This window comes from Streptomyces sp. NPDC102437 (genome assembly GCF_044765565.1).
GTDB lineage: Bacteria > Actinomycetota > Actinomycetes > Streptomycetales > Streptomycetaceae > Streptomyces.
The window spans coordinates 1-110,371 of the sequence record NZ_JBIWKI010000005.1 but is presented as its reverse complement, the minus strand read 5'-3'; the positions used below and the strand labels follow the sequence as shown (position 1 = coordinate 110,371).

Genomic DNA, 110,371 nt, shown 5'->3' with positions numbered 1-110,371 from the left:
CCGAGTTCACCGCGGTCACGAACGTGGACCAACTGTCTGTGCGGAAAGAGAGCAGGGGGCCTTGAGCGTTCTTGCTGTCCCGTACTGGGGCGACACCCTGGACGCCGTCGCCAATCTCCAGGCACTGTCCGTTGCCGCTGCTGTAGCTGCTCTTGTGCCAGGTGAGCTGCGTGGGGTCGTACTGCACTGTCAACACCTGCTCTCAGTCTCTCGCTTCTGCCACTCTAGCCAGTAGATCAGCACTGTCGTTCGGCCCGAGGGCTACTGCTTGAAGGTGCTCGAACATCGACTTGTAGCGTCGCATTTCCGCCTCGGACTCCAGGAAGAGATCGCCCGCGGGTGTATCCACGTAGACCAGTTCCGGGTCTGCGGGATCCGGGAAATCCATGTGGACGAAGTTGCCCGTCATGCCGGCGTGAGCGCCCTTCTCGAACGGGATCACCTGGATCGTGACGTTGGGTTCTTCCGTCAGCCGGAGCAGGTGCCTGGCCTGTGTTCGCATCACTTCGCGTCCGCCCACGAGGCGTCGCACCGCGGCTTCGTCCACGATGGCCCAGAGCTGAAGCGGGTCCTTCTTGGTGAGCAACGACTGTCGCTCCACGCGAGCCCGGACGCGTTGTTCCACTTCCTTTTTGCTGGCGGTCGGCAATACGCCTCTGACCACCGCACGGGCGTAGGACTCCGTCTGGGCAAGTCCTGGGACGAAGAGGGACTCGTAGTTGCGGACGGTGTGAGCTTCGCTCTCGAAGCCGATGTAGGCGGTGTACTCCTCGGGCAGCTCGGAGTGGTACGGACGCAGCCAGCCCTGGTCGTTGGAACCGTTCTGGACTGCCAGGAGATCGGCACGCTGCGCTTCGTTCGCCGCATAGAGATCCAGAAGAGCGTTCAGGGTTCGCTTCTGCGGCCGGGCGCGCGCCTTCTCGATGCGATAGAGGGTCGCCTCGTTGATGCCCGTCGCCTTGGTCACGTCTTCGCGTGTCAGGTCTGCTGCGGCTCGAAGCCGACGTAGTTCGGCGGCCAGACGGCGGAGCCTCACGGTGGGCGGTCGTTGTCGCTTCTCCGGCACGCTGCGTCCCTTCGCTGCCTGGGTGGTACCCGCGAGTGTGGATGGTCACTGCGTGACGCCTCAAATCACTTCGAACGCATGGCAGTAGTACGCAATCCTTGCATTCTTTGTGTGAGTCGGAGCATGCTGAGTGCGCAGTCACCCTCTGTGGATGTTTGATCACGGCGGGGTGCTTGTGGCGGCTTGTGCTGTCTCAGCAAGGACCCCCGCGACCGTGGCACCGGTCCGGGGGCATGGCCAACGCGCACCAAGGAGCGTCAACGTGTTGAACCTTATCGGTCGATTGCTCGCACCACTCCGGTGTCTCTTAACCCGACTCCCAGGCAGGGAGCGGTGGGGCGGCAAACTCGTACGCCCATGCTTCCCCGTCCACTCGCGGCGTCAACTCGGTGCCCAGAGAGCCGAGTTCGCCCGCTGGGAGCGTGCCGAGAATCGGTTCCGGCGGGAGTGGCGGCGGGTGTGGTGGCTGGATCGGTACGGCATCGGGGCAGGACCCAGCCCGGTTCTCGGTGCGGTGGTGCGCTGATGGGGGAGGCGGCGGACCGTACTGTCGTTCTGCGTTGGAGCCGACATCCGCGTTGCGTATCGCTGGCGCGGGCGGAACTGCGTACCGTGCTCGCGGGGTGGGGGTTCTCGGAGTGGGAGGAGTCCGCGGTGCTCGTGCTGTCCGAGCTGCTGACGAACGCCGGGCAGCACGCCCGGGTCTCGCCGGGGCGGGAGATCGAGACCCGGTTCCGGCCGCTGGACGACGGGGTGCGCATCGAGGTGCACGATGTCTCGGACGTGGTGCCGCAGGTGCGCGATCCGGAGCCCGGCGCGTGCGGCGGGCGGGGGTTGCTGCTGGTCGCCGCGCTGGCGGATCGGTGGGGGTACGGGGCGCGGCACGGGCCCGGAAAGGTCGTGTGGGCGGAGTTCGGGTCCGTTACGCTCGGGTCATGACCTCCGTACCGTGCCGAAACTGGTGGCGCTCCTTCTAGGAGCGGCCGCCTTCCCTCTGCACGGAATCAGGGCCGTTCGATATGGACGGCCCTTTTCTCTGCCCTCGTACGGGTACGGATGCCGGTGACCACGGCGGGCCGTCCTCCACGCAACCAGCACTCGCGAGGAGAGAAGACCGATGAGCACAGCCACAGCCACAGTCGCCGCAAGCACTGCCGACCTGGAGGCGCGGATCCGGCAGGCCCCGCAGAAGTTCCGGGTGATGACCGGGGACCGGCCCACCGGGCCCCTGCACCTCGGGCACTACTTCGGCACCCTCCACAACCGTGTCCGGCTCCAGGAGCTGGGGGTGGACGTGTTCGTGATCATCGCCGACTACCAGGTGCTCACCGACCGGGACGTCGCCGACCGGCTCGGCGAGCACATGGAGGGGATGCTGCTGGACTACCTGGCCGTCGGGATCGACCCGGCACGTTCGACGGTCTTCAACCACAGCGCCGTGCCCGCGCTCAATCAGCTGATGCTGCCGTTCCTGAGCCTGGTCTCCGTCGCCGAGCTGAACCGCAATCCGACAGTGAAGGACGAGATCGCGCACTCCCGGCAGTCGGCCGTCAGCGGGCTGATGTTCACGTACCCCGTGCACCAGGCCGCCGACATCCTGTTCTGCAAGGGGAACCTGGTGCCGGTCGGGCAGGACCAGCTGCCGCACCTCGAAGTCACCCGCACCGTCGCCCGGCGCTTCAACGAGCGGTACGAGGCGGTCTTCCCGGAACCGGAAGCGCTGCTCTCCGACGCGCCGCTCCTTCTCGGCACCGACGGCACCAAGATGAGCAAGAGCCGGGGGAACTCCATCGCGCTGGGCGCCGACGCGGACGAGACCGCCCGGCTGATCAAGGGTGCGAAGACGGATGCCGAGCTGCACATCACGTACGACCCCGAGAGCCGGCCCGGGGTGTCCTCGCTGGTGCTGCTGGCGGCGCTCTGCCTGGGACGGGACCCGCACGCCGTGGCGGAGGAGATCGGTGGGGGCGGTGCCGCCGCGCTCAAGCGGACCGTGACCGAGGCCGTCAACAGCCGGATGGCGCCGATCCGGGCCCGGCGGGCGGAGTACGCGCGGGACATGGGGTACGTACGGTCGGTGCTCCGCGCCGGGAACGAGCGCGCCAACGAGATCGCGGCGGCGACGCTGGAGGAGGTGCGGAGTGTGATGGGCGGCGCGCTTCAGTAGTGCGTCCGCCCGTCGGCGGTGGCCTCCGGCCAGGCGCCGCGGGCCGCCACGTCCAGGATCAGCGCCGCGATGTTCCAGGCGTCGTCCGCGCCGCTGTGGTGGCGGCCCTCCAGGGGGAGGCCCGCCACCTCCAGGGCCTGGGCCATTCCGGGGCGTTTGCGCAGGCCGTGCGCGGCGGTGAAGGGGAGCTTGGCGTTGGTGTGGCGGTGGCCGAAGGGGTACCGGGTGCCGGTCGCGCGGCACTGGCGGGTGAACTGGTTGCGGTCGTAGTCGCCCCAGCTGGCCCAGGGCCGGGTGCCCGACCGGTGCTCGGAAGCCAGCAGGCGGCAGGCCTCGGCGAAGGGCACTCCCGTGTTCACCTCGGCCTGGGTGAGGCCGGTCAGCTCGGTGCAGAAGGCGCTGACCGTGGACCGGGTGGGCCGGACCAGGATCCGGTGGCGGGCGAGTCTCTCGGCGGCGCGCAGGTCGACGACCGTCAGGCCGATCTCGATGATCTCGCTCACCGCCCCCGGGGGCGGTTGCCCGTCCCAGCAGGTCGCCTCGATGTCGATCACGTTGAGGAGGTCGGGGGCGTCGGTGTCCATGGCGGCAGGGTAGGGGCGGAGGGGAGTGCCAGGCATGTGGATTTCGTTCGGCCGGAGCTGTGCCGCACGGTCGGGTGAAGGGCGGGCGGGCCGTGGTGTGCCGCAGCGACGGGAGCGGGGCGACGGCATAACGTGCCTGGCTCCGAAGAGACTTGGAGATCCCCATGCGTCACGTCCTTCTTGCCGGTGCCTGCCTCGCGGTCGGCGGCGTTCTGGGCCTTGCCCCCTCCGCGCAGGGGGTGGGCAACGACACCGGAGGAGAGCCGCAGGATCACACCGTCATCATGTCGAACGAGGAGTTCGAGCAGCTCTACGGCCATGAGGCGTCGCAGGCGCCGGAACTCGTGGGAGGGGTCGGCGTTGTCCTGCCCGCACGTGGCTGGAGTGCCGTCGCCTATCGGTGAGCCCGTGCGTGGGCCTCACGTCCCCGGGGCCACCCGGCGCCGCCCCTGCAGCAGTTCGGCCAGGCCCCGGCGGGTCGCGGCGATGACCACGCGGTCCTCGGGGCGCAGCACGTACCCGGGGTGCAGGTCCCAGACCAGGCCGGACGGGTTGTCCGGGGAGAGCGGGGCCAGGTCGGGGCGGCGGTCGCCGGGTGGGGCGGCGTCCAGGGCGAGGACCCGCCAGGCGCCTGCCCGGAACGCCTGCTCCACCGTGCGGCCCTCCAGCTGCCGGTGGCCCGCCACCTCGACCGCCGCGAAGAGCATCACCTTGCGCTCGACCGGGATCGCGCCCAGGATCTGGCGGCCCATCATGGCGACCGCGAAGGCGGGCGCGGCCAGATGGGAGACGGAGCGGGAACGGGTCACGGCCTGGGGGTGGGCGGTGCGCAGGGTGCGGTAGACGGCGGTGGCGAACTCGTCGTCGTACAGCCGCAGCGCCACCCGCAGGTCCGGCTTGACCGACCGGGCGTAGAGGGCCGCCTCCAGGTTGGTGGTGTCGACGCTGGTCAGGGCGAGGAGAGCGCGGGAGCGCTGGATCTTCGCCGCTTCCAGGACGCCTTCCTGGGTGACATCGCCGAGGACCACCGGTACGTGCAGCCGGCGGGCGACCGGGATGCCGCGCGCGTCCGGGTCGTCCTCCACGCACACCACCGGGATGCCTAGTTCACGCAGCCGGACGAGGACCCGGGTGCCGATCTTGCCGAGGCCGAGCAGCACCACGTGGCCGGACAGGCCGCGTGGTGGGCGGCGCAGCGAGGAGGCCGTGCGGAGCGAGCCGAAGGCCTCCAGGACACCTGCGACGAGGAGCGGCAGCAGCATCAACCCGGCGATACCGGAGAGGAGTTGGATGATCTGGCGGGCCAGCGGGTCCCCGGTCGCCGGGTCGCCCATTGCGAAGAGGTCGAGCAGGGTGAGGTAGGTGGCGTGCAGGGGGTCGTCGCCGGTGGTGAGCGTGGAGGCGACGGCGAGGCCCAGCACGGCCAGGCCGACGCCCAGCGCCGACCAGCGCAGCCGCCGCGAGAAGACCCGGCCGAGCGGTGCGCCACGGCCGCCCATCCGGGGCGGCGGTCCGGGCGGGCCGGCCTGGCTGACCGCCTCCAGGACCACCGTGCCCCGGCCCGTCGCGGCGGCCACCTGCCGTTCGTCGGGCAGCAGCCGGGGGCCCTCGTCGCCGCTGCTGTCGGAGCCCTCGGTGCCCGCCGGGTCATGGGTGGTGGAGGAGAGCAGCGCGAGGGTGCACAGGCCGGGGTCGGCGATCTGGCCGCCCCCGGGCGGGGTGCGTTCGGCGGCGCGCAGCAGCAGGCCCTCCGCCTGGATGACCTTGCTGGAGCCGGTGAGGACGGTGGCCGCGAGGGCGGGGGCCGCGGTGTCGGCGTCGGAGAGGACGGTGGTGGAGGCGTCCAGGGCCGCCCGGTCCAGGCCGGGGGTGGCCAGGGCGGCGGCCTGGTCGAGCAGAGTCTCCAGGTGCTGGCCCAGCTTGCGGTTGTAGAGCCGGATGACCAGCCGGAGGCGGGGGTTGAGGCGGCGGGCGGTCAGCGCGGCGCGGATGTTGCGCTCGTCGTCGTCGTACACCAGGGCCAGGGCGGCGGCCGAGGCGACGCCCGCCTCGTCGAACGCCTCGTCGGAGGGCTCCGCCGCCTCCAGGATGCGGACCGGGTCGACCCCGGCGTTGGTGTCGTCCCCGAGCGCGTCGGCCCCGCCGCCTCCGCCGTTGCCGCCGTTGCGGTTCATCGCCGAGGACATGCGGCCGAACAGTGCCGACGCCAACCCGCGCCCGGTGAGGGGAAGTTCGGGGCGGCGGGCGTCACGGCCGGGCGGCAGCAGCAGGGTTACCCGCTCCCCGTACACGTAGCGCAGTTCGACGGCGAGGCGCCGGGCCAGTGTGTCGTCGCCGCATACGACCATGTGTCCGCTGAACGGGGAACGTTGGGGCTGCTGGGGAAGTGGGGGCACGTGACCCAGCATGCCTTGTTCCTCTCCTCCGGGAGCGCGGTCAGTGATCTTCTGTAGGTTCGGCGGGCGGAGGCGCCGCGTGGCGGGCCTGGGGATTGGTGAGCAGATGGCGCGGGTCCGCGACCCGGACGATCGCCGTCTCGACCGCCGCGATCCGGTCCGCGAGCAGCCCCAGTGCGGCGACGGCCCGGGTCATCGGGTCGCCGTCCGGGCCCCCGAGGGCCTGGGTGCGGACGTAGGAGGCGGTGATCGCGGACCAGCGCGCGGACTGTTCGGGGGTGAGCCGGCCGCGCAGCGCGGCGAGCTTGAGCAGGTTCGACTCCGCGCCGGTGGTCAGCGTCTGGGCCTCGCCCGTGTAGTGGTCGTCGATGACGTCGGACAGCTCCGCCTCGTTCATGACCGGCACGATCCGCTCGGCGATCTTGTTCATGTTGCGGTACGAGCCCTGGAGCCGGAACGGCGGCTCCGTGCGCGTCGCGTCGGTCTGCGCGGCCGAGGCGATGTACGCGGCGTTCACTGCCAGGACGGTGTCGCGGGCGGTCAGCAGATGGCGCAGGACCGCGACGATCCGGTCCACCTCGGCGGCGGCGTACGGGTGCTCCAGCCGGTCCGCGCGTGCCGCACTGTCGCCGGAGGCGAGCCGTACGAACAGGGCGAGGTCGTCGCGGGAGCGCCCGGCGAGCGGCGCCAGCACCGGGTTGGCGGTCAGCGCGTTCTCGACGAAGCTCAGCGCGAAGACGTCATCGCGGCCGCTCAGCACCTCGCCGAGGTTCCACACGTCGGCCCGGTTGGCGAGCATGTCGGGGATCCGGAACCGCTCGCCCGACTCCGTGTACGGATTGCCCGCCATGCACACCGCGAACCGCTTGCCCCGCAGGTCGTGGCTGCGCGGCTCGCCGTCCCGCACGCCCTCGATGCGGCGGGTGGCGTCGCAGAGCGGGATGAACTTCTGGAGCAGTTCGGGCGAGGTGTGCTGGATGTCGTCGAGGTAGAGGAGCGTGTTGTTGCCGGACTCCAGCGCGAAGTTGATCTTTTCGATCTCCTGGCGGGCGGTCGCCGTGCGGGCCTGGGCCGGGTCGAGCGAGGTCACGTCGTGGCCGAGGTTCGGGCCGCTGATCTTGACGAGGACCAGGCCGAGCCGGTCGGCGACGTACTCCATCAGCGTCGTCTTGCCGTAGCCGGGCGGCGACACGAGCAGCAGGAGGCCCTGCGAGTCGGTGCGCCGGTCGGCGTCGGCGGTGCCGAGCTGCTTGGCGAGGCTGTCCCCGATCAGCGGCAGGTACACCTCGTCGAGCAGCCGGTTGCGGACGAACGCCGACATGACGCGGGGCCGGTGGTCGTCCAGCCGCAGCCGGGCCCGTTCGGTGTTCACCAGTGCCGTTCGCCGGCGCTGGTAGGCGCGGAAGCCGGGGACGGTCGCGGAACGGAACTCGGCCGTACGGGCGAGGAGTTCGTCGATCCGGACGGTCAGCGTGCCCCTCTCGACGCGCGGGTGTGTGCCGAGCAGGCCCTCCACCCGTGCGGTCAGCGGCGCCTCGCAGTCGTACCGGTCGAGCACCGGCTCCGGGCAGAGCTCCACGGCGACGGCCTCCGCGAGATCGCCCGCGTCGATCGCGGTGCCGCTCGCGGTGGCGTACGAGGTGAGCCAGCCCTCGACGAGCTGGCGGCGGGCCGGCAGGTCGTCGTCCAGGGCGGCGAGATCCTCGTCGTACGCCGAAGTGCCCGTGGTGCGGCGGAACTTGTCCAGGAACGTGCGGACGGCGGAGCTGGTCACGAAGCCGGCCGGGCCGCTCGTCAGCTCCTCGAAGAGGTACGCGGCGACGGCGGACGGGTCCTCGGCCGCGTCCGCCGCAGCCTCGCCGCCGATGACGGCCGCCCACTCCTCCTGAAGGGCGTCGACGGCCGGGGCGAGGCCGAAGGTCTCGCGGGCGCGGGCCAGCGAGCGGGCCCGCCGGGTCCATGAGGTGCGCCGCGCCTCGTCCGTGCCGTATGCCCAGAAGAGTTGACCGGTTGCCCGGACTGCGGGCGGGCAGCGCAGCAGGCCGGCCCCGGCGTGCAGCCGCAGCAGGGCGGTGAGGATCGCGGTGGCGTCCTCGTCGTGGATGCCGCGCTGATAGCCCTCGTCGTATGCGACGGCGGCCGACTCCCTTACCAGCAAGGTGAGTTCGGCCGGGGTCAGGGCGGCGAGGGCGTCCGCGCCCCGCTCGTCGAGGAGCCGGGCGGCCAGGTGCTCGGCCCGGTAGACCTGCGGGGACTCGGAGGGGAGGGTCTGCTCCCAGTACGGGCGGGTCGCCTCGAACTCCGGGTCGGTGACCGGCGCCCGGTAGTCCGTGCCGGTGAGCGCGAAGGCGAGGCGGTCGCCGTGCGGGACGAGCGTCAGGTCGAAGGGCTGGGTGTTCACCGCGAACCGGTGCCGGCCCAGCCGAATCACGGCGCCGCCGTCCGCGTACAGCTCACTGCGGTCGCGCAGCGCCCGCCCGGCCTCCTGGCGGGCGGCCAGCAGCTGCCCGTCGAGCTCCTCGGCCCGCACCGGATCGCCGAGTTCGCGCAGCTCATCGGCGGTGCGGCGGATCTTCGCAGCCATCGGGTCGGAGGCCAGGAAGGTGTTCACGGCGTCCAGGTCCGCCAGGGCGGTCAGCCGCCGGGAGACCGTCTCCAGGACCCGGGCCGCCGACTGGGCCAGCCGCTCGGCGCGCCGGGCGCGTGCGTCCTGGAGGGTCTGCTTGCGGGCCGAGAACGCCTCGTACACCTCCGTGCGGCGTTCGGCCAGCTCGGCGAGGAAGTCGTCGAACTCCGCGAACCGCGACTCCAGGTTTTCCAGCTGGAGCAACAACTTGGAAAGTTGATCATCACAGGCGTCCGGGGTGTCCGCGGCGGCGATCGCCCCGGTGACGGCCTGCCCGAGCAGCGCGAACTCGGCGGCGAACTCGGCACGACCCTCGTGTTCCAGGAGTTCGCGGCGGCGGGCTTCGAGCGTGGCGCGGGCCCGGTTGACCCCGCCGAGCACCTCGGCGATCCGCTCCAGGATCGAGGTGCGGACCGTCGTGTCCCCGATGTCGAGACCGGCGACGACGTCCGTGACGGTGCTCAGCCCGTCCGTCATCCCGTTCAGCCGCTCGCCGAGCGCCGCCGCGTCCGCGACGGTGGCGAGTTGGGACGCGGCGGCGGTGAGAGCTGCGATGGACTCGTGGTAGCCGGTGAAGGCGTCGTCCCGGCCGAGGAAGGCGACGGCGCGCTGTGCGGCCGATTCGAGGTCGGCGGCGGTCGCGGCGGAGAGTTCGGCGATCCGTTCGGTGTCCGCGTAGCGCATCTCGGCCAGCGTCGCCAAGTGGCCGTGGGCGCGGCGCAGTTCGTTGAGCTGGTCCACCCAGGCGGCGGCCGAGCGGGGGGCCTCGCCACGGATGCGGCGGACGAGCGCGGTGAGCCGGTCGGCCGTCTCGTCGAGCGCTTCGGCGGCCTGCCGGGTCAGCTCCCGTACGGTCTCGAACTCGGTCAGGACCTGCTCGGCGGTGGCCTTCAGCTCCGCCAACGGGGCGGCCAGTTCACCGAGTCCGGCGTCGGTGAGCCAGTGGTAGCGGTCGGTGGCCCGGGTGCATTCCGCGACCAGCCGCGCGTACACGGCGGCGGTCGGAGTGGTCTCGGCGGCGCTGTGCGCGAGTGCCAGGCAGTCGGAGATCCCGCGCACCAGATCGGCGTTGCCGACCCGGGCCAGCGGGCCGGTGCCGGCGGGACGGGAGGCCGCATGGGTGTCGGAGACGTACGGGGTCCGCCAGCGCTGCAAGGGGTGGACCCTGGCCGGTTCGTCGCCGGTGGCGGTGGTGCGCAGCAGGACGAGGGTGCCGTCGTCGAGCAGGGCGTGGCCCCGGCCCTGGAGCGGGGTGGCGACCTCCTGCCGGATCAGGTTGTAGGGCAGGAGCAGTGCGCGGCCGTCATCGCGGGAGCGGAAGACGTAGAGGACGTCCTCGCCGTTCGGGGAGCGGACCGCGCCCTCGAAGACCGGGCCGGTGAGTGGCTCGGCGATGTCGAACGTCTTGGCGGTGCCGGTGGTGAGGTAGTAGCCGCCGGGGAAGATGATCCCCTGGTCCTCCGGGAGCCGGTGGCAGGCCGGCCCGATGCCGTCGAGCCGCAGCACGGTGCCGAGCAGCGAGTTGAAGACCAGGTACCGCCAGGACTCCTCGTTGTACGGGCGGACGCGGAGCAGGACCAGCGGCCCGATCGTGGCGTGCTCGACCTCCGCGTCGGCGAGCGACTGAAGGGGTTCGGCGACCGGCTCCCGGTAGATCCCGTCCGGGGTCTCGGTGTCGTTGACCGCCTTGACGGTGAGGGTGCCGCCGAGAGTGTCGACGTAGAGCGCGGCGCTGTCCGGGCCGTCCCCGCCCACCGCGATGTGCGGGTGCCGGCCCAGCACGTGCGACTCGCGCCCGGCGGCGGTCCAGGTGAAGTCGTGCGAGGGCGGGAAGACGTGGTCGCGGTCGCCGCGCGCGTCGAGGAACGCGCTCGGCGCCCCGTCCGGGGCGAGCGCCCAGCGCAGCACCCGGATGCCGTCCGCGCTCTCGCCGGTACGGAAGACGGCGAGCAGCTTTCCGTCCACCAGGCGCAGCCGCAGCAGCCGGGCGTCGCGGTAGTAGCGGTGCAGTGCGGTGAACTCGCGTACGAAGTCCTCGTCGGCCAGCAGGCCGCCCGCGACGGGCTCCCCCAACTGAGGCCCGTACAGGGCGAGTACGTCGGAAAGCTCGGCCGGGTCCGCCGCCCCCGGGCCTCGCTCGAAGCCGAACAGCAGCTGCCCGCCGACGGCCACCACGTCGCGGGGGACGGCCGCGTGGCCGGTGCGGATCTGCTCGGTGCCGGTGAGCCGGAGCTCGGTCGAGCCGAACTCGTCGGTGCGGCGCGCGTTCAGTTCCTCGGCGCGGCGCGCGAGTTCGGCGGCCCGGTCGCCGAGCCGGCGGCGCAGCACGTCGTACGTCCCCGCGTCCACGGGGCCGCCGGTGGGCGCTGCGGGCGTGGTGTCGGTGTCCATGCGTACGACTCTCCCTGCGAGGTGTTACGGGGCGGGTGGCGCCGGGGCGCGGGTGGTGAGGGGTGCGTCAGGCTGTCGGGTCGCGCGGCCTCCGGCCGCGCTCTGTCCTCGATCGCCGGACAGGCTTGATCTGCCCGCCCGTCCGGCGTTCGAGGTTCGCCGTTTGGATCATGCCGGGCTCGCGTGCCCCGGTGCCCGATCCGCCCTGATCCAAACGAAAGACCCTAGGCGACCGGCGCGGACCCGTTTTGCGAGGCGGGTACGGCGGTGGCGTCAGTCGCCCCCCTCGCCGCGGAGACATCCGGCCCGGTCAGCACGGAGACCGGCTGGTCGGCGAGGCCCAGTTCCTTCGCGGCGGCCAGCAGCTGCTGGATCTGCCCCGAGGAGACCCCGGCTCCCGGCGCCTTCATCATCCGCATCAGCAGCGCGGACACCGTCAGGTTCTGCACATCGCCCGTGGACACCGACCCGAGCACCCGGGTCAGGTCGTCCGTGAACGACGAGGTGCCGTTCAGCCACGGACCCGCGAGGGCCTGCGCGGTGTCCGAGTTCTTCACGAACCCGTCGAAGCTCTTGCCCATCGAGACGGCCGAGACCAGCCGGTCGAAGAAGACCGACTCCCCGCCGACGATGTCGATGTCGGCGTTCTCCAGGCCGGTGGCCAGCACCGTGGCCTGCGCCTCGGCGACCTGCCGCTGCACGTCGAGGCCGGCCAGCCGGATCTCCTTCTCCGCGGCGAGCCGCAGCCGGTACTCCTCGTGTCCGCGCGAGGCGTCGTCCAGGGCCGCCATCGCGGCCGCCTTCTCGGTGAGGCCCGCCGCTTCGGCCTTCAGCTTCTCGCCGATCATCGCCGCGTCGGCCGTCGCCTGGGCCTGGGTGCCCTCCGCCGCGGCGAGCGCCTTGAGCCTGGCCCCCTCCGCCTCGGCCCTGAGCCGGGCGGACGTGGCCTCGGCCTCGGCGAGACCGGCCTTCTCGATGACATCCGCCTCCGCCTCACGGACCTGGATCTCGGCGAGGCCGGGCGCCGCGGACTCCGCCTGGATGCCCTCGGCCAGCCGCAGCTTCGCCTGGGCGTCCAGGTCCGCGGTCTTCAGCCGGGCCTCGGCGAGCGTCAGCTGCTCGGCGGCCAGGTGGGTGGCCGCGGCCTCCGCCGCCTCGGCGGCCTTGATGTCCTTGACCAGCTTCTCCTGGGCCTCCGCCTCGGCGGCGATGATGACCGACCTGCGGGTGCGCTCCGACTCCTCGACGGCCCGCAGCGTCTTGATCGACTCCTCCTGCTCGGCGACCGTCCGGTCCACCGCGATCCGCTCCCGGATCACATCGGCGACCTCGCGGCGCTCGGCCTCGACCTCCTTCGTCGCGGCGATCCGGTTCAGCTCGGTCTGCCGCTCGCGCCCGATGACCTCGATCAGCCGGTCCTTCTCGATGCGCTCGTTCTCCACCGCGATGACCCGCTCACGGTTCTTCTGCGCGACGGCGATCTCCCGGGCCTGGTTCTCGCGCTGGATGCCGAGCTGCTCCTCGGTACGGATGAACGCGGCCTGGGCGCCGAGCCGTTCCTCCTCCTGGACCTTGGCGGTGGCGGCCTCCTCGCGGGCCCGCAGCGTCTCGACCTCGCGGCGCTGCTTGATCTCGGCCTCGGCCTGCCGGCGCTCCAGCTCCAGGATGGTCTCCCGGGCGTCGACGTCCTGCCGGGTGATCTCCTTCTGCTCGGTGCGCTGGAACTCGTTGGTGCGTACGTGCTCGATCGCCGTCAGCTCGGTGATCTTGCGGATGCCCTGCGCGTCCAGGATGTTGGCGCCGTCGAGCTGTGTCATCGGCGTCTGCTCGAGGAAGTCGATCGCGGCGTCGTCGAGGTGGTAGCCGTTCAGGTCGGTGCCGATGACCCGGATGATCCGGTCCCGGAACTCCTCGCGCTTGGTGTACAGATCGACGAAGTCCAGCTGCTTGCCGACGGTCTTGAGCGCCTCGGCGAACTTCGCGCCGAAGAACTCCTGGATCGCCACCTTGTCGCTGGCCCGCTCGGTCCCGATGGACTGGGCGACCTTGATGACGTCCTCGACGGTCTTGTTGACCCGTACGAAGAAGTTGATGTGGATGTCGGCGCGGATGTTGTCCTGGCAGATCAGGCCCTCGCGCCCGGTACGGCGGATCTCGATGGTCTTCACCGAGATGTCCATGGTCTCGGCCTTGTGCAGGACCGGCAGGACGACGGCCCCGGTGAAGGTGACATCGACCTTCTTGGTCTTGGAGATGATCAGCGCCTTGCCCTGCTCGACCTTGCGGAAGAGCCGGCTGATGACGAGGAGCAGGGCGACGGCGATGAGCAGAACAACGGCTACGAGCACACCGAAGCCCAGGGTGATGGCATCCATGACAGTCCTTGCGGCTGGTGAGGAAGATGGTGAAGGAAGAGGAGGGGCGGCAGCGGGCGGCCCGACGGCGGGCGACCGATCACACGGCGGCGACGCGGCGGCCGGTCCACGCGGACCGGGCGATTCGAGTGGCCCGCGCTGTCCGGGTGGTCCGGGCGGTCAGCCGGTGCGTCGTGGGGTGCGGCGCGCACCCGTGTGTGGTCGTGGCGTCGGCGGGCCCGGGTCCAGTGCCTTGTCGTAGGGCGAGACCCAGAAGAACTCGCCCTCGTCGTCGTACGCGTACAGGAGCCCCGCACTGCCCGCGGTGAGGACCGGGCCGTCCGCCGGAGCGAGCAGCCTGACCTGGACGATCGCGGTGGAGCCGTCGTCCGCGGTGACCTCGGCCTGGCCGAAGTCGGAGCTGACGGAACCGGTACGGACCGTGCAGACCCGGCCCAGGAAGTCCTGCCGCGACGGAGGCGGCTCGTCCGGGAAGCGCCGGCGAAAGCAGCGCACCAGGACGCGCAGCACGGCCCAGCCGAGCAGCAGCGCCCCGGCGAACACGCCGCAGGCCAAAGCGGCCCGGGTCAGGCCGGTGGTACCGCCTCGGTGCACCAGGACCGTACCGGTGAGGCTGGTGAACCAGCCGACGACGACCATCACGGACACCGAGACGGTGACCGGCACCCCGCCGATTCCGGCCAGGTCGGTGTCGAGGTCGCCGTCGAAGGAGTGGTGGTCGGCCGCACCGACCAGCACCAGGAGCCAGAAGAGGACGACGACGGCCAGCGCCGCGCCGAAGAGGACGGCGGGAAAGGCGGTCGCTGCGCTCAGGAACTCCTGCATCCGTCCAGCCCTTCTCCTGCTGGGCGGCCGGTGGTGACTCCGCTGCTGCGGCACCGCGTGGCGCGGTGCCGCAGCAGCGGAGTCGTTCCCCCGTGTCCCCCCGTGTTTCCCCCGGTTGGTGCTGTCCGGATCGTGTCATTGAGGGGCATGACGCCGCACTGCCGGAATCCGGCAATCTTTGCTCGTCCTTGATGCCGGGCACCGGCATAGGCCGGTAAGCGTTGGGTGAGTGTCAACGTCGCGTCAGGACTGTGAGGAGAACGCGTGCCGGAGCCGGAGATCCCCGATGAGCTTCTGGCGGGATATGACCGCATCCTGACCGATGTGGCGGTCACCGGCCGCCGGCTCACCCGTGACGAGCTGGACGACCGCCGCCTCCTGGGCCGGGAGGCCGCCGAGTCCGGGTTCCAGCTGCGTGCGCTGATCGTCCGCCACATCGTGGAGACCCGCACGGCCTGGCCGCTCGGCCCCGGGTCCGACGGCGCGGCCACGGATTCGGTGCTGGCCGCGGTCGAGCAGGCCGTGGACGCCTTCGCGGACGGTTTCGAACGGGCCCAGCGGATGACGGTGCGGCGCGAGGAGGCGGCGCGCCGCGAGTTCATCGACGACCTGCTGTACGGGCGCAGCGATCTGGGCCGGCTCGCCGAGCGGGCCACCCGGTTCGGGCTGCGGCTCTCCCGCGCGCACGCGGTCGCGGTGGCGACGGGCCCGGAGGCGTACACGGAGACCGACTCCGTGCCGCGCACGGTCGAGGCGGCGTTGCTCGCGCGGTTCAGCGGCCGGAAGATCCTGCTCACGACGAAGGACGGGAGGCTGGTCTGCATCGCCCCCGGCAGTCAGCCCGACGTCCTGCGGTACTTCGCCAAGCAGTCGCACACGGCGACGGACGGCGGCCGGGTAGCGGTGGGCCGCCCGCACCACGGGCCCGGCGGCGTGGTCCACTCCTACGACGAGGCGTTGGACGCGCTGGACCTGGCGGAGCGGATGGATCTGGACGATCCGGTGCTGTACGCGGCCGATCTGCTGGTCTATCCGGTGCTGACCCGTGACCGGCAGGCGATGGCCGATCTGGTCCGCAGTCAGCTGGGGCCGCTCCAGCAGGCCCGCGGTGGCGCCGAACCCCTGCTGAAGACGCTCGCCGCCTACTTCGACGCGGGCTGTGTGGCCGCGGAGACGGCCCGCCGGCTGTCGCTGAGCGTGCGGGCGCTGACCTACCGGCTGGAGCGGATCCATCAGCTGACCGGTTCCGATCCGTCCGACCCGATGCATCGCTACACCCTGCAGACGGCGGTCATAGGCGCACAGCTGCTGGACTGGCCGGCCAAGGAGATCTGACCCGGCTGCGGGTCTGGGAGAAAAGGTGGCCGGGGGTGCGCAAGGGGGATCGCGCACCCCCGGCCTGCCGGGCGCCGGCCGGTGGTCAGTCGGCAGCGCTTGTTCCGGCGGTTCGGGGCGCCGTACCGGGCAGCCGGTGCGGCGGACGCTCGAACGGTTCCAAACCGTATCGAACGGTTCTACAGGTCGAATCCGAACGGTTCTACAGGTCGAACTCGTGCGGCGGGAGGTCGAGCGCGAAGCACGCCTCGCGCACGACGGCCTGCTCCGACTTGTCGAAGTCGCCGTCGGCGCCGCCGATGACGATGCCGATCTGGATGACGGCACGAGCCTCGGCGGGCTTCTTCTTCGCCTTGCCGATCTCCTGGAGCACGCTGACCTTGCCGAAGGCGAAGTCGGCGGTGAGCTTGTTCACGTAGTCGTTGAAGCGGCGCTGGAGGTCGTCCGCCGGGAAGTTCTGCAGGACCTCGTTGGAGGCGATCAGCGAGGCGACGCGCTGGCGCTCGGACGGGTCGATGGAACCGTCGGCAGCGGCGACAAGGGCACACATCGCCATGCTCGCGTCGCGGAACGCCCCGCTCTTCAGGTCGTTCTTCTTGGCTTCCAGCTGCGACTGCATCGACGAAGCGGATTCCTTGATCCGATCCCACAGTGCCATGACGTCTCCATACGTTGCTTGCGTTGCGTTGCCGGATGAAGTCCAACTCTACAGACGTGTAGAAGTTAGCAGCAGGGGCGCCCGCTGTGTTCCGGAAACGGCGGTAAGTAGGATGCTGCGACGCCGCAGCCGACGCGGCATCGCAGAAGGGCGGACCCCCGATGGACTCGGCCAGGCCCGGCCACCACCCGGACAACGAACCACCGTGCGACGGAGTGCCCGTCCCTGCGGAAAGCCCGCGGCTGCGCAGGCGCGGGCAGGGCGAACTGGAGGCCCAGGTTCTCGCCGTGCTGCACTCGGCGAACGGCCCCGCGACGGCCGGCTGGGTCCAGGAACACCTCGAAGGCGACCTCGCGTACACCACCGTCATCACGATCCTCTCCCGCCTCTACGCGAAGAAGGCCGTGACCCGCTCCCGCGAGGGCCGCTCCTACACCTGGACCTCGGCCTTTGACGAGGCCGGTCTCGCCGCCCTGCGGATGCGCCGGGTGCTGGACGGCGAACGCGACCGGGACGCCGTGCTCGCCCGCTTCATCTCGGCGCTCTCCCCCGGTGACGAGGAGCGCCTGCGCGCCCTGCTGGCGAGGGCGGACGCCCCGGATCACCAGGGCGAGCCGGATGATCCGGTCAACCCCCGTGACACGGAAGGCCTGTAGCCCACCGATGGGTGTCTTCGTCTGTCTGCCGCTCGTGCTGCCGCTGACCGCGCTGCCGATCGCGCGCCTGGCCGAACAGCATCTGCACCCCCGCAGCGCGACCCGGCTGCTCGCCGTCGTCGGCGCGCTGCTCGCCCTGTGCAGCACGCTCTGTCTGGGCCTGCTGATGGTGGTGGGCACCGCGCAACTCCCGGGCAACCCGCTGCCGGACAGCTGGTCGGACCCGGAGGTGCGGGACGCGGTGCCGTACGAGGTGAAGGCGGGCATCGTCGCGATCGGGGCGCTGGCGGCGGTGCTCGGGGCGTGCGGGTGGACGGTGTTCCGCCATGTCCGGCTGCGGGTCCGCGCGGGCCGTGCGCTGGCCGCCGCGCCCTCCGTCGTCTCCGGCGACGTCGCGTTGCTCCCGGATCCGGAGCCGTACGCCTACGCGCTGCCCGGAAGTCCGGGCCGGGTCGTCGTCTCGACCGCGATGACCGAGTGTCTGGACGCCCGCGAGCGGCGGGCCCTGATCGCCCATGAGCGGGCCCATCTGGCCGGCCGGCACCACCGCTACCTGCTGGCCGCCCAACTCGCGGCGCGCGCCAACCCGTTCCTCCTGCCGCTGCGTACCGCGGTGTCGTTCAGCACCGAGCGGTGGGCGGACGAGGAAGCCGCGTGCGCCGTCGGCGACCGGAGGGTGGTGGCGATCGCGGTCGGCAAGGCGGCGCTGTACTCGCACCGGGCGCCGGACGTCTCGGCCGGTCTCGCGGCCTTCGCGGCCCCGGCGGGCCCTGTCCCGCGCAGGGTCGCGGCGCTGCTCGCCCCGGTGCCCACGGTCCGGCTGTGGCCGCCGTCGTCGGCGCACGTCGCCTTCGCGGCGCTGGTCGCGACGGTGGGCACGGCGGCCTCGGCGCTGTCGTCGCTCAACGCGGCCGTGACGCTGGTGGGGATCCTGCGCGCGACGACCCCGCTGTGAGCCGTACGAAGGGGATGGACTCGCAGGCCCGCCGGTAGCCGTCCGCGCTCCCGTCGGGCTCGTGCCCCGGGTACGCGCAGAGCCGGTGCGCGAGAGCGGGGTGCCGTGCCGCGTACCGCACCATCAGCTCGCCGCGCTCCTCGCCCCGGACCAGCGCGTCGCCCTGATCGACGCGCTGTCCGCGTTCACCGCGGCGGGTGGCGAGCCGTCCGTGGCGGAGGACGGCACGGACGCGTACCCGCTGGGCTGGAGCCGGACGTCCGCTGATTACGCCTCAGTCGGCGGAGGAGACGAACTCCTCCTGAACGGCGGGCGCGGCGGGCTCGGCGGGCGCCGTACGCGCCGCGGGAACCTCACTGCTTCCCTTCCCACCACTGCCGTCCCGGCCGCGCCACGCCTGGATCTTGGCGACGACGGGCTGGGTCCAGCGGGCGGTGAGCGGTCCGACGATGACGAGGATGAGGACGTACGCGGTGGCGATCGGCCCGATGCGGGGCTCGGTCGCCACGGCCAGTCCGGCGATGACGATGGAGAACTCGCCGCGTGCGACGAGCGTTCCACCGGCCCGCCACCGCCCGCGCGAACCGATCCCGGCGCGCCGGGCCGCGTACCAGCCGGTGGCGATCTTGGTGAGGACGGTGACGATCGCCAGCAGCGCCGCGGGGAGCAGCACCGGCGGGATCTCGGCCGGGTTGGTGGAGAGCCCGAAGAACACGAAGAAGACGGCGGCGAACAGGTCCCGCAGCGGCGTCAGCAGCTTGCGCGCACCCTCGGCGACCTCGCCCGAGAGCGCGATCCCGACCAGGAACGCGCCGACGGCGGCGGAGACCTGCAACTGCTGGGCAATGCCCGCCACCAGGACGGTCAGCCCCAGGACGACCAGGAGCAGCATCTCCGGGTTGTCCGAGGACACGGCCCGGCTGATCAGCCGACCGTGCCGCAGCGCCAGATAGAGGACGAACCCGACGGTGCCGAGCGCGATGAGCAGGGCGATGCTGCCCCCGGCGAGGCCGACTCCCGCGAGCATCGCGGTGAGCAGCGGCAGGTAGACGGCCATCGAGAGGTCCTCGATGACGAGCACGCCGAGGATGACGGGTGTCTCCCGGTTGCCCAGCCGTCCGAGGTCGGTGAGCACCTTCGCGATGACCCCGGACGAGGAGATCCAGGTGACCCCGGCCAGCGCGACCGCCCCCACGGGCCCCCAGCCGAGCAGCAGCGCGGCGACGGCTCCCGGGGTCGCGTTGAGCACGAAGTCCACGGCACCGGACGGGTATTGGGTCTTGAGACTGGTCACCAGTTCCGAGGCGCTGTACTCCAGGCCGAGCAGGAGCAGCAGCAGGATGACACCGATCTCGGCGCCGACGGCGGTGAATTCCTCACTGGCCCCGAGCGGCAGCAGCCCGCCCTCCCCGAACGCGAGCCCGGCCAGCAGATACAGCGGGATCGGCGAGAGCCCTATCCGCCCGGCGAAGCGGCCGATGATGCCCAGTCCCAGAATGACGGAGCCGAGCTCCACCAGCAGTGCGGTCGTGTCGTGCACCGTCAGCCCTCCGCGATGATCTCGGAGAGCGTGTCGACGCCCTCACGCGTTCCGACGGCGACCAGGGTGTCGCCGATGGCCAGCCGGAAGTCCGGCCCCGGGGACGGATGCGCACTGTGCGTCCGCAGCACCGCCACGATCGAGGCCCCCGTCCGGGTCCGCGCCTTCGTGTCCCCGAGCAGCCGTCCGCCGTACGGAGAGCGGCTCCCGAGCGGGATGTGCTCGGTGACCAGGTCGATGCCCTCGGTGCGGACGGCGTCGATGGGCGCCGAGTCGATGAGGTGGGCGAGGCCGGTGGCCTCCTGCGGCGTCAGGGGTACCGAGAGCCGGCACGAATCAGGGTCGTCCTGGTCGTAGAAGCCGATGAACCGCCGCCCGTCGTGGTGGACGACGACGGAGATGTGCTGTCCCGACTCGGTCGTGTAGTCGTACTGCACACCGACTCCGGGCAGCGTGGTGCGGTGGGTTCCCATGGCTTCCTCCCGAGGATGCGGCGGCTCTTGACACACTTGGTGATCTCTTTATCTGCGTATTACCTTATCGGGAGGGTTCCGCCGTTTCCGGCGCGCGGGCTGCCGGGCCCGCATCCGGCGCGCCCGGATCATCGTGATCCCGCTATGCGCGCGCGGCGGACTCCACGGGCCCTTGGGCGCCGTCGGGTACGCAGGTGAGGCCGAAGCTGAGGGGGTCGTCCTCGGTGGGGGCGAAGGCTCCTTCGGCGAGGGCCCGGGTGAGGGCGGGGAACCGGTCGGCGTGCACGCCGAGGCGGTGGGCGCGCCGTTGCGCAACGACGCCGGTACCCGGAGCGTTCCGGGTACCGGCGTCAGTCATTGGTCATGCTGCGTGCGCCATCGGGGTCCGGGCGCCTGGGCGGCCGTGCGGCCGTCGCGCCGTGCGGGGACCGGCGGGGCGGGTCAGACCGTCGGGGAGGCGGCGCGTGGGATCCGCGGAGCGTACCAAGGGCAGCGGACACCCCCGCCGGCAAGATCAACTGCCGTCGGGGGCCTGCGGGGGTACGCCGTGAATGCCCCTTGCTCCGGTGCGCATTTCACGATGCACACCGTTCATTCGAAGAGAAGTCGACTACCTGCGGGTCGCCCTGCTCACCGCACCGGGAAGCCGTAGGAGTATCCCTGCTGCTTCAGCCAGGGCAGGATCTCGCGCAGGGTGGCCAGGGTCTGGGAGCGGTCGCCGCCCGCGTCGTGGAAGAGGACGGTCGGGCCGTTGGAGATCTCGCGCTTGACGGTGGCGACCATGGTGTCCACGCCGGGGCGCTCGAAGTCCTTGGAGTCGACGTTCCAGCCCAGCGGACGCATTCCGCGGGACGCGGCGAGGTGTCGGCTGTACGGGGTGAAGGCGCCGCCCGGGGCTCGGTAGTACCGGGGGCGGACGCCGCCGGATGCCTTGGTGATCATGCGTTCGGCGTCCAGGATCTGCTGGGACTGGTACGCCTCGGACTTGGAGTCCATCGCGGTGTCGTGCGAGACCGTGTGGTTGCACAGCCGGTGCCCGTCCGCCACGACCGCCTTGACGAGGTCCGGGTGTGCCTGGGCCTGCGTGCCCACCATGCAGAAGGTGGCCTTCACGCCGTTGTCCTTCAGCAGTTGCAGCACCTGCGGAGTCCAGTTCGGGTCCGGTCCGTCGTCGATGGTGATGTTGACTCCGCGTTCGCCGCGGTCCGAGGCGTGTGCGATCTCCTCCGCCACCTTGGTCACGGGCCCCTGATGGCGGGCGTCCGGCACCGAGACGGGTGCTTTCGGCTGCTGGCCTGCGGCGGTGTCGGCCTGCGCGGTCCACACCGAGGTGGCAGCGGCCAGCGCCGTCACCCCGAGCGCCGCCCCCAGAAGCCGGCTGTGCCATCCCCTTCCCTTGTGCTTCGCCATGTCCGCCCCGCCCCTTTTGCTGTCTCCGTCGATGCCGTGCGTCCATCAAGACATACGAATGCCTGTACGGGATGCCTCTGTTACCGATCGCGGACGAATCCGCAGGAGATCGGCGACAGACGGAGGGGGTCCAACGGTCGCGAGAAGGTGCCGGAGTTGGGGGGCGGGGTGCCCTTTATGTGAATTCTTGGTTGTGGCGCGGGGAGTTGAATTCATGCGGTAACGTGATCGCGTCATAACGCTCCGTGTGCTCCTGTGTGCATGGAGCGGCCCCCGGCGGTGTTAGCAGCACCATTCCGAGGGCCTTCACCACGAGTGGAAGAGAGTCCACCGGGATGCTTTGGCATGCTATCGCGCCCTCTCGGCGCTACACGAAGGCCTCGCACGACGTCGTGCGCCATCCGCGTCTGAGCAGCGACGCGAAGATTCTTCTCCTGTACGTACAGGGGCTTCCCGAAGATCAAGCCGACAAGGCGCTCAGTGAGCACGCGAAGAATTTCGGGATCACCGGGCGGGCGTATCAGAAGGCCAAGGGGCAGTTGATCGAGAACGGGTTCGTGCACGAGTGGAAGCGGCAGGGGGAGCGCGGATTCTGGGTGACCGACCAGCTCTTCGCGAATGTGCCCCTGACGGCTGAACAGGCTCACGCGGTGCGGAACGAGAGGAGCGGCGGGGGTGGTGCCCCGTCTGCTCCCGCGGGCCCGGTTTCCCGTCCGGGTGCGCAGCATCGGGCCGTCGGCAGGCCGGAGGGCCGGGCGGTCGGTGGCTATGAACCGGTAGATGAAGAACTTGGGAAGAACTACTCCCACCCGCCCTCCGAAAGGACCGAAGCGGCCGAAGCGGCCGAAGAGAACGAAGAGTTCGAAGCGCCCGAAGTCGTCGAGGGGGAGCGGGTGTTGCTCTCGTTGCGGCATGCGAATCCGCAGCTGCACCTCGGGGTCCGGGAGGCTCGGGGGCTGGCCGAGGCCGCCGGGGAGTGGATCCGGCGTGGTGTCAGTGCCGCGGATCTGCGACGGGCGTTGAGCAGTGAGCTGCCCAGGGACGGCGTACGGTCCGCCGTCGGGTTCCTGCGCCACCGGCTCGTCCAGAAGCTTCCGGCGCCGGTGGCCGCCGCTCCGGTTCCGCCTGTAGCGCCTTCGCCCCCGCCCCTGCGGGACTTCGTCGTCTGCGAGGGGGAGGGCGATGAGCACGTCTTCCGCCCTGTCGGGGACGACACCATGTGCGGGCCGTGTGCCCGTGAGGCCAGCTGGGCCTACTGGGCCGCCCGGCGGGTCGAGATGGAGAACGAACCCGATCCGCTGCCGTGGCGGGAGCGGATCGCGGCGATCATCGGGGGCGAGCAGCGGCGGGAAGGAGGGCCAGAGGTGGCAGCGGGGGCGTAGCTTCGTAGCTTCGTAGGGTCGCTGGCACCGTCGTCAGCGGCTACGGGCGGAAGGGGCGCGCGGTGGCGGGCTTTCGAGATCTGAAGTTCCGGGCGGTCACGTCGCTCCAGCGGCATGTCGTGAACCCGCTCGCGAGACGGTCGAGGTCGCAGATCCTGCTGGAGACGACGGGGCGGGCCTCCGGGCTGCCGCGCCGTACCCCGGTCGGCGGTCGGCGGGTGGGTCAGGAGTTCTGGCTGGTCTCGGAGTTCGGCGAGAAGTCGCAGTACATCCGCAACATCCGGGCCGACCCCCGGGTCCGGGTCCGTCTCGCGGGGTGCTGGTACGACGGGATCGCGCATCCGCTGCCCCAGGACGACGCCCGCGCCCGGCTCAGGACGCTGCCGCGTTACAACAGTGCTGTCGTGCGGGCGGTGGGTGCGGAGCTGTTGACGGTGCGGGTGGATCTCGATGGCTGACGGGGCCGGGCATGGGTGTGCCCGGGTGGTTTGTGGCCACCCGGGCACGCACGCGAAGGCGGTCTGCCGGATCAGTCGGTGATCTCGATCTTGCCGTTCTGGTCGCTGCTCGGGGCGGCGTTCGAGGCGGTGGGCTCCGGCTGGCCCGGGACCTCGGCCACGGGGCCCGCGCCCTTCAGGTTCTTCAGCAGGGCGGCGAGGTCGACGCCCGTGGTGGAGCTGAGGAGTTCCATGCCCTGGGCGACATTGTCGGTGACCGTACGCGACAGCCGGCTCGCGCCGTCCGTCGAGATCACGGTCATCTTGTCGACGGCGCTCAGCGGCTCGGACGCCTTGGCGACGACCTGCGGCAGCACCTCGACCAGCATCTGGAGCACGGCCGCGTCGCCGTACTGCGCGAAGGCGTCCGCCTTCTTCTGCATGGCCTCGGCCTCGGCCGCACCCTTCGCCGCGATGGCCGCCGCCTGGGCCTCGCCCTCGATGCGGACGGCGTCGGCGAGCGCCGAGCGGTGCAGCTTCTCGCCCTGACCGGTCAGCCGGGAGCGCTCGGCGTCCGCCTCGGCCTCCTTGACCTGGCCGATCCGGCGGGCCTCGGCCTCCTGCTCGGCCTGGTAGCGGGCGGCGTCGGCGGGCTTGCGGACCTTGGTGTCGAGCTCGCGGTCGGTCAGCGCGGCCTGGCGCTGGGCGACCTTCTCCTGCTCGGCGAGGATGTCCTGCTGGCGGGCGGCGTCGGCCAGCGGACCCGCCGCGTTCGCCTGGGCGGCGGCCTCGTCCGTCTGCGCCTTGATCTCGGCCTGCTTCAAGTAGAGGGTCCGCTGCGCGATCGCGATCTCCTCCTCCGCCTTGAGCCGGGCCTGCTCGGCCGCACGCCGGGCGACCGCCTCGGCGATGTCTGCCTCCTGCTTGGCGCGGGCGGCCTCCGGGCGGCCGAGGTCCTCCAGGTAGGAGCCCTCGGTGGTGATGTCCTGGATCTGGAAGGCGTCCAGGATCAGGCCCTGGCCGGAGAGGCTGGCCTCGGCCTCCTCGGCGACCTGGCTGGCGAACGCCGCCCGGTCGCGGATGATGTCCTCGACCGACATCCGGCCGACGATGGCGCGCAGTGCACCGGAGAGCACTTCCTGGGTGAAGCGGACGATGCCGTCCTGCTGCTGGAGGAAGCGCTGGGCCGCGGCGCGGATCGTCTCGTCGCTTCCGCCCACCTTGACGATCGCGACGCCGTCGAGGTTGGACTTCACGCCGCGCAGGGTCACGGCGCCGCGCACGGACACCGGGATCTGCCGGCTGGACAGGTCCAGGGTGAACTTCTGCTGGACGAACGGGACCACGAAGACTCCGCCGCCGACCACGACCTTCTGGCCGCTGTTGTCGATGCTGGTGCGGCCGGTCACCGGGTCGGTCGACTTCTTGCCGCGGCGTCCGGTGATGATGAACGCCTCGCTGGGCCCGGCGACCTTGTAACGGGTGATGACGGCGAGGCCGATGAGTACCAGGAGTACGACGACTCCGATGACTGAGATCACGACTGGGCTCATGAAGATGTCCCCCCTGCCTCCCTGAAGGGGGCGGCAGTTCGAGTCGGGCGGTACGGCGCGGTTCGGTGCGGCGCACCGCGGGTGTATCGGTTGGGCGGTGGTCAGCGCTCGACGGGGCGGACGACGACCGAGGTGGTCGACAGCGCGGCCTCCACCCAGATCTCGGCGCCGCGTTCGACCGGCACCGGACTCTTCGCGGCGAGCTTCACCGGTTGGCCCCCGAGTCGCAGCAGGACCTCGCCGTAGCCGTCGGCAGGGATGGCCGTGACGACCGAGCCGGACGTACCGACGAGGTCGTCGCCGCGTGGGGTGGCGTCGGTCTGGTCCCGCATCAGCGCCTTGCTCAACTTCCAGGTCAGCGAGGCCGCCACGATCCCGGCCAGGGCTCCGGCAGCGATCGCGGCGACCGTGCCGAGCCCGGTGGTGCCGAGCACGATCGCGCCTGTGAATCCGAGCATCGAGAAGAATCCGGCGATGACGGGAAGGGACAGGAGACCGTCGAAGAAGCCGCTCAGCACGCCCCCGAAGAGCCCTTCGAAGATTCCGTCGAAGATCAGGGAGACGACGAGCAGAACGATTCCCGCAATGCCGAGACCGAGCAACAGGGTCACGCGGTTCACCCCCCGATCTTCGAAATCCCCCGAGTATTTCCGTCGAACTGGCTGGATGATCCCACGATTGCCCGGCAGTGGGTACTGCCGGTTTCCGGCAGACTTTTACCCGTTCTTGATGCCGGAGAGCTGCTCGGTCAGTTTGGCCGCCGACTGGAACGTGGCGCCGAGCAGCGCGACGTGCTTCCAGCGCAGCACCCCGTCGGGCCCGATGAGGAACACCGACCGGCGCACCCCGATCCCGGGCGCCGCGACGCCGTACGCGCGGGCGGTCTCCCGTCCGGTGTCCGCGAGCAGCGGCATCCGCAGGCCGTGGGCGCGGGCGAACGACTCATGGCTGTCCACACCCTGTGGACTGATCGCCCAGACCTCCGCGTCGAGCTCGCCGAAGGCTTCCAGACCCGAGGAGTACGAGCAGAGCTGCTTGGTGCAGACGGCCGTGTTGTCACCTGGGTAGAACGCGAGGACCACGGACCGGCCGCGCGCCTCGGAGAGGGTGTAGTCGCGGCGTTCGAACTCCTCGCCCTCCTCGCCGGTGAGCAGACCGCCCGGCAGGGTGAAGTCCGGGGCGGACAGGCCGAGTTGCGGTGACGATCCCATTTCGTTTCCTCCGTGGTCCGGCGCTGCCGGGTTTTCCGTGAGCGTGTCCGTACAGCATGCTCGGTACGGGTCCGGCTCCCGCACCAGGAGGTAGGCAATGGCACGACCGCCGTCCGCGCGCTGCCCGTCCGCGGCCGTGCTCCTGCTGCACGGCGGGGCGGAGACCGGGCTGGCCGCGCCGCCGCCCGGTCCGCTGAACCTGCCCGCCGTACGGATGCGCCCGTTCGCCCGGTCCATCGCCGGGGCGACGGGCGACTGCCCCGGAGACGTTCTCGTACGTACCGCCCGCTACGCCCACCGGGGCTGGAACGGTCCCCGCGAGGACCCGCTGCACGACGCCGTACGCGCCCTGGACGCGCTGCGCCGCGAGGCGGGGGAGATCCCCGTGGTCCTGGTCGGCCACTCGATGGGCGCCCGCGCCGCCCTCCGCGCGGCCGGGCATCCGCTGGTGCGCGGGGTGGTCGGTCTCGCCCCGTGGTGTCCGGACGACGACCCGGTCGACCAGCTGGCGGGCCGCGACATCGTCCTGCTGCACAGCACCCGGGACCGGATCACCAGCCCCCGCGCCTCCCAGCGCCTCACCGCCCGTGCCCGGCCGGCCGGTGCCCGCTCCTGCCTGGTGGCGATCAGGGGCAGCGACCACGCGATGCTCCGGCGCGCCGGACGGTGGCACGCGCTGACGGCCCGGATCGTCGCCGGGCTGCTGGGGCTGGGCCCGCTACCCGGGCCGGTCGGGGCCGCCCTCGCGCTGCCGTCGGACGCCCCGGCGGTGGACGGCACCCTCGACCTGGACCTGCTCGGGGCGTGACGGGGCGCGCCCGCGGACACTCCCCTGGCGCCGTGGTGCAGAGGCGGGGGAACGGGCGCACCCTGGTAGGGAGGTGATCGTCATGGTGATGACAACCGTCGGATGGCACATCGAGCTCGAATTCGACGAGGACACCCACCGCACCCGCGCGGCCGCCCTGGTGCGGCTTCCGGACGGGAGCGAGGTGCGGGCCCACGGATACGCGAGCCGCCATCCTTCCGACAAGAACCAGCCGAGAGTGGGCGAGGAGATCGCGGGCGCCAGAGCGCTCAACGAACTGGCGATGAAGATGCTGACGAAGGCACACGACGAGATCGACGAGGCTTCCGGCCGGACCTCGCACCCGCTCAGCTGACGCGGGGACCGGGGCGCATGGTGCGGGGGCCGGGGCGCGCGTGACCCCGGCCCGCACGGATACCGACGGCGGGAACAGGGACGCCCGGCTGCGGATGCGCGGCAGGGCCGGGCGGCTGACGATTGAGGCCCGGGCCGCGGGTGTTCCGCGCCCGTCGCAGGAGGTTGACGTGCAGGCCGATATGTACGCCGACGGCCCCGCGCCGTTCGACCCCAGCGCCCTGGCCGCACTGGTCGACGGCACGATGGCCGGGGTGGGCGTGCTCGACACCACGCTGCGTTATCTGTACGTCAACCCCGCCCTCGAACGGCTCAACGGCGTCCCGGCCGCCGAGCACCTGGGGCGCACCGTCTCCGAGGTGCTGCCCGGAGTCGACGCGCGCGAGGACATGATGCGGGCGGTGCTCGCCGACGGGAAGTCCCGCGAGATCACGTCCAGCGGATTCACGGCCGCGGCCACCACGGTCCGGCGGTACTGGCACGGGGCGTACCACCGGCTGGAGATCGACGGGCGGATCGTGGGGCTGGCCGGGATCGTGCTGGAGGTCATGCCCTCGGACCAGGGGCAGCGGGAGCTGGAGCAGGCCCGGCGCCATCTGACGCTGCTCGACACCGCCGCCGCCCGGATCGGCACCACGCTCGACATGGACACCACCTGTGCCGAACTGGCCGAACTCGTCGTGCCGGGGCTGGCGGACATCGCGACGGTCGAGGTGTTCCCACCCGATGTCGCCCCGCCGGTCCGGCCCGCACCGCCCGGTGTACTGAGGCTGCGCCGGGCGGCGCAGCGGTCCGTGCCCGCGCTCCGCGACGAGCTGGCCGGTTTCGGGCTGAGCGGCGAGTACATCGACTACCAGGAGGGTGCGGCCGTACAGCGCTGCCTGGCGACCAACCAGCCGGTGGTGGAGAACCTCACCACCGACGAACAGCTCGTCCGCTCGGCCCCCGGCCCGGAACGGCTCGCCGCCTACCGGGCCCTCGGGATGCACTCGGCGGTCATCGTGCCCGTCACCGTGCGCAGCGGCCCGCTCGGCGTCCTCGCCCTGATCCGGGCGGGCGACTCACCGGTCTTCACGGACGAGGACGTGGTGGTCGCCCGGGAGCTCGCCGGACGGGCCGCCGTCGATCTCGACCACGCCCGCCGGTACGCCCACGAGCACACCATCGCCCTGGAGCTCCAGCGCTCCCTGCTGTCCGAGCCGCGCCCGCCGCACCCGCACATCGAGATCGCCACCCGCTACCTGCCGGCCGACCGGAGCGTGCTGGTCGGCGGCGACTGGTTCGACGTCATCCCGCTGCGGGACGGGCGGCATCTCAAGGCGATGGGCGACGTGATGGGGCACGGGGTGGAGGCCGCGGTCGCCATGAGCCACTACCGCTCCCTGCTGCGGATGTTCGCCGACGACGATCTGCCCCCGCACCGCATCCTGGAACGCCTGGACCGGCTGGTCGAGCGGTCCGGTCTCGACCGGGCGGCGACCTGTCTGCTGGCCGTCGTCGACCGCTTCGGCGGGGCGTGCGAGGTGGCCAGCGCCGGGCATCTGCCGCTCGTGCTGATCGATCCGCGGGCGGGCGCCAGGGTGTGCGACGAGATGACGGTGGGGCCGCCGCTCGGCACCGGGTTCGGCGGGTACCGGACGACGCTGGTGGAGTTCGACCCGGGCACGGTGCTGTTCCTGTACACGGACGGGCTGGTCGAGCGGCGCGGTGAGGACATCGATGCCTCGGTCGGCCGGCTGAAGGAGCTGACCCTGTCGGCCGACGGCAGCCTGGAGGACCTGCTGGACGACGTCCTCGAACGGTTCGGCCCGGGGGCCGAGGACGACATAGCGGTGATGGCCTCCCGCGCCCGGTGCCTGAAGCCGCAGCCGGACCCGGGCCGGAAACCGGAGCGGGAAGCGTCCGGCACCGGCCCGGGCCGGAAGCCGGAACCGGAACCGGAGCCGGATCCGGAGCCGGAGCTGCTCGGTACCTCCTGACGCCGTTCGGACGGGGCGCGTCAGCCCAGTTCCAGGCTGGTGATGCCGAAAAGCCCGCCGTGGTCGATGTCCGGCGCCGGTCCCGTGTACATCCGGGCGGTCTCGAACGACGGGGTGAGGCCCAGCTGTTCGGCCAGGCGCACGGCCGCCGGGTTGACGTCCGGCACGTCGACCGCGACCGGCACACCGGGGTCGGCCGCCGCCAGCGCACTGACCAGGGCCCCGGCCACCTCGGGCGATTTGGCGTACACGGGGCCGATCCGGGAGGACGTACGGCAGGGCCGCAGCACGGCCAGGCCGCACAACTCCCCGTCGCGGACGGCGGCGAGCGAGGTACGGGTGGGGTGGGCGATCCACGGCGCGAGGAAGCTGTCGCGGTCGGCCGGGAAGAAGCGGCGGTCGTAGGCGGCGAGCCGGTCGAAGGGTACGGAGCGGCCGTCGACCAGCTCCGTACCGGCCGGGGCGGGCGGACCGGCGGGCGGCAGGCCCTCGTAGCGCATGTTCGTCCACGCGGAACGGAAGCCGGACTTGCGGTAGTTGGGCTGCTGGGCCACCACCCCGTCGAGGCCGACGTTGCGCCCGTCCAGCCGTGCCATGCCGGCCCGCCAGAGCTGGATGCCGTACCCCTGGCCGCGCAGACGTGGGCGGGTGAGGTAGAAGCCGAGGAAGCCGAAGCCGGTGCCGTAACGGACCACGGAGACGCAGGAGACCGGTTCCCCGTCGAGCCGGCCGATCAGGAAGCCGCGCGGATCGGCGGCGAAGAAGGCGTGACGGTCGGTCAGCCCGGGGTTCCAGCTCTCCTCGTGGGCCCATTCGGCCAGCATCGTCAGGTCGTCGGCGCTTGCGTTGGTGATCTCGAAGTTCGGCACGGGGGCACCTGTACCCGCCTGATCCACTGTTTCAACGGAGGAATCAGACAAACAGGAACGCGCCCGCCGTCGCGGCCCCCAGCGCCCCTCCAGCGGCCGTCTGGGCCATCGAGTGGTAGCCGAGCGCGACCCGCGACCAGCACACGGCGACCGTCATCAGGTAGCCGAGCAGCCACCACGGAGAGTGGACCGCGGCGAGCAGGGCGACGACCGCCGAGGCGACCGCGGCGTCCACCGAGATCTTCCAGACGGTGTTGACGGCCAGCAGCACCACGGTCATCGCCCAGAGGGCGAGCATCGCCGCGAGGATGCCGGTGGGGGCGTGGCCCAGCACCATCACCACCGAACCGGTGCCGATGGAGCCGAGGATGACGAAGAAGATCGGCGCCCGCTTGGTGCGGTCGACGACATGGCGGTCGCCCCAGGTGCCGCGTCCGCGCTCCCATTCGATGTACCCGGCGGGTATGAGGCCCGCGCACAGGGCGCCGAGGAATCCCCAGAGCAGGCCGGTCCAGTGTCCGGCGGCGGCCAGGCCGATGCCGAGCATGCCGATCAGCAGGACGTTGCGGGGCTGGAAGACATCGGTAACGGTGCGCGCGGCGGCGTTGTCCGGTGGCGCAGGGGTGTCGGTGGTGGCGGGGGTGCCGGTGGGGCCAGGGGTGTCGGTGGAGGTCATGCTGTCTCCTCGGTGGAGGCCGTGCGGGGCGTTGCGGTCGCGGTTGCGGCGGACGGGCCGGGTACGGCGGCGGGCAGGGTGGCCGCAAGTACCTGCGCAGCCCGGTCCTGCGGGACCGTCCGGTAGGCGGTGGCGACCCGGACCAGCCAGGCCACCTCGCCGTCCTGGTCGGTGGCGTGCTGGGTCTCGACCGCCGCGGCGGTGGAGGCGGACGCCCCGCCGTTCTTCGCGGTGAGCGCCGCCTTGATCCAGTACGCCTCGGCGAGCGGGCCAGCCCGCTCCGCGTCCGTGACGCCGTCAGCCGCGGCGGCGTCCTTCGCGGCCGGGAGCAGGGTGTCGGGCACGTAGTGGCGCAGCTTCTCCACCGCGTCCGCGATGTCGGCGGCCCAGCGGTCGATGCGCAGGTCCGCGGGGGTGTCGAAGCGGGTGAGCTCGCGGGCCAGCGAGGCCGGGGGGTCGAAGGGCTGCTCGGGGAACGCGGTCATCAGCTCGCGCCAGAGGCCGTGCAGCTTGACCTGGGCCCGCCAGAGCTTCGCGCGGCGCTGCCCTTTGCTGAGGGCGGGGATGGAGGCGCCCACGGCGAAGAAGGCGAACAGCACCACCTGCGCGGCCTCGGTGATCTCGTCGAAGCGGAGCGCGAAGGACTCGCTCGGGTTGTCGATGACGCTGACCCACAGGAACAGGGTCCGGCTGACGGTATAGCCGACCCCGATGAACATCGCGAACGTCATCATCCCGAGGCCCACCCGCAGATGACGCAGCCCGGCACCGGCGGTGGCCAGCGCCCACTGGTACGCGCAGACTGCGGACGCGGCACCGAGGTAGAGGTAGAACACGCTCATGTACAGCGTGGCACCCCACTGTCCCGCGTGGTCGGCGACGAAGCGGTCCGAGGGGACGGAGCGGTCGACGACCGTGAAGAACAGCACCGTCAGCAGGATCAGCGTGGCGATCGACGCCTTGGCCGCCACCTGCTGGATGGCGCGGGCGAACCGTACGTGGCGCGGGACGGCGCCGCCGTCGGGGTACCGGCCGTAGATCGCGACGATGTAGCTGAGGATCGCCAGGATCGCGATCGTCGCCGTGTAGTGCTTGATCAGGACGGCGAGGTCGGTGACGGCGCTGTCGTTGAGCGCGATGCGTACAGCCTGCGTCTTGGTCCACAGGGCGGCGGCGAAGCCCGCGTAGCAGCCCCACAGGGCCCGGCGGCGCTTGTCTTCTTCGTCGCCCCACAGGGCGGCGGGCATGCGCCACAGGGCGACGGCCGTCATCAGGACGGCCACGAGATAGCCGGCGAGGTCGAGCGGGGTCACGGCGGAGTCCTCGGGGTGGGGAGGGGGACGGGGGAGTGTGCGGTGTTCAGGAGCGGCGGAACAGGCCGCGACGGCGGTTGGTGGCGACCGGGCGGGACAGGGAGTTGGCCAGCCGGCCCACCATGTCGTCGCTCGTCACGTCCATGGCCATGCGGGGAATGAGCGAGGCGCCGAACTCGGCCATGCGCTCGTCGTGGGTGTCGTACTGCGCGCGGGCCTGCACGGCGCCGTCCCCCGACCGGAGCGCGTCCACGATCTCGGCGGCGACCGGTGACGTCGGGGACGGTGGTGACGGCGGGGGCTCGGTCCCGAGGACCCTGCTGATCAGCGAGGTGTCGAAGACCGGCAGCAGGCGCCGCAGTTGCTCCGCGTCGAGGGAGGTGCCGTGGTCGAACCACTCGTGGCACAGCTCGTGCAGGATGACGTGCTGGGTCTGGTACGCGGTCGGCCGGCGGCGGTAGAGCACGAAGCTGGTCCCGCCGGTCTTCAGCCGCAGCCCGCAGGCAGCGTTGACCCGGGCCAGCCGGTCGGGCATCTCGTGCAGCACGATGGTGCGGCCGCGGGCCGCTTCCATGTTCGCCACCAGTGCGTCGATGGAGAAGGGCGCGGGGATGGGCAGGTCGGCGAGCCCGGCCTCGCACTCCTTTCGTAGTTCGCGCAGCGACATGGAGATCTACTTCTCCGGCTCGCCGTGGACGCCGCCGCCTTCGGCCGGGCCCTGCCGGCCCTTGGCGTCCTCCAGCAGCGAGAGCGCGAACTGCAGCAGCTCCGGCGGGAGACCGTCCTCGTCGAGGCCGCGCCCGGCCACTCCGCTGATCTCCCCCGTACGCCGCATCGCGAGGAACTGGAGCCCGGCGACCACGTCGTCGACCACCTCGGACTCCTCCTTGAAGAACCGCCAGTCCACGCCGAAGCCCAGGCCGAGCGCCTTGAGGATGTCCTCGGAGGGCTGGGTGACCTTGCCGGCCAGGATGTTGGAGAAGTAGCTGTGCGAGAGGGAGCCGCCGCGTTCCTTGACCAGATCGGCGAAGAAACGCCCCGAGATCTTCTGGCCGGGGAAGGTCTTCTCCACCATGTATTCGACCTTCTGCTGCAACGTCCGCAGCTCCGGCGTGCGTTCCTCGGCGCTGTCCATCCGGCCCCCCACGTATCCGCTCCCGTGCGATCGAGGTTCTTCACGATCGTTGATTCGGTCAACGGGCTCGTACTGTAACGAACCCTGACGCCTCGTTCTCAGCACGGTGGGCGCGGTACGGGAACGGACTTGCGTAAACACGCAACGTCACTGTTAACTCGAAAAAACACGAGCAGGGGACCACGAGGGGAGTCCCCTGCTCGTGAAATCGACGGGTTCCGTGTGAATTCACCACGGACAAAAGGTGCATGACGCACGCATGCATGATGTGCGGGCATGGGTGTAGCCCTTCACGACGGGGGATGCGTGAAGGGCTACACGTGCATTATGACTGCTGGTCAGGCCGTCATCAACTGTCCTCCGGAGCGGCGTGTCCGGGATGGGGGTCGGATGAGGGGCCGGGGGAGGGGTCGGTGCGGGGTCCGGTGGCGGGATCGCGAGTGTCCGGACCGGTCGCGTGAATTTTGATTTGCGGCGGAAGTGAATTCCGCGCGATTTTAATTCGAATCCGGCGGACCGGAATTACTTTTCCTGTGCGCTTGCTCCCGCCGTGTTATTCTGGAAGCAGTTGCAGTTGTGGTTCCCGAAGACTCCAAGTGCAACCCTCGGTCCATGTGCCGAGGGTTGTCCTGCTGTGTTTTCCGGTGCTTTTTCCGGATGGGGTAATCATCGCGGCGACGTGGGGTCCGCGCCACGCGGATCCCCGAGAACTGCCCCCCATGAAGGAGACGAAATATGGCTACTGGCACCGTCAAGTGGTTCAACGCGGAGAAGGGCTTCGGTTTCATCGAGCAGGACGGCGGCGGCCCCGATGTCTTCGCCCACTACTCGAACATCGCGGCCACCGGCTTCCGTGAGCTCCAGGAAGGCCAGCGGGTCAACTTCGATGTCACGCAGGGCCAGAAGGGCCCGCAGGCGGAGAACATCACCCCGGCCTGATCGCTCCGGCGCCGACGCGCTGTGACGACTTGCACGATCGGGGCCCGCACCTGAGGGTGCGGGCCCCGGTTCGCTGTCGTCCGCGCCGTCCGGCGCCCGCCCGAGCCGTTCCGGGCCACTCCGGGCGCGGCTCTTTTTCGCAGCCGGGCTCAGGGCCTGTCCCAGTCCAGGCTTGTCAATGGCCCGTTCTTGCGATTCCTGCGCCGCCCGCCGCCGCAGCGAATTCCTCGATACGCGCCCTGTCGAGGAAGGGTTCCGTATGGACCGCGACCGCACAGCACGTTCGAACGACCGATATTTCCGTCCCCGTTCCGGCAGCCGCAGGCCCGCCCCCGTGCAGGGGGAGTTCGCGGCGCCGAAGACCATCACCCCGGCGCTGCCCGCAATTTCGGCCTTCGCCGAGCTGGACCTGCCCGAGGCGCTGCGGTCGGCGCTCACCGCCGAGGGCGTCACCACGCCGTTCCCGATCCAGGCGGCCACCCTGCCGAATTCGCTCGCGGGGCGCGACGTGCTGGGCCGTGGCCGGACCGGCTCCGGCAAGACGCTCGCCTTCGGCCTGGCCCTGCTGGCCCGGATCGCGGGCAACCGGGCCGACGCCCGCCGCCCGCTGGCCCTGGTCCTCGTCCCCACCCGGGAACTGGCCCAGCAGGTCACCGACGCACTCACCCCGTACGCCCGCGCGCTGAAGCTGCGGATGGCCACCGTCGTCGGCGGCATGTCGATCGGCCGGCAGGCCACCGCGCTGCGCGGCGGCGCCGAGGTCGTCGTCGCCACCCCGGGCCGGCTCAAGGACCTCGTCGAGCGCCGCGACTGCCGGCTGGACCGGGTCTCCGTCACCGTTCTCGACGAGGCCGACCAGATGTGCGACATGGGGTTCATGCCGCAGGTCACCGAACTGCTCGACCAGGTGCTGCCGCAGGGCCAGCGGATGCTGTTCTCGGCGACCCTGGACCGTAACGTCGACCTGCTCGTACGCAACTACCTGCACGACCCGGTGGTCCACTCGGTCGACCCGGCGGCCGGTGCCGTGACGACGATGGAACACCACGTCCTCTACGTGCAGGGCGCGGACAAGTACGCCACCACGACCGAGATCGCGGCCCGCGACGGCCGGGTGCTCATGTTCCTGGACACCAAGCACGCCGTGGACAAGCTCACCGACCATCTGCTCGGCAGCGGGGTGCGGGCCGCCGCGCTGCACGGCGGAAAGTCCCAGCCGCAGCGCACCCGCACCCTGGACCGGTTCAAGAACGGGCAGGTCACGGTGCTGGTCGCGACGAACGTCGCGGCGCGCGGCATCCACATCGACAACCTGGACCTGGTCGTCAACGTCGATCCGCCGAGCGACCACAAGGACTACCTGCACCGCGGCGGCCGTACCGCCCGTGCCGGGGAGTCCGGCAGCGTCGTCACGCTGGTGCTGCCGGGACAGCGCCGGGAGATGACCCGGCTGATGGCCGACGCCGGGATCACCCCGAAGATCGCCCAGGTCCGCTCGGGCGAGGCCGAACTGAGCCGGATCACCGGCGCGCGGAAGCCCTCGGGGATGCCCGTCGACGGCAGCGCACCACCGGCGACGGAACGCCCCAGGCGCGTGCCCTTCCGGGGCCAGGGCAACGCCCCTGCGAAGGCGGGCCGGTCCCGCCGCTCCGACCAGCCCACCGCGGAGGCACGCGCCGCCGCGAAGCAGCGCCGCGCCAACCGAGGCGGGTAGCGCGCGCCGGCCGGGACGTCCGGTGCGGCGGGTAACGCGCGCGACGTCCTGCCGCCGGGCAGGGCGGCCCCGCTGCCGGCGCCGCCCGGTCCGCGCCCCGCTACCGGCCGCCCGCGACCCGCAGGACCGTCCCGGTCACGTAGGACGCCTCGCCGGACAGCAGCCAGGCGATGGCGGCCGCGATCTCCGGGGCGGATCCGACGCGGCCGAGCGGGATTCCGGGGACGGCCGCGTCCGCGCGGCCGGGATCGCCCGCCGTGGCGTGCATATCGGTGTCGATCATGCCGGGGGCGACCGCGTTGACCCGGATGCCGTCGGGCCCCAGCTCCTTGGAGAGCCCGATCGTCAGCGCGTCCGTCGCCGCCTTCGTGGCGGCGTAGTGGACGAAGTCACCGGGGCTGCCGAGGGTGGCGGCGGCCGATGAGACATTGACGATCGCGCCCGCCCCGCCGGCCGCCATGTCCTTCGCGGCCCGGCGGCAGCACAGCAGGTAGCCGAGGAGGTTCACGTCCACGACGCGGCGCAGCGTCTCGGCGGAGGTGTCGGCGAGCCGCCCGAGCGGGCCCGTCACCCCCGCGTTGTTGACCAGCCCGGTCACGCGCCCGAGCTGCTCGGCCGCCGTGTCGAAGAGCCGTTCCACCTCGGCCTCCTCGGCGGTGTCCACCCGCACGGTGACGCAGCGCGCCCCGGCGGCCCGTACCGCCGCCGCGGTCCGCTCGGCGGCCTCGGCGTTGCTCACGAAGCCCAGCGCGAGGTCATGCCCGTCCCTCGCCAGACGGATACAGGTCGCGGCGCCGATCCCCCGGCTGCCGCCGGTGACGACGGTGACGGGGCGAGACGGAACGGTGGTGCTGCTGTCCGGCACTGGAGGGCCTCTCACTTCGCTCGCGGATCATGCGGTGCTTCACGCAGCGAATCACCGCGGGCGCCGGTGGATCAAGGGCGGTACGGGGCCGGGGGCGGCGCGGTGCCTGCTGTTGGAGTGGCGCCGGGCGACGGCACCGGCGTGGTGCCCGGTGCGGGGCGCCGGCGGTTGCCTAGCGTCGGCGTCTGACGGGCCGCTGTCCGCGCGAAACGGGTTGAATCGCCCGGCGCTCGGCGACGGTTCCTCCCCAACGGCGTTCCCCTGCCACCGTCTCGCATTGCGGTGGCAGGGGACGCCGACCGCAGGGCCACAGCTCTTACGACCAGAGCGCCCGCGCCAGTGCGACCCCGGCGAACGCCGCGCCCATTCCCGCCGCGACGCTCCCCACGACATTGGCCAACGCGTAGGACTTCGCGCCGTCCTCCGCCAGCCGCAGCGTCTCGTAGCTGAACGTCGAGTACGTGGTGAGCGCCCCGCACAGCCCCGTGCCGATCAGCAGTTGCAGATGCGAGGAGGCGGCGCCGGCCGCCACCGCGCCGGTCAGCAGGCCCAGGATCAGCGAACCCGACACATTGATCGTGAACGTCCCCCACGGGAAGACGCTGTCGTGCCGGGACTGCACCGCCCGGTCGGTCAGATACCGCAACGGAGCCCCGACCGCCGCTCCGACGATCACCAGCAGCCAGTTCAACGGCCCCGCTCCCGCTCCTGCTCCTGTTCGTCGCCGAAGCGCACGACCTCGCACTCGTCCAGGAAGGCCACTCCGTCGCCCGCGACCAGTTCCCCGATGAGCGGCAGGAACGCCCTGATCCGTGCCTCGGTGTCCACGATCACGACCGCCACCGGCAGGTCCTCGCTCAGCGAGAGCAGCCGCTGCGTGTGGATCATCGACGACGTGCCGAAGCCCTCGATGCCCCGGAACACGCTGGCGCCGGACAGCCCGGCCAGGTGCGCCCGGTGCACGATCTCCGTGAAGACCGGCCGGTGGTGCCACCCGTCGGACTCGCCCACGAGAACCGTGAGGCGCAGGCCCCGTTCCGTCCCCGGCGTCGTCATGACTGCCTCCAGGCCAGCACGCGGCGGGTCGCCCACACCGCACTCCACACCGCCGCGAGAGCCGCGAACAGTGTCAGTCCCAGATACCCCAGACCGGCACGGAGCCGGCCGCCGTCGAGCAGGCGCTGGATGTCCACCGCGTACGTCGAGAACGTGGTGAACCCGCCGAGTACCCCCGTACCGAAGAACGGCCGTACCAGCCGGTGTGCCGTCCACGCCTCGCTGATCACGACCATGAAGACGCCGATCACCGCACATCCGACGGCGTTCACGAGCAGCGTCGTCCACGGGAAGCCGCCCGGGGCGGTGGGCCAGATCAGCGCGGCCCCGTAGCGGGCGGACGCCCCGATCGCACCGCCGAGCGCGATCACCGCGACGACGGAACCTTGCGGGTTCGGGGTTCCCATGGGCACTTTTCTCCTGCCTGCTGCACCCCCAGGCTATCGCCCGGGGGTGCGCCCGGCGCGTGGCCTACCAGGTCTTGCCCGGGGGCTGCTTGGTGGTCACGTTGATGCGGTTGAACAGGTTCGTCAGACCGATCGCGAGCACCAGCGCGGAGAGCTGCTTCTCGTCGAAGTGGCGGGCGGCCTCGTCCCAGATGGCGTCCGGCACCGGATCGGAGCGGTCGCTGAGCCGGGTCGCGTGCTCCGCGAGCGCCAGCGCGGCACGCTCGGCGTCGGTGAAGTACGGCGCGTCGCTCCAGGCCGACACGGCGAACAGCCGCTCGTCGCTCTCCCCGGCCTTCCTGGCGTTGCGTACGTGCCCGTCGACGCAGAAGGTGCAGCCGTTGATCTGGCTGACCCGCAGACCGACCAGTTCGAGCGTGGTCTCCGGCAGCCCGCCCTTGCTGATGGCCTTGACCAGGCCCAGTACGGGCGGCAGGGCCTCGGGAATGATCTCGGCCGGGTTCTCGATACGTGCCTGCATGATGTCTCTCCCTCGCTGTCCGTCACGGTCGCGGCTGCGTTCGCGGTGGCGTTATTGCCGCGCCCTCACTGCACTGACGGACGGCGGAGCGGAAGCGTGACGAGAGCGGCGCCCGGGATACTCAGCGCGCCCGCCGGAGCGAGCTGCGCAGCCCGTTCTCCTGCTGACGCTGTCGGACCTGTCCGCCGTCGCGTACGCGGAGTCTCAGATGCGGGGCCACCTGGAACGCGATACGACCTTGGTTCTCCCCCTGCTGGCGTCCTACCATCAGCTACAGGCCGAAGCGCTGTCCCAGGCGGCATCGTTGGCCATGATCAAAGAGGCACGAAAGGGCACCCCGTGACGACCACGACGGAGTCCCCCCGCTGGTTCAAGTCCTCGTACAGCAACAACGGCGGCAACTGCATCGAGGTCGCCGCGAACCTCGTCGCCCCGCTCGGCACGGTCCCCGTCCGGGACTCCAAGAGCCCCGGCGGCCCCGTGCTGAACGCCTCCCCCGCCTCCTTCGCCGCCTTCGTGGCGGGTGTGAAGGCCGGAGAGTTCGCCGGGGGCTAACCCCACCGCGTACCGTCATGCCTCCCGGATGGGCTGCGGGGGCGGGCTCAACCAGCCTTGTGGCATGAGGACTTACGGAAAATCCGCCGCGTTCGTCGCCTTGTCCGTCACCGCCGTCGCCACCGTTCTCACCGGGGCCGCGACCCCGCGAGCCGTCGCCTCGGCCAACACCGCGCCCGCGCTCTCCTGGCGGCCCTGCGACACGGCCGGCGGGCCCGTCGGGCGGGAGTGCGCAGAGTTGCCCGTGCCGCTGGACTACCGGGACCCGGACGGCCCGCAGCTCTCGCTCGCGGTGACCCGGGTCCCGAGTGACCGGCCCGCCGCGCGGCGCGGGACGCTGGTGGTGATCGCCGGGGGTCCGGGTACATCCGGGGTGCAGCGGGTGACGGAGAAGGGGGAGCGGCTGCGGCAGGCGACGGAGGGGCGGTACGACATCGTGAGCCTCGACCCGCGCGGGGTCGGCGGCAGCACGAAGGCGGGCTGCGGGCTCGAACCGGAGGACCGGGAGCTGGTGAACATGCGGTCCTGGCCCGCCGCCGACGGCTCGATCACCGGGAACGTGACGCGCTCCCGGCGCATCGCCGAGGCCTGCGCGCGCAACGGCGGAGCGGTGCTGCGGAGCCTCACCACGGCCAACGAGGTGCGGGACATCGACCGCTTCCGGCAGGCGCTCGGCGAGGAGAAGCTGTCGGCCTGGGGGATCTCGTACGGCACCTACGTCGGCGCCGTGTACGCGCAGAAGTACCCGCAGCACACGGACCGTTGGGTGCTGGACAGCAGCGGCGACCCGAACCCTTCACGCGTCGCGCAGGGCTGGATGGCGAACATGGCGGTGGGGGCGGAGGACCGGTTCCCCGACTTCGCGCGGTGGGCCTCCGAACCGGCCAGGGAGGGGGCGGGGCTGCGGCTCGCGCGACGGGCCGAGGACGTGCGGCCGCTGGTGCTGGGTCTGGCGGCGCGGCTGGACCGGGAGCCGAGGGAGTCCACCACGCCGGGCGTTCCGCTGACCGGCAACCGGCTGCGTCAGGCGCTCCAGATGGCCATGTACGGCGACGACGCCTTTGCCGATTTCGCCGGGCTCGTCCAGGCGGCCAGGAGCACCTCGGTGAAGCCCGTGCTGCCTGCCGCACTGGCCGGGCCGCTGCCGGACGCGGACGCGGCGGTCTCGATGGCCGTGGTCTGCAACGACGTGCGCTGGCGGGGCACCGTCCCCTCGTACCGGCGCGCCGTCGCCGCCGACCGCGCCAGGCATCCGCTGACCGCCGGGATTCCGGTGAACGTCACCCCGTGCGCCTTCTGGAAGGACGCCCCCGCAGAGGAACCGACCAGGATCACGGACCAGGGACCGTCCAACGTCCTGATGATCCAGGGCCTGCGCGACCCGTCGACGCCCTACTCCGGCGCCCTGAAGATGCGGGCGGCCTTCGGGGACCGGGCCCGTATGGTCGCCGTCGACCACGGTGGGCACGGCATGTACCTGGGCAACGGGAACGCCTGCGGCGACGGCGCGGTCACCACGTTCCTGAACACCGGGACCCGGCCCGAGCGGGACGCGTACTGCGCGGGCTGACCACGACGCCGGGTCGTGGTCGGCCGAGCGGGCGCCCCCGCTCAGTCGCAGCCCGGCGTCACATGTCCGCTGTTCCGGGCCTGTGCCAGCAGCGAGACGACCTCCTCGTCGGAGGTCTGCGTGAAGTCCCGGTACCACTCGCCGACCGCGTAGAACAGGCGCGGCACCGACAGACACACCACCTCGTCCGCGCTCCGGCGCAGCCGCACGACCGCGTCCGGCGGCGCCACCGGCACGGCCGCCACCACGCGGGCCGGCTGCTGTGCCCGTACCACCAGGCAGGCCGCCTCGGCGGTGGCACCGGTCGCGATGCCGTCGTCCACGACGATCACCGTCCGGCCTGCGAGCGGGGTACGTGCCCGGCCGGCCCGGTACACCTGCGCCCGCCGTACGAGCTCCGCCGCCTCGACCCGTTCGACCGCCGCGAGATCCTGCTTCCCGGACCGCAGCCGGGAGGCGACGTCGTCGTTGATGACCCGGACCCCGCCCTCGCCGATGGCGCCGAACGCCACCTCTTCGTGGTGCGGCACGCCGAGCTTGCGGACGACGATCACATCGAGTTCCGCACCGAGCGTCTGGGCCACCTGGAAGGCCACCGGGACTCCGCCGCGAGGCAGTCCCAGTACGACGGGGTTCTCCCGTTCGAGGTGGCGGAGCGACTCGGCCAGCTGCTGGCCCGCGTCCTCGCGGTCGGCGAACAGCACGGTGGTTCACCCCCAAGCAGGCTTCACTACCTTCGAAACAACCCCATGTGCGGCGCCCCCGCAACTCGGGCAAGGTCGGTTGTATGAGACGAATCGGATCGGTTCTCATCGACATCGACGGAGTGCTCACGGTGGCGTGGAAACCGCTGCCCGGCACCGTCGCGGCGATGCGGCGCCTGCGCGAGGCGGGCGTCCAGCTGGTCCTGGTCACCAACACCACCTCCCGCACCCGCGCCTCGATCGCCGAGAAGCTCGCGGGCCAGGGCTTCCCCGTCACGGCCGAGGACATCCTCACCGCCCCCGCTGCCACCGCGGCGCACCTGCGCGAACACCACCCCGGCGCCCGCTGTCTGCTGATCAACTCCGGGGACATCCGGGACGATCTGACGGGCGTGACCCTGGTCGATGACGGCGACGGCGCGGGCGAGGGCGAGGCGCCGGACGTCGTCGTCATCGGCGGGGCCGGAGACGCCTTCGGCTACGCGGAGCTGAATTGCGCCTTCCGCCATCTGCAGCGCGGTGCCCGGCTCGTGGCCATGCACCGCAACCTGTACTGGCGCACGGCCACCGGGCTCGACCTCGACACCGGGGCCTTCCTGCTGGGGCTGGAGCGGGCGGCCCGGACCGAGGCGGAGATCACCGGCAAACCGGCCGGATCGTTCTTCGCCGCGGCCCTGGCCCACCTCGGCGTCACCGCGTCCGGAGCACTGATGGTGGGCGACGACATCGAGTCCGACGTGCTGGCGGCCCAGGCCGCGGGGCTCACCGGCGTACTCGTAAGGACCGGCAAGTACCTCCCCGAGACGCACCGTGCGGCAGAGGGCACCCCGGACCACGTGATCGACTCCTTCGCCGACCTGCCCGAACTGCTGGAGCGGCAGACTCGGCCATGACGGTTCAGGACACCGGCTTCGTCTTGGGGATCTCGCCCTCGGTCGTGTTGACGTCGATGACGGAGAACGCCGCACCCTGCGGGTCCGTCAGCGCGGCGAACCGGCCGAACGGCATGGTCATCGGCCCGAACCGCAGGACGCCGCCGCGCTCGGTGGCCTTCGCCACCGCCGCGTCGCAGTCGGCGACGGTGAAGTACACGTTCAGGTGCGGCGGGACCTCGGGCGGGAACTCGTCGCCCATCTTCATCCGCCCCATGACGGTCTTGTCACCGAGGTTGAACATCCGGAAGTCGACGTGCTCGTCCGCCATCTCCACCATCGAGTACGGGAAGACGGCGGGGAAGAACGCGTCGGACTTCTCGGGCTGGCGGGTGAACACCTCGGCCCAGCAGAACGCGCCGGGCACCCTCTGCGCCTCGAAGCCCTCGTGGGTGCCGGCCTGCCACACACCGAAGACGACGCCGCTGGGGTCGCGGGCCAGCAGCATCGTGCCGAACTCGCCGACCTGCATGGGATCCATCAGCGTCACGCCGCCGTTGTCGCGGATCTTCGCGGCGGTGGCCTCGGCGTCCGGCGAGGCCAGGTACAGACACCAGGCCGAGTGGCCCTCCTGGCCGGGCATCGGGGGGACCACCGCGGCGACCGCCTTGCCGTCGGCGTACGCCTGCGTGTAGTTGCCGAACTCGGGCGCGGACTCGCCGAACGTCCAGCCCAGCACATCACCGTAGAAGCTCTTCGCGCCCTCCAGGTCGGCGAACATCGCGTCGGCCCAGCACGGTGTGCCCTCCGGTTGTACAGCCATGACCCTGACTCCTTCGCGTTCGGTGGGGTGGTCCGGCTTTTCACGCTAGCCAGCGGACCGCCTCCCCGCGCGCCGGGAACACGGGCCCCGGGGCTACCCGGGCGTGCCCCTGCCCTGCGGCGGGTCCACCCGCACCAGGCCCGACTGGTAGGCCATGGCGACCAGCTGAGCCCGGTGCCGGGCGCCCAGCTTCGTCATCGCGCGCCCCACGTGGGTGCGTACGGTCAGCGGGCTGACGTGCATCCGGGCGGCGATCTCGTCGTTCGACAGGCCCTCGGCGGCCTGCGCCATGACCTCGCGCTCGCGGGTGGTCAGTACGTCCAGGGACTCGGGCGCGGCGACACCGCCCTCCGGGCGGGCCAGGTAGCGGGTGATGAGGGCCCGGGTGGCGGTCGGGGACAGGAGCGTGTCGCCCGCGGCCACCGTCCGGATCGCGTCCAGGAGCTCCTCGGGGCCGACGTCCTTGCCGAGGAAGCCGCTGGCTCCCGCCCGCAGGGCGCCGGCCACGTAGTCGTCGATCTCGAACGTGGTGAGGATGAGGATGCGGGTCTGTCGAAGCGCCTCGTCGCGGCAGATCTCCTCGGTGGCCGCCAGCCCGTCCATGCCCGGCATGCGGATGTCCATCACCACCACGTCCGGCGTGGTGGCGCGGGCCTGTTCCACCGCCTCCCGGCCGTCCGCCGCGACACCGACCACCTCCATGTCGTCGTTCGACTCGATCAGCAGCCGGAAGGTCCCGGCCAGCAGCGCCTGGTCATCGGCCAGCAGTACCCGGATGGTCACCGCGCCGTCCTCTCCTCGTCGTCCTGGTGGAGGTCTGGTTCCGCTGTTCCCAGGGCCTCCAGGGGAAGTTCCGTGGTCACTTCGAAACCGCCGCTCGCCCGGTGCCCGGCGGCCAGCCAGCCGCCTGCGGACAGGGCCCGTTCGCGCATGCCGATGAGGCCGTAGCCCGGCTCGCCCGCCGTGCGGGGTTCGTGTCCGTCGTCGGTGATGGTGAGGGAGAGCAGCCGGCGCGTGTAGCGGAGCCGGACCGACGCCGTCGCGGACCCCGCATGCTTTGTGACATTGGTCAGTGCCTCCTGCACGATCCGGTACGCGGTCAGGTCCGTGCCCGACGACAGGGCCCGCTCCTCGCCCTCCACCGACACCGAGACGACGAGTCCCGCCCGCTCGAACGAGGCGACCAGCTCCGGGAGCTGGGCCAGCCCGGGGGAGGGTTCCAGCGGCGTCTCCGGGTCGCCCTCGCGGCGCAGCAGGCCCACGGTCGCCTTGAGCTCGCGCAGGGCGGAGGAGGTGGTTCCGGCGAGCTGGTCCATCATGTCCTGCGCCTGCCCCGGACGGCTGCGCAGCAGGTACGCGGCGGTGGCCGCCTGGGCGTGGGCGAGGGCGATGTGATGCGCGACGATGTCGTGGAGCTCGCGGGCGATCCTGGTCCGCTCCTCGCTCACCCGGCGGCGCGCCTCCTCCTCACGGGTGTGTTCCGCCAGTTCGGCCCGTGCCTCCACGGCGGCGAGATGGTCGCGCCGGTTCCGTACCGACTCACCGACGGCGCCCGCCAGCAGCACGCACGAGAGGGCGCCGATCTGGTCGGGCCGCAGCAGCGCGCCGTGGCCCCAGCCGACGGAGACGAGGGCGAGAGCGAGGGACATCCCGGCCGTGTACGTGACGGTCGTGCGCAGGTCCGTGCGCAGGGCCAGGAGATAGAGCGCGACCAGGGCGGCGCCTACGACGCTGGGGCTGGGGTCGAACCCGATGCGGCCGCCCATGACACCCAGGACGCCGCCGCACACCGTCGTCACCGCGACCACCGTGCGCGGGAACCTGCGCTGCCCCAGCAGCAGAACGGCGGAGGGCACGACGGCGACCAGGGAGAAGTCGAGCGTCGGGACGCGGACGATCCGGGCGCCGGTCAGGGTGCTGGAGAAGACCGCGGAGGCCCACAGCACCACGGCGATCGCCACATCGACGGCCCGGGGGTGGCGTCGGGCCCACTGCCACCGGTCGGCGAACACGCGGTCTCTCTTTCTCTTTCACGGTGGAGGTTCTGTCCGACCATCCATGGTCCTCGACTCGCCGGCCCGCGCGGGGCATCACTCACCGCGACTCACGCGCGTACGGGATCGGGGGCGGGTTCCGGCGCCGGCGTGGGCGCCGACGGCCCGCCGTGGCTCAGCTTCTCGCCCTCGACGTCCACCTGCGGCACGACCTTCGCCAGCCACTTCGGCAGCCACCACGCCCGGTCGCCGAGCAGGGCGAGCACGGCCGGGACGATCGTCATCCGGACGACGAAGGCGTCGAAGAAGACGGCCGAGGCGAGGCCGACACCCATCATCTTGATCATCGACTCGCTCATCCCGACGAACCCGGCGAACACCGCGATCATGATGACGGCCGCGGCGCCGACGACCTGGGCGCTGTGGCGGAACCCGGTGACGATCGCCTCGCCGGGCCGCGCCCCGTGGACGTACGCCTCCCGCATCCGGGTCACGAGGAAGACCTCGTAGTCCATGGCCAGGCCGAAAACCACACCGATCAAGAAGATCGGCATCATGCTCATCACCGGCCCGGTCTGCTCGACGCCGAGGGCATCGGCGAGCCAGCCCCACTGGAAGACCGCGACGATCGTGCCGAAGGCCGCCGCCACCGACAGCAGGAAGCCGAGCGCCGCCTTGAGCGGGACCAGCAGCGAGCGGAAGACGACCATCAGGAGCAGGAACGCCAGGCCGACGACGAGCGCGAGATAGGGCAGCAGCGCGTCGTTGACCTTCTGCGACACGTCGATGTTCACGGCGGTCGCGCCGGTGACGAGCAGCTGCGCGCCGGTCTCGGACTTCAGGCCGCGGGCCTCGTCGCGGATGGAGTGGACGAGGTCCGTGGTGTCCGCGGAGCTCGGCCCGGTGGACGGTACGGCGGTGAGCACCGCGGTGTCACCGGCCTCGTTGAAGGCGGGGGGAGTCGTGGCGACGATGCCGTCGGTGGCGGCGAGCTGTTTCGCGGCCCGTGCCGCCGCGGCCTTCGGGTCCTTGGCGGTCTTCGCGTCGACGACGACGGTCAGCGGTCCGTTGAAGCCGGGACCGAAGCCGTCGGCCAGGGCGTCGTAGGCGCGGCGCTGGGTGGTCGAGGTGGACTTCGACTCGTCGCCCGGCATGCCGAGCTGGAGATCGAGCGCCGGTACGGACATCAGGCCGAGGCCGAGGATGCCGAGCACCAGGACCGCGAGCGGCCGGCGGATCACGAAGCGGGCCCAGCGGGTGCCCAGATTGGGCCGGCCGTCCCTGGCACGCTGCCTGCCGTGCCCCTTGCTCCCCCTGCGTTGGGTACGCGGCAGGACGGCGTCGCGGAAGAAGCCGAGCAGCGCGGGCAGCAGGGTCATCGCGACCAGGACGGCGATCACGACGGTGGACGCCGCCGCGAGACCCATCTTGGTCAGGACCGGGATGCCGACCACGGCCAGGCCCGCCAGCGCGATGACGACGGTGAGACCGGCGAAGACGACGGCGGAGCCCGCCGTGCCGACGGCCCGTGCCACGGCGTCCTCGGCGTCGTGGCCCTCGGCGCGTTCGGTCCGGTAGCGCGAGACGATGAACAGGGCGTAGTCGATGCCGACCGCGAGCCCCAGCATCAGGGCGAGCGTGGTGGTCGTCGTGGACATCCCGACGGCGACGATCGAGGCCACCCCGACACCGATGCCGACGATCGCGGTGAGCAGCGGGAGGCCCGCCGCGGCGAGCGAACCGAAGGTGATGAGCAGGACGACCGCGGCGGCGGCGACGCCGACGAGTTCCGTCGTACCGCCCAGCTCGCCCTCCGGCACCAGGGCCGATCCGCCGAGCTCCACGGTCAGCCCCGCGTCCCGCCCCTTCTCGGCGGCGTCCTCCAGCGCCTTGGTGGCGTCGGTGAGATCGATGCTCTGTACGTCGTACGAGACGGTGGAGTACGCGGTGGTGCCGTCCTTGCTCACCGCCCCGGCCATCTTGAACGGGTCGAGGGCGCCCTTGACCTGGTCGCCGCCCGCCACGTCCGCGACGATCTTCTCGACGGCCGCCTTGTTCGGGCCCGCCGTGACCTTCTGGCCCTCGGGCGCGACGAAGACGATCCGGGCATCGGCGGCGTTGGAGTTGCCGCCGGGGAAGCGCTGGTCCAGCAGGTCGAAAGCCTTCTGCGACTCCGTCCCGGGCATCGAGAACCCGTCCTCGGGGGCGGCCGGTGCCTTGGCCGCGGCGAAGGCGCACGCGGCCAGGACCACCACCCAGAGCAGGGCTACGAGCCGGCGTCTCCGGAAGGAGAAGCGGCCCAGCCGGTAAAGGAAAACAGCCACGAGGAGGCGCTCCAGTCTCTCGAATCTCTCGGCGGAATGCCTCGATCCTTCGCGAACGGGGGCGTCATCGTCGTCGTGCGGCTGCATGGAGTCGTACGTACTGTCGCTGCAGTACACGGCCGGTCCGCCCTGCCTCCTGGGCAGGACGCCGTGGGTGGGTCGTGCCGGCCAAACGCCACCGCCACCGCCACCGCCGTCGAGGAGGGCCGGGGCCTGTCCTCGACGGCGGCAGCCTGGCCGGCACCGCCTACCGCCTACCGCCTGCTGTCAGCTCGGCGGCCCGGCCTCACTTCAGATGCCGGGTGAAGAACTGGGCCGCGGCCTCCCCCGCGAACTGCGGGACGCCGGTGTGCCCGCCCATGTTGGCGTGCAGCATTTTCTCCTCGGAGGCGAAGGCATCGAACAGATCCAGGGCCGACTGCCGGTCGTTGCCTTCGTCGTCCCACTGCAGCAGGACGTGCAGCGGAATGGTGACCTGCCGGGCCTCATCGAAGATGGCGCGAGGCACGAAACTCCCGGCGAACAGAACGGCGGCCGAGATGCGCGGCTCGACCACTGCCAGCCGGGTCCCGATGGAGATCACTCCACCCGAGTACCCGACCGGGCCGCCGATCTCTCCCCCGGTCCGCGGCCATCGCGAGCTCGAACCCGTCCCCCGGAGCGGACGCGTCGCCGGAATAAATGGCGATGAGCTGCCCAGGCCGTGTACGTGAGGGGCCGGGCAGAGCGGTCGCGGCTCAACGCTCCTGGGGGTCCGGCGTCGGTGGGATCGCCGCCCCGGCCGACAGCAGGCGCTCAGCCAGTGCGCGGCAGCGCGCCCCGAGCTCAGGCGGGTCGAGTACCTCGAAGTCGTGTCCCAGCAGGAGTACGTGCATGAGCACGGCGTCGAGGCGTTCGGCGCCGCTGAGCACCTCGCAGTGTTCGCTCCCGCGCTCTCGTACTACGGCCGCCGACGCCGGAACCTGCGCGCGCACCGTGTCGGCCGACGCGTGCACGAGGAAGCGCGCCCGCTGCGGGTAGACCCGGCTGGCCACGCCCTCCTGCACGTACGTCGCCGCGTCGGGTGCCGCCCGTGGGCGGAAGTGCCAGGTCCGTGCGGAGACCTCGGTCATCCGGTCGACGCGGAAGGTGCGCCAGTCGGTGCGATCGAGGTCGTACGCGAAGAGGTACCAGCGCCGGTCGGAGGCGACCAGGCGGTAGGGCTCGACCCGCCGCTGTCGCACCTCGCCCCCGGACGGGTAGGCGAAGCCCGCCTCGACCTCGTCGCGGCACGCCCTGGCCAGCGTCATGAGCACCTCGGGGCCGACCGGCGTGCGGCCAGTGCCGAAGGAGTCCACCGAGCCGGAGAGCGCGCGCACCTCGTGCCGCAGACGGGTGGGCAGCACCTGGTCGAGCTTGGTGAGCGCCCGCAGCGTGGCGTCACCGGCACCGGCACCGGCGACCGCGCCGCCCGCGCCGACGAGCAGCGCGACCGCGGTGGCGATGGCCTCCTGGTCGTCGAGAAGCAGCGGCGGCAACTCCTGCCCCGCGCCGAGCCGGTAGCCGCCGCCGACGCCCTGGGCGGCATGCACCGGATAGCCGAGGGCGCGCAACCGCTCGACGTCGCGCCGTACCGTGCGCGGCGTGACCCCGAGCCGGCCGGCGAGCTCGGGGCCCGTCCAGACCTGGCGCTGCTGCAGCAGCCCGAGCAGCGTGAGCACCCGCTCCGTCGTACCCCGCTCGTCACCGCTCGCCGCGTTCATGCCGACACACCCTGCCAGAGATAGCGGATCGGTCCTGTCCGCCATGGGTGTCAGGGTGTCTGCATGGACGCGAACGAACTCGACTTGAACCGGACGCTGTGCGAGCAGTTGGAGTTCCACTGGAACCACCAGCTCCGAGCCAGGCTGGAGGACCTGACCGACGACGAGTACTTCTGGTCGCCGGAGTTGGTGACGGACGCCTGGAGCGTGCGCCCGCGCGGCAGCTCGACGGCGCCCGTGCAGGCCGGTGCCGGGGACTTCACGATCGATTTCGCCTTCCCGCAGCCGGTCCCCGCGGCCTTCACCACGATCGCCTGGCGGCTCGGCCACGTCATCGTCGGCGTACTCGCCGCACGCAACGCGGCGCACTTCGGCGCACCGGCGGCCTCGTACGAGACCTGGGAGTACGCCGGTGACGCGGCCACCGCGCTCGACCAGCTCCAGACCCAGCTCGACGTCTGGCTGGCCGGAGTGCGCGGCCTCGGCGACGCCGGGCTCCGGGTCCCGGTCGGGGAGAAGGAGCCCTTCCCCGAGCTGCTCATGGCCGACCTGGTGCTGCACATCAACCGCGAACTGATCCACCACCTGTCCGAGGTCTGCCTGCTGCGCGACCTCTACCTGCACACGAAGCCCGGCACCTCTGGGGAGCGACACATGGCCGCGACGACGACACACCTCGACCCCGAAGAGCTCCACAACAACCCCGCCTTCACGCAGGGCGTGATCACACCCGCCGCCGCCCGCACGGTCCATGTCGGTGGCCAGCTCGGCACCGACGGATCCGGAAAGCTGCTCGACGGCATCGAGGCGCAGTCCGCTCAGGCCATGCGGAACGTGCTGACCGTGCTCGCCGCCGCGGGCACCGGTCCCGAGCATGTCGCCAAACTCAACATCTACCTCGTCGATGGAGTCGATGCGCAGGTGGCGTACGCGGCGTCGCTTTCGGTATGGGGAGATCACCGCACGGCCATCACGGTCGTCTCCACCGCAGGACACGCTCGTCCGGGCGCGCTCGTGGAGATCGATGCGGTGGCGGTCATTCCCGAATAGGGCGGGCCCATGAATTCGCGGGCCCGTAGCCTTCCGCCATGGGTGATCGATCGACCTCCGACACAGACGGCATCGGCCGGGCAAGGGGTACCGCTGGGTATGCCCGGGCGGCGGCCGCGCTGGCGGTCCAGTACGGGGAAGTCACCTTCGACGAGGTCCACGGTGACGGGCTGGGCCTCGTACCCGCCGGGCCTGCGCGGATCCTCGACATCGGTGCGGGTACAGAAAGGGCGAGCGGGCCCTTCCGACGCCCCGAGGCGCGTGCATGCGAGTTCTTCCGGTCCGAAGCGGTGGAGACCGCGCTGGAGCCGGGCGACACCTGCCGGGTGGGAATCCCCCCGACCGTGGTGCGTCAGCGGTACTGGAGCATCAGCGCGACGCCGTCCCGAAGTCCTGGGTCCAGTAGTTGCCGGGCCGGGCGTGGCCCACGCCGATCTCCTTGAACGCGCAGTTGAGGATGTTGCGCCGGTGGCCGGGGCTCTTCATCCAGCCCGCCACGACGCTCTTGGGGGTGGCGTAGCCGCGGGCGATGTTCTCGCCGTACGCGTGCCAGTCGTAACCGGCGCGCGAGATCCGGTCGTCCGGGGCGGAGCCGTCGGAGCCCGTGTGGGACATATCGCTGCGCGATGCCATTTCCGCGCTGTGGGCCTGGGCGGCCTTCTTCAGCCCGGAGTTCATTTTCAAAGGCGGGCAGCCCGCCTTGCGGCGCTCCCTGTTGACGAGCTTCAGCACACGGGCGGCGCCGCCGGACGTCTTCGGGGCGCTGGTGGAAGCGGCGGGCTTCCGGGGCGGGGTGTGGCCGCCGGCCATGGCGGCGGTGGGGATGGCTACTGCCGCCGCTGCGACGACGGCGACGGTCATCGTCCGGCAGGGCGTCTTCCTGCGGTGCGTACTCATGAATGTGACCTCGCTCGAACGCCCCCGGGGCGGGGCGACAGGGGGAGTACTACCCCGGGTCATGGAGCCGCATGGGTGATGTGTAGCCGTATGGGTCCGATATGGAGCCATATGGGTTCGACGCGGAGCCGTATGGGTCCGATCTGGAGCCGTATGGGTCCGATGTCACCGGTGGTGGCGAGAGGCCCCGCCACCACCGGCCAGGGCGCCGATGAGCACCGTCCCTCTACCGCCGCCGGGTCGCCGCCGCGACGGTGGCCATGAGTTCCGCGTCCAGTACGGACGGGTCGGCCAGCCGGGTCGGGGCGGCGTAGGAGTTGAGCAGCGCCTTCGTGACGCGCAGGGCGGCCTCTGGGCGGCGCACGATGGGCTTGGCCCAGGCGGTGACGGCCGCGTCGAGTTCGCGCTCGGGCACGATGCGCTGGAGGACCGACAGCTCGTGCGCCTCGATGGAGTCGAAGGCGCGTCCGGTGAGGATGAGTTCGCGGGCGCGGGCGGCGCCGACCTCGTGGATGAGCCGGGGCAGTACGCCGCCCCAGGCGGTGGGCAGCCCGAGCGCCAGCTCCGGCAGCCGGAAAACGGCGGTGTCGGCGCCCACGCGCAGATCGCAGGCGAGGGCCAGCGCGAGGCCCGCGCCGATCGCCTTGCCCTGGATCCGGGCGATGGTGACGGCCTGGTTGGCGGAGATCGCCTCGCAGACCCGGCGGGCCTTGTCACCGGCGATCCGGATGCCCCGCCCGGTGGGGTCCTCGTCGAGCCAGTCGGTGAACTCGGTCCGGTCACCGCCCAGGCAGAAGTCGTCACCGGCCCCGCTGAGCACCAGCACCCGGACGTCGGGGTCCTGCACGGCCAGGACGGTCAGCAGATCGTCCAGCATCGCCTCGGTGACCGCGTTGCCGGTCTCCGGGGTGTCCAGCTCCACGCGCAGGACGGCGCCCTCGCGCTCGGCGCGTACCGTGCTCGGCCGCCGGAACGGGGTCAGGTACTGCGGGAGCGAGAGCTTCATATCGCCACGCCCAGCGAGGTGATCCGCCGGAAGACCAGCCGGGATGCGTAACCGGCCGGCGAGACGGAGCGCAGGGTGGGGAAGCGTTTCAGCAGCTGCGTCAGGAGGGTGCGCGCCTCCAGGCGGGCGAGGGCCGCGCCGAGGCAGTAGTGCACGCCACCGCCGAAGGTCAGGTGCGTTCCGCCGGTGCGCTGTACGTCGAAGGCGTCCGGGTCGTCGTTGCGCCGGGGGTCGTGGTTGGCGGCGCCGTACATGACGTGGACCATGCTGTCCTTGGCGATCGGCACGCCCGCCAGCACGGTGTCGTCGGCCGCGATCCGGGTGTTGATGTGGATCGGCGGGTCGTAGCGGAGCACCTCGTCGACAGCGGCGTCGATGTACCCGGGGTTCTTTGCGAGCCACGCCCACCGGCCGGATTCCCGCAGGAGCAGATCCACCATGGCCGACAGCAGCGTGGCGGTGGTCTCCAGCGAGGCGATGGTGACGAACATGGTGAGCCGGTAGAGGATCTCGTCCGCCGTGTCGCGGTCGGGCTCCCGGGCGTCCCAGGTGTGGATCCAGCCGGTGAGGACATCGTTGCCAGGGTTGGCCCGGCGCTGCTTCACGAGCTCGGTGAAGTAGCTGCGCAGATGGAGGGTCGCCTCGGCGGAGACAGCGAGCTGGCTCTTGGTGGGCAGCAGCTCCTGGGCGTGCACCTGGTTGTGGGTGATCTCCAGGAGGTGGGCGTAGTCCTCGGGCGGTATCCCCAGCCAGGAGCCGATGGTGCTGATCGGGAGCTGCTCGCTGACGGTGCTGGCGAGGTCGGCCTCTCCCCGGCGCAGCTTGTCGGCCAGTTCGTCCAGGAGCCGGGTGACGTGCTCCTCGACCTGAGGGGTCAGCCGCTCGATGGTCGAACGGTCGAAGAGGTTGCCGAGGCTGCGGCGCTGGCAGGTGTGCTCGGGTGCGTTGAGCCGGGAGAGCGTCTTGGTCATCTCCTGCGTGGCGACGGCCTCCCAGCGCTCGGTGTCCGCCTGGCGTTCCTGCCAGGCGAAGTCGGGCACCAGCCAGTTGCGCCCGCGCAGCACCTCGCTGCACGCGTCGAAACCCGTGACGAAGTACGCGTCCCAGGGAGCGCGTACGACATCACCCATGTTTCTCAGATCGGCCAGCAAAGGGTAGGGATCAGCCTGCCCTTCGGGCGATTTGAGACGTCTCAGGAGGGAGATGAGGGCACGTCGGTCTACAAGGGGCCTGTCTGTGCCACATATTGCGCTCACGCAGAGTTCCTTGACCTGGGCTCATGGTTACCGGCAGAACCTACCCCTCCGCATATGCCAGCCATGCGTGGATCTTTGTTGCCCGTATCACAGAGAAACCCTGCTTCAACCCCTTGTCATCGGCCCCTCGCGCCCCAACTTCCTCCTGTGTCACTCCAGTTGTGTGTGCGATGGGCCGGGTTATGCACACAAGTCGTCCGGCGCACCTTGATCATGTCCGGTGCGTCACACCCTGAAGACGTCCAGGAAGGAACTCCACCAGCCCTTCGTCTTCTTCTGCGGCTCCGTGTGGGTGTGGTCGTGGTGCGCGGCCGACGTCTCGTCCGGGATGGCATTCCGGGACGGAACGGGCGACTGAGTCACCGATGCCGTGGTGGTCCGGCGGGCCGGGGCGGCGGTGAAGTGCACGGGGAGCGACACCAGGGCACGGTGGAAGGGGCCGGGCCGCCATTCGACCGCGGAGGGGTGCACGGCGAGAGCGAGGTCGGGCACGGAGTTGAGGATCTTCTCGATCGCGGTGAGGGCGATGAGCTGCGCGGGGGACTTCGCCGGGCAGACGTGCGGGCCCGCGCCCCAGGCCAGATGGGCGCCCTTGCTCAGGGTCTGCCGGGCGTCGGTGAGCGCGGGGTCGCTGTTCGCGGCGGCGAAACTGATCAGCACCGGGGTGTCCGCCTTCAGCGTCACCCCGCCCAGGTCGATGTCCTGGACCGGGTAGTGCGTCGCGTAGTTGGCTATCGGCGGGTTGTTCCACAGCACGTCGTCGAGGGCGTCCTCGACCAGCATCCCGGTACCCCGCCGGTGCGAGACCCCGGTGTCGCTGGACAGCATGAGGAGCAGCGCGTTGGCGATGAGGTTGCGCTCCGGCTCGACGCCCGCGCCCATCAGCATGACGAGCTGGTCCTTGAGCTCCTCGTCCCGCAGCCCCGCCGGGTGCTGGATGAGCCAGGAGGTGATGTCCTCACCGGGCTGGCGCCGCTTGAGCGCGACGAGCTCCATCAGGCACTCGGTCAGCTCGGCGTTGGCCCGGAGCACGTCCTCGCCGTCGAAGATCGCGGACATGCTGCGGGTCAGCCGGTCGCCGATGTCGCCGGGGCAGCCGAAGAGCTGGTTGAAAAGCAGCAGCGGCAGCAGCTTGGCGTAGTCGCCGAGCAGGTCCGCGCTGCCGCGCTCGATGAACTGGTCGATGAGGTAGTCGGCTATCCGCTCCACGTCCCGGCTGAGCCGGGTGGTGTTGAGCCGGCCGAGGCTCTCGGTGACCGCCTTGCGCAGCCGGAGGTGCTCGGTGCCGTCCGTGAACAGGCAGTTGGGCCGGTACGCCATCATCGGCAGCACCGGGCTGTCCAGCGGCACCCGGCCCTCCCGCAGTGCCGCCCACCGTCGCGAGTCCCGGGCGAAGTAGGACGGGTTCTGCAGCACCCGGAGCGCGGCCTCGTGCTGCACGATCAGGGTGGCCTCCACGCCGGGGGCCAGCTCGATCGGAGCGGCGAGTCCGTGCGCCCGGAATTCGTCGTACACGCGCTGCGGGTCGGCGGCGAACTCCGGCCCGTAGAGCGACGTCTGGCGCCCACCGCTCATCGGGCACCCGGTGGGTGCGCTGTACGGGGTGGATCCCGGCGACGAGTCCATGTGTGATTCCTAGGTGTGAACGCGGACCCGAAGGGCCCGGACGGCGGAAGGTGAACGGGGCCGGAAGCGATGGCCCGACCGGCCCGTACGTACGGGGGGCGTACGCACGGCGGTCGGGTGACAGCCTCTCAGGCCACGTGTGCCAGAAGGTGCTGGACCAGGGTGATCAGGGCCTGCGCGGACGACTTCTCGTCCCGGGCGTCGCAGTACACCACCGGGGTGTCCGGCAGCAGATCGAGCGCCTCGCGCAACTCCTCCTCGGCATGCCGGGAGTACGGATCGAAGCTGTTGACCGCGACCGCGTACTCCAGCCCGTACGTCTCGACCAGGTCGATCACCGGGAAGGTGTCGGAAAGACGGGCCGGGTCGACCAGGAGCAGCGCGCCGAGCGAGCCGCGGGCCATGTCCTCCCACAGCTCGACGAAGCGCTGCTGGCCCGGCGTGCCGAACAGGTACAGCACCAGTTCGTCGCTGAGTGTCAGACGGCCGAAGTCCAGCGCGACCGTGGTGGTCACCTTGTCGGGCGCGCCCCGCAGATCGTCGATGTGCGCGCCGGCCTGCGTCATCCGCTCCTCGGTGCGCAGCGGAGTGATCTCGGAGAGGGTGCCGATGAGCGTCGTCTTGCCCACGGCGAAGTGCCCGACGACGAGAATCTTCGCCGCACGCCGCACCGCGTCCGGCACGTAGATGCTGTCAGCCGAACCGGACGTGGAGTCCATGCAACACCTCTTCGAGGATCTTCCTGTCAACGAGCTGAGCCGCCGGTGGCGCCTTGCGGCGCATCAGATGACCCTGCTCCGCTAAGTCGTTCAGCAGCAGCCTCGCCACCCCGACCGGCTGGCCGAGGTGACCCGCCACCTCGGCCACCGACAGATAGCCGCCGGAGCACAGCTCCCAGATGGCCCGGACCTCCGGGCTCGGGTTCGGGGGCGGCTGCCGGTCGGGTGCGATGGTGACCAGGGTGACGAGGGAGAGGCCCTCCGCGTCGGGCAGGCCGCGCCCGCCGGTGATGACGTAGGAGCGGACGAACCCGCTGTTGACCGCCTGCTCCTCGCCCGGCGTCGTCATACGTCTATTCCCGCGTCCTGGCGGGGAGGTGTGGTCATCGCCTTCCCCAGCGCGGCGACCTGCTGCTGCATGCGGAAGGACATGGCCTCCATGTCGACATCGGCCGCTGCGGCCGCCGCCAGGTAGGCACCGGTGCCCGCCGCGATCAGGAAGATCCAGCCGTGGTCGTACTCCAGCAGCGTCTGCCGCCAGCGGCCCGGGGCCCGGGCCCCGATGAAGGGTGCGACGGCCCGGCTCAGCGACTGCATGGAACTCATCGCGGCCGCCACGGTCTCGGCGTCGTCCCGGCCGATATCGCTGGAGCTGGCCAGCAGCAGACCGTCGGCGGAGACGAGGATCGCATGCCGCGCGCCGGGAACCTGGAGCACATCGTTGAGCACCCAGGACAGATCGGGGTTCACTGGAACTCGGGTCCTTCCATCGTCGTCATGTCACGCCCGGACCGTGTTCCGCGCTGGAACGCGCCCAGTCGGGAAGCGGTCTCCTCGTTGCTGCGCACCGGCTCCGGCCCGGTGGAAGGCACCACCGACACCGGGCTCTTGCGACGACGCTTGGGCAGGCCACCGGCGGTGGTGGCGACGGGTCCGGTGGGCTGCGGAGCGGCGATCGGCTGCGCGACCGGAGAGAACAGCGGTGTCGGGGACGGTGCGGGCGCCTGACGCCGGGGGAGTGCCGCCACTTCCGCTTCGTGATGGGCGGCGACCGGCGGCGGCGAGGGCACATCGCCGGTGAGCAGCTCGTCGGGCAGAAGGACCACCGCGCGTACACCTCCATAGGGCGATACGGAGTCCACCGAGACCCTGAACCCGTAACGGGCGGCGAGCACACCGGAGACGGCGAACCCGAACTGCGGGGGAATGCCCAGGCTGGAGACGCTGATCGCGGCCTGCGGCGCGAGGAGGGCCGCCGCGCGGTCCTTCTCCTCCTGGCCCATGCCGAGACCGGCGTCGTCGACGATGAGGCAGACGCCCGTCGGCACGGCCTGGATGTTGATCTCCACCGGGGTGCCGGGAGCGGAGTAGTTGGTGGCGTTGGCCAGCAGCTCGGCCAGGACGACCGCGACGGGCTCCACGGCCTTGCTGACGACCGAGAAGTTCACCTGCCCGTTGATCCGCACCCGGTCGAACTGCCGGATACGGCCCTGGGCGCTGCGGGCCACGTCGAAGACGGAGGCGACGGTCTCCCGGCGTCCGAGCCAGCCGCCGCACAGCACCGCGATGCCCTGCGCGCGGCGGCCGAACTGACTGTTGGCGTGGTCGATGGCCATCAGGTCGGCGAGCATGCCGGGGTCGTCGCCGTACTTCTGCTGGGCGTTCTCGATGACCACCTGCTGCTCGTCCGCGAGCCCCTGGAGGGTACGCACGGCGGCCTTGAGGACCGCCTTGGTCTCCTCCTCGGCGTCCCTGCGGACTTCGGCCAGCTCGGAGGAGTGCTGATGCGTCAGACCTGTGTGCGCGACATGGAGTTCGTCACGCTGACGCTGCAGCATGTCGCGTTGCTGGTGTAGTTCGGCGTTCTGTCTGCGAAGCCCGATATTGGTCTTGCGAGCCCGCAGAACGGCACCTACGGCGATCAGCGCGACGACAACCAGTGCCCACAGAAGAGGGCCCTGTGCAAATGTCATGAGACTCACTTCAAGTGCCATGGCTATGGATACGGCTTGACGCTCCCTCATGTGCCGCAGGCGCCGGACCGGTCGTGCCCAAGCTCGCGACACCCAGGGGAGGCCCCTCCGGATGTGGGGCCGAGGAGTCCATCCCTCCCGGAATGCCCCCATACGCCATCAGCCCACTGGAAGTAAGATGATCTTAACATCGGGCAGGCGGGCAATTGTCAAGACCGACACGCCAGTTGCACTCTTGACGCGGAATGTTCACAAGAGGGCGCCGTGGTGTCCTTGCCACGGGGCCGGTTGCGGCCCGTCGCCGGCCGCAGTGGACGGGCGGGACGGGACGCGCGGCATCGCGGGCGGGCCCACCCGCGATGCGGCACGTCATGTGTCAACGGGTCAGGACTTGACCAGGGTGATCTGGGTGGTGTTGTCACCGGCGTTCACGGTCACCGGGTAGTCCCGGTCGTCCGCCCGGCCGAAGCCGCGGAACAGCGCGGTGCCGGGGCGGAAGGCGAACCCGGGCTCCATCGCGGTGGTGGGAATGGTGACGTTCCACGGAACCGGGGCGCCGGGAGTGCAGTCGACCATCTCGTCCTCGTACCTGCCGACCGCCTCGCCGCTCTTCTGGGTCTGGGCGACCAGGCCGGAGAGCGATATGCGGGCCGGCTTGTTGCAGGTGGCGGTGCCACCGACGGTGACCTGTCCGGTCTTGGTGTCGACCTTGCCCTCGGGGTTCAGGCCGAGCCCGATGGCAAGCTCGGCCGGAGGCTCGGCGGTGCGGGCGTGCACCTCGCCGCGCAGGGGGAGCGCGGAGCCGTTGCAGTACTGCTCGAAGGTGGCGTCGAGCTCACGGACGTAGCCGTAGGGGCCGTAGGAGATGTGGGAGACGGTGAACGAACCGGTGCTGGTGGTGCACCACCGGTCGTCGGCCCCGAACTCCAGCTGGGGATCCTGCGGTTGGGCGTCGGGCCAGCGGGAGGCCCCGGTGTAGGTGGCGCCCTCGGTCAGTTTCTGGCCCTCGGGGGCCTGGAGGTGGAGGGACCAGCGCTTGCCCTCGGGGGTGACGATCGTGACGCCGACGGCGCTCTGGGCGGTGGGCCCCGATACGTCGAACATCTCGACCGACCCGGCCGTGAACTCCTGGGACCGGCCGTCGGAGACGAACTCTCCCGCCTCGCCGCTGAACGCGAGCGAACCCGAGACCGCTTCGTGCGCCTGTGCGGTGCCGGACAGCGGAGCCACCGCCACTGCCATGGCCATCGCCGCCGTGAGGACGGCCGCCGCGCGGGCCGCCCTGCGTCCGGTCGTACTGCTCTTCATCAAGGTTCTTCCTCCTGCGGGAACGTTGCCCGTCCCGGTGAGCCGGAACGGGGCTGCACACGCGTCACCGAATGACAGTGCCGGTCGAGCCGGACGGAGGGGGGCGGCTTCGATCTCCTCGGTGACGCAGGCAGGAAGCTAACAGCGCCCACTGACAGCGCTGACGCAGATGCGGTCAGCCGATGCAGATGACGAGCAGGCAGAGCTGGGCCGGTGGTGTCGCCGTCGGGGCGGGATCCCGGGGCGGCGTGTCCGCCGCGGGGGCGGCCGGAGGGATGGTCGTGCGCCGGGCCGGGGCGCTGGTGGCGGGCGTTTCGGCCGTCGCGGGAGTGGTGCGTGGCTTCGGGGTCGTCGCCGAGGCGGGGCGGGCCGCGACGACGGGCAGCCGCGTGCGCTTCGTGCCGGCGGTGGACACCGCGACGCTGATCCTCCGCGACGAGCCGCTCGTGGCGGTCGGGTGGGTGTCGGTGCCGGAGCTCTGCGGGGCGCGGGTACTCGGCCCGGTGGACGACGAGTCGGTTTCGGTGGCGTTGTCGGTACCGGGGGCGTCCGGCCGGTCCGGGGCGGTGGCCCTCGGCTCGGGTGTCGTGGCGGCGGCCTGTGCGTCGTGGCCGGTGGACGGCCGGGAGGACGGCAGTACGGCGAGGGTGAGGCCGCCCCCGACGAGCGCGACGGTCGAGGCGAGCACGGCCCGGCGCCGGTGCTTCTTCCAGCGCGCCAGTTGGCGACGCCGGGCGGCGCGGCCCTGAGTGGTGGGCGTGGCGGGAGTGGAGGAAGCGGCGGACGCGGCCGGGACGTCGGGGGTGTCAGGGGTGTCGTCGTCGAAGCCGAGGTCGAAACAGTGCGCCGAGTCCGGATAGGCCGCCTGCTCCTGCGCGGGCCAGGCCGCCCCCGCCGGCGCGACGGTTGCCGGAGCCGCGATACGGCGGTGATGGCCGGAAGGGGCGGGAGGAGCGATGTCCGGTGCGTACGCGCCGCAGCCGGGGCACGCCAGGGCCCCGTTGAGGGTCCGGCGGCACGAGGAGCAGTAGTCCATCCGCGATCCTTCTGTGCCGACCGCGCCACCAGGCACGCCGGCGACCTGTTCGAGTTCGCACTCCTGACCGAGCGGGCAACAACGTAACGGCACGCACGGGAGGTTATGCGCAGCAGGTGTGTTGCTCTCGCGAAGATCTCCGTCGACGCAGGCGCCGGCCCGGGTTCCATCAGAACCTCGCCGCGTCGCTCACACCGCCGCTGCTGGGCGGGCTCATGGCCTCGGCCGGGTACGCGCGGGGCTTCATGCCGACCGGAGCGCTGCCCGTCGCGGCCTGCTTCGTGATCCCCGCACTCAACGGCCCGAAGACTCACTCCTGACCATCGGCACCACCATCGACGCCATCATCGGTGTACGGGGAGACCGGCCGCTCGAAGAGGGTCTCCAGGACCACCGTGGCCCGCGTCCCGTTGACTCCCCCGATCGCGTATATCCGGCGCAGCACGTCCTGCAACTGCTGGGTGGTCGCGGTCCTGACCTTCACCAGCACCGAGGCGCTGCCGGCGATGACATGGGCCTCGACGATCTCGGGGAGCGCGGCGAAGTGCTCCGCCGAATCGCCCATCCAGGACGTGGAGTCGACCGTCACGTACGCGAGTACGCCGTGACCCACCGCCGCCGGATCGACCTCGACCGCAGTGCGCCGGATCACGCCGCGTTCCCGCAGCTTCCGGACGCGTTCATGAGTGGCCCCGGCCGAGAGCCCGACGGACCTGCTCAGCTCGGCGTAGGACCGGGTGGCGTCCTGCTGGAGCTGCGCCAGCAGGACACGGTCGATGTGATCCACGACTCTCCAATCCATGTTCGGCAGACATGCGCTCGAACCATATGTCATCTTGCGTTCACTGCTGGATGCCGTACATTATTCGGCACCTTCTGAGAGGGATGGACACCATGACCAGCGAACGTCCCCTGCTGTACGAGGCCTTCGACGACCGGTTCCGTACCGGGCGGTGCATGAACGGCGATGCGGGTCTTGAGGTCCTGTACACAGGCTGCCGCTGGGCCGAGGGGCCGCTCTACGTACCCGCTTGGCGGCAGCTGGTCTGGAGCGACATCCCCAACGACCGGATGCTGCGCTGGGACGAGGAGACCGGCGCCGTCGGCGTTTTCCGCCGCCCGGCGGGGCACACGAACGGCAACACCCTCGACCGCGAGGGCCGGCTCGTCACCTGCGAGCAGGGAAACCGCCGGGTGACCCGTACCGAACACGACGGCACGATCACCGTGCTGGCTTCCCACTGGCAGGGCAAACGCCTCAACAGCCCGAACGACGCGACGGTTAAGTCCGACGGCTCGATCTGGTTCTCCGACCCGGACTTCGGTATCACCAGCGACTACGAGGGCCATCGGGCCGAGAGCGAGATCGGGGCCAACAACGTCTACCGCATCGACCCGTCCACCGGCGAAGTGCGCCTGGTCGCCGACTGTTTCGGCGCCCCGAACGGCCTGGTCTTCTCGGCCGACGAGCGGCGGCTGTTCGTCTCCGACACCAGGGCGGGCCTCATCCGGGTCTTCGACGTGCGCGACGACGGCACGCTGTCGGACGGCGAGATCTTCGCCGCGGCCAAGGCCCGCCCGGCGGCCCGCTTCGACAATCTCCGCTTCGACGACGACGGCCGGCTCTGGGCCGCCGCGCTGAACGACGGGGTGCACTGCTACGACCCGGACGGCACCCTGATCGGGCGCCTGAACATCCCCGAGGTGGTGGCCAACATCTCCTGGGGCGGCGCCAAGCGCAACCGACTCTTCATCACCGCCGGGACCAGCCTCTATTCGGTGGTCATGAGCGTCACGGGCACCCACCCGGCGGGCCCGGGTCAGCGGCCCTGGCCGCCCTCCGCCGGGTGAATCGACACCACCGCGACCACCTGGAACAGCCCGCGTCCCGTCCGCCGTTCCGTCCGTCGTCCGGGTCCGAGGCGGCGGGTGCCCGACGGGCGGTCACTCCGGCGTCGGCGGGGTGAAGACGCGGTCCAGGTGGTGGCGCAGTACCTCGGCGGCCGATTCCGCCGGCCGTTGGCCCACCAGGATGCTGGTGCCCATGCCGGCCGCCATGGCGAGCAGGCTGATGGCCTCCGTGCGGGCGTCCACCCCGGGATCGGCGAGGCCGGCCTCCTGCGCCTGCCGCAGCAGGCCGGTCAGGGCGTCCTCGGCGGCGTCCGGATTCTTGATGAACGGCTGTGCCGCCAAGACCTCGTCGGTCACGGACAGGATCGCGTACGAGCTGTAGAGCAGGTGGAAGGTCCGGCCCTCCTCGTCGGTCGGGAGAGAGGTCAGCAGCAGCGCCTCGGCGATCGCGCGCGGGCCCGGAGCCGTCCCGCCGGCCTGCAGACGGGCGCCCACCCGGGCGGTGAACCGGTCGGTCAGATGCTGGAGCCCGTAGAGCAGCAGCTTCTCCTTGGTCCCGAAGTAGTACTGCACGAGCCTCAGCGACACACCGGCCTCGGCCGCCACGTCCCGCATGCCGACCGCGTGCAGTCCGCGCCGCCCGGCGACCCGGACGAGCGCCTCTGCGATCTGGCCCCGTCGTTCCTCGTGGTCCACGCGTTTCGGCATGCTCTCGTGTCTCCACCCGTCGGTTCCTCCTGCGCGGTCCGGCTGCCCGGACGCCTTCATGGTACCGCTGTACCAAGGTAGTGATACAGTCGTATTACGAAGAACGAGAATGAAGCACGAAGTGCGAAACACGAGAACGAGATCCTCACCGGAGGTGCCGCCGTGCCCGAAAACGCGACCCGCGTACGCCGTGACATCGGCCGATACGTCAACGACACCTTGCGCGACCGGTACTTCGCCGCCTGCGATGCCGTCTACGCGCTCGGCGCCCCGGCCCGTTCCGAGGCGGACGTCGAGACCGCCTTCGGCACGACCCACGTCTACCGCTACGGCCCCACCGACCCGGCCGCCGAGTCCCGCACCCCGGTCGTCCTGATCCACGGCTCCGGCGGCTGTTCCGCGCAGTGGTACCCCAACACCCGCGCGCTCGCCGCCGAACGCCCCGTCTACGCCCTGGACACCCCCGGTGACCCCGGCCGCAGCGTGCACCGGGAACCCATGTGGCAGCCCGAGCGCGCCGCCCAGTGGATGGACGAGGCCCTGGACGCGCTGGGCCTGGACCGGGTCCACCTAGTCGGCTCCTCCTACGGAGGCTGGCTCGTCATCAACCAGGCACACCTGCGCCCCGGCCGACTCGCCTCGGTCACCGCCCTCGACCCGGGCGGCCTGGAGAAGGTCGGCCTGCGCTTCTTCGCCTGGGTCTTCGCCAGCCTCTTCGCCACCTTCGCGCCCAAGGTGCTGCGGCCCCGCCTGGCGGCCTGGCTGGAACAACCGGTGCTGATCGTCCCGGAGTTGCGCGCGATGATCCGCTCGGGCGTACGGGCCTTCCGCATCCGCCGCCCCGCGCCCCTGCCCCTGTCCGACGACCAACTGGCCACCATCCGCACCCCGTTCCACCTGATCATGGGCAAGCGCAGCCTCCTGGTGCACCCGCAACGGCAACTGGAACGAGTGCCGCGCCTGATCCCCGGAGCCCGAGCCGAAATCATCGCCGCGACCGGCCACGGCCCGCAGATCGACCACCCCGACCTGATCAACGCCCGGATGCTGGACTTCATGAAGGACACGGACGCCGCCACGCCACCCACGAACCGCGCCGGTACCGTGGACGTCTGACAGTTTGAGCATTCGTACTCATGTGCGGCGCCCGGTCCGACCGGCAGGTTGGTCAGCAAGCAGCTGACAGGCTGTCTCCCACGGACGGAGCGCTGATGGGCACGGAGCACGGCAGACCATCGGCCGGCCGGCAGATCGCGGCCGGCGCGGCACTGTTCCTCATCGACCTGACGGTCATCGCCTGGCTGGTGTTCCGCTACGGAATGACCGGCTGGGCCGACGCCTACGACAGCGGCAATCCGCCCGACGCGCCCGGGGAGGCGCTGCGGGGAATGTGGATCCTGTTCGGCGGCGCGGTCATCACAGGCGGCGGTCTCCTTCTCCTGCGATGGCGGATCACCGGGATCGTGCAGCTGGTCGTCCTGGGAGCGGGAGGCGGGTTCCTCGCCTGCTGCGCCGCCGCCAGCGGGTGACGGCACGCGATCAGGCGGTCTCCAGGAACGACGGCGGGGAGCGGGGCTTCCAGGATCAGTGTGCGGGGCAGCGTGAGGGCGAAGCGCGTTTCGAGGACGCCGAGGGCGACGCGGTGCGCGTCCTGACGCGGCAGGTCCTCGCCGGGCAGGCCGGCCGCGTGAAGGACGTCGACCTGCCGGTCACGGCCGGCAGGTCGGCCATTCGGAATCCAGCCAGCTCCGATCGCTTTGTGCCATTCGTCGGCAACCTGCCTCCGGTGTCGCCGAGGTGCGGTTACACAGGATGGCCGGGGTGGCGCGCAGCCTTCCCGGTGTGGGGACGGGGCGGGCCGGTCGTCGGGGAGGTCTGAGCGCTTGCTGAGCAACTACGTGGGTGCAGTGCTGCTGCCGGTGTTCATCGCCCCGGCCGGCCGATGAGCACCGGCGCGCGCAAGGGGCGGCCGGGAGCGAGCAGACGTCCCGGCGGAGCGAGACGCCCTGGCGCGGTCAGGCGCCCTGGGGCGGCCGGGCGGGCGCCCGTGGGGCGGCGTTCCCGGCCCCGGAAGCGCGGCAAGTCGAGGCAGCGGGCGGAGGGTCGGCTGATCGGGACCCTGGTGGCCGTGGTGCTGGTGGTGGCCCTCGTCGACTGGCTGCTGGCCCATTGGTGGGTCCTGATCGTCGTGGCCGCGCTCGCGGTGGCGGCCGGCGGCGTCGGGTTGCGCCGGAAGCAGCAGCGGATGCGGTGGGAAGCGGTACGCGTACGGGGCTTGCGGTACGGGCTGTCCCAGCTGGACGCCCTGCACCACACCCGGTTCGAGGACGCCGTGCGGGACCTGATGAGCCGCGACGGCTGCCGGGACGCGGTCCGGGTCGGCGGTGGCGGGGACCTGGGCGCCGATGTGAAGGCGACCGATCCGTACGGGCGGCACTGGGTGATTCAGTGCAAGCACCGGCGCGACGGCCTCGCCGGCTCCGCGGTGGGCACGCCGGACTTTCAGGTGCTCAACGGCACCGCACGCCAGGTCCACGGCGCCGATGTCGCGGTGATCGTGACGAACGGCCGGGTGACCGCGCCCGCCGTGGCCTTCGCCGAGCAGCAGCGGCTGCATGTGGTCGACCGCCACACCCTCGCGGCGTGGGCGTCCGGCTCACGCCCCCTGTGGGAACTGCTCCGGGCCGTCCCGCCCCCTCGCGGACCGACTGCGTGAAGCCGGGTGAAACCGCGTGGGAACGCGTAGAAGTACGGGGTCCGCGCCCGGACTCGGACGTACGGCGAACACGCCGAGCGCGCAGCCGGAAAGGGCTGCTCGGGCACGCAGGGCGGCTCGGTCCATGTTCGAACCCGGACGGTAATCTTTTCGACCCGATCGGAAGGTGGCGAACGACCCCGCCCTTACGCCTGACCAAAATATAGAAAATCGGCCGAAAATTGAGAAACATAACATCGCGGTCTTTTCCGCGAATAAATTACAGAACCGCGCTCTCCGTCTGGCGTCGACCACGGGCACGACTCTGGGCCGTGGCGGGTGTCGTGACCCTCGGTTTCCTCATCGCGCTGGAGATCGCCGCTCATCACTACGGCCTGCCGGGGCCGCTCGCCAGCCAGGCGAAGGAGGTGGTGGTCGCCCCCAAATCAGGCCCCCTGCTGTATGCCGGCATGGCGTTGATGATGCTGGTGCTCACCTGGCGGGAACGGTTCATCGCGCTCGGCGCCGCGATCGGTATCGACGTCGCCTTCTGGGTGGTCCGATGGCTGGCCGATGCCGAGGTGACCGACGGCCACCCCTTCGGAAACGGCGCGTTGTGGGTGATCCTGGGCTGCGCGGTCATCGCCGTCACCCGCCGTACCGGCTCGGAACGCGTCCTGCTGCTGAAGGGCGTCGGGCTGGGCCTGCTGCTGGTGGCCGGCCGCAAGACCGGGGACACCTGGCTGCTCATCACCTCCAAGACCCGCCCGGAAGTGCTCGACCAGTACGTGGCGACCGCCGATCACGCGCTGGGCAACCCGTCGTGGCTGGTGGGCCGGCTCGTCACGGCCACCGGTCCGATCGGCTTCAACTTCCTCGACATCGTCTACGGCCAGCTCGCGGTGGCCGCGGTCCTGGTCGCGCTGTACCAACTCCGCAACGTGGCGAACGAGCGCCGCTTCCCGGGCCACCACCTGGTACGCACCTTCCTGGTGATCGGCCTCCTCGGGCCCGCCTTCTACATGATCTTCCCGGTGGTCGGACCGCTCTACGCCTACGGCACCGGCACCGAGCACTGGACATCCGTCAGCCTGTGGTGGTCGCAATCGCCGCCCACCGGGCAATGGGCGGTGGCCAACCTGTGGCCACAGACGCTGCCACCGGTCAGTGCCCCGCACCACATGCCGTTCGACGCCATCACCCCGCGGAACTGCATGCCCAGCCTGCACACGGCGTGGGCCACCGCGATCTTCATCCATTCCCGGAAGGGCCCACGGTTCCTGAGGTACGCGGGAACGTTCTGGCTGATCGCCACGCTGACCGCAACGCTGGGATTCGGTTACCACTACGGCGCGGACCTCATCGCCGGCGTGGTGTTCACGCTCACCATCGAGGCGGCCCTGCGCACGTTCGACCGCGGCTGGGACCGATCGGGGCTCCGGGTGGTCGCCTACGGCGCGACGGTGTTCGCCGCGCTCCTGGTGTCCTATCGCTATCTGCCGCTGGAGATGGCGAAGTACCCGTGGCTGGCCGGACCGCTTCTCGTACTGGCGATGGTCTCGGTGATCTACGCGTACGTAAGAACCGTCGCACGGTGGGAACCGGGAACCGCCCCGACGCGGCAGCCGGAACCGCAACCCGAACCGGCTTGAGCCGACTTGAGAACCCTGCCGTACCGGGGCGCACCGGGGTGCGGCATGAGCACTGCCCGAGCGGGGCCGGGACACCGGTACGCAGCCAGCGGCCCCCAGGCCGACGCTCTCGCGTCAGCGGAGCTGGGGACCAGGGCAAAAACGCAGCCCCAGGTCGCTGACCAGGGGCTTGGAACTGCTCGGTGTCGGGCCCGTTGGACGTCCGGCGCGTGGGGTGGGGTGCCCGCTCGGCACCCCACCCCGTGTGTCAGGCGTGGGTGCCGGCCTTGCGACGGCGTACGAGGAACACCGCGCCTGCGCCGATCGCCACGGCCGCGCCGCTCGCGAGGGCAAGCTGCGGCGTCGCGGAGGACGAGCCCGTGGCGGCGAGGCTGCCGCTCACCGGACGGGACGCGCTGCTCTGCGTCTTGACGTCCGAGGTGTTCGGCTTGGTGGTGCTGGGCTTGGCGTCGTCGACCTTGCCGGGCTTGCTGCCCGCGGCGGCGATCAGGAACTCGTAGCCTTCGAGGTCCGGGTTCCCGCCGCAGGTGCCGTTGTCGTTGAAGTAGTCACCGGCGACGAAGGTGACGCCGTTGCCTGCGGGGGCCGAGGCGTCGATCTTGAGGCGCATCTTGATGTCGGCGTGGGCACCGGCCTTCAGCGAGCTGATGGCGTCCATGTAGTGCTTGTTGTCGACGGTCTTCCACTTCGAGGACGAGGCGGAGGACCACTGCAGGTGCACCAGGTCATCGATGCTCTTGAGCCCGCTCCGGTCGGTCGCGTGGACGTAGGCGAACGGAAGCACCTCGTCCATCGTCTTGTCGGTGCCGTTGGTCACCCGGAGGTTGAAGTCGACCTTCGTACCGGCGACGACGGTGGACGGCAGCCCCGTGACGACCGTGGTGAGCCTGGCCTCCGGGACGCAGTCCTCACCGTCCTCGCCACCCTCCTCCTTCGCCTTGGCCAGCGCCTCGTCGGCGGCGGTCTTGTCAGCGAGGGCCGCCTTGGTGGCCTTCTGCGCCTGGTCCAGCTTCCGGACCGCGGCGACCCGCTCGTCGTCCCGCGCGTCCAGGGCTTCCACGACCGCGGCATCGGCGGCGGCCTTGGTCTCCTTGGCGGTCTCGGCGTCGGCCTTCGCTTCGGTGAGCTTGGTCGCGGCGGCGGCCTTCTCCTCCGCGGTGGCCGTCTCCGGGAGTGCGTCGACCACTGCCTGGGCGTCGATGACCGCCTGGTCGGCGTCCGCCTTCGCGGCGGCGGCGTCCGCCGCCGCGGCCTCGGCGGCCTTGGCGGCCACGGACAGAGGATTGGTGTCGGACAGGATGGCTTCCAGAGCCGCCTTGGCGGCACTCTCGGCCTTTACGGCGTCGTCGTACGTCGCCTTCGCGGCGGCGGCGGCCTTTTCCAGTTCCGCGATGGACGGCTTGTCCTGCGTCTTGTCCTGCGTCTGCGCTGCCGGCTTTTCGTCGGCGAACGCGGGGGTGACCGACAGCAGGAGGGCAGGCATGGTCACTGCGGCGGCAACAGCTGTGGCAAGAATCGGGCGAATCTTCACAAGAGCCCTTCGGTGTCCGAAAAAGTAGAAGGGGTCGCGGCGGGAGGGGGGCACGCAGATGCGACTTGAGGGGATCGTATGGCCGGGCCAACGGTCCACCGCCATGAGTTCTTCACCTGCTCCGGCTAATACCACAGAACCGCAACCGATAAAAAAGACAAAAGGGTGCAGTTGTGTTCGCCGCCTACACTTTCGCTGTGATCAATGCCATAGGGCCCCGGGTGCGGTGTTCCGCGCACCCTGGCGCCGCTCGCCCGCCCGGCGGCCATCGCTGAACCATTCGGTGCACCGGTGACCGTGCTGCGCTTCCCCCGGAACCGTCGCTGCGTCGTGGCTCCGGTGGCATCCCTCGTGGGCTGATCCGTCCATGTCGACGGCGGTCGGCCGCTGCACTGAGGCCGCCGACAAGCAAGGATGCGGCCCGACATGATCGAACGAGTCCGTCACGCCCACGTCACCGCTGACGAGACGATGCCGGTCATCCGCCGCACCAGGCCCGGCATCCCCGAGCGCTGGGTCCTGCCCGGCGGCGGCGTCGAGGCCGGCGACGAGTCCCGGGAGGCCGCCCTCCGAGAATGCGATCTTGGAACCGGCAGAGACCGCTGTTGACGTCCGAGATCGCAGAACTTCTATATGGCACCTCTTGGGCTTCTCTGTATTTCTCTATGGGTGCTGCGTTTTTTCGGTGATGCAGGAGGATTTGTCCACTGCTCTCCCGGAAGGAATTGCTCGCAGATTGGCCGGTGTCGCCGTGAGTGCGAAGCCGTGCGTAATGGAGAGTGAGTGATCCTTTTCGTGGTAGAGTCTCAATGAATTCACAGGACGCCGCGATTAAAAGGGGAATGGCGTGAATACCGAGAAGGTTACGGCTCGACGTCTTACGGTCGAGGAGATTTCAGGCTTGGGCCCCCAGGACGGAATCTTCGTCTCGGCAGGGATGGATGGCCTTCCTCTCGACTGCTATGCCCCGGCTTTTCTCACGGAGCCGGGCAAAAATTTCGATGGAGGGTCCTTCGCTGCGAGGACGGTTTTCGGTGAGGAGATTCACGTCCTCCCGGACAATGCTGAAGAGGCCGGGATCTGGATTGCTGACAAGGAGGGGGAGGAGATCGAGGTTCTCCAGAGTGCTGGCGTCCTCCTGAACCTTGCCCTCTTCGTGCCCAGCGGGAACAAGGAATCCCTGGAGTCGCTCTACTCCGCCGCGCGGGATGCGTTCGGTGCGGGGGTCGTTCAGCGCTGGAGCGAGGAAGTCGTCGCGGTGCCGGACGTCAAGGTCGACCTGTACGAGGAGCCGGCCCGGGCGCGGAAGAACGCGAACGGTCAGAACCGCGACCGCCGCGCCCTGGACATCTACCCGACCCGAGTGCGGTTCCTGGAGCCCAGCGAGGGCTGGAAGTTCATTGTCGAACCGCACAAGGAGATCGTCGACGACACACCGACAATCTGACCTGAGGGCAGCCTGAGGCCACGCCGGATGCACAGCACCGCTCCCGGTGACGGATTCAAGAGCCCGTAGCAACCCGCTGGTCAAGCGGCTGTTGTCAGCAGTTCAGCCAGACGCTCGGCCGGGGCTTCCCAGCCGAGCGTTCTGCGTGGGCGTGGGTCGGATTCCGCAGCGACAGCGTCCGAGTGATCCGGTCGTCCGCGTTCCGGCCGCTGTTCATCGCCCCTGCCGGCACGTTCTGGCACGCCCCCCGGGCGGGGCCACGGGAGACCACTGCCTGGACGGTGTTGCCCGGCGTGGCGGGGATGCGCTCGTCCGTGGTTGCCCGCGCAGCAGGGGCGTGTGGGCCCCGTAGGGCCGGAGCGGGCTGTCGGCGTGCTCGTCACGGTCACGCCGGAGCCGGGCGGTGGCTGCGGCCCGTGGGTGTCAGGAGTTGCGCGGGCCGACCAGGCCGGATTCGTAGGCCAGGACCACGAGCTGGGCTCGGTCGCGGGCATGGAGTTTGGTCATCGCCCGGTTGATGTGGGTCTTCGCGGTCATCGGGCTGATCACCATGTGGTCGGCGACCTCGTCGTTGGACAGGCCCCGCGCGACGAGGGCGACGGCCTCGCGTTCGCGGTTGGTCAGCTCTTCCAGCCCTGCCCCGGCACCGGTGTCGAGCGGCTGGGACACATACCTGTCGATCAGCTTGCGGGTGATCGAGGGCGCGAGCAGGGCGTCGCCGCGTGCGGCTACGCGGACGGCGTGCAGGAGGTCGTCCGGGACGATGTCCTTGACCAGGAATCCCGCGGCACCGGCGCGCAGCGCGTCGAAGACGTAGGCGTCCATGCCGTAGTTGGTCAGGATCACGACGTGTACCCCGGCCAGGGTCGGGTCCGCGGCGATGCGCCGGGTCGCCTCGATGCCGTCGACGACCGGCATCTGGATGTCGATGAGAGCGATGTCGGGCAGGTGGAGCAGGGCGAGCTCCAGCCCCTCCTTGCCGTCGGCGGCCTCGGCCACCACCTCGATGTCGTCCTCGAGGTCGAGAAGTGCGCGGAATCCGCTGCGGATGAGCGGCTGGTCGTCGACGAGCAGGACTCGGATCACGGTCGCTCCACGGGGAGTTCGGCCCGGACGGTGAAGCCACCCTCGCCGCGCGGTTCGGCGCGCAGGAGGCCGCCGAGTGCGGTGACGCGTTCGCGCATGCCGAGCAGCCCGACGCCGGGCACGGGCACGGTGCCAGGGGTGCCCTTGCCATCGTCGTCGATGCGGAGCGCGAGGGCGTCGGGCCGGTAGTCGATCCGGACCGACGCCGTGGTGGCGGCGGCGTGCCGGACGATGTTGGTCAGCGACTCCTGGACGATCCGGTATGCGGTCCGTCCCACCGCGGCCGGCACGTCGTGCTGCCGCCCCTCGATCGTCAGCGTCGCCTCCAGACCGGTCCGGCCGGCCCGCTCCACCAGTTCCGGTACGTCGGCGAGCCCGCGGGGCGGGGCCGTGTCGTCGTCGCGGAGCGCCTCCAGGGTCGCGCGCAGTTCCCGGCTCGCCTCACGCCCGGCCTCCTGGATCGCCAGCAGGGCCTCCGGCACGTTCTCGCCGCGTCTGCGGGCCACGTGGACGGCGACTTCGGACTGCACCTTGATGACGGAGATCTGGTGGGTGAGCGAGTCGTGCAGTTCCCGGGCGATGTGCAGCCGTACTTCGTCGGCGCGGCGCCGCGCGGTCTCCTCCCGGGTGCGCTCGGCCTCCTCCGCCCGTCGCTCCGCCTGCCGCACCGCCTCCCCCGCAGCGAAGGAAGCGATGAGCCAGGCGAGTTCCAGAGTGCTGCGGGCCTGCACCGACACCTCGCCCACGGGCCCGTCGCGGAAGACCAGGGCCGTGAGTTGCAGAGCCACCAGGAGGGTCGCGGACGCCGCCACCGCCAGGGCACGGTGCCCGGCCCGCACTGCGCCGTACACCGCGACCAGGTACGCGACGGTGAGCACGTCGACCCCGGCCGCCTGGTAGCCCACCGCGCACAGCCCGGAGACGACCAGGACGACGACCGGAGCCCTGCGGCGCGCGGCCAGCGCCAGGCCGCCGACCGTCAGCAACGCGTAGCCGAGCAGGCCGGGCCCCGGGTCGGGGGGCTGCCCGGACCACCCGTCGCCCAGCATCAGCGCCACCACGGCCACGGCGATCACCCAGTCTCCGACACGAGCCGGTACACCGAACCGTCGTTTGCCCATGCGCGCACCCTAGCCAGATGCCGCCGCGGGCGAGTCCGGCTTATGGACGACCGACCGGCTACCGCGCCTGCGGTACTCGCGCGGCCCCTGCAACGTCCGCGGTAGCCACCTACGCCACCGGCGGCAGCGCAAAGTGCGTCCGTACGCGGGACGACCGGCGACAGGTCCGGCGGACAGGATCGGGTGTCATCCAGGAGCAGGAGTCGTACGAGAAGAAGGAGCACCTCATGTCCGTGCGTCACGAGCCCGCCGCACCTGCGGCCGCGCACGATTCGGTCCAGTCGCTCGCCGTCGATGCCTACGACCTGACCGCCGGGCGGCTCGTGGGCACCACGGGCGCGCTGGTGGCGCTGGTCGGCGTGGTCGTCGGCGGGGTGGCCCTGGCCCGTTCCACCGGCCGAATCGGTAACGGCAACGGGAAGAGGGGTGCCCTCGTGGCCCTGGTGGCGGGGCTGATCGGCATGGCCGTCGGCGCAGTGAATCTGGCCGTCGCCGACGGCGGTCCCGGCACCGGCAACGGAGTGGTCGGTGGCGCACTGGCGCTGCTGCTGGGACTGATCGCCTCGGTCCTCGGCGGGCTGGCCCTGGTCCGGTCCCGCCGCACCGGCCGGACGGCTGACCGTCCCGTCCACCTGCGCGCGTCCGAGTGACAGAGCGACAGGGACAGGGACTTGAGGAGACGATGACGGCAGGTGTTCCTGATCTCGCGGGCCCGTGAGGAGTACGAGCGTACCGGCGACGCCCCAACGGCCGTCGTCACGGGGCTCGCGCGGCCAGCCAAGGTGATCACGCCGCGGCCGCCATCATGATCGCGCTCTTCATCACCTCTTTGCTCGGCCCCGACGTCGCCGTCAAACAGGGCGGTCTGGGCATGGCCGTCGCCGTGCTCATCGACGCCACCATCGTCCGGACGGTCTTCGTCCCCGCGGTGATGGAGCTCTTCGGCCAGGCCAACTGGTGGATGCCCGGACGCCGGGCGCAGAAGGCGACCTCGACTGCACCGGCCGCAGTCAGGGAAGAGGCCAAGGTCTGACCTCTACTTGTCTCGAGCTTGACCCCAGGCCCACTCCCAGGCGTGCGCGCCGACATGACGGGGCCGCCCGGGAGGGCACTGATAGGGCGCTCTGCACGTCAACGTTCGGCATTGGGTGCGAGCGGCTACTGCCCCAGGGACGGATCCGGCCCGAAGTCGGCGACTTGCATGGTTGCGGATCCTTCCGGGCGGGCTGTTGAGCACCCCACGGACGCGCACGGGATGCCGGAGTCGTGGCAGCGGACTGCTTCGTCATAGCCGGCGTCTGGGAGGTCCATCCAGACCGTGCGGCTGCGTCGTTGGATGAGGGCTTGCCCTGCCTGTGTCGTCGTCCGGATGCCGGCTGAGGTGGGTGACCACGCCGAAGATCACGTTCTCGCGGCTGTAGACGCTGGTTTTGAGCTGGTCGGACACCCGCTCCATGATGGCGATGGCATCCTGGTTGAACTCGACTTCGCGTGGCGTGCCGGGCGGCGCTGCCGCCACACGGCAGTTTAGACAGGCGCTCGGCTGGGGTTTCCCAGCCGAGCGTTTTGCGTGGGCGGCTGTTGAGTTCGGCGGCGACAGCGTCCAGGTCATCGCGGCTGTGGCGGGACAGGTTTGTGCCCTTGGGGAAGTACTGGCGGAGCAGGCCGTTGGTGTTGCTCGCGCGTCAGACGGCGTCCCTTCCGGTGACGGTCCTCCCGGATCTCGAAGTCCATCGCATCCCCTGAGCTGGGGTGTTGCGACGACCACTAGAACTCAAGGTTGGCCTGGGGCTTTACATGGAGCGGGTGACGAGAATCGAACTCGCGCTCTGAGCTTGGGAATCACCCGGTACTTGATGGCCCGCAGGGCTCCTGACCTGTGAGAACGCCCACTGAAGGCGCTGTTCTGGCCGTCTCGGCCGATCCCTTGTTGACCGCTGTTCACCGCCGATACTGGCACGTTGTGGCACGCGGCGCTGCCAGGGGGACGGAGTAGGCGAAGCCCCTGCCCAGTACCGCCGTTTCCCGGCCGGCACCCCGCACGAGCGTGAGCGAGCTTCGGACCGAGTCGGTCCGGGGCCGCCATAGCCTGTGGCCAGACCCAGGGGATCCCGGTCCGCCGGTGGAGTGGGGAAGGTCAGGCCGGGTTGATGTTCTCCGCTTGGGGGCCCTTCTGGCCCTGGGCGACGTCGAACGCCACGACCTGACCCTCCTGGAGCTCACGGAAGCCCGAGGAGTTGATCGCCGAGTAGTGGGCGAAGACGTCCGGGCCGCCACCGTCCTGAGCGATGAAGCCGAAGCCCTTCTCCGCGTTGAACCACTTCACAGTTCCCGTAGCCATGTCTCATGCGTTCCAGTCGATTCACGTCTTCCGCTGCATGCGGAAGGCGGAGGTGATCGTCCTGGTTCCTGCGGCACAGCACAGCAAAACGCCCACACCGCAGGGGTGGGCAGAGGGAACTTCCGAACCACGACAGCTCACCAGGACGGTAGACGTCCGCACACTCCGTCACCAGAGGAATCGCCTGCATCTGTGTGCGGTGCCCGCCGGTGTCCGGCGGGCGCGCACCGCCTCAGTCGTCGGTCGGCGGCTCTGCCGATTCGGCGGCGCGGCGGTACTCGGCGTTGATGCGCTGCGCCTCTTCCAGCTGGTCTTCCAGGACGACGATGCGGCAGGCGGCCTCGATGGACGTGCCCTGGTCGACCAGTTCGCGGGCGCGGGCGGCGATGCGCAGTTGGTAGCGGGAGTAGCGGCGGTGGCCGCCCTCCGAGCGCAGCGGGGTGATCAGGCGGGCTTCGCCGATGGCGCGGAGGAAGCCCTGGGTGGTGCCGAGCATCTCGGCGGCCCGGCCCATCGTGTAGGCGGGGTAGTCGTCGTCGTCAAGCCGGCCGTACGAGTCGTCTGCTGTCATTTGCACCTCTCTTGTGGAACGCATGGAGGGGCCCTGGTGCCGTACGGCACCAGGGCCCCGAAGGAACTACTACACCACCTGCCGGCCCTGATACTGCACCGGCATTCTGTGTCCGCAGACCCGACCTGGCTGCTGTCGGGAGTGCGGGGATCGCGGTTGCTTGACCGGAGACCACCTCACTATCGATGTCCTGCGGTACCCGGGCTCAATGCTCCGGCCCGGGCGATCCTGATGGCGCGGGCTCCTCCGTTCTTCCCTCGGTGATCAACTACCTACCATGGGGCACTGCTGGTACTGCTGGTACTGCACTACTGCTAGTACCGCGTACTGCTGGTGATGCGAACTACTCAGCGGCCTGTGACAGCGCCGCTCTCCGGCAGCCAGCCCCGTTGCCCTTCCTGCGTCTGCTCTGGCTTGGAACCCCACTGCCGAACTTCCCGGTGCGCGCGTCCGCAGCCGACGCCTTCACCGAGGTACCGCTCAGTCACTTCACTGCTGGGTACTGCGAACTGCGCTCACGGGTACCGCAACTTCCATGACAGCGGTCCCGCTTTGGCGGCCCCTCACTGCGGGCCACCCGGTCCGGCCGTCAGTCCCGTCGCCGTCCTGCAACAACCCTGGCTTCGAAACTCCACTGCCGAACCGTTCTGCAACTACATGCACTGCCGGCAGTTCTTCTCTGCCAGGCCCTGCTGTCTCTCTGGGGTACGAGAGAAACCATAACCACGCCACCACTCAATGTCTACTCCGGCCAACAGAGATTTTCGCGTGTCCCGTGAGGAGGTGATTGACCTCGCCGGAGGCTCCGGCTGGCCCGTGGTCCACCGGTTCGCCAGAGCGACCGCGGTCACCCGCCGGGGTCTTTGAGGGGAAGACAGCGACTGTCCGTCCTGCTCGGCAGCACGACCGGTCGAGGGGACGGGACGACTCGTGAATAGGATCGGCTCTCATGTCGAAGCCTGACGAGCTGCTCGTTGACGTCGCCACGTTGGTGGAGTCCGGGCACAGCAATCAGATGTCCCTGACCGTGGTCACAGGTGGTGCTGTCATCACCGGCCGGCTGGCGCCCGAAGCCGTGTGGAGGCAACGGGTGTCGGAGGTCCTGACGGACTCGTCCCGTCTGGGCGAGTTCTCTGCCATGTTCACCGCTACGACGCGGTGGGAGGGGCCGCCCGCGTATCTGCACTTCCATATGGCGCGGATCCTTCAGGGCACGGTGGGGATCCCGGAGACGGGTGGGATGTACCGCGTCTCGATCGCGGATGTCAGCGCCTGGACCATGGGCGACTTCAGCTACTCCGATCACTGACGTCGCGCCGCGCAGAGAGACTCACCGGTACGCGGGAGGGCCCGACCGGCGTGTGCCGGTCGGGCCCTCCTGGCTGTTCGGTTGTCAGCTCGCGCTTCCCATCAGCCAAACGGTCGGACAGTCAGACGGCCACCCGGACGCCGAGCATCGCGGAGGCGTGCTGGAGCGGGCTGAGGGCGCGGGTGGGGGCGGCGGTTCGGGGGAGGCTGCGGCAGGTGAAGCCGAGCTTGGTCATGGCCCGGAGGACTTCGTCGGCGCTGAAGTCGCGGCGATCCTGGCGGGTGATGACCTCGCCGACCTGCTTGACAGGGTAGGCGCGGCGGCCGATGGTCACGGACTCGCCGACGACCTCCTCGGGCTTGATGCCCTTCATGGAGTCCAGGACGCCGCTCCTGGTGAGTTCGAACGGGAAGCGGGCAATAACACAGCGCACGATGCCTCACAGGGATCACAGAGAGAGGAAGGAGATTGTTCCGCGGTGGTGAGACGGTTCAGAGGGCCAGGGCGAGGACGCCCGACGCGCTGTCCTGTTCGTCCACGGCGGACGGGGTAGCGGGCCGGCGGTGGTGCGTGGCGTGCTCGGCCATCATGGTGTCGGGCGAGGTGTGCGGCCCGCGGTCGCCGAGGATGTCGCGCAGTTGGAGCCGGTCCGTGTAGGCGGGGCTGTCGCGGACGGTGGTGAGCTGGGCCTGGGTGACCAGTCCGGTGCACAGACTGTCGTTGTCGCAGACCCTCAGGTGTCCGGTCCTGGCACTGGCCATGACGGACAGGGCCACCTCGACGGTCATGTCGTCGCAGACCTGTGGTCCGGCCGTGTTCATGGCGTCGAGCGCCGCCCGGGGCACGCGGCCGACGTTCGCCGAGTGGGGCTGCATCTGGACCAGCGTCACAATGTGCCTCCTGCAGAGATGGGTCAGCTTCCGGATCACGCGGTGCTCAGGCCGCCGCGTCGAAGGCGGGCTGTCGCCCGCTCACGCGCCGGGCAGCCGTGGCGGGGCTGCGTCGACCGCGGGAGGCCGTGCCGCGCTTGCGTCGCTCGGGTGCCGGCGCGGTGATGGTCACGGGGATGCCGGAGGGGGTCCGGGCGCCGGTGATCCGGCGGAGCGCTTCCTCGCCGGAGCGGACCTGGGTGGCCCGGGGCACGATGCCGGCGGCCGCCATGAGGCGCGTCATGTCGCGGCGCTGGTTGTTGGTGACCAGGGTGACGACACTGCCGGACTCGCCGGCCCGCGCGGTACGACCGCCACGGTGGAGGTAGTCCTTGTGGTCGGTCGGCGGGTCCACGTTCACGACGAGGTCGAGGTGGTCGACGTGAATGCCGCGCGCCGCGACGTTCGTCGCGACCAGGACGGTGACGTGCCCTGTCTTGAACTGGGCGAGGGTGCGGGTGCGCTGCGGTTGTGACTTACCGCCGTGCAGGGCGGCAGCCCGGACACCGCTGGCGAGGAGGTCCTGGGTGAGGCGGTCCACGGCGTGCTTGGTGTCCAGGAACATGATCACCCGGCCGTCGCGCGCCGCGATCTCCGTCGTCAGCCGGTGCTTGTCGGCACCGTGCACGTGCAGCACGTGATGTTCCATCGTGGTGACCGCACCCTGGGAGGGGTCCACGGAGTGGACGACGGGGTCGGTGAGGTAGCGACGGACCAGGAGGTCGACGTTACGGTCCAGGGTCGCGGAGAACAGCATGCGCTGGCCCTCGGGGCGGACCTGGTCCAGGAGCGCGGTGACCTGCGGCATGAAGCCCATGTCGGCCATCTGGTCGGCCTCGTCCAGGACGGTGATGGCGACCTGGTTCAGCCGACAGTCGCCGCGGTCGATGAGGTCCTTGAGGCGACCGGGGGTGGCGACGACGACTTCGGTGCCGCCCCGCAGAGCATTCGCCTGCCGGCCGATCGGCATCCCGCCGACGACGGTGGCCAGGCGCAGCTTCACGGCTCGGGCGTAAGGGGTGAGGGCATCGGTGACCTGCTGAGCGAGTTCCCGGGTGGGAACCAGGACCAGGGCCAGCGGCTGACGGGGCTCGGCGCGCTGCCCGGCGGTGCGGGCCAACAGGGCCAGGCCGAAGGCGAGAGTCTTGCCGGAGCCGGTCCGGCCGCGGCCCAGGACGTCACGGCCCGCCAGAGAGTTCGGCAGCGTCGCACCCTGGATCGGGAACGGCATGGCCACGCCTTGCGCGGTGAGCGCGGCCAGCAGGCTCCTCGGCATGTCGAGGTCGCTGAACACCTCGACTGCGGGCAGCGCCGGAGTGATCGTCTCGGGCAGGGCGAACTCTCCCTGCATCGCGGCAGGCCGCCTGCCACCCGAACGGCTCGGACCTGCCGAACGGCTCGGGGCGGAAGAACCGGAGCGACTGCCCCGCATCGAACCGGCAGCGGAGTCGTACCCGTGGCCGCCATTGCGGCGGGCACGGGAGGAACGGCTGTTCGTGCGTGTGGGGTTCATACAGAACCTTCCTTGATACGGCGCGTATCAAGGAATTCCGCAGCGTAAGAGCAGCGCGGGGAATCACAGGCACGGACCGAATGGAATGCGAACGTGGCCCACGGGAAATCCGTGTCGACGTGCGCAAAAATGATGGATGGCGTGCGAAAAAGAATCCGGTGCATCGCCGGGCGCGGCTCCGAGGCGACTGCGTGCCTCAATATTTTGATCCCGCAGACGAACTGCTGCGGAAATGCGTGCAGCTGGGGCCCGCACCCCGAGGGATGCGGGCCCCAGCTACGAAATGCGCGCTGGTGTCAGGCGGAAACGATGTTCTCGGCCGTCGGGCCCTTCTGGCCCTGCGCGATGTCGAAGCTGACCTTCTGGCCTTCCTGCAGTTCGCGGAAGCCCTGGGCGGCGATGTTCGAGAAGTGGGCAAACACGTCAGCGCCGCCACCGTCCTGCTCGATGAAGCCGAAACCCTTTTCCGCGTTGAACCACTTCACGGTGCCAGTAGCCATGTCATATCTCCTTTGGGCAGTACACCGGAATCCGTACTGTACGGAAACCGCGTCGCCGCGATGATGCCCCGCCCGGAAAATGACCGGAAATACAAAGCGCTTCCCTGCGGCATCGAGGCCGACCGGAGGCGCTTGAAGTTTTTTGGGTACCAAAACTGCAACCGAGGCCGACAGTAGCACGCCGTGGAGGATTGTGTGCGTCAAATATTTCCCCGTGCGTGCTGCGGCAGAAACTCTCCCAGTAAGGGCCGTTAAATTCTGAGGCCGCCGACACAGGTATTCATTTACCTCGAGTGCAGCGTTTTTCGAAAGCAAGGAGGTCGATCTGCTGCGACGTCTGCAGTCCATCGGAACCTGTTTCTGCGGGCCGGGGCCCCGGGAAGCCTTCCCGGCAGCTCGCAGGAGACCCTGTGGCCGATAGCCCGCCGACCAAGCGGCGGCTGCCGCGGGTGATCCGGGCGGCGACGTGCAGGATTTCGCCGACACCATCGACAATCTCCGCCACGTCCTGGCTCCCGACCGCCGCAGACTCGCCGGTCTGACGCAGGGCGACCCTACGGAACCGAACATCGCCGATCCGCTGTGCTGGCTCGACTTCGAGTTCGCCGGGCGCAACACCGTCGCGGGCGAGGCCGCCAACCTGCTCTGGTACCTGATGGCTCTGGGAGGCTGGCTCGTCCCCCACTACCAGCCCGACGTGTACGCCCGCACCCTCCGCCTCGCCCTGCCGCCCCTGGCCCGCCCGCACATCGAGCACCTGGAACTGCACCGGAGCAGTCGCCACATTGATGTCCGGTACTCCTGGAACACCGGCCCCGGCCGCGCTGCGGCCCTCACACGGGCGCTGGACGGCCTTCGCAGGAAGAACGGCACCGGCTTGGGGAAGATCCGTGCTTTTCTCGCCCTGCGCGTCCTCGGCGTCATCCCGCCCTCCCGGCTCACCGGACACGACCTCCTGCTCGTCCTGATCAAACTCGCCGAGAGCCAGGACCCGCAAACGATGCTCGACACCTTCTTCACCACCACACCGGCCCTTCACCCCCACCCCGGCGAACGGAGCAGCAATGTCTCTGCCCCCGCTTGAGACATCTCTCCAGACCCGGCCGCTCCAGGGCCGCACCGCCCTCGTCACCGGCGGGGCCACCGGCATCGGCGCCGAGATCGGACGGGCGCTCGCGGCCGCCGGAGCAACCGTGGCGGTCAACCACCTCAGCCAGGACCGCGATGCCCACGCCCTCCTCGCCGCCTTCGAGCGCGCGGGCAGCCCCGGGATCGCGGTGAACGCCGACCTGACCGATCCATGCTCCGTCCAGACCATGGCCGGCCTCGTCCGCACCGAGATCGGACCCGTCGACATCTTGGTGAACAACGCCGGTTCTTACCCCCGCGTTGCCTGGCAGCACACCGACGAGACCGCTTGGAACCACTCCCTCGACGTGAACCTCACCGCTCACTACCGCACCTGCCACGTGCTCACCCCCGACATGATCAAACGCTGCTGGGGTCGGATCGTGAACATCGGCAGTGTCAACGCCCGCGCCGGCCGGACGAACCTCGTCGCGTACAGCACCGCGAAGGCAGGGCTGCTGGGACTGACCCGCTCCCTCGCCCGCGAACTGGGCCCGTACGGGATCTGCGTCAACACCGTCATGCCCGGGGCCATCCAGGTCGAGGCCGAGAACACCCTCCCCGCCCAGCACCGCGCGCGGCCGGAGGACCAGATCAAGCGCAGTGTGTCCCGCGTCGTGGTCGGCCCGAGGATGTCGCTGCCCTGGTGGCGTTTCTCGTGGGTCCCTCCGCCTTGTTCATCACGGGGCAGTCCGTCCACGTCGACGGCGGCTGGCTGCTGCACTGAGACCCACCAACAAGCAAGGAGACAAACGAAAATGATGGAACGAGTCCGCGCCGTCCTCGTCACCGCAGACGACACGATGCTGGTCATCCGCCGCACCCGGCCCGGAATCCCCGAATACTGGGTCCTGCCCGGCGGCGGCGTCGAACCCAGCGACGAGTCCCGGGAGGCGGCCCTCCACCGGGAGATCCACGAGGAGATCGCGGGGAAGGCCGACATCATCCGCCTGCTCCACACGATGGAGTCCGACGATGAGCGGCAGCTCTTCTACTTCGCCCGTATCGCGACCTGGTCCTTCGACGACCGCACCGGTCCCGAGTTCAGCGCCGAAGGCCGCGGCGAATACGCGCTGGAGGAGATCCCGCTGACCCTGGAGGGCCTCGACGGCATCGACCTCAAGCCCGAGGAGATCGCCCACGTCCTACGGGGAGCCATCAGAGCCGGAAGCCTCGGAGTCGAGGCATCGCTCTGAGCCTTCGAGTGCGTCAGCACGCCATCAGGGCGCCGGCACGCTCTGGGTTCGCAGTGCCGTACCGGAGCTCAACACAGGTCACCGCGTGGTCGGCGCTCCCAAGTCCCGTGCGGGCCGAAGAGAGATCGTGCTGCCGTCATTCCTCCACGAGGACGTCCGTCGGCACCTGGAGTGGTTCGCCCAGCCGGCAGTGGACGGGCTCGTCTTCGTTGGTGAGAGGGGGCGGTACTGCACGGCACCACGTTCGGCCGCAAGTGGCGCCGGGCCCGGGACAAGGTGGGGCTGCCCGAAGGCTTCCGCTTCTACGACCTGCGGCATACGGGCAACACGCTCGCGGCCGACACCGGTGCCGAGCTCAAGGACCTCATGGTCAGGGCCGACCAGTCCTCCGAGCGCGCGCAGCTGATCTATCAGCACTCCACCAAGGAGAATCAGCGCAGGCTCGCCGCCAACATCGATCTCGATGTGCGCCGCCAACAGTCGGCTGCAGCCTCGGGGCGTGGTGGGGCGACCGTTCACCCGCTGGTGCCCCGCCCGCCCGGACCGTCCGCCCCACGGGCTGCGCGGCGTTGATCGCGAAGGAGCAGACAGTCCGCACCGCGGGTGTGGCGCAGGGCACTTGGAGGCGATCTCACGATGCGGGACCCGGTAGTGGAGCGCTCGCCCTCAGGGGTGACAGATCCAATATTGATGCAGATGGGAATGGTCGTTATGGCACGCGAATGGCACGAGCCCTAAAAATGGTCTAGACAACAAACAAGCCCTGGTCTCCGACCAGGGCCTTCATCATGGAGCGGGTGACGAGAATCGAACTCGCGCTCTGAGCTTGGGAAGCTCATGTTCTACCATTAAACTACACCCGCGAAGCGGGCCGCCTGAGCGGCCTCTACCGCTGCACACTGTACCCCATGCCAGGTCCCCGGCGTTTTAGCCGTGGGGCCTTTTTGCTGTGTGGAGGGGGTGGATGCGCGTGCTGGGGGCGGGAGTTGGGGGCGTAGCGTGAGGGGTCGGAGTGCCGTGTGGAGTGGCGTCCTGTTCATCCCCTAATGTGGCGTTCTCGTCCAAGGCTTGTTGGGGAAGGGACTTGATGGACTCCATGGAGCGCACCGTCGTCCGCTGTGCCGAAGGGCACGTTTTCGCTACCGCTTCGTTCCCGATGCAGCATCTCGGGTCCGGGCGGATCGGTCCCGGGCGGCTTATTCGCTGTCCGCGTTGCGCTCGGTTGCGGCATGCCGTGCCCGTGGTGTTCGAGCGGCGGTAACGGCGGTGGCAGGCGCGCGGGTGGTCCCGGATTGGGGTGGGCCCGCGCGTTCTGCGTATCCTCGGGGCGTGCTTCTCTCAGATAAGGACATCCGGGCCGAGATCGACGCCGGACGTGTACGCATTGATCCGTTCGATGCGTCGATGGTGCAGCCATCGAGCATCGATGTGCGGCTCGACCGCTACTTCCGGGTGTTCGAGAACCACCGCTATCCGCATATCGACCCGGCCGTCGAGCAGGCCGATCTGACGCGCATGGTCGAGCCGGACGGGGACGAGGCGTTCATCCTCCACCCCGGTGAGTTCGTGCTCGCGTCGACTTACGAAGTCATTTCGTTGCCCGACGATCTTGCGTCGCGGCTGGAGGGCAAGAGTTCGCTGGGGCGGCTCGGGCTCGTCACGCATTCGACCGCCGGGTTCATCGACCCCGGTTTCTCCGGGCACGTGACGCTGGAGCTGTCGAATCTCGCTACGCTGCCGATAAAGCTGTGGCCGGGGATGAAGATCGGGCAGCTGTGCATGTTCCGGCTGAGCTCGCCCTCGGAGTTCCCGTACGGCTCCGAGCGCTACGGATCGCGGTACCAGGGCCAGCGCGGGCCGACGGCGTCGCGTTCCTTCATGAATTTCCATCGGACCCAGGTGTGATTCCCATGAGCGGTGATGTGAACGTGGACGACGTGCGGGAGAACCTGACCTACGAGGGGTTCGGCCGTGCCGTGCGTGAGCTGGCGCAGACCGTGGCGGACGACGGATTCGAGCCCGATGTGGTGCTCAGCATCGCGCGGGGCGGGGTATTCGTCGCCGGCGGGCTCGCCTACGCGCTGGACTGCAAGAACATTCACCTGGTCAACGTGGAGTTCTACACCGGGGTGGGCACCACCCTGGAAATGCCGGTCATGTTGGCGCCCGTTCCCAATGCCATCGACTTCTCGGACAAGAAGGTCCTGATCGCCGACGATGTCGCCGATACCGGGAAGACGCTGAAGCTGGTGCGTGATTTCTGTATCGATCATGTCGCCGAGGTGCGCAGCGCGGTCATCTACGAGAAGTCGCATTCGCTGGTGAAGTGCGAATACGTGTGGAAGAAGACCGACCGCTGGATCAACTTCCCGTGGAGTGTGGACAAGCCCGTCGTGCGGCGCAGTGGGCAGGTTCTCGACGCCTGACCCGTGCCGGACCCGGCAGCGGAGTTGTTCCGGGTCAGTGGTGGTGGTGGGTGTTGAGGCGGGCCGCCTGGCGGGTCAGGTGGTCGCGTTCGGGCAGGCTGGGTGCCTTGCGGGCCGCCTCGGCGTAGAGGCGTGCCGCTGTCGACAGGTCGCCGTCGCGTTCGTGGAGGTAGGCCGCCACCGCGGTGTGGCGGGGGAGCGATTCGTCAAGCGCCGCGAGTGCCGCCAGGCCGGCACGTGGTCCGTCGGCCTCGCCGATGGCCACCGCGCGGTTGAGGCGGACGACCGGGTTGTCGGTCAGGCGGGCGAGCTCGTCGTACCACTCGACGATCTGCGGCCAGTCGGTCTCCCCGGCGGTGGGCGCGTCGGCGTGGAGGGCCGCGATGGCGGCCTGGGCCTGGAACTCGCCCAGCCGGTCGCGGGCGAGGGCCGTCTGGAGTATGCCGATGCCCTCGGCGATCAACACAGTGTCCCACCGGCTGCGGTCCTGCTCGGCGAGCGGTACGAGGCTGCCGTCCGGTGCGGTCCGCCCGGCGCGCCGGGCGTGGTGGAGCAGCATCAGGGCGAGCAGCCCGGACACCTCGGGGTGGTCGATCACGGCCGCCAGCTGCCGGGTGAGCCGGATGGCCTCGGCGGAGAGGTCGACGTCGCCGGAGTAGCCCTCGTTGAAGACCAGGTAGAGGACGCGCAGCACGGTGGCGACATCCCCGGGCCGGTCGAGCCGGACGCCGGAGACGGTGCGCTTGGCGCGGCTGATGCGCTGTGCCATGGTCGCCTCGGGCACCAGACAGGCCCGCGCGATCTGCCGGGTGGTCAGCCCGCCGACGGCGCGCAGTGTGAGGGCGACCGCGGACGACGGGGTCAGCGACGGGTGGGCGCACAGGAAGTAGAGCTGGAGCGTGTCGTCCACCGCGGGAGCGTGGCCGGGCGCCGGTTCCTCGTCGATCAGGTCCTCGCGCCGGCGGCGGGCGGTGTCCGCCCGGGTCGCGTCGAGGAACTTGCGCCAGGCCGCGGTGATCAGCCAGGCCTTCGGGTCGCGCGGAGGGTCGGACGGCCAGACACGGACCGCCTCGACCAGCGCGTCCTGCACGGCGTCCTCGGCCGCCGCGAAGTCGGCTCCGCGGCGGACGAGGATGCCGAGCACGCTCGGCGTGAGGCTCCGGAGGAGGTTCTCGTTCATGGAGGAGCCCCTCATCGCCGAGTCGGTCCGGTCACTCGGAGATGGTGGGCATCTCGGTCAGGAACGGGCGCAGCTCCAGCCATTCGTGGATCGGCTTCCCGCCCGCCCCGGGGGCGGCCGACAGCTCCCCGGCCAGCTCCACGGCGCGCTCGTGACTGTCGACGTCGATCACCATCCAGCCGGCGATGAGGTCCTTGGTCTCGGCGAACGGGCCGTCGGTGACCGGCGGGCGACCCTCGCCGTCGTACCGGACCCACGTCCCCTCGGGGGCGAGCGCCTGGGCGTCGACGAACTCGCCGGTCTTCTCCAGCCGGGCCGCGAAGTCGTTCATGTACTGCACATGCGCCGTGATCTCCTGCGGCGTCCACTGGTCCATGGGGACGCAGTTCACCGCGTCCGGAGCGCCGCGGTAGTGCTTGAGCATCAGGTACTTGGCCATCGTGTACTCCTCGGTGCTGGTGCGACCCATTCTGGTCGCGTTCACCGCTGGGACGGAGCAGGTCACGAGTTTTCGACATCCGCGTCCGTCTCTGTACGAAGAAACCCCCGGCGGACGGAATGTGCCGGGGGTTTCGTCGTACGAACAGGAGCGGGCGGGTGTCAGAGCGTGCCCAGCTTGATGATCGACAGCAGCGCGATCAGCTGGATCGCGGACGCGCCCAGCGCCTTCGGCCACGGCAGGTCGTGCGACTTGCTCACCATCGAGGTGAAGAGCGCGGCCGAGGCCAGCCAGGTGACCCAGCCGAGGATCTGGACCAGGGAGTTCTCGCCGCCGAGGAAGAGCGCGAATATCAGGCGGGGCGCGTCGGTGATCGACATGATCAGCATGGACAGGCCCACCGTCGGCTGCCACGCGCCGTCGCCGCCGAGCTGGCGGGCGAGGGTGTGCGTGACCGCGCCCAGGACGAGGCCGCCGATGACGAAGCCGATGCCCGTGATGACGACGTAGGGCACCGCTGTGGAGATCGTCGCGTGGATCGCGTCGTCCCGGGCCTGGTCGAAGCCGAAGAGCGCGAGCAGGCCGTACAGGAACGTGACGATGAGCGCCGGGCCCCAGACGGGGTAGTCGCGCATCTGCCAGAACGTCGGTCCCGGGCGGAGCACGATGCCGGTGAGCAGCTCCTTCCACGGCAGCCGGGGGCCTGCGGGCTGGGCGGGGGCCTGGCCGGCGCGGTAGGTGTCGCCGGGGCCGTACGGGTCCTCGCCGATGCTGAACGCCTGCGTATGGCCCGGGGAGTTTGCGTACGGGTCGCCGTGCTGGGGGCTCTGGGGGTGCTGCGGCTGGTTGTACGGATCGCCGAAGTACTCCGGTTCGCCGTGATTGCCGCCGTTACCGCCACCATTGCCGGCGCCGTTGTAGCCGCCGTGGCCGCCGCCGTTGTAACCGCCGTTGTTGTACGGCGGCGGGGCCGCGTTGCCTCCTGCCGGTGGCCAGGGCTGTTGACCGTACGGCGGCGGTGCCTGTGTGCCGTACGGCTGCTGCCGCGGTTGCTGCTGCGCTTGCTGCGGGGTGCGGTTGTCCCGGCCGCGTCCGATCCTGAATCCAGCCACGTCATCGAACGTACCTGGTCCGGGCCGGTGCGGTCAGGGGGCCTGGGGAACCTGCCCGCCATTGCCGCCGAGCTGTGACATCCCCTAGGGGAACCCCGGGGGGACAGCTCCAGGGCGGCGGGCGGCCGGGCAGGGAAAGCGGAAGCGGCCGGTCCCGCCCCCTGGGCAGGTCCGGCCGCTTCCGTCGTGCGGCTCGCGGGGGGTTACTTCACCGGCTCCGGCTCCGGCGCGTCCGCCGCCTGGGCCTCACCGGCCGGGTCGGCCGGGGTCTTCACGGACTCCAGCAGCAGCTGCGACACGTCGACCACCTGGATCGACTCCTTGGCCTTGCCGTCGTTCTTCTTGCCGTTGACCGAGTCGGTCAGCATGACCAGGCAGAACGGGCAGGCGGTGGAGACGATGTCGGGGTTGAGGGACAGAGCCTCGTCGACGCGCTCATTGTTGATGCGCTTGCCGATCCGCTCCTCCATCCACATCCGGGCACCACCGGCGCCGCAGCAGAAGCCGCGCTCCTTGTGGCGGTGCATCTCCTCGTTCCGGAGGCCCGGGACCTTCGCGATGATCTCGCGCGGCGGGGTGTAGATCTTGTTGTGACGGCCCAGGTAGCACGGGTCGTGGTACGTGATCAGGCCCTCGACCGGGGTCACCGGGATCAGCTTGCCCTCGTCGATGAGGTGCTGGAGCAGCTGGGTGTGGTGGATGACCTCGTACTCGCCGCCGAGCTGCGGGTACTCGTTGGCGATGGTGTTGAAGCAGTGCGGGCAGGTCGCGACGATCTTCTTGGACGACTTCGGCTTCTTCGTCTCCGGCGCGTCGTCATCCTCGCCGAACGCCATGTTCAGCATCGCGACGTTCTCCTGGCCGAGCTGCTGGAACAGCGGCTCGTTGCCCAGGCGGCGGGCGGAGTCACCGGTGCACTTCTCGTCGCCGCCCATGATCGCGAACTTGACGCCCGCGATGTGCAGCAGCTCCGCGAAGGCCTTGGTGGTCTTCTTCGCCCGGTCCTCCAGGGCGCCCGCGCAGCCGACCCAGTACAGGTAGTCGATCTCCGTGAGGTCCTCGACGTCCTTGCCGACGACCGGGACCTCGAAGTCGACCTCCTTGGTCCACTCGACGCGCTGCTTCTTCGCCAGACCCCAGGGGTTGCCCTTCTTCTCCAGGTTCTTGAGCATCGTGCCCGCCTCGGACGGGAACGCGGACTCGATCATCACCTGGTAGCGGCGCATGTCGACGATGTGGTCGATGTGCTCGATGTCGACCGGGCACTGCTCCACGCACGCACCGCAGGTGGTGCAGGACCACAGCACGTCCGGGTCGATGACGCCGTTCTCCTCGGCCGTGCCGATCAGCGGGCGCTCGGCCTCGGCGAGAGCGGCGGCCGGGACGTCCTTGAGCTGTTCCTCGGACGCCTTCTCGTTGCCCTCCATGTCCTTGCCGCCGCCGGCCAGCAGGTACGGGGCCTTGGCGTGCGCGTGGTCGCGCAGGGACATGATCAGGAGCTTGGGGGAGAGCGGCTTGCCGGTGTTCCAGGCGGGGCACTGCGACTGGCAGCGGCCGCACTCGGTGCAGGTGGAGAAGTCGAGCAGGCCCTTCCAGGAGAAGTGCTCGATCTGCGAGACGCCGTAGACGTCGTCCTCGCCCGGCTCCTCGAAGTCGATCTCCTTGCCGCCCGACGTCATCGGCAGCAGCTCGCCGAGCGAGGTCTCGCCCTTGGCGTTGCGCTTGAACCAGATGTTCGGGAAAGCCAGGAAGCGGTGCCAGGCGACACCCATGTCCTGCTTCAGGGCGACCGTGATCATCCAGATGAAGGAGGTCGCGATCTTCAGGCCGGCGAAGAAGTAGGTGAGGTTCTGGAGGGTGGAGACGTCCATGCCCTCCAGCCAGTTGACGACCGGGTACGAGATGAAGAAGGAGGACTCGTAGCCGTCGACGTGGTGCTGCGCGCCTTCGAGGGCGTGCAGCATGAAGATGCAGACGCCGACGATGAGGATGACGGCCTCGACGAAATACGCCTGGCCGAAGTTGGACCCGGCGAAGCGGGACTTGCGGCCCGGCTTGCGCGGGTGGGCCAGCTGCCGGATCACGATCAGGGTCAGGATGCCGAGCACGGTCATCGTGCCGATGAACTCGACGAAGACGTTGTACGGTGCCCAGTCGCCGATGACCGGCAGGAGCCAGTCGGCCTTGAAGAGCTGGCCGATGGCGTTGACGATCGTCAGCAGCAGCGAGAAGAAGCCCACCGCCACGAACCAGTGCGCGACACCGACGATGCCCCAGCGGTTCATCCGGGTGTGGCCGAGGAACTCCCTGACCACGGTGACGGTGCGCTGTGCGGGCTCGTCCGTGCGGGTGCCGACGGGCACGTTCTGGCCGAGCCGCATGAAGTTGTAGATCTGCAGGAGGGCGCGGAGGAACAGGGCCACGCCGACCACGATCAGAACCAGCGACACGATGATCGCGGCGAGTTGCATTTGGGGGCTCCTCGGGCCTGCGAGGGTGGGGAGGGTCGGATCCAGCGTCAATGAGACGGGTACTGGCGATTATCGGTGATCACAGTGCTTACTAAGCAGTAACTTAATCAGTCTGTGCTGACAGTACCGACTTCTTCTGCCGCGCTGTAGCCGGACGGGCGGTGATCTGTGTCGCTCAGGCGTGCCTTTCCGTGCCGCGTGAGCCCGCGGGCCGCCTCGCGCAGCGGAGCGTGCACCGCCCTCGCCAGGATGGCCAGGTCCAGCCCCGTCCCGTGGTGCTCGGCGTAGTGCTGGTCGAGCAGGTCCGGTTCGTCCCACGGCATTCCTGAGCGGGAGTGCACCTGCGCCAGGCCGGTCAGGCCGGGTTTCAGCTCCTGCCGCCAGTGTGCCGCGTGGGGGTCGGCGTCTTCCGGGGCCAGGGGTTCCGGGCCGACCAGGGAGAGGTCTCCCCGTACGACGTGCGGCAGCCGGGAGAGCAGGTCCAGCCGCAGGTGCCGGGTGCGCAGGGAGCGCAGTACGAAGACGTGTCCGTTCAGGCCGATCCGGGGTGAGCGGGTCAGCACGCCGCCGGGCGGTCTGCGCGCCGCGAGGGCGAGGGCGCCCGCGGCGAGCAGGGGGGAGGTCAGGGTCAGGAGGGCCGAGCCGAGGGTCACGTCCAGTACGCGCTTGGCCGGCGGACGCTCCCACTGTCGTGCGCGTGCCCATACCCGCACCCGTGTCCGTCCCCGTCTCTTCGTCTGCATCGTTCGCACCTGCCTGGGATCGCGGCGGATCGAATGCCGGTTTTGCGTGGCTCACGACATTTTGTGACAGAACGATCCCATGGGGCGATGATGGGGGCGGCTGCGCCGCCCGGGGGACCGGGGAGTTTCGTGCGCGGGGCGAGGGATGTCGCGCGCGGTTGGGGGGCCGCAGGCTGGGAAATAGTGGGGCGCGCAGGGTCTGTGCACGATAGTTGAGTCGCCTCGACTCAGGTCTGTTGACAGTGGGGCGGGGGTCGTGCATCCTTGAGTCAGTTCCACTCAAGTAGTCAAGCTGGAGGAATTGAAATGGCACGTGCGGTCGGCATCGACCTGGGCACGACTAACTCCGTCGTCAGCGTTCTCGAAGGCGGCGAGCCCACCGTCATCACCAACGCAGAGGGCGCCAGGACCACGCCGTCCGTCGTCGCCTTCGCGAAGAACGGCGAGGTGCTGGTCGGCGAGGTCGCCAAGCGCCAGGCAGTGACCAACGTCGACAGGACGATCCGCTCGGTCAAGCGCCACATGGGCACTGACTGGAAGATCGACCTGGACGGCAAGAGCTTCAACCCGCAGCAGATGAGCGCCTTCATCCTGCAGAAGCTGAAGCGCGACGCCGAGTCGTACCTGGGCGAGAAGGTGACCGACGCGGTCATCACCGTCCCCGCGTACTTCAACGACTCCGAGCGCCAGGCGACCAAGGAGGCCGGCGAGATCGCGGGCCTGAACGTCCTGCGTATCGTCAACGAGCCGACCGCCGCCGCGCTGGCGTACGGGCTCGACAAGGACGATCAGACGATCCTCGTCTTCGACCTCGGTGGCGGCACCTTCGACGTGTCGCTCCTGGAGATCGGTGACGGCGTCGTCGAGGTGAAGGCCACCAACGGTGACAACCACCTCGGTGGTGACGACTGGGACCAGCGCGTCGTCGACTACCTGGTGAAGCAGTTCGCCAACGGGCACGGCGTGGACCTGTCCAAGGACAAGATGGCTCTCCAGCGTCTGCGCGAGGCCGCGGAGAAGGCGAAGATCGAGCTCTCGTCCTCGACCGAGACCACGATCAACCTGCCCTACATCACGGCGTCCGCCGAGGGCCCGCTGCACCTGGACGAGAAGCTCACGCGCTCGCAGTTCCAGCAGCTCACGGCCGACCTCCTGGACCGCTGCAAGAGCCCGTTCCACAACGTCATCAAGGACGCGGGCATTCAGCTCTCCGAGATCGACCACGTCGTTCTCGTCGGTGGCTCCACCCGTATGCCGGCCGTCGCCGAGCTCGTCAAGGAGCTGACCGGTGGCCAGGAGGCCAACAAGGGTGTGAACCCGGACGAGGTCGTCGCCATCGGTGCCTCGCTCCAGGCCGGTGTCCTCAAGGGCGAGGTCAAGGACGTACTGCTCCTCGACGTCACCCCGCTGTCCCTCGGTATCGAGACCAAGGGCGGCATCATGACCAAGCTCATCGAGCGCAACACCACGATCCCGACCAAGCGGTCCGAGATCTTCACGACGGCCGAGGACAACCAGCCGTCCGTGCAGATCCAGGTCTACCAGGGCGAGCGCGAGATCGCGGCGTACAACAAGAAGCTCGGGATGTTCGAGCTGACCGGCCTGCCGCCGGCCCCGCGTGGCGTCCCGCAGATCGAGGTCGCGTTCGACATCGACGCGAACGGCATCATGCACGTCGCCGCCAAGGACCTCGGCACCGGCAAGGAGCAGAAGATGACCGTCACCGGCGGCTCCTCGCTGCCGAAGGACGAGGTCAACCGGATGCGTGAGGAGGCCGAGCAGTACGCGGAGGAGGACCACCGCCGCCGCGAGGCCGCCGAGTCGCGCAACCAGGGCGAGCAGCTCGTCTACCAGACGGAGAAGTTCCTCAAGGACAACGAGGACAAGGTCCCCGGTGACGTGAAGACGGAGGTGGAGACCGCGCTCACCGAGCTGAAGGAGAAGCTCAAGGGCGAGGACACCGCCGAGATCCGTACCGCCACCGAGAAGGTCGCGGCCGTCTCGCAGAAGCTCGGCCAGGCGATGTACGCCAACGCCCAGGCCGACGGCGCCCCGCAGGGCGACCCGCAGCCGGGTGCCCAGGCCAAGGCCGACGACGACGTCGTCGACGCCGAGATCGTGGACGACGAGAAGGACGCCAAGGGCGGTGCGGTGTGACCGAGGAGACTCCGGGTTTCGAGGAGAAGCCCGACGTCCCCTCCGGCGCCACCCCTGACGGAGCTGAGCCGAAGGACGCCTCTTCCTCCTCTTCGGAGGAGGGGGCGGCCCCGGCCGGGGACGCAGTACAGACAGTCGGCCTGACGGCCCAGCTGGACCAGGTCCGCACCGCGCTCAACGAGCGCACGGGCGACCTCCAGCGGCTCCAGGCCGAGTACCAGAACTACCGCCGCCGGGTCGAGCGGGACCGGGCCACGGTCAAGGAGATCGCGGTCGCGGGTCTCCTGTCCGAGCTCCTGCCCGTGCTCGACGACGTCGGCCGGGCCCGGGACCACAACGAACTCGTGGGCGGGTTCAAGTCGGTGGCCGAATCCCTGGAGACGGTCGTCGCCAAGCTGGGCCTGCAGCAGTTCGGCAAGGAGGGCGAGCCCTTCGACCCGACGATCCACGAAGCCCTGATGCACTCGTACGCGCCGGATGTCACGGAGACGACCTGCGTGGCGATCCTGCAGCCGGGGTATCGGATCGGCGAGCGCACCATCCGCCCCGCGCGGGTGGCGGTGGCCGAACCCCAGCCGGGTGCGACACCGGCCGCAACGAAGGAAGAGAAGGCAACCGACGAGGAGAGCGGTGGCACCGAGGAGGTCTGACATTCCGTCCGACCACCTCGCGGCCCACCGCCCGGCCATGCGACCGGCCAGCAGGCCGGTCGCATGGCCGATCGTCCGGAAGGAGGGACGTCGATGAGCACGAAGGACTTCGTCGAGAAGGACTACTACAAGGTCCTCGGCGTCCCCAAGGACGCCACCGACGCCGAGATCAAGAAGGCGTACCGGAAGCTCGCCCGCGAGTTCCACCCGGACGCCAACAAGGGCGACGACAGGGCCGAGGAGCGCTTCAAGGAGATCTCCGAGGCGAACGACGTCCTCGGTGACAGCAAGAAGCGCAAGGAGTACGACGAGGCACGCGCCCTCTTCGGCAACGGCGGCTTCCGGGCCGGACCCGGCGGCGCGGGAGGCAACTTCAACTTCGACCTCGGCGACCTCTTCGGAGGGGCCCAGGGCGGGGGCCAGGGCGGCGCGGCCGGCGGTTTCGGCGGCGGCGGTCTGGGCGATGTCTTCGGCGGCCTGTTCAACCGGGGCGGTACGGGGACACGGGTGCAGCCGCGTCGCGGCCAGGACATCGAGTCCGAGGTGACGCTCAGCTTCACCGAGGCCGTCGAGGGGGCCACGGTCCCGCTGCGGATGTCCAGCCAGGCGCCCTGCAAGGCGTGTTCCGGCACCGGCGACAAGAACGGCACCCCCAGGGTCTGCCAGACCTGCCTCGGCACCGGCCAGGTCTCGCGCGGCACCGGCGGCGGCTTCTCGCTCACCGATCCCTGCGTGGACTGCAAGGGCCGGGGCCTCATCGCCCAGGACCCGTGCGATGTCTGCAAGGGCAGCGGGCGGGCGAAGTCCTCCAAGACCATGCAGGTCAGGATTCCGGCGGGCGTCTCGGACAACCAGCGGATCCGGCTGCGCGGCAAGGGCGGGCCCGGCGAACGCGGCGGACCGGCCGGTGACCTGTACGTCGTGGTCCACGTCGACGCCCACCCGGTCTTCGGCCGCAGGGGCGACAACCTCACGGTCACCGTGCCCGTCGACTTCACGGAGGCGGCGCTCGGCGGCGACGTGAAGGTACCCACGCTCGGCGGCCCGGCGGTCACGCTGAAGCTGCCCCCGGGTACTCCCAACGGGCGCACGATGCGCGCCCGCGGCAAGGGCGCCGTACGCAAGGACGGCACCCGGGGCGACCTGCTGGTCACCGTCGAGGTGAAGGTGCCGGGCGACCTCAGCAACGAGGCCAGGGACGCCCTGGAGGCCTACCGGAAGGCGACCGCGGGCCAGGACCCGCGGGCGGAGCTGTTCCAGGCAGCGAAGGGAGCTTGAGGTGGACGGCCGACGACGCAATCCGTACGAACTGACCGATGAATCCCCGGTGTACGTGATCTCGATCGCGGCCCAGCTCTCGGGCCTGCACCCGCAGACACTGCGCCAGTACGACCGTCTCGGCCTCGTCTCGCCCGACCGCACGGCCGGGCGCGGCAGGCGCTACTCGGCCCGCGACATCGAGCTGTTGCGCACCGTGCAGCAGCTGTCGCAGGACGAGGGCATCAACCTCGCCGGTATCAAGCGCATCATCGAGCTGGAGAACCAGGTCGCCGCGCTCCAGCAGCGCGTCGCCGAGCTCTCGGCGGCGGTGGACGGCGCGGCACAGGCGATGCAGCAGCGCGAGGCCCAGGTGCACGCCTCGTACCGGCGCGATCTGGTGCCGTATCAAGACGTCCAGCAGACCAGTGCGCTGGTGGTCTGGCGGCCGAAACGGCCGAAGGACTGAACTCGGGCCCCAAGGGCCGGGGAGGCGGCTTACGGGCCGGTTCCCCGGCCCTTTGCCGTACGCCGCCGCGAACCGGTGAAGCCGCTCGCGGGGCGGGGCATCAGCGCTGTTCCTCCTCCAGCATCCCCGACCGCGCTATCAGATAGCCGAGCTGGGCACGGCTGCTGCTGCCGAGCGCGGCGGCGAGCTTGGCGACGTGGGCCCGGCAGGTGCGGACATTCATGCCGAGGCGGCGGGCGATGGAGTCGTCCACATGGCCCTCCACGAGGAGCTGGGCGATGGAGCGCTGCACCCCGCTGATGCCCAGGGAGGTCGGTTCGTACTTGACCTCCTCCCGCAGCGGAGCCGCTCTGGTCCAGAGCTGCTCGAACACGTTGGCCAGGTACTCGACCAGCCCGGGATGACGGAGTTCCAGGGCCACCTGATCGTCGTCGCTGGCCGGGATGAAGGCGACGGTCCGGTCGAACACGATCAGGCGGCCGATGAGCTCTTCGAGGGTGCGTATCTCCATGTTGTCGTCGGCCATGCGTTCCGCGTACGCCAGCGTGCTGGGGCTGTGGCGCGCGGTGTGCTGGTAGAGGGTGCGGATGCCGACGCCGCGGTGGACCACGGACAGGCCGCGCTCCAGCGACTTGCTGAGATCATCCTCGCTCCGGCCGCCGCCGGGCTGGACGGTGAGCACTTCGGTGCGGCACTCTGCGGTGGCGAGATCGAGTGCCGCGTTGATCCGGTTCATGCCCTCCAGCACGGTGATGGCGTGGGTGCTGGGCGGCCCCAGGGTGCTGATGTCCATGAACGGCTCGAACGACTCCGTCAGTTCGACCGAGTGCCGGCGCCGTTCCAGGATCTCGCGCTCGATGGGATGCAGATGTTGTGCGAGAGCGGTGGACGGTGGAACGGGCCGGAGCCAGGCCGGGTCGTCCGGATCGGGATGCAGCAGCGCGAACTCCATCAGGCAGGGCGCCGGTTCCACTTCGGCGCGGGCGATGCGTCCCAGCCGCAAAGCACTGGCGTAAAGCCGTGCTCCCGCGTCGCACAGTTCGGTGATCCCATGAGAATGTGTCGGCTTTGTGTTGCTTGTGGTCATATCGTCACCCCCCAGGTTCCTGAACATGCAAGAACATGATGCATCTACGCGGTGGTGCTTGCGTGCCCAGGTGAGACATCGTCTTAGGTGCGGGGGAGAAGAATCCACAAGTGAGGACGAAGCCGACTATGTATAAGCGAATGCATCGCTCGGCGCTTGCCGTCTCGTTCGTCGCGGCCCTGGGGGTCGGGCTGGTGGGCGGCAGCGACATTGGCTGGAGCGAGGACAGCGTTGCCGGTGGCGACATCGGGTGGGCCGTCCAGGCGGCAGCCGACGGTGACATCGGCTGGGTCGCGCCTGCCAACTCGTCCGACATCGGCTGGGTCTCGCCCGCCGACATCGGCTGGGTCTCGCCCGCCGAGTCGTCCGACATCGGGTGGGTCGTCCAGGCCTCGGCCGACGGTGACATCGGCTGGGTCGCGCCTGCCAAGTCGTCCGACATCGGCTGGGTCTCGCCCACCGGTACCGGCTCCGCCACGGCCCGCACAAGCGCATGACCATCCCGCCGGACGACCGGACCTTCCGGCGAGAGATGGCCACGGCCTACCGATCAGGCTGGCATTTCATCGATCTCGTCACTGCCGTCCCCCACTGTGGCGACTCGTTGATGGTCACTCTGTTCGGCGACCCCATCGTTGTCGCACGTGAAGAAGACGACGAAGTACGCGCGTACCGCTGCCTCCGCAAGCCGCGTGGAGCCCCGCAGCCCGTTCGCTGCGCGATCCGGTACGACATGATCTTCGTCAACCTCGACCGGCGGGACCACCAGCTGTTCGAGCCAGAGACTATTTCCGCCACCCCCCGCAGTGCCTGAGCGATCCCCCGTCGTTCCATGTCGCTCAGTCACTCCCCCACACAACGGCGCCATCGTGACCTGAACACGATGGCGCCGTTGTGCCTTTTCCGGCCGGTGTGCTTTTCCCGGCCGGGCCCTGCCTGACCGGCCCGCGGGCCGGTCAGGCCTTGCCGAGCGCCCGGTCCACGGCGATCTCGATGACGATCCGGTCCGGGTTGGGCTTCGGGGTGCGCTCGTAGCGCTCCGCGTAGCGGCGTACCGCGTCGGCCACCGCCTCCGGCTCCGTGCGTACCGTCGCACGCCCCTCCAGCGTCGCCCAGCGGCGCCCGTCGATCTGGCAGACGGCGACCCGTGCCCCGTCCGGGCCGGCGGCCAGGACGTTGGCGGCCTTCCTGGTGTTCTTGCCGGTGATGACCCGCGCCAGCCTCGTCTCGGGGTCGTACGTCACGCCCACCGGCACCACGTGCGGCGTCCCGTCGGGGCGGGGCGTGGTCAGGGTGCACACATGCCGTGCCCGCCAGAAGGCGAGGTACTCGGGGCCGGGGTTCGTCACGTCGACTGCCATGGACACAGCGTAGGCAGCACGGGCACGGCCCCGGGGCGCCGCCCCCGCCCCGGTGGCGGTGGGTCGGTGCGGCCGGTTCACTCGAAGCAACCCGGCGTCGGCGGACGGGCCGACGGCCCCGGCCCTCCGATCAAGTTGAGTGGAGGCCACTCAATATTGTCTTGAGTGCAGTAGACTCAACTTTACGCACTTTGGCATAGTCAGAGTCAGTGCTGTGGAGAGAGACCAGTCACCGCAAGGAGGAGAAAGCGCACGTGGACGCCGAGCTGACCAACAAGAGCCGGGACGCCATCAACGCGGCCACCAGCAGGGCCGTGAAGGACGGGCACCCCGATCTGACCCCCGGGCACCTGCTGCTCGCGCTGCTCGCGGGCGAGGACAACGAGAACATCACCGATCTGCTCGCCGCCGTCGAGGCCGACCAGATCGCCGTACGCACCGAGACCGAGCGCCTCCTGGGCGCCCAGCCCAGCGTCACCGGGTCCACCGTCGCCCCGCCGCAGCCCAACCGCGAGCTGCTCGCCGTCATCGCCGACGCCGCGCAGCGCGCGAAGGAGCTCGGCGACGACTACATCTCCACCGAGCATCTGCTGATCGGCATCGCGGCCGAAGGTGGCCGCGCCGGTGAGATCCTCAGTGGGCAGGGGGCCGGTGCGAAGAGGCTGCTGGACGCATTCGAGAAGAGCAGGGGAGGGCGCCGGGTGACCACACCCGACCCGGAGGGCCAGTACAAGGCGCTGGAGAAGTTCGGTACGGACTTCACCGCGGCCGCACGCGAGGGCAAGCTCGACCCGGTCATCGGCCGTGACCAGGAGATCCGCCGCGTCGTCCAGGTGCTCTCCCGCCGCACCAAGAACAACCCCGTGCTCATCGGTGAGCCCGGCGTCGGCAAGACAGCCGTCGTCGAGGGCCTCGCCCAGCGCATCGTCAAGGGCGACGTCCCCGAGTCCCTGAAGAACAAGCGGCTCGTCTCCCTCGACCTCGGTGCGATGGTCGCGGGAGCCAAGTACCGCGGCGAGTTCGAGGAGCGGCTGAAGACCGTCCTCTCCGAGATCAAGGAGAGCGACGGGCAGATCATCACCTTCATCGACGAGCTGCACACCGTCGTGGGCGCGGGCGCCGGCGGCGACTCCGCCATGGACGCCGGCAACATGCTCAAGCCGATGCTGGCCCGCGGCGAGCTCCGCATGGTCGGCGCGACGACGCTCGACGAGTACCGCGAGCGGATCGAGAAGGACCCCGCCCTGGAGCGCCGCTTCCAGCAGGTGCTGGTGGCCGAGCCGAGCGTCGAGGACACCATCGCGATCCTGCGCGGGCTCAAGGGCCGGTACGAGGCCCACCACAAGGTCTCCATCGCGGACTCCGCGCTGGTGGCCGCCGCGACCCTGTCCGACCGCTACATCACCTCCCGCTTCCTGCCCGACAAGGCGATCGACCTGGTCGACGAGGCGGCGTCCCGGCTGCGCATGGAGATCGACTCCTCGCCCCTCGAGATCGACGAGCTCCAGCGCGCCGTCGACCGTCTCCACATGGAGGAGCTGGCCCTCAAGAACGAGACCGACCCCGGCTCCCTGCAGCGCCTGGAGAAGCTCCGCCGCGACCTCGCCGACAAGGAGGAGGAGCTGCGCGGCCTCAATGCCCGCTGGGAGAAGGAGAAGCAGGGCCTCAACCGCGTCGGTGAGCTGAAGGAGCGTCTCGACGAGCTGCACGGCCAGGCCGAACGCGCCCAGCGCGACGGCGACTTCGACACCGCCTCCAAGCTGCTGTACGGGGAGATCCCCGGCCTGGAGCGGGAGTTGGCGGAGGCGTCCGAGGCCGAGCAGGAGGCGGCCAAGGACACGATGGTCAAGGAGGAGGTCGGCCCGGACGACATCGCCGACGTCGTCGGCTCCTGGACCGGCATCCCGGCCGGACGCCTGCTGGAGGGCGAGACCCAGAAGCTGCTGCGCATGGAGGACGAGCTCGGCAGGCGGCTCATCGGGCAGAGCGAGGCCGTGCGGGCGGTGTCGGACGCGGTACGCCGCACCCGCGCCGGAATCGCCGACCCGGACCGGCCCACCGGCTCGTTCCTCTTCCTCGGCCCGACCGGTGTCGGCAAGACGGAGCTGGCGAAGGCGCTCGCCGACTTCCTGTTCGACGACGAGCGGGCCATGGTCCGCATCGACATGAGCGAGTACGGCGAGAAGCACAGCGTGGCTCGGCTCGTCGGCGCCCCGCCCGGATACATCGGCTACGAGGAGGGCGGCCAGCTCACCGAGGCGGTACGCCGCCGCCCGTACAGCGTCGTGCTGCTGGACGAGGTCGAGAAGGCCCACCCCGAGGTCTTCGACATCCTGCTCCAGGTCCTCGACGACGGCCGGCTCACCGACGGACAGGGCCGGACGGTGGACTTCCGTAACACCATCCTGGTCCTGACCTCCAACCTCGGCAGCCAGTTCCTGGTCGATCCCCTGACCAAGCCCGAGGAGAAGAAGGAACGGGTCCTGGAGATCGTACGGGCCTCGTTCAAGCCGGAGTTCCTCAACCGGCTCGACGACGTGGTGGTCTTCTCCGCCCTGTCCGGTGACGAGCTCGCGCACATCGCGCAGCTCCAGATCGACCGGCTCGCCAAGCGGCTGGCCGACCGGCAGCTCACGCTCGACGTCACGCCCGAGGCCCTGGCCTGGCTGGCCGAGGAGGGCAACGACCCGGCTTACGGGGCGCGGCCGCTGCGCCGCCTCATCCAGACGGCGATCGGTGACCGGCTGGCTAAGGAGATCCTCTCCGGCGAGGTGAAGGACGGCGACACCGTCCGGGTGGACCGGGTCGGTGACGATCTGCTCGTCGGGCCCGCGACCGCGGGCGGGGCGTCGGGCGCGACCGCGTAGGAGGCGCACGGCCGGCCGATGACGGGGCCCCGGCCCGAGAACCGCACGGTCCTCGGGCCGGGGCCCCGTCGTTCGCGCCGTCAGTCCTCCGTGGGTCCGCCGCCGTTCCCCCGCCGGGCAGGGAGCGAGGAATTACGGTGATGTCGGGAGAAAGGCAAAAATGGTCACCGTCATCGATGATCCATCGTTCAACATCGATATTGAGCCAAACGTCTTGCTCCGCGCCGATGGGTGGCAGCCTCCGGACCGCCCCCGCCCCCGGCTGCATCGCCCGCCCCTGACAAGGGACTTCTGTTCGGGCGCGGGCGGCTTCCGCCCGGTGTCGCGCGAATAATCAGGACACCTTGCGGCGTCCGCCGTGGCCTGCTCGCGGGCACGGTTGGGGGCGGAATTCGGCAGTCGGTAGCGTGCCCGCATGAACGAGCGGATAGGCGATGAGATAAATTCGGGGCCCAAAAAGCCCAGATCTGACAATCTCTTTCACCTTGGCGAATTCCGTGCCCTTTGGGCCGCCTATGCCCAGTCGATCCTGGGTGATCAGCTGGCACGCGTGGCCCTGTCGTTGCTCGTGTTCGAACGCACCGACTCGCCAGGGTGGACCGCGGCGACATATGCGCTGACCACCTTGCCCGCACTGCTGTCCGGGGTGCTCCTGTCCGGCCTGGCGGACCGGTTCCCCCGGCGTACGGTCATGATCAGCTGCGATCTCGTGCGGATGGTGCTGGTCGGGCTGATGGCCCTGCCCGGTATGCCCTTGCCGCTGCTCGCGGGGCTGCTGGTGCTGGCGCAGCTGGCCGAGGCGCCCTTCGGTGCCGCACAGGGCGCGCTGCTGCCCACCGTGCTCGGCGCCGGGCGGTACGAACGCGGCCAGCGGGTCATGCAGATCACCCACCAGACCGGCCAGCTGGTCGGCTTCGCCGGCGGAGGTCTGCTGGCCGCGTGGCTGGGCAGCAACCTCTCGCTGGGCGTGAACGCGTTGACCTTCCTCCTCTCGGCGATGCTGGTCAGGTTCGGCGTGAAGGCCCGTCCCGCGGCGAGTGCCGATGCCCGCAAGAAGCGGCTCGGCGCACAGGTCGGGGGCGCGGCCGGGCTGATCTGGTCGGACCGCAGACTCCGGTCGCTGCTCGCGCTGGGGTGGCTCGCGGGGTTCGTCGTCCTGCCGGAGGGGCTGGCAGCCCCGTTCGCGGACGAAGCCGGCGGTGGCGCGTACTCGGTGGGACTCCTGCTCGCCTCACATCCGGCGGGAATGGTGCTGGGGGCGGCCCTGCTGGGGCGGGCCGGGGTCGGCGACGAGTCGCGGCGCCGGCTGCTCGGGCCGCTGGCGATCGGAGCGAATCTGCCGCTGGTCGCCTACTGGCTCGATCCCGGCGTCGGCGCGGCCATGTTCCTGCTGATGGTGGCCGGGGTGTGCTCCGCCTACCAGATCACCGCCGGGGCCACCTTCGTACTCCTGACACCGGTCGACCAGCGCGGCCAGGCGCTGGGGCTGGCCAGGTCGGGGGTGACCGCCATGCAGGGGATCGGCGTCGCCCTCGGGGGTGTCGCGACGGAGCTGACCGGCTCGTCGGCGAACACCATCGGCGCGTCCGGACTTCTCGGGGTGCTGTGCGCGATCCTCGCCGCCGCCGCCTGGTCACGGGCGCGGGCAAGCGATGCGCAGATGATTCCCCCGAAGGCATAGGCAGGGCCTGGACCCCCCTGGCGGCGAAACGCGGCTAGGGTCGTCGGCAGGAAACCACGAGCGATCCACAGGAGTACCCAGCGATGTCTATCGATCCGTCCTCGATTCCGAATTTCGGGGGCCAGCCCGAACCGCAGGCGGCAGGACCCGAGGGCCCCGTTGTCCCTGACCAGGACCTCGTCAAGCAGCTCCTCGAACAGATGGAGCTGAAGTTCGTCGTCGACGACGAGGGCGACCTCGCGGCGCCGTGGGAGGAATTCCGGACGTACTTCATGTTCCGGGGCGAGGACGAGCAGCAGGTCTTCTCGGTCCGTACGTTCTACGACCGCCCGCACGCCGCGGACCAGCGCCCGGTCCTGCTCGACGCGATCGACGACTGGAACCGCCGCACGCTGTGGCCGAAGGTCTACACGCACACCCACGAGCCCGAGGAGGGCTCCGAGGAGACCGAGGTCTCGGTCCGTCTGATCGGTGAGGCGCAGATGCTCATCGGTACGGGCGTCAGCCTGGAGCACTTCGTCTCGTCGACGGTCAGCTGGGTGCGCGCCTCGATCGAGTTCGACAAGTGGCTGCAGGAGCGCCTGGGCCTGACCCCGGCCGAGGAGAAGACGGACGGCGGGGACCCGGTTCCCCCGAGCGCCTGAGCCCTCGCACGGCGGTGACACCCCACCCCGGGGCGGCGGTCCTGGTGACCGCCGCCCCGGGGTGGCGCCGTTTCAGGGCGCCAGCCGCCGCAGCCGGCCGACCGCGTCGTGCAGGACGTCGTCCTGCTTGCAGAAGGTGAAGCGGACCTGGCCGCGACCGGCGTCCGGGTCGTCGTAGAAGACGGAGTTGGGGACGGCGACGACGCCGCAGCGTTCGGGGAGGGCGCGGCAGAAGGCGTAGGCGTCCTTCTCGCCGAACGGGGCGATGTCGGTGGTGATGAAGTACGTGCCCTGGGGCCGGTAGACCTCGAACCCGGCCGCACGCAGTCCGTCGCCGAGCAGGTCGCGCCTGCGGCGGAGGCCGGCGCGGAAGCCGTCGAAGTAGGAGTCCGGCAGGCGCAGCGCCTCGGCGATCGCGTACTGGAACGGGCCCGCGCTGACGTAGGTCAGGTACTGCTTGGCGGTGCGGACGGCGGCGGTCAGCGGGGCGCTCGCGGTGACCCAGCCGACCTTCCAGCCGGTGTACGAGAAGGTCTTGCCGGCGGACGAGATCGAGACCGTGCGGTCGCGCATGCCGGGCAGCGAGGCCGGCGGGATGTGTTCGCCCTCGAAGACCAGGTGTTCGTAGACCTCGTCGGTGACCACGAGGAGGTCGTGCTGCACCGCCAGTCGGGCGATCGTGGTCAGCTCCTCGCGGGTGAGGACCATGCCCGTCGGGTTGTGGGGGCTGTTCAGCAGCAGCAGCCGGGTGCGGGGCGTGATCGCGTCCCGGAGGGCGTCGAGGTCGGGGCGGAAGTCCGGGGCGCGCAGGGTCAGCGGTACGCGGACGCCGCCCGCCATGGCGATGCAGGCGGCGTACGAGTCGTAGAAGGGCTCGAACGCGATGACCTCGTCGCCGGGTTCCAGCAGCGCGAGCATGGCCGCGGCGATGGCCTCGGTGGCTCCGGCGGTGACCAGGACCTCGGTGTCGGGGTCGTAGGAGATGCCGTAGCGCCGCTGCTGGTGGTCGGCGATCGCGGTGCGCAGTTCGGGGATGCCGGGGCCCGGCGGGTACTGGTTGCCGTGCCCGTCGCGCAGCGCCCGGACCGCGGCCTCGCGGATCTCCTCGGGGCCGTCGGTGTCGGGGAAGCCCTGGCCGAGGTTGATGGAGCCTGTCCGCACGGCGAGCGCCGACATCTCCGCGAAGATCGTCGTGCCGAACCCGTCGAGGCGGCGGTTGAGCAGCGGTCGTCCCTGTGTCATGGCTGTCATCCTGCGCGCAAGCTCTGGAGTTGCTCAAGTCTGCTTTGGCCGTTCGGGGCCGGGGGCATCCCCCACACACGCGGGAAGCGCGTGGAAGCGGGGGACCTCGCTTCGGGGGACGGAAGGGCGTGAGGTCGGTGAAGGTATTCGTCGGTGTGGTGATCGCGGTCGGTCTGATCGTGCTGCTCGTCTCGGTCCTGGTGAAGGCCGGGAACCGGGCGAGGGCGGGCAGGCGGCGCGGGCGGCGGGGGTCCGTCGGCGGCGGCTCGGAGGGCGGCTGGTGGGCAGGGAGTGACGGCGGCAGCAGCGGCGGTTCGTCATGCGGAGGCAGCAGCGGTTCGTCCTGCGGAAGCGGGAGCTCCGGGCATTCCGGGAGCTCCGGGCACTCCGGAGGCCATTCGTGCGGCGGCGGCCAATCCTCGTGCGGTGGTGGTTCTTCGTGTGGCGGCGGGGGCGGATGCGGCGGCGGTAGCTGATCCGGGCAGCTGGTTTTGGAGGTGTCCGGTGGGTGAACTCCCGCCGGGCACCTTTTTGTTGGGCCTTTTTGCGAGTTGCCGGTGAACAGTTGATCCGAGAGGCCCCCGAGGGGATGGAAAGCACGGCAAGTTGGGTAAAACCGCTGTGGATACGGCTTATTCGTGGTTCCCTCGGTTGAGAGAACATCCAGCCCTCGGACCCCAGTTGGACCTGATTGGGCGCTACCCCTCCTACGTGCATCACGTCGGGGGCGTCCCCTGTCCATGTGTCCATGCTTGCTTGCGGAGCCGACTCATGCTCACGACCCTCCAGACGGCTTATTCCGATACCCGCGCCGCCGACCTGGCCTGGACGCTGGGACGCGAACCGCTCCCCGCCCTGGCCGTGCTCGACCTCGATCTCGCGGGTGCCGGACTCCAGATGCGCCTGCTCGGCGCCTCCCACCAGGTGCTCCTCGAAGAGGACCGCGGCACCTGTTCCGAAACCGTGGCCTGTATCCCCGGGAGCAGCACCCCGCTCCCGCTCGGGGTCTCCAAGCGGCTCGGGGAATGGGAGTACGAATTCGCGGCGCGCGTCGAGACCCTCTCGGAGGGCTCGTTCGCGGGCCGCGCGCAGGAACTCCTCGCGCTGGTCGCCGACCACCCGCAGGGTCTCGCCGGCACGTTCCCCGGCAGCCCGCACGCCTTCACCGCCATGCTCGCCCAGCGGACCGAGGGCCAGGTGCGGTGGCGCACCTGGCATGCGTACCCGCAGGAGGGGCAGTTGGTGGTGACGCGCACCCGAGTGGGAGTGCGGAAGACGGCGGCAGTGCTCTGAGTAGCCCCAACCCCGTTGTGAGCACGCCACTTACACCCTTGCGGGTGACAGGCTGCCACGTGATCGTGACGTAGCGTTCGCATCATGATCGACCAGCAGGTGTCGCTGCGAGGGGGCGCGGCGTTTCTTCCCGTAGGGCCGAGGACCGGCCGGTATCTCGTACTGGCCGCGGTCTTCGTCTGTGCCGCCTGCGGTCTGGTGTACGAGCTCGAACTGGTGGCGCTCGCCTCTTACTTGATCGGTGATTCCGTCACCCAGGCATCGGTCGTGCTCTCCGTGATGGTCTTCGCGATGGGCGTCGGCTCGCTTCTCGCGAAACGTTTACGCAGCCGTGCCGCAGTGGGGTTCGGGCTGATCGAGGCGGCGCTCGCGCTCGTCGGCGGCTCCTCGGCGCTGGTGTTGTACGCGTCGTTCGCCTGGATCGGGGAGTCGCGCTACGCCCTGGTCGGGTTCTCGCTCACGATCGGGATCCTGATCGGTGCGGAGATCCCGCTGCTGATGACCCTGATCCAGCGCGTCGACCGGCAGGACGCGGGCGGCGCCGTCGCGGATCTGTTCGCCGCCGACTACGTGGGCGCGCTGGTCGGAGGGCTCGCGTTCCCGTTCCTGCTGCTGCCGATGCTCGGGCAGCTCACCGGGGCGCTGTTCACCGGCGCGGTCAACGCGGCGGCGGGCGGGGCGCTGGTGCTGTGGGTGTTCCGGCGGGACCTCACCCCGCGCTCCCGCTGGCTGTTGATCGTGTTCAACGTGGCGGTGATCGCCCTGCTGGCCGTCGCCACCGCGCTGGTCGACGACTTCGAGCGGGCGGCGCGGCGTGCGGTGTACGGGGACGCGGTGCGGGTCGCGGTGCAGACCGAGGTCCAGGAGGTGGTGCTGACGGGGGCGGGCCGGGACTCCCTGGATCTTTATCTGGACGGCCGGCTGCGGGTCAGCGCGCGCGACGAGTACCGCTACCACGAGGCGCTGGTGCACCCGGCGATGAACGGGCAGCGCGCCCACGTGCTGATCCTGGGCGGTGGCGACGGCCTCGCCGCCCGGGAGGTGCTGCGCTACCCGGACGTGCGCGACGTCACGGTGGTCGAGCTCGACCGGGACGTCACCCGGTTGGCCCGTACCGACCCGGCGCTCTCGGAGCTCAACGGCCACGCGTTCCGCGACCCCCGGCTCACCGCCGTCACCGCCGACGCCTTCAACTGGATGCGGGCGGCGCACGGCAGCTACGACGTGGTGATCTCCGATCTGCCCGATCCCGGGATCTCCACCAGCACGAAGCTCTACTCGGCGGAGTTCTACGGCCTGGTCGCCCAGGCACTCGCGCCCGGCGGCCGGGCGGTGGTGCACGGGGGCCAGCCGGCGTCCCGGCCGCGTACGTTCTGGACGGTCGAGGCGTCGATGAGGGCGGCGGGCCTGGGGACCCGCCCGTACCGGATCAGCGGCCCGGCCGTCGATTCCGCGGCCGGACCCGACCGGACCACGCACCGCGAGCAGCGCGCGCCCGGCTGGGGCTTCGTCCTCGCCGGTGCGGGGCGCAGACCGGAGCTCGGCCTCGCCCCGAAGGCCCCGGAGCTGCGGTCGATGACGGAGCCCGGACTGATCGACACCGGGCGGCGGACGGAGAGCGCCCGGCTGCCGGGGCTGGCGCCGTCGACACTGGTGCATCCGCGGTACTGGGAGGACCGGTGAGCGGGGGCCCGGGCCGGGCCGAGCGATCGGGGCGATGGGTGGCTTCTGGAGGCGGAACCGCTGACGTGAGGGTCGGGGCTGAGTAGGCTCGGTTTCCATGGAGCATGAGGTGTTCGTTCCGGTTCCGGTCCCGTCCCTGAGGCGGACGCTGGGTGACCCCGCTCGCGTCGCGCGATGCGTGCCGGGCCTGCAGCAGGACGCCGACTCGTCCGCGGGCCCGCTCTCCGGCCGGCTCAAGGTCCGGGTCGACGGCCACACGATCACTTACCGCGGCGCGCTGCGGCTCACCGATGCGGCCGGGGCCGGGTCCGGTGTCGCGATCCTGGTGACCGGCGAGGGCACCGAGGCCCGGGGCAGCGGCTCGGTGAAGCTGAGCCTGACGATCGGGCTGACCGAGCGCGACGGCGGTACGGCGATGGGGTTCACGGGTACGGCGAGCGGTGACGGCCGGCTCCTGGAGCTGGACGCGGCGGCGGTGCTCGCGTCGGCCCGCCGACTGCTGGACCGCTTCGCCCAGCAACTGGTGACGGAGACGCTGGCGGCCGCCGGTGAGCCCGACGGGCCGCTCGGCGAGGCCGTGGAGCAGGCCATCGAGGAGGCGGCCGAGGAGGCCGACACGACGGGTGCGGCCACCGCCCGCGACAGCACCCCGGATGCCGACGGCCCCGAGGGCCCCGATGACATCGGCGACACCGATGACGTACCGCCCACCCATGAAGCCTCGGCGGACGAGGCGCCCTCGGCAGGGCAGCCGGGGGAGCCGGGGACTCCCGGGAACCCTCCGGGCACCGGCGCCGTCTTCGACGCGCCCGTGCCCCCGCCGTCGCCCGACCCGGTTTCCGAGACGGGGTTCACCGGCCCGGAGAACCCCCCGGCGGAGGCCGCGCACGCCAGGCGGACCATGATCGGCCGCAGCGCCGAGGAGGTCGACCACGCGCCGCCGCGCGGCCGGTACGCCCCCGTTCCGTCACCCGATTCGACCACCGCGGGCGTCACGCTCCGCTGGGTCGCCCCGGCCGCCGCGCTGGCTCTGGCATCCGCCGTGGTGGTGACCAGGGCGTTGAGGCGGCGGCGGTAGCGGTCGCGCCAGTAATGTCGGGCGGGTGAGTAGCAGCGAGAAGGAAGTCCGGCTGTCCGTCGGCGACACAGAGTTGACCGTGAATCCCGCCGACGGCTGTCGCATCGACAGCCTGCGGATCGGTGGCACCGAACTGTTGCGGCAGGGGGAGCGGTACGGCTGCTTCCCGATGGTGCCGTGGTGCGGGCGCACCGGGAACGGGCTGTTCCGCAACGGCGACGTCCCGCACCGGTTGCCGCTGAACGCCCCGCCGCACGCCATCCACGGCACCGGCCGGGACACCGCCTGGCAAACCGCCCGGCTGGCCGAACGGGAGGCGTCGTTCTACTACGACCTCGCCGACCCCTGGCCGTACCCGGGACGGGTGACCCAGACCTTCGAACTGGCCGAGGACTCGCTCACCCTAGCCTTCGGCATCGAGACGTACGGGGACTCGTTCCCGGCGCAGGCCGGCTGGCACCCCTGGTTCCTGCGCAACCTCGGCGGCGGTGGCAAGGACGTGGAGGTGGCCTTCGATGCGGCCTGGCAGGAGGAGCGGGGCGAGGACCATCTGCCGACCGGCCGTCGCATCCCGCCCCTGGAGGGGCCCTGGGACGACTGCTTCGGGATGCCGGACGGCGTCGAGGTGACGCTCACCTGGCCGGAGCAGCTGGAGCTGACCGTGAAGAGCCGGACCGAGTGGGTCGTGATCTACGACGAGCAGGACGAGGCGGTCTGCGTGGAGCCGCAGTCCGGCCCCCCGAACGGGCTGAACACCGCGCCCCGCTACGTCACCCCGATCGATCCTCTGGAGATCGCGACGACGTGGAGCTGGCGCCGGCTCTGACCCGGGCGCCGGCTCGTGCTCCGGCCCCGGATCCGGCCCCGGCGGCGGTCCGCCGGGCAGCCTCTAAGCTCGTAGCCATGAGTGACGTACGTGCTGAGCTGCTCCAGCAGATCAAGGACAAGGCCGTGGTACACGGCAAAGTGACCCTCTCCTCGGGTCTTGAGGCCGACTGGTACATCGACCTGCGCCGCATCACGCTGGACGGCAAGGCCGCTCCGATGGTCGGTCAGGTCATGCTCGACGCCACCGCCGAGCTGGACTACGACTGCGTGGGCGGGCTGACGCTGGGCGCCGACCCGGTCGCCACCTCGATGCTGCACGCCTCCGCCGCGCGCGGGCAGGAGCTGGACGCGTTCGTCGTCCGCAAGGCCCAGAAGGCGCACGGGATGCAGCGCCGCATCGAGGGCACGGACGTGAAGGGCCGCCGCTGCCTGGTGGTCGAGGACACGTCGACCACCGGTGGTTCGCCGCTGACGGCCGTCGAGGCGGTGCGCGAGGCAGGTGGCGAGGTCGTGGCCGTGGCCGTGATCGTGGAGCGGGGCGCTGCTCCGGCCATTGCCGAGGCGGGCCTGCCGTATGTCCACGTCTACTCGGTGACCGATCTCGACCTGGCCTGACATCCGGCTTTGACCTGCGGCTTTTTCCAGGGGCGGGCTGTTTCACGTGAAACGGCCCGCCCCTTGCGCATGTCTGCCGAGCGGCTGCCGGAACGGCCCGGTGGTGGGCCGGGTGGAGCCGGAACGAGAGTCTGGGAAGATAGGGGCGACGATGACGTCGCCCCCAGGTCAGGGAACCAGCAACGCACACCCGCATATCCCAAGGAGCGGTCAGATGCCCATCGCAACCCCCGAGGTCTACGCCGAGATGCTCGACCGGGCGAAGGCAGGAAAGTTCGCCTACCCGGCCATCAATGTGACGTCGACCCAGACCCTGCACGCTGCACTGCGCGGCTTCGCGGAGGCGGAGAGCGACGGCATCGTCCAGATCTCCACCGGTGGGGCGGAGTTCCTGGGCGGCCAGTACAACAAGGACATGGTCACCGGCGCCGTGGCCCTGGCCGAGTTCGCGCACATCGTCGCCGCCAAGTACGACATCACGGTCGCGCTGCACACCGACCACTGCCCCAAGGACAAGCTGGACGGTTTCGTGCGTCCGCTGCTCGACATCTCCGCCGAGCGCGTCGCCCGGGGCGAGAACCCGCTGTTCCAGAGCCATATGTGGGACGGTTCGGCCGAGACGCTGGCCGACAACCTGGCCATCGGCCAGGAGCTGCTGGCCAAGGCTGCCGCCGCCAAGATCATTCTTGAGGTCGAGATCACCCCGACCGGCGGCGAGGAGGACGGTGTCACGCACGAGATCAACGACGAGCTGTACACCACCGTCGACGACGCGCTGCGCACCGCCGAGGCGCTCGGTCTGGGCGAGAAGGGCCGCTACCTGCTGGCCGCCTCCTTCGGCAACGTCCACGGCGTCTACAAGCCGGGCAACGTCGTGCTCCGCCCCGAGCTGCTGAAGGACCTCCAGGAGGGTGTCGGCGCCGAGTACGGCAAGGCTGCTGGTAGCCACCCCTTCGATTTTGTCTTCCACGGCGGCTCCGGTTCCACCGAGCAGGAGATCGCCACCGCGCTGGAGAACGGCGTCGTGAAGATGAACCTCGACACCGACACCCAGTACGCCTTCACCCGCCCGATCGTGGACCACATGTTCCGCAACTACGACGGTGTGCTGAAGGTCGACGGCGAGGTAGGCAACAAGAAGGTCTACGACCCGCGCAGCTGGGGCAAGTCCGCCGAGGCGGGCATGGCCAAGCGCGTCACGGAGGCCTGCACCAACCTGCGCTCCACCGGCACCAAGCTGAAGTAGCGGCAGCCGGTACGAAGTGTGGCCGTGGGGGGGGGGGGGCCGGGGGGGGGGGGGGGGCCGCCCGGGCCGGGGGGCGGGGGGGGGGGCGAAAAAAAAAAAGATGAGGGGGGGGGTGGCGGGGGGCGGCGGGGTAA

108 protein-coding genes, 1 tRNA gene and 5 pseudogenes (1 of these 114 cut by a window edge) are annotated in these 110,371 nt (G+C 70.4%); 50 read left to right on the top strand and 64 right to left on the bottom strand.

Annotation, left to right across the window (positions count from 1 at the left end; translation table 11 throughout):
* Together ACIRJP_RS08735 and ACIRJP_RS08730 are read right to left on the bottom strand one after the other, a co-directional pair.
* Positions 1-196 carry the 5' portion of a DUF397 domain-containing protein gene (locus ACIRJP_RS08735; RefSeq protein WP_404170014.1) on the bottom strand. Its footprint begins 23 nt before the window's first position, so the window shows 196 of its 219 coding nt (coding positions 1-196); it begins with the start codon at positions 194-196; the stop codon falls past the left edge of the window.
* A 6-nt stretch (positions 197-202) separates the two neighbouring features.
* On the bottom strand, positions 203-1,036 hold the full coding sequence (locus ACIRJP_RS08730; protein WP_404170444.1) for a helix-turn-helix domain-containing protein: 834 nt from the start codon (positions 1,034-1,036) through the stop codon (positions 203-205).
* Positions 1,037-1,423: 387 nt separating this feature from the next.
* On the opposite strand from ACIRJP_RS08730, the gene ACIRJP_RS08725 reads away from it, so the two are divergent.
* Both ACIRJP_RS08725 and trpS read left to right on the top strand, forming a co-directional pair.
* Complete coding sequence (locus tag ACIRJP_RS08725) at positions 1,424-2,005, top strand: ATP-binding protein (protein ID WP_404170011.1); 582 nt, start codon at positions 1,424-1,426, stop codon at positions 2,003-2,005.
* 178 nt (positions 2,006-2,183) lie between these two features.
* The gene (gene trpS / locus ACIRJP_RS08720) at positions 2,184-3,233 is read left to right on the top strand and encodes a tryptophan--tRNA ligase (protein ID WP_404170008.1); all 1,050 of its coding nucleotides are present in this window, start codon (positions 2,184-2,186) and stop codon (positions 3,231-3,233) included.
* Here the strand turns inward: trpS and ACIRJP_RS08715 are convergent.
* A complete protein-coding gene (locus ACIRJP_RS08715; RefSeq protein WP_404170005.1) occupies positions 3,227-3,817 on the bottom strand; it encodes an exonuclease domain-containing protein in 591 nt (196 codons plus the stop codon). The genes trpS and ACIRJP_RS08715 overlap by 7 nt on opposite strands.
* Before the next feature lie 164 nt (positions 3,818-3,981).
* Here ACIRJP_RS08715 and ACIRJP_RS08710 point away from each other — a divergent pair, with 164 nt between their 5' ends.
* Positions 3,982-4,221: a hypothetical protein gene (locus tag ACIRJP_RS08710; RefSeq protein ID WP_404170002.1), complete on the top strand. Its 240-nt coding sequence runs from the start codon at positions 3,982-3,984 to the stop codon at positions 4,219-4,221.
* A gap of 15 nt (positions 4,222-4,236) precedes the next feature.
* Here ACIRJP_RS08710 and ACIRJP_RS08705 read toward each other — a convergent pair whose 3' ends face one another.
* From ACIRJP_RS08705 to ACIRJP_RS08690, 4 genes are all read right to left on the bottom strand, one after another.
* Positions 4,237-6,225: a potassium channel family protein gene (locus tag ACIRJP_RS08705; protein ID WP_404169999.1), complete on the bottom strand. Its 1,989-nt coding sequence runs from the start codon at positions 6,223-6,225 to the stop codon at positions 4,237-4,239.
* A 28-nt stretch (positions 6,226-6,253) separates the two neighbouring features.
* Complete coding sequence (locus tag ACIRJP_RS08700) at positions 6,254-11,230, bottom strand: DNA repair ATPase (protein WP_404169996.1); 4,977 nt, start codon at positions 11,228-11,230, stop codon at positions 6,254-6,256.
* Between the two features lie 224 nt (positions 11,231-11,454).
* Positions 11,455-13,605: a flotillin family protein gene (locus tag ACIRJP_RS08695; RefSeq protein ID WP_404169993.1), complete on the bottom strand. Its 2,151-nt coding sequence runs from the start codon at positions 13,603-13,605 to the stop codon at positions 11,455-11,457.
* Between the two features lie 159 nt (positions 13,606-13,764).
* The gene (locus ACIRJP_RS08690; protein WP_404169990.1) at positions 13,765-14,430 is read right to left on the bottom strand and encodes a hypothetical protein; all 666 of its coding nucleotides are present in this window, start codon (positions 14,428-14,430) and stop codon (positions 13,765-13,767) included.
* A gap of 264 nt (positions 14,431-14,694) precedes the next feature.
* Here ACIRJP_RS08690 and ACIRJP_RS08685 point away from each other — a divergent pair, with 264 nt between their 5' ends.
* Positions 14,695-15,765 carry a PucR family transcriptional regulator gene (locus ACIRJP_RS08685; RefSeq protein WP_404169987.1) on the top strand — a complete coding sequence of 357 codons (1,071 nt, stop codon included), beginning with the start codon at positions 14,695-14,697 and terminating at the stop codon, positions 15,763-15,765.
* A 202-nt stretch (positions 15,766-15,967) separates the two neighbouring features.
* Here ACIRJP_RS08685 and ACIRJP_RS08680 read toward each other — a convergent pair whose 3' ends face one another.
* The gene (locus ACIRJP_RS08680) at positions 15,968-16,423 is read right to left on the bottom strand and encodes a tellurite resistance TerB family protein (protein ID WP_093899464.1); all 456 of its coding nucleotides are present in this window, start codon (positions 16,421-16,423) and stop codon (positions 15,968-15,970) included.
* A 161-nt stretch (positions 16,424-16,584) separates the two neighbouring features.
* On the opposite strand from ACIRJP_RS08680, the gene ACIRJP_RS08675 reads away from it, so the two are divergent.
* Together ACIRJP_RS08675 and ACIRJP_RS08670 are read left to right on the top strand one after the other, a co-directional pair.
* Positions 16,585-17,079, top strand: a complete 495-nt coding sequence (locus ACIRJP_RS08675; protein ID WP_404169984.1) for a BlaI/MecI/CopY family transcriptional regulator — start codon at positions 16,585-16,587, stop codon at positions 17,077-17,079.
* Between the two features lie 7 nt (positions 17,080-17,086).
* The gene (locus ACIRJP_RS08670; protein WP_404169981.1) at positions 17,087-18,034 is read left to right on the top strand and encodes a M56 family metallopeptidase; all 948 of its coding nucleotides are present in this window, start codon (positions 17,087-17,089) and stop codon (positions 18,032-18,034) included.
* Between the two features lie 274 nt (positions 18,035-18,308).
* On the opposite strand, the gene ACIRJP_RS08665 is transcribed toward ACIRJP_RS08670, so the two are convergent.
* The 4 genes from ACIRJP_RS08665 to ACIRJP_RS08650 form a co-directional block, all read right to left on the bottom strand.
* A complete protein-coding gene (locus ACIRJP_RS08665; RefSeq protein ID WP_404169978.1) occupies positions 18,309-19,574 on the bottom strand; it encodes a cation:proton antiporter in 1,266 nt (421 codons plus the stop codon).
* Positions 19,575-19,576: 2 nt separating this feature from the next.
* Positions 19,577-20,047, bottom strand: a complete 471-nt coding sequence (locus ACIRJP_RS08660) for a TrkA C-terminal domain-containing protein (protein ID WP_329820196.1) — start codon at positions 20,045-20,047, stop codon at positions 19,577-19,579.
* Positions 20,048-20,189: 142 nt separating this feature from the next.
* Positions 20,190-20,405, bottom strand: coding sequence for a hypothetical protein (locus ACIRJP_RS08655; RefSeq protein ID WP_404169975.1), 216 nt, complete (start codon positions 20,403-20,405; stop codon positions 20,190-20,192).
* Between the two features lie 272 nt (positions 20,406-20,677).
* Positions 20,678-21,457: a polysaccharide deacetylase family protein gene (locus tag ACIRJP_RS08650; protein WP_404169972.1), complete on the bottom strand. Its 780-nt coding sequence runs from the start codon at positions 21,455-21,457 to the stop codon at positions 20,678-20,680.
* Between the two features lie 335 nt (positions 21,458-21,792).
* On the opposite strand from ACIRJP_RS08650, the gene ACIRJP_RS08645 reads away from it, so the two are divergent.
* A complete protein-coding gene (locus ACIRJP_RS08645) occupies positions 21,793-22,839 on the top strand; it encodes a hypothetical protein (protein WP_404169969.1) in 1,047 nt (348 codons plus the stop codon).
* A gap of 62 nt (positions 22,840-22,901) precedes the next feature.
* Positions 22,902-23,297, top strand: a complete 396-nt coding sequence (locus tag ACIRJP_RS08640; RefSeq protein ID WP_404169966.1) for a nitroreductase/quinone reductase family protein — start codon at positions 22,902-22,904, stop codon at positions 23,295-23,297.
* Positions 23,298-23,368: 71 nt separating this feature from the next.
* On the opposite strand, the gene ACIRJP_RS08635 is transcribed toward ACIRJP_RS08640, so the two are convergent.
* The 3 genes from ACIRJP_RS08635 to ACIRJP_RS08625 all read right to left on the bottom strand — a co-directional run bounded on the left by ACIRJP_RS08635 (position 23,369) and on the right by ACIRJP_RS08625 (position 26,040).
* Positions 23,369-24,829, bottom strand: a complete 1,461-nt coding sequence (locus ACIRJP_RS08635; RefSeq protein ID WP_404169963.1) for a flotillin family protein — start codon at positions 24,827-24,829, stop codon at positions 23,369-23,371.
* A 101-nt stretch (positions 24,830-24,930) separates the two neighbouring features.
* Entirely contained in the window at positions 24,931-25,440 is a 510-nt protein-coding gene (locus ACIRJP_RS08630; protein WP_404170441.1) for a hypothetical protein, read from the bottom strand.
* A gap of 105 nt (positions 25,441-25,545) precedes the next feature.
* Positions 25,546-26,040: a peroxiredoxin family protein gene (locus ACIRJP_RS08625; RefSeq protein ID WP_404169960.1), complete on the bottom strand. Its 495-nt coding sequence runs from the start codon at positions 26,038-26,040 to the stop codon at positions 25,546-25,548.
* Positions 26,041-26,137: 97 nt separating this feature from the next.
* Between ACIRJP_RS08625 and ACIRJP_RS08620 the strand changes: the two genes are divergently transcribed.
* The 3 genes from ACIRJP_RS08620 (at position 26,138) to ACIRJP_RS08610 (ending at position 29,181) form a co-directional block, all read left to right on the top strand.
* Positions 26,138-26,848, top strand: coding sequence for an alpha/beta hydrolase (locus tag ACIRJP_RS08620; protein ID WP_404169957.1), 711 nt, complete (start codon positions 26,138-26,140; stop codon positions 26,846-26,848).
* 82 nt (positions 26,849-26,930) lie between these two features.
* The gene (locus tag ACIRJP_RS08615) at positions 26,931-27,203 is read left to right on the top strand and encodes a DUF1876 domain-containing protein (protein ID WP_404169954.1); all 273 of its coding nucleotides are present in this window, start codon (positions 26,931-26,933) and stop codon (positions 27,201-27,203) included.
* A gap of 181 nt (positions 27,204-27,384) precedes the next feature.
* A complete protein-coding gene (locus ACIRJP_RS08610; RefSeq protein WP_404170438.1) occupies positions 27,385-29,181 on the top strand; it encodes a SpoIIE family protein phosphatase in 1,797 nt (598 codons plus the stop codon).
* Positions 29,182-29,201: 20 nt separating this feature from the next.
* Here the strand turns inward: ACIRJP_RS08610 and ACIRJP_RS08605 are convergent, their stop codons facing one another.
* From ACIRJP_RS08605 to ACIRJP_RS08585, 5 genes are read right to left on the bottom strand one after another with little or no spacing between them, the layout of a single operon-like run.
* A complete protein-coding gene (locus ACIRJP_RS08605; protein WP_404169951.1) occupies positions 29,202-30,050 on the bottom strand; it encodes a GNAT family N-acetyltransferase in 849 nt (282 codons plus the stop codon).
* A gap of 43 nt (positions 30,051-30,093) precedes the next feature.
* The gene (locus ACIRJP_RS08600) at positions 30,094-30,726 is read right to left on the bottom strand and encodes a hypothetical protein (RefSeq protein WP_404169948.1); all 633 of its coding nucleotides are present in this window, start codon (positions 30,724-30,726) and stop codon (positions 30,094-30,096) included.
* Positions 30,723-32,039, bottom strand: a complete 1,317-nt coding sequence (locus tag ACIRJP_RS08595) for an MAB_1171c family putative transporter (protein ID WP_404169945.1) — start codon at positions 32,037-32,039, stop codon at positions 30,723-30,725. The genes ACIRJP_RS08600 and ACIRJP_RS08595 overlap by 4 nt, the downstream gene beginning before the upstream one ends.
* Positions 32,040-32,085: 46 nt before the next feature.
* Positions 32,086-32,706: a toxin gene (locus ACIRJP_RS08590; RefSeq protein ID WP_404169942.1), complete on the bottom strand. Its 621-nt coding sequence runs from the start codon at positions 32,704-32,706 to the stop codon at positions 32,086-32,088.
* A gap of 6 nt (positions 32,707-32,712) precedes the next feature.
* Entirely contained in the window at positions 32,713-33,174 is a 462-nt protein-coding gene (locus ACIRJP_RS08585) for a hypothetical protein (protein ID WP_404169939.1), read from the bottom strand.
* A 735-nt stretch (positions 33,175-33,909) separates the two neighbouring features.
* On the opposite strand from ACIRJP_RS08585, the gene ACIRJP_RS08580 reads away from it, so the two are divergent.
* Entirely contained in the window at positions 33,910-34,113 is a 204-nt protein-coding gene (locus tag ACIRJP_RS08580; RefSeq protein ID WP_093547863.1) for a cold-shock protein, read from the top strand.
* 259 nt (positions 34,114-34,372) lie between these two features.
* Positions 34,373-35,827 (top strand): DEAD/DEAH box helicase, encoded by a 1,455-nt coding sequence (locus ACIRJP_RS08575; protein WP_404169936.1) that lies wholly within the window; start codon positions 34,373-34,375, stop codon positions 35,825-35,827.
* 100 nt (positions 35,828-35,927) lie between these two features.
* On the opposite strand, the gene ACIRJP_RS08570 is transcribed toward ACIRJP_RS08575, so the two are convergent.
* The 5 genes from ACIRJP_RS08570 to ACIRJP_RS08550 form a co-directional block, all read right to left on the bottom strand.
* Positions 35,928-36,692, bottom strand: coding sequence for an SDR family oxidoreductase (locus ACIRJP_RS08570; RefSeq protein WP_404169933.1), 765 nt, complete (start codon positions 36,690-36,692; stop codon positions 35,928-35,930).
* A gap of 316 nt (positions 36,693-37,008) precedes the next feature.
* Positions 37,009-37,383, bottom strand: a complete 375-nt coding sequence (crcB, locus tag ACIRJP_RS08565; RefSeq protein WP_404169931.1) for a fluoride efflux transporter CrcB — start codon at positions 37,381-37,383, stop codon at positions 37,009-37,011.
* Complete coding sequence (locus tag ACIRJP_RS08560) at positions 37,380-37,748, bottom strand: DUF190 domain-containing protein (protein ID WP_404169928.1); 369 nt, start codon at positions 37,746-37,748, stop codon at positions 37,380-37,382. The genes crcB (ACIRJP_RS08565) and ACIRJP_RS08560 overlap by 4 nt, the downstream gene beginning before the upstream one ends.
* Positions 37,745-38,155: a fluoride efflux transporter CrcB gene (gene crcB, locus ACIRJP_RS08555; protein WP_404169926.1), complete on the bottom strand. Its 411-nt coding sequence runs from the start codon at positions 38,153-38,155 to the stop codon at positions 37,745-37,747. Before crcB (ACIRJP_RS08555) ends, ACIRJP_RS08560 begins: the two co-directional genes overlap by 4 nt.
* 64 nt (positions 38,156-38,219) lie before the next feature.
* A complete protein-coding gene (locus ACIRJP_RS08550) occupies positions 38,220-38,675 on the bottom strand; it encodes a carboxymuconolactone decarboxylase family protein (protein WP_404169924.1) in 456 nt (151 codons plus the stop codon).
* 148 nt (positions 38,676-38,823) lie between these two features.
* Here ACIRJP_RS08550 and ACIRJP_RS08545 point away from each other — a divergent pair.
* The 3 genes and pseudogenes from ACIRJP_RS08545 to ACIRJP_RS08535 all read left to right on the top strand — a co-directional run.
* Positions 38,824-39,018 (top strand): annotated as a pseudogene (locus ACIRJP_RS08545) (Scr1 family TA system antitoxin-like transcriptional regulator); the annotation flags it as partial.
* Complete coding sequence (locus tag ACIRJP_RS08540; protein ID WP_404169922.1) at positions 39,015-39,230, top strand: DUF397 domain-containing protein; 216 nt, start codon at positions 39,015-39,017, stop codon at positions 39,228-39,230. The pseudogene ACIRJP_RS08545 and the gene ACIRJP_RS08540, both read left to right, overlap by 4 nt.
* Positions 39,231-39,294: 64 nt before the next feature.
* Positions 39,295-40,800, top strand: coding sequence for an alpha/beta hydrolase (locus ACIRJP_RS08535; protein WP_404169919.1), 1,506 nt, complete (start codon positions 39,295-39,297; stop codon positions 40,798-40,800).
* Between the two features lie 77 nt (positions 40,801-40,877).
* Here ACIRJP_RS08535 and ACIRJP_RS08530 read toward each other — a convergent pair.
* Positions 40,878-41,504: pseudogene (locus tag ACIRJP_RS08530) on the bottom strand (phosphoribosyltransferase); the annotation flags it as partial.
* Positions 41,505-41,587: 83 nt separating this feature from the next.
* On the opposite strand from ACIRJP_RS08530, the gene ACIRJP_RS08525 reads away from it, so the two are divergent.
* Positions 41,588-42,397 carry an HAD-IIA family hydrolase gene (locus tag ACIRJP_RS08525; protein ID WP_404169916.1) on the top strand — a complete coding sequence of 270 codons (810 nt, stop codon included), beginning with the start codon at positions 41,588-41,590 and terminating at the stop codon, positions 42,395-42,397.
* A gap of 4 nt (positions 42,398-42,401) precedes the next feature.
* Here ACIRJP_RS08525 and ACIRJP_RS08520 read toward each other — a convergent pair whose 3' ends face one another.
* The 6 genes and pseudogenes from ACIRJP_RS08520 to ACIRJP_RS08495 form a co-directional block, all read right to left on the bottom strand.
* The gene (locus ACIRJP_RS08520) at positions 42,402-43,199 is read right to left on the bottom strand and encodes a VOC family protein (protein ID WP_404169913.1); all 798 of its coding nucleotides are present in this window, start codon (positions 43,197-43,199) and stop codon (positions 42,402-42,404) included.
* Positions 43,200-43,292: 93 nt separating this feature from the next.
* The gene (locus ACIRJP_RS08515) at positions 43,293-43,982 is read right to left on the bottom strand and encodes a response regulator (protein ID WP_404169910.1); all 690 of its coding nucleotides are present in this window, start codon (positions 43,980-43,982) and stop codon (positions 43,293-43,295) included.
* Positions 43,979-45,211 carry a sensor histidine kinase gene (locus ACIRJP_RS08510; RefSeq protein WP_404169907.1) on the bottom strand — a complete coding sequence of 411 codons (1,233 nt, stop codon included), beginning with the start codon at positions 45,209-45,211 and terminating at the stop codon, positions 43,979-43,981. Before ACIRJP_RS08510 ends, ACIRJP_RS08515 begins: the two co-directional genes overlap by 4 nt.
* Positions 45,212-45,303: 92 nt before the next feature.
* Positions 45,304-47,517, bottom strand: a complete 2,214-nt coding sequence (locus tag ACIRJP_RS08505) for an MMPL family transporter (protein ID WP_404169904.1) — start codon at positions 47,515-47,517, stop codon at positions 45,304-45,306.
* A gap of 286 nt (positions 47,518-47,803) precedes the next feature.
* Positions 47,804-48,133 (bottom strand): annotated as a pseudogene (locus ACIRJP_RS08500) (alpha/beta hydrolase); the annotation flags it as partial.
* A gap of 121 nt (positions 48,134-48,254) precedes the next feature.
* On the bottom strand, positions 48,255-49,259 hold the full coding sequence (locus ACIRJP_RS08495; RefSeq protein ID WP_404169901.1) for a helix-turn-helix transcriptional regulator: 1,005 nt from the start codon (positions 49,257-49,259) through the stop codon (positions 48,255-48,257).
* A 63-nt stretch (positions 49,260-49,322) separates the two neighbouring features.
* Between ACIRJP_RS08495 and ACIRJP_RS08490 the strand changes: the two genes are divergently transcribed.
* Entirely contained in the window at positions 49,323-50,309 is a 987-nt protein-coding gene (locus ACIRJP_RS08490; protein ID WP_404169898.1) for a DinB family protein, read from the top strand.
* A gap of 369 nt (positions 50,310-50,678) precedes the next feature.
* Here the strand turns inward: ACIRJP_RS08490 and ACIRJP_RS08485 are convergent, their stop codons facing one another.
* The 12 genes from ACIRJP_RS08485 to ACIRJP_RS08430 form a co-directional block, all read right to left on the bottom strand.
* A complete protein-coding gene (locus ACIRJP_RS08485) occupies positions 50,679-51,206 on the bottom strand; it encodes a CAP domain-containing protein (protein WP_404169895.1) in 528 nt (175 codons plus the stop codon).
* A 226-nt stretch (positions 51,207-51,432) separates the two neighbouring features.
* A complete protein-coding gene (locus ACIRJP_RS08480) occupies positions 51,433-52,212 on the bottom strand; it encodes an enoyl-CoA hydratase/isomerase family protein (protein ID WP_404169892.1) in 780 nt (259 codons plus the stop codon).
* On the bottom strand, positions 52,209-53,342 hold the full coding sequence (locus tag ACIRJP_RS08475) for a cytochrome P450 (RefSeq protein ID WP_404169889.1): 1,134 nt from the start codon (positions 53,340-53,342) through the stop codon (positions 52,209-52,211). The genes ACIRJP_RS08480 and ACIRJP_RS08475 overlap by 4 nt, the downstream gene beginning before the upstream one ends.
* Before the next feature lie 351 nt (positions 53,343-53,693).
* Complete coding sequence (locus ACIRJP_RS08470; protein ID WP_404169886.1) at positions 53,694-55,094, bottom strand: cytochrome P450; 1,401 nt, start codon at positions 55,092-55,094, stop codon at positions 53,694-53,696.
* 128 nt (positions 55,095-55,222) lie between these two features.
* On the bottom strand, positions 55,223-55,813 hold the full coding sequence (locus ACIRJP_RS08465; protein WP_351254215.1) for an ATP/GTP-binding protein: 591 nt from the start codon (positions 55,811-55,813) through the stop codon (positions 55,223-55,225).
* Positions 55,788-56,162, bottom strand: coding sequence for a DUF742 domain-containing protein (locus ACIRJP_RS08460; RefSeq protein ID WP_404169882.1), 375 nt, complete (start codon positions 56,160-56,162; stop codon positions 55,788-55,790). The genes ACIRJP_RS08465 and ACIRJP_RS08460 overlap by 26 nt, the downstream gene beginning before the upstream one ends.
* Positions 56,159-56,563, bottom strand: a complete 405-nt coding sequence (locus tag ACIRJP_RS08455; RefSeq protein WP_383711610.1) for a roadblock/LC7 domain-containing protein — start codon at positions 56,561-56,563, stop codon at positions 56,159-56,161. Before ACIRJP_RS08455 ends, ACIRJP_RS08460 begins: the two co-directional genes overlap by 4 nt.
* Positions 56,560-57,786, bottom strand: coding sequence for an ATP-binding protein (locus ACIRJP_RS08450; protein WP_404169879.1), 1,227 nt, complete (start codon positions 57,784-57,786; stop codon positions 56,560-56,562). Before ACIRJP_RS08450 ends, ACIRJP_RS08455 begins: the two co-directional genes overlap by 4 nt.
* Positions 57,787-58,170: 384 nt before the next feature.
* A complete protein-coding gene (locus ACIRJP_RS08445; RefSeq protein WP_404169876.1) occupies positions 58,171-59,094 on the bottom strand; it encodes a hypothetical protein in 924 nt (307 codons plus the stop codon).
* Between the two features lie 175 nt (positions 59,095-59,269).
* Positions 59,270-60,130: a hypothetical protein gene (locus ACIRJP_RS08440; RefSeq protein WP_404169873.1), complete on the bottom strand. Its 861-nt coding sequence runs from the start codon at positions 60,128-60,130 to the stop codon at positions 59,270-59,272.
* A 169-nt stretch (positions 60,131-60,299) separates the two neighbouring features.
* Positions 60,300-60,428, bottom strand: a complete 129-nt coding sequence (locus tag ACIRJP_RS08435) for a hypothetical protein (protein ID WP_404169870.1) — start codon at positions 60,426-60,428, stop codon at positions 60,300-60,302.
* Between the two features lie 12 nt (positions 60,429-60,440).
* Positions 60,441-60,917 (bottom strand): Lrp/AsnC family transcriptional regulator, encoded by a 477-nt coding sequence (locus ACIRJP_RS08430; RefSeq protein WP_404169867.1) that lies wholly within the window; start codon positions 60,915-60,917, stop codon positions 60,441-60,443.
* A 107-nt stretch (positions 60,918-61,024) separates the two neighbouring features.
* On the opposite strand from ACIRJP_RS08430, the gene ACIRJP_RS08425 reads away from it, so the two are divergent.
* A complete protein-coding gene (locus tag ACIRJP_RS08425; protein WP_404169864.1) occupies positions 61,025-61,981 on the top strand; it encodes an SMP-30/gluconolactonase/LRE family protein in 957 nt (318 codons plus the stop codon).
* A 93-nt stretch (positions 61,982-62,074) separates the two neighbouring features.
* On the opposite strand, the gene ACIRJP_RS08420 is transcribed toward ACIRJP_RS08425, so the two are convergent.
* A complete protein-coding gene (locus ACIRJP_RS08420; protein WP_404169861.1) occupies positions 62,075-62,689 on the bottom strand; it encodes a TetR/AcrR family transcriptional regulator in 615 nt (204 codons plus the stop codon).
* A gap of 162 nt (positions 62,690-62,851) precedes the next feature.
* Here ACIRJP_RS08420 and ACIRJP_RS08415 point away from each other — a divergent pair, with 162 nt between their 5' ends.
* The 4 genes from ACIRJP_RS08415 to ACIRJP_RS08400 all read left to right on the top strand — a co-directional run bounded on the left by ACIRJP_RS08415 (position 62,852) and on the right by ACIRJP_RS08400 (position 67,036).
* Positions 62,852-63,805 (top strand): alpha/beta fold hydrolase, encoded by a 954-nt coding sequence (locus ACIRJP_RS08415; protein WP_404169858.1) that lies wholly within the window; start codon positions 62,852-62,854, stop codon positions 63,803-63,805.
* Between the two features lie 95 nt (positions 63,806-63,900).
* The gene (locus tag ACIRJP_RS08410) at positions 63,901-64,218 is read left to right on the top strand and encodes a DUF6234 family protein (protein WP_404169855.1); all 318 of its coding nucleotides are present in this window, start codon (positions 63,901-63,903) and stop codon (positions 64,216-64,218) included.
* Positions 64,219-64,817: 599 nt separating this feature from the next.
* Positions 64,818-65,405 (top strand): restriction endonuclease, encoded by a 588-nt coding sequence (locus ACIRJP_RS08405; RefSeq protein WP_404169852.1) that lies wholly within the window; start codon positions 64,818-64,820, stop codon positions 65,403-65,405.
* Between the two features lie 311 nt (positions 65,406-65,716).
* Complete coding sequence (locus ACIRJP_RS08400; RefSeq protein WP_404169850.1) at positions 65,717-67,036, top strand: phosphatase PAP2 family protein; 1,320 nt, start codon at positions 65,717-65,719, stop codon at positions 67,034-67,036.
* A 247-nt stretch (positions 67,037-67,283) separates the two neighbouring features.
* Here ACIRJP_RS08400 and ACIRJP_RS08395 read toward each other — a convergent pair whose 3' ends face one another.
* Positions 67,284-68,567 carry an LAETG motif-containing sortase-dependent surface protein gene (locus tag ACIRJP_RS08395; protein WP_404169847.1) on the bottom strand — a complete coding sequence of 428 codons (1,284 nt, stop codon included), beginning with the start codon at positions 68,565-68,567 and terminating at the stop codon, positions 67,284-67,286.
* Between the two features lie 426 nt (positions 68,568-68,993).
* Between ACIRJP_RS08395 and ACIRJP_RS08390 the strand changes: the two genes are divergently transcribed.
* Both ACIRJP_RS08390 and ACIRJP_RS08385 read left to right on the top strand, forming a co-directional pair.
* The gene (locus ACIRJP_RS08390) at positions 68,994-69,176 is read left to right on the top strand and encodes an NUDIX domain-containing protein (protein WP_404169844.1); all 183 of its coding nucleotides are present in this window, start codon (positions 68,994-68,996) and stop codon (positions 69,174-69,176) included.
* Between the two features lie 238 nt (positions 69,177-69,414).
* Positions 69,415-70,014 carry a hypothetical protein gene (locus tag ACIRJP_RS08385; RefSeq protein WP_404169841.1) on the top strand — a complete coding sequence of 200 codons (600 nt, stop codon included), beginning with the start codon at positions 69,415-69,417 and terminating at the stop codon, positions 70,012-70,014.
* A gap of 423 nt (positions 70,015-70,437) precedes the next feature.
* On the opposite strand, the gene ACIRJP_RS08380 is transcribed toward ACIRJP_RS08385, so the two are convergent.
* Positions 70,438-71,100: a response regulator gene (locus ACIRJP_RS08380; protein ID WP_404169838.1), complete on the bottom strand. Its 663-nt coding sequence runs from the start codon at positions 71,098-71,100 to the stop codon at positions 70,438-70,440.
* Complete coding sequence (locus ACIRJP_RS08375) at positions 71,097-72,221, bottom strand: sensor histidine kinase (protein ID WP_404169835.1); 1,125 nt, start codon at positions 72,219-72,221, stop codon at positions 71,097-71,099. The genes ACIRJP_RS08380 and ACIRJP_RS08375 overlap by 4 nt, the downstream gene beginning before the upstream one ends.
* A 227-nt stretch (positions 72,222-72,448) precedes the next feature.
* Between ACIRJP_RS08375 and ACIRJP_RS08370 the strand changes: the two genes are divergently transcribed.
* Both ACIRJP_RS08370 and ACIRJP_RS08365 read left to right on the top strand, forming a co-directional pair.
* Positions 72,449-72,871: a DUF6223 family protein gene (locus tag ACIRJP_RS08370; RefSeq protein ID WP_404169831.1), complete on the top strand. Its 423-nt coding sequence runs from the start codon at positions 72,449-72,451 to the stop codon at positions 72,869-72,871.
* Positions 72,872-73,026: 155 nt separating this feature from the next.
* Entirely contained in the window at positions 73,027-73,254 is a 228-nt protein-coding gene (locus tag ACIRJP_RS08365) for an MMPL family transporter (RefSeq protein WP_404169828.1), read from the top strand.
* A 493-nt stretch (positions 73,255-73,747) separates the two neighbouring features.
* Here the strand turns inward: ACIRJP_RS08365 and ACIRJP_RS08360 are convergent.
* From ACIRJP_RS08360 to ACIRJP_RS08350, 3 genes and pseudogenes are all read right to left on the bottom strand, one after another.
* Positions 73,748-73,897, bottom strand: a pseudogene (locus ACIRJP_RS08360) (transposase); the annotation flags it as partial.
* A 461-nt stretch (positions 73,898-74,358) separates the two neighbouring features.
* Positions 74,359-74,562, bottom strand: a complete 204-nt coding sequence (locus tag ACIRJP_RS08355; protein WP_404169825.1) for a cold-shock protein — start codon at positions 74,560-74,562, stop codon at positions 74,359-74,361.
* A gap of 232 nt (positions 74,563-74,794) precedes the next feature.
* A complete protein-coding gene (locus tag ACIRJP_RS08350; RefSeq protein WP_404169822.1) occupies positions 74,795-75,133 on the bottom strand; it encodes a MerR family transcriptional regulator in 339 nt (112 codons plus the stop codon).
* 949 nt (positions 75,134-76,082) lie between these two features.
* Between ACIRJP_RS08350 and ACIRJP_RS08345 the strand changes: the two genes are divergently transcribed.
* Positions 76,083-76,442 carry a hypothetical protein gene (locus ACIRJP_RS08345; RefSeq protein WP_404169819.1) on the top strand — a complete coding sequence of 120 codons (360 nt, stop codon included), beginning with the start codon at positions 76,083-76,085 and terminating at the stop codon, positions 76,440-76,442.
* A 121-nt stretch (positions 76,443-76,563) separates the two neighbouring features.
* Here the strand turns inward: ACIRJP_RS08345 and ACIRJP_RS08340 are convergent, their stop codons facing one another.
* The 4 genes from ACIRJP_RS08340 to ACIRJP_RS08325 all read right to left on the bottom strand — a co-directional run bounded on the left by ACIRJP_RS08340 (position 76,564) and on the right by ACIRJP_RS08325 (position 79,384).
* Positions 76,564-76,875, bottom strand: a complete 312-nt coding sequence (locus tag ACIRJP_RS08340; protein WP_404169816.1) for an SCO5918 family protein — start codon at positions 76,873-76,875, stop codon at positions 76,564-76,566.
* Positions 76,876-76,933: 58 nt separating this feature from the next.
* The gene (locus tag ACIRJP_RS08335; protein WP_404169813.1) at positions 76,934-77,332 is read right to left on the bottom strand and encodes a hypothetical protein; all 399 of its coding nucleotides are present in this window, start codon (positions 77,330-77,332) and stop codon (positions 76,934-76,936) included.
* Positions 77,333-77,378: 46 nt separating this feature from the next.
* Positions 77,379-78,884, bottom strand: a complete 1,506-nt coding sequence (locus ACIRJP_RS08330; RefSeq protein ID WP_404169810.1) for a DEAD/DEAH box helicase — start codon at positions 78,882-78,884, stop codon at positions 77,379-77,381.
* Positions 78,885-79,180: 296 nt separating this feature from the next.
* Positions 79,181-79,384, bottom strand: a complete 204-nt coding sequence (locus tag ACIRJP_RS08325) for a cold-shock protein (RefSeq protein ID WP_072489439.1) — start codon at positions 79,382-79,384, stop codon at positions 79,181-79,183.
* Between the two features lie 466 nt (positions 79,385-79,850).
* Between ACIRJP_RS08325 and ACIRJP_RS08320 the strand changes: the two genes are divergently transcribed.
* From ACIRJP_RS08320 to ACIRJP_RS08300, 5 genes and pseudogenes are all read left to right on the top strand, one after another.
* Positions 79,851-80,468, top strand: coding sequence for a hypothetical protein (locus ACIRJP_RS08320; protein ID WP_404169807.1), 618 nt, complete (start codon positions 79,851-79,853; stop codon positions 80,466-80,468).
* Positions 80,449-81,039 (top strand): annotated as a pseudogene (locus tag ACIRJP_RS08315) (SDR family NAD(P)-dependent oxidoreductase); the annotation flags it as partial. The gene ACIRJP_RS08320 and the pseudogene ACIRJP_RS08315, both read left to right, overlap by 20 nt.
* Before the next feature lie 119 nt (positions 81,040-81,158).
* Positions 81,159-81,239: a hypothetical protein gene (locus ACIRJP_RS08310; protein ID WP_404170435.1), complete on the top strand. Its 81-nt coding sequence runs from the start codon at positions 81,159-81,161 to the stop codon at positions 81,237-81,239.
* Positions 81,240-81,270: 31 nt separating this feature from the next.
* Positions 81,271-81,708: an NUDIX domain-containing protein gene (locus tag ACIRJP_RS08305; RefSeq protein WP_404170432.1), complete on the top strand. Its 438-nt coding sequence runs from the start codon at positions 81,271-81,273 to the stop codon at positions 81,706-81,708.
* A gap of 276 nt (positions 81,709-81,984) precedes the next feature.
* Positions 81,985-82,281, top strand: coding sequence for an integrase (locus ACIRJP_RS08300; RefSeq protein ID WP_404169804.1), 297 nt, complete (start codon positions 81,985-81,987; stop codon positions 82,279-82,281).
* Between the two features lie 216 nt (positions 82,282-82,497).
* On the opposite strand, the gene ACIRJP_RS08295 is transcribed toward ACIRJP_RS08300, so the two are convergent.
* Positions 82,498-82,571: transfer RNA gene (locus tag ACIRJP_RS08295), tRNA-Gly, on the bottom strand.
* Positions 82,572-83,037: 466 nt separating this feature from the next.
* On the opposite strand from ACIRJP_RS08295, the gene dcd reads away from it, so the two are divergent.
* Together dcd and ACIRJP_RS08285 are read left to right on the top strand one after the other, a co-directional pair.
* Positions 83,038-83,613, top strand: coding sequence for a dCTP deaminase (dcd, locus tag ACIRJP_RS08290; RefSeq protein ID WP_072487843.1), 576 nt, complete (start codon positions 83,038-83,040; stop codon positions 83,611-83,613).
* 5 nt (positions 83,614-83,618) lie between these two features.
* Positions 83,619-84,134 (top strand): phosphoribosyltransferase, encoded by a 516-nt coding sequence (locus ACIRJP_RS08285; RefSeq protein ID WP_358942286.1) that lies wholly within the window; start codon positions 83,619-83,621, stop codon positions 84,132-84,134.
* A 34-nt stretch (positions 84,135-84,168) separates the two neighbouring features.
* Here the strand turns inward: ACIRJP_RS08285 and ACIRJP_RS08280 are convergent, their stop codons facing one another.
* The 5 genes from ACIRJP_RS08280 to ACIRJP_RS08260 all read right to left on the bottom strand — a co-directional run bounded on the left by ACIRJP_RS08280 (position 84,169) and on the right by ACIRJP_RS08260 (position 90,079).
* Complete coding sequence (locus tag ACIRJP_RS08280; protein ID WP_404169801.1) at positions 84,169-85,314, bottom strand: RNA polymerase sigma factor; 1,146 nt, start codon at positions 85,312-85,314, stop codon at positions 84,169-84,171.
* A 31-nt stretch (positions 85,315-85,345) separates the two neighbouring features.
* Positions 85,346-85,753 (bottom strand): YciI family protein, encoded by a 408-nt coding sequence (locus ACIRJP_RS08275; RefSeq protein ID WP_404170428.1) that lies wholly within the window; start codon positions 85,751-85,753, stop codon positions 85,346-85,348.
* Positions 85,754-85,914: 161 nt separating this feature from the next.
* A complete protein-coding gene (locus ACIRJP_RS08270) occupies positions 85,915-86,865 on the bottom strand; it encodes a Yip1 family protein (protein ID WP_404169799.1) in 951 nt (316 codons plus the stop codon).
* 203 nt (positions 86,866-87,068) lie between these two features.
* Entirely contained in the window at positions 87,069-89,336 is a 2,268-nt protein-coding gene (locus tag ACIRJP_RS08265; protein ID WP_404169795.1) for a (Fe-S)-binding protein, read from the bottom strand.
* 107 nt (positions 89,337-89,443) lie between these two features.
* On the bottom strand, positions 89,444-90,079 hold the full coding sequence (locus ACIRJP_RS08260) for a sugar transferase (RefSeq protein ID WP_404169792.1): 636 nt from the start codon (positions 90,077-90,079) through the stop codon (positions 89,444-89,446).
* A gap of 306 nt (positions 90,080-90,385) precedes the next feature.
* Between ACIRJP_RS08260 and dnaK the strand changes: the two genes are divergently transcribed.
* The 4 genes from dnaK (at position 90,386) to ACIRJP_RS08240 (ending at position 94,612) form a co-directional block, all read left to right on the top strand.
* Positions 90,386-92,236, top strand: a complete 1,851-nt coding sequence (gene dnaK / locus ACIRJP_RS08255; RefSeq protein WP_404169789.1) for a molecular chaperone DnaK — start codon at positions 90,386-90,388, stop codon at positions 92,234-92,236.
* Complete coding sequence (grpE, locus tag ACIRJP_RS08250) at positions 92,233-92,886, top strand: nucleotide exchange factor GrpE (protein WP_351254307.1); 654 nt, start codon at positions 92,233-92,235, stop codon at positions 92,884-92,886. Before dnaK ends, grpE begins: the two co-directional genes overlap by 4 nt.
* 93 nt (positions 92,887-92,979) lie before the next feature.
* Positions 92,980-94,164 carry a molecular chaperone DnaJ gene (gene dnaJ / locus ACIRJP_RS08245; protein WP_404169784.1) on the top strand — a complete coding sequence of 395 codons (1,185 nt, stop codon included), beginning with the start codon at positions 92,980-92,982 and terminating at the stop codon, positions 94,162-94,164.
* 1 nt (position 94,165) lies between these two features.
* Positions 94,166-94,612 carry a heat shock protein transcriptional repressor HspR gene (locus ACIRJP_RS08240; protein ID WP_072487850.1) on the top strand — a complete coding sequence of 149 codons (447 nt, stop codon included), beginning with the start codon at positions 94,166-94,168 and terminating at the stop codon, positions 94,610-94,612.
* Positions 94,613-94,712: 100 nt separating this feature from the next.
* Here the strand turns inward: ACIRJP_RS08240 and ACIRJP_RS08235 are convergent, their stop codons facing one another.
* Entirely contained in the window at positions 94,713-95,699 is a 987-nt protein-coding gene (locus tag ACIRJP_RS08235) for a helix-turn-helix transcriptional regulator (RefSeq protein ID WP_404169780.1), read from the bottom strand.
* 128 nt (positions 95,700-95,827) lie between these two features.
* On the opposite strand from ACIRJP_RS08235, the gene ACIRJP_RS08230 reads away from it, so the two are divergent.
* Together ACIRJP_RS08230 and ACIRJP_RS08225 are read left to right on the top strand one after the other, a co-directional pair.
* Positions 95,828-96,196: a hypothetical protein gene (locus ACIRJP_RS08230; protein WP_404169777.1), complete on the top strand. Its 369-nt coding sequence runs from the start codon at positions 95,828-95,830 to the stop codon at positions 96,194-96,196.
* Positions 96,193-96,513 carry a (2Fe-2S)-binding protein gene (locus ACIRJP_RS08225; protein ID WP_404169774.1) on the top strand — a complete coding sequence of 107 codons (321 nt, stop codon included), beginning with the start codon at positions 96,193-96,195 and terminating at the stop codon, positions 96,511-96,513. Before ACIRJP_RS08230 ends, ACIRJP_RS08225 begins: the two co-directional genes overlap by 4 nt.
* Positions 96,514-96,655: 142 nt before the next feature.
* Here ACIRJP_RS08225 and ACIRJP_RS08220 read toward each other — a convergent pair whose 3' ends face one another.
* The gene (locus ACIRJP_RS08220) at positions 96,656-97,060 is read right to left on the bottom strand and encodes a TIGR03618 family F420-dependent PPOX class oxidoreductase (protein ID WP_358944227.1); all 405 of its coding nucleotides are present in this window, start codon (positions 97,058-97,060) and stop codon (positions 96,656-96,658) included.
* A gap of 254 nt (positions 97,061-97,314) precedes the next feature.
* Here ACIRJP_RS08220 and clpB point away from each other — a divergent pair, with 254 nt between their 5' ends.
* From clpB to ACIRJP_RS08205, 3 genes are all read left to right on the top strand, one after another.
* Positions 97,315-99,927: an ATP-dependent chaperone ClpB gene (gene clpB, locus ACIRJP_RS08215; protein WP_404169769.1), complete on the top strand. Its 2,613-nt coding sequence runs from the start codon at positions 97,315-97,317 to the stop codon at positions 99,925-99,927.
* Positions 99,928-100,342: 415 nt separating this feature from the next.
* Positions 100,343-101,608 (top strand): MFS transporter, encoded by a 1,266-nt coding sequence (locus ACIRJP_RS08210; RefSeq protein WP_404169766.1) that lies wholly within the window; start codon positions 100,343-100,345, stop codon positions 101,606-101,608.
* 83 nt (positions 101,609-101,691) lie between these two features.
* On the top strand, positions 101,692-102,252 hold the full coding sequence (locus tag ACIRJP_RS08205) for a YbjN domain-containing protein (protein ID WP_404169763.1): 561 nt from the start codon (positions 101,692-101,694) through the stop codon (positions 102,250-102,252).
* A gap of 72 nt (positions 102,253-102,324) precedes the next feature.
* On the opposite strand, the gene ACIRJP_RS08200 is transcribed toward ACIRJP_RS08205, so the two are convergent.
* Entirely contained in the window at positions 102,325-103,494 is a 1,170-nt protein-coding gene (locus ACIRJP_RS08200; protein ID WP_404169761.1) for a pyridoxal phosphate-dependent aminotransferase, read from the bottom strand.
* Positions 103,495-104,265: 771 nt separating this feature from the next.
* On the opposite strand from ACIRJP_RS08200, the gene ACIRJP_RS08195 reads away from it, so the two are divergent.
* The 6 genes from ACIRJP_RS08195 to fbaA all read left to right on the top strand — a co-directional run bounded on the left by ACIRJP_RS08195 (position 104,266) and on the right by fbaA (position 110,237).
* Positions 104,266-104,787, top strand: a complete 522-nt coding sequence (locus ACIRJP_RS08195) for a DUF2617 family protein (protein ID WP_404169758.1) — start codon at positions 104,266-104,268, stop codon at positions 104,785-104,787.
* Positions 104,788-104,871: 84 nt separating this feature from the next.
* Complete coding sequence (locus tag ACIRJP_RS08190; RefSeq protein ID WP_404169755.1) at positions 104,872-106,470, top strand: polyamine aminopropyltransferase; 1,599 nt, start codon at positions 104,872-104,874, stop codon at positions 106,468-106,470.
* A 97-nt stretch (positions 106,471-106,567) separates the two neighbouring features.
* Entirely contained in the window at positions 106,568-107,548 is a 981-nt protein-coding gene (locus tag ACIRJP_RS08185) for an SRPBCC domain-containing protein (RefSeq protein WP_404169752.1), read from the top strand.
* A gap of 25 nt (positions 107,549-107,573) precedes the next feature.
* Positions 107,574-108,374, top strand: a complete 801-nt coding sequence (locus tag ACIRJP_RS08180) for an aldose 1-epimerase (RefSeq protein ID WP_404169749.1) — start codon at positions 107,574-107,576, stop codon at positions 108,372-108,374.
* A gap of 77 nt (positions 108,375-108,451) precedes the next feature.
* Complete coding sequence (gene pyrE, locus ACIRJP_RS08175) at positions 108,452-108,991, top strand: orotate phosphoribosyltransferase (protein ID WP_404169746.1); 540 nt, start codon at positions 108,452-108,454, stop codon at positions 108,989-108,991.
* 214 nt (positions 108,992-109,205) lie between these two features.
* On the top strand, positions 109,206-110,237 hold the full coding sequence (gene fbaA, locus ACIRJP_RS08170; RefSeq protein WP_404169743.1) for a class II fructose-bisphosphate aldolase: 1,032 nt from the start codon (positions 109,206-109,208) through the stop codon (positions 110,235-110,237).
* The last annotated feature ends 134 nt before the right edge of the window (positions 110,238-110,371 follow it).

Bases quoted from the DNA above. Each gene is read 5' to 3' on its own strand.
- ACIRJP_RS08725 (WP_404170011.1), top strand. From the start codon at position 1,424: ATGCTTCCCCGTCCACTCGCGGCGTCAACTCGGTGCCCAGAGAGCCGA.
- trpS (WP_404170008.1), top strand. From the start codon at position 2,184: ATGAGCACAGCCACAGCCACAGTCGCCGCAAGCACTGCCGACCTGGAG.
- ACIRJP_RS08715 (WP_404170005.1), bottom strand. From the start codon at position 3,817: ATGGACACCGACGCCCCCGACCTCCTCAACGTGATCGACATCGAGGCG.
- ACIRJP_RS08710 (WP_404170002.1), top strand. From the start codon at position 3,982: ATGCGTCACGTCCTTCTTGCCGGTGCCTGCCTCGCGGTCGGCGGCGTT.
- ACIRJP_RS08705 (WP_404169999.1), bottom strand. From the start codon at position 6,225: ATGCTGGGTCACGTGCCCCCACTTCCCCAGCAGCCCCAACGTTCCCCG.
- ACIRJP_RS08700 (WP_404169996.1), bottom strand. From the start codon at position 11,230: ATGGACACCGACACCACGCCCGCAGCGCCCACCGGCGGCCCCGTGGAC.
- ACIRJP_RS08695 (WP_404169993.1), bottom strand. From the start codon at position 13,605: ATGGATGCCATCACCCTGGGCTTCGGTGTGCTCGTAGCCGTTGTTCTG.
- ACIRJP_RS08690 (WP_404169990.1), bottom strand. From the start codon at position 14,430: ATGCAGGAGTTCCTGAGCGCAGCGACCGCCTTTCCCGCCGTCCTCTTC.
- ACIRJP_RS08680 (WP_093899464.1), bottom strand. From the start codon at position 16,423: ATGGCACTGTGGGATCGGATCAAGGAATCCGCTTCGTCGATGCAGTCG.
- ACIRJP_RS08675 (WP_404169984.1), top strand. From the start codon at position 16,585: ATGGACTCGGCCAGGCCCGGCCACCACCCGGACAACGAACCACCGTGC.
- ACIRJP_RS08670 (WP_404169981.1), top strand. From the start codon at position 17,087: ATGGGTGTCTTCGTCTGTCTGCCGCTCGTGCTGCCGCTGACCGCGCTG.
- ACIRJP_RS08660 (WP_329820196.1), bottom strand. From the start codon at position 20,047: ATGGGAACCCACCGCACCACGCTGCCCGGAGTCGGTGTGCAGTACGAC.
- ACIRJP_RS08655 (WP_404169975.1), bottom strand. From the start codon at position 20,405: ATGACTGACGCCGGTACCCGGAACGCTCCGGGTACCGGCGTCGTTGCG.
- ACIRJP_RS08650 (WP_404169972.1), bottom strand. From the start codon at position 21,457: ATGGCGAAGCACAAGGGAAGGGGATGGCACAGCCGGCTTCTGGGGGCG.
- ACIRJP_RS08645 (WP_404169969.1), top strand. From the start codon at position 21,793: ATGCTTTGGCATGCTATCGCGCCCTCTCGGCGCTACACGAAGGCCTCG.
- ACIRJP_RS08635 (WP_404169963.1), bottom strand. From the start codon at position 24,829: ATGAGCCCAGTCGTGATCTCAGTCATCGGAGTCGTCGTACTCCTGGTA.
- ACIRJP_RS08625 (WP_404169960.1), bottom strand. From the start codon at position 26,040: ATGGGATCGTCACCGCAACTCGGCCTGTCCGCCCCGGACTTCACCCTG.
- ACIRJP_RS08620 (WP_404169957.1), top strand. From the start codon at position 26,138: ATGGCACGACCGCCGTCCGCGCGCTGCCCGTCCGCGGCCGTGCTCCTG.
- ACIRJP_RS08615 (WP_404169954.1), top strand. From the start codon at position 26,931: ATGGTGATGACAACCGTCGGATGGCACATCGAGCTCGAATTCGACGAG.
- ACIRJP_RS08610 (WP_404170438.1), top strand. From the start codon at position 27,385: ATGTACGCCGACGGCCCCGCGCCGTTCGACCCCAGCGCCCTGGCCGCA.
- ACIRJP_RS08600 (WP_404169948.1), bottom strand. From the start codon at position 30,726: ATGACCTCCACCGACACCCCTGGCCCCACCGGCACCCCCGCCACCACC.
- ACIRJP_RS08590 (WP_404169942.1), bottom strand. From the start codon at position 32,706: ATGTCGCTGCGCGAACTACGAAAGGAGTGCGAGGCCGGGCTCGCCGAC.
- ACIRJP_RS08585 (WP_404169939.1), bottom strand. From the start codon at position 33,174: ATGGACAGCGCCGAGGAACGCACGCCGGAGCTGCGGACGTTGCAGCAG.
- ACIRJP_RS08580 (WP_093547863.1), top strand. From the start codon at position 33,910: ATGGCTACTGGCACCGTCAAGTGGTTCAACGCGGAGAAGGGCTTCGGT.
- ACIRJP_RS08575 (WP_404169936.1), top strand. From the start codon at position 34,373: ATGGACCGCGACCGCACAGCACGTTCGAACGACCGATATTTCCGTCCC.
- ACIRJP_RS08560 (WP_404169928.1), bottom strand. From the start codon at position 37,748: ATGACGACGCCGGGGACGGAACGGGGCCTGCGCCTCACGGTTCTCGTG.
- crcB (WP_404169926.1), bottom strand. From the start codon at position 38,155: ATGGGAACCCCGAACCCGCAAGGTTCCGTCGTCGCGGTGATCGCGCTC.
- ACIRJP_RS08550 (WP_404169924.1), bottom strand. From the start codon at position 38,675: ATGCAGGCACGTATCGAGAACCCGGCCGAGATCATTCCCGAGGCCCTG.
- ACIRJP_RS08535 (WP_404169919.1), top strand. From the start codon at position 39,295: ATGAGGACTTACGGAAAATCCGCCGCGTTCGTCGCCTTGTCCGTCACC.
- ACIRJP_RS08525 (WP_404169916.1), top strand. From the start codon at position 41,588: ATGAGACGAATCGGATCGGTTCTCATCGACATCGACGGAGTGCTCACG.
- ACIRJP_RS08520 (WP_404169913.1), bottom strand. From the start codon at position 43,199: ATGGCTGTACAACCGGAGGGCACACCGTGCTGGGCCGACGCGATGTTC.
- ACIRJP_RS08495 (WP_404169901.1), bottom strand. From the start codon at position 49,259: ATGAACGCGGCGAGCGGTGACGAGCGGGGTACGACGGAGCGGGTGCTC.
- ACIRJP_RS08490 (WP_404169898.1), top strand. From the start codon at position 49,323: ATGGACGCGAACGAACTCGACTTGAACCGGACGCTGTGCGAGCAGTTG.
- ACIRJP_RS08485 (WP_404169895.1), bottom strand. From the start codon at position 51,206: ATGAGTACGCACCGCAGGAAGACGCCCTGCCGGACGATGACCGTCGCC.
- ACIRJP_RS08480 (WP_404169892.1), bottom strand. From the start codon at position 52,212: ATGAAGCTCTCGCTCCCGCAGTACCTGACCCCGTTCCGGCGGCCGAGC.
- ACIRJP_RS08475 (WP_404169889.1), bottom strand. From the start codon at position 53,342: ATGGGTGATGTCGTACGCGCTCCCTGGGACGCGTACTTCGTCACGGGT.
- ACIRJP_RS08470 (WP_404169886.1), bottom strand. From the start codon at position 55,094: ATGGACTCGTCGCCGGGATCCACCCCGTACAGCGCACCCACCGGGTGC.
- ACIRJP_RS08465 (WP_351254215.1), bottom strand. From the start codon at position 55,813: ATGGACTCCACGTCCGGTTCGGCTGACAGCATCTACGTGCCGGACGCG.
- ACIRJP_RS08460 (WP_404169882.1), bottom strand. From the start codon at position 56,162: ATGACGACGCCGGGCGAGGAGCAGGCGGTCAACAGCGGGTTCGTCCGC.
- ACIRJP_RS08450 (WP_404169879.1), bottom strand. From the start codon at position 57,786: ATGACATTTGCACAGGGCCCTCTTCTGTGGGCACTGGTTGTCGTCGCG.
- ACIRJP_RS08445 (WP_404169876.1), bottom strand. From the start codon at position 59,094: ATGAAGAGCAGTACGACCGGACGCAGGGCGGCCCGCGCGGCGGCCGTC.
- ACIRJP_RS08440 (WP_404169873.1), bottom strand. From the start codon at position 60,130: ATGGACTACTGCTCCTCGTGCCGCCGGACCCTCAACGGGGCCCTGGCG.
- ACIRJP_RS08425 (WP_404169864.1), top strand. From the start codon at position 61,025: ATGACCAGCGAACGTCCCCTGCTGTACGAGGCCTTCGACGACCGGTTC.
- ACIRJP_RS08420 (WP_404169861.1), bottom strand. From the start codon at position 62,689: ATGCCGAAACGCGTGGACCACGAGGAACGACGGGGCCAGATCGCAGAG.
- ACIRJP_RS08410 (WP_404169855.1), top strand. From the start codon at position 63,901: ATGGGCACGGAGCACGGCAGACCATCGGCCGGCCGGCAGATCGCGGCC.
- ACIRJP_RS08390 (WP_404169844.1), top strand. From the start codon at position 68,994: ATGATCGAACGAGTCCGTCACGCCCACGTCACCGCTGACGAGACGATG.
- ACIRJP_RS08375 (WP_404169835.1), bottom strand. From the start codon at position 72,221: ATGGGCAAACGACGGTTCGGTGTACCGGCTCGTGTCGGAGACTGGGTG.
- ACIRJP_RS08370 (WP_404169831.1), top strand. From the start codon at position 72,449: ATGTCCGTGCGTCACGAGCCCGCCGCACCTGCGGCCGCGCACGATTCG.
- ACIRJP_RS08365 (WP_404169828.1), top strand. From the start codon at position 73,027: ATGATCGCGCTCTTCATCACCTCTTTGCTCGGCCCCGACGTCGCCGTC.
- ACIRJP_RS08355 (WP_404169825.1), bottom strand. From the start codon at position 74,562: ATGGCTACGGGAACTGTGAAGTGGTTCAACGCGGAGAAGGGCTTCGGC.
- ACIRJP_RS08350 (WP_404169822.1), bottom strand. From the start codon at position 75,133: ATGACAGCAGACGACTCGTACGGCCGGCTTGACGACGACGACTACCCC.
- ACIRJP_RS08345 (WP_404169819.1), top strand. From the start codon at position 76,083: ATGTCGAAGCCTGACGAGCTGCTCGTTGACGTCGCCACGTTGGTGGAG.
- ACIRJP_RS08330 (WP_404169810.1), bottom strand. From the start codon at position 78,884: ATGAACCCCACACGCACGAACAGCCGTTCCTCCCGTGCCCGCCGCAAT.
- ACIRJP_RS08325 (WP_072489439.1), bottom strand. From the start codon at position 79,384: ATGGCTACTGGCACCGTGAAGTGGTTCAACGCGGAAAAGGGTTTCGGC.
- ACIRJP_RS08305 (WP_404170432.1), top strand. From the start codon at position 81,271: ATGATGGAACGAGTCCGCGCCGTCCTCGTCACCGCAGACGACACGATG.
- ACIRJP_RS08285 (WP_358942286.1), top strand. From the start codon at position 83,619: ATGAGCGGTGATGTGAACGTGGACGACGTGCGGGAGAACCTGACCTAC.
- ACIRJP_RS08280 (WP_404169801.1), bottom strand. From the start codon at position 85,314: ATGAACGAGAACCTCCTCCGGAGCCTCACGCCGAGCGTGCTCGGCATC.
- ACIRJP_RS08275 (WP_404170428.1), bottom strand. From the start codon at position 85,753: ATGGCCAAGTACCTGATGCTCAAGCACTACCGCGGCGCTCCGGACGCG.
- ACIRJP_RS08265 (WP_404169795.1), bottom strand. From the start codon at position 89,336: ATGCAACTCGCCGCGATCATCGTGTCGCTGGTTCTGATCGTGGTCGGC.
- ACIRJP_RS08260 (WP_404169792.1), bottom strand. From the start codon at position 90,079: ATGCAGACGAAGAGACGGGGACGGACACGGGTGCGGGTATGGGCACGC.
- dnaK (WP_404169789.1), top strand. From the start codon at position 90,386: ATGGCACGTGCGGTCGGCATCGACCTGGGCACGACTAACTCCGTCGTC.
- dnaJ (WP_404169784.1), top strand. From the start codon at position 92,980: ATGAGCACGAAGGACTTCGTCGAGAAGGACTACTACAAGGTCCTCGGC.
- ACIRJP_RS08235 (WP_404169780.1), bottom strand. From the start codon at position 95,699: ATGACCACAAGCAACACAAAGCCGACACATTCTCATGGGATCACCGAA.
- ACIRJP_RS08230 (WP_404169777.1), top strand. From the start codon at position 95,828: ATGTATAAGCGAATGCATCGCTCGGCGCTTGCCGTCTCGTTCGTCGCG.
- ACIRJP_RS08225 (WP_404169774.1), top strand. From the start codon at position 96,193: ATGACCATCCCGCCGGACGACCGGACCTTCCGGCGAGAGATGGCCACG.
- ACIRJP_RS08220 (WP_358944227.1), bottom strand. From the start codon at position 97,060: ATGGCAGTCGACGTGACGAACCCCGGCCCCGAGTACCTCGCCTTCTGG.
- ACIRJP_RS08210 (WP_404169766.1), top strand. From the start codon at position 100,343: ATGAACGAGCGGATAGGCGATGAGATAAATTCGGGGCCCAAAAAGCCC.
- ACIRJP_RS08205 (WP_404169763.1), top strand. From the start codon at position 101,692: ATGTCTATCGATCCGTCCTCGATTCCGAATTTCGGGGGCCAGCCCGAA.
- ACIRJP_RS08200 (WP_404169761.1), bottom strand. From the start codon at position 103,494: ATGACACAGGGACGACCGCTGCTCAACCGCCGCCTCGACGGGTTCGGC.
- ACIRJP_RS08195 (WP_404169758.1), top strand. From the start codon at position 104,266: ATGCTCACGACCCTCCAGACGGCTTATTCCGATACCCGCGCCGCCGAC.
- ACIRJP_RS08190 (WP_404169755.1), top strand. From the start codon at position 104,872: ATGATCGACCAGCAGGTGTCGCTGCGAGGGGGCGCGGCGTTTCTTCCC.
- ACIRJP_RS08185 (WP_404169752.1), top strand. From the start codon at position 106,568: ATGGAGCATGAGGTGTTCGTTCCGGTTCCGGTCCCGTCCCTGAGGCGG.
- pyrE (WP_404169746.1), top strand. From the start codon at position 108,452: ATGAGTGACGTACGTGCTGAGCTGCTCCAGCAGATCAAGGACAAGGCC.
- fbaA (WP_404169743.1), top strand. From the start codon at position 109,206: ATGCCCATCGCAACCCCCGAGGTCTACGCCGAGATGCTCGACCGGGCG.